Origin of the sequence: Flavobacterium marginilacus (genome assembly GCF_026870155.1) — a bacterium.
GTDB lineage: Bacteria > Bacteroidota > Bacteroidia > Flavobacteriales > Flavobacteriaceae > Flavobacterium > Flavobacterium marginilacus.
This window is the reverse complement of sequence record NZ_CP113975.1, coordinates 4,383,028-4,498,370: the sequence shown is the minus strand read 5'-3', so window position 1 is coordinate 4,498,370 and position 115,343 is coordinate 4,383,028. Positions and strand designations below refer to the sequence as shown.

Genomic DNA, 115,343 nt, shown 5'->3' with positions numbered 1-115,343 from the left:
TGGCTGATCAGCATAAATCTGAGTCATGAATTCTACGTTGAAACGTAAAAAGTCGATTAATTCACATGCTGCGTCAATTTCGGCCTGATGAATATTTTTGGACTGCGCAATCATAGTTGCAGCATTTATTTTTGCTCTGTAAGGACCAGCGATTAATTCGGCAGCTTTAAGGAAAATGGCCGCTCTTTGTTCCCAAGCCATATTTGCCCAAGCTTCTCTAGATTCTAATGCATTGGCAATGGCACTTTCAATATGTTTTTTTTCAGCTAAATGATACGTTCCAACGATATGTTGATGATCGTGTGGAGCTGTCATGTTTCTGGTGTTTCCAGTTCTGATTTCTTCGTTTCCAATATATAACGGAACATCGGTTTTGGAATTCCACATTGTTTTATAAGCTGATAAAACCGCTACTTTTTCGGGTGAATTTGGAGCGTAACTTTTTACAGGTTCGTTTACCGCTTTGGGTACATTAAAAAATCCTTTTAGCATGTCTTTTGTAATTAATTAGTAAGCAATTAAATAATTTGATGCAAAAGTACAAAGGAATGATTTAAATTATGCTAAAAATGTTATAATTAAAGTCAAATTAATTTAGTGCAAAAGGAGCGCACATTCTAAAAGTAGGAACAATTACTCTAAAAGATTTAGTAGTAGTAAAATTAATCATATTGAAATAGCCTTTCATCGCACCATACGGAGATGATAATAAACAGCCGGAACTGTAAGTGTGCTGTTCGCCTGGTTTTAAAACTGGTTTTTTTCCAATAACGCCTTCTCCATCTACATATTCTAAATCATTTAAAGAATCGTAGATTTCCCAATGACGTGAAGTCAATTGAACAGAATCCTTACTGTGGTTCTCAATTGTAATTTCATAACTAAAGGCAAAATGTATCTTATAGTTTTTGAAGTACGTTCCCTCAAAACTAGTCAATACCGAAATTTTAATGCCTCTTGTTATTTGTGAAACCATGTTAATGAGCTAATTATGTGCTGTATGTCGGCAAATCTACAAAAAAAATGAATAATTTTTTTAAAATTTTTTAAAGTTTTCTAATTTGTTATATTTAATGAATTTGCAGCACCTTTACCAATAACTTTTACATATCTGTCTGTGTTTTCTTTGTAGTAAACCAATACGGTATAATCGTTTTCTGTCTGATAGAAATTTCCATCAATTGCGTTCTCTGAATCGATTATTCCTTTATTATTTACCGTTAAATATTGATAGTTTGTAAATCCCTGTTTGATCAAAATTGCTTTTTCATAAATTCCTTTTTCAGTGTTAAAATCCATTTTATTTTCAGGAGTTGTACTGTAATTATTGAACATTCCCACTATATAAACAGAATAATTCGGATTTACTAAAGGAGCTGAGAGGCTAAAATAAACCCATGAATAATCAGCTTCGATTGTGTTGTTTTCGCCGTCTAGTTTTCGGATCGAAAAATTACCGTTAAGATCAGAATAGCTGCTGTAAGGGAAACTGGCTTTGGCATTATTGGTAAATAAATGCGTGTTGTAAATACCGCTGTCGGAATTAACGAAACTGACATAATTATTTGCGTTTTTGATGTCTTTGGAATCAAAATTTAAAAATTCATTACCAGCCCAAAACTGCGTTTCCATATCGTATTTATAAACAAAAACATTGCCTAGGTTGTATTGCGGTACAATATTTTTAATTGCAGTATTGAAATTGCCGTTTTGCAGCAGTACTACTTTTAGATTTTGTGTTGGATTCTGTAATAAAAAATCGTCAGTGTTGATTTCGAAATTCAGATTGTGTTTTGAATAAATGTTTTTTACAGTTCTTGGTCTTTTTACTTTTAAAGCAACCGACACTTTATCTTCATATAATACAAAATATCTTTTCAAAACAACTTCTTTGTCGGAGTTTAAAATGGTCAGCACATAATTACCGCTTAATTTTATTTGGGTGTAATTATTCGGAATTGATAATTGGTAATGTGTAAAAATCTGTAATGTATTAAATGAATTGACATATTGTTGGATTTTTTGACTGTCAAAGCCGGTCAGGTAATCACTTTTCGGAATATCGGTCGGCACCCAATTGTAATCGCAATGTGTAATTTCGAAGTAGTAATCGGCTTCATTACCAAATAAATCATCAAACAGAAAATCGAATGATTCACCTAATCTAAAAATAGGAACTACGTTTTGATTGTTTTGGACAAACGAAGCAGTTTTGATGTTGTACGGCGGAGGAATTTCGGTTTCGACTTGGGCGGTTACGCTCAGGCAAAGGAATGAAAGAAGTATAATGACTATTGATTTCATTGGCAGCTTTTGTTCAAAAATAGTAAATATACAAATTATTGTGAAAGCTAGTCTACGTCTTTGCGAGGAACGAAGCAAACTCACTGACAAAAATCAAGTCCAGCTACTATTCGAATGGACATGCTGGATGAGATTGCTTCGGATCTAGCAATGAAACACGAATCGAAAATATAAAAACTATTATTCTAATATAAAGCTCAGATTTTCCTCAATTTCATCACCAATAAAATTTTCGTCTAAAAGCGAATCGGATAGCAGTTTTTTGCTTTCCTGCAAACGAATGATTTTTTCTTCCACAGTGTTTTTGGTAATAAACCGAACTACATTGACTTTGTTCATCTGTCCAATGCGGTGCGCACGGCCAATACCTTGTTTTTCTGAAAAAGGATTCCACCAAGGATCGAGGAACACAACATAAGAAGCTTTGGTAATATTAAGTCCAACGCCACCTGCTTTCAAAGAGATAAAAAACAATAAAGGTTTTTCCTGATTTTGGAATAGGTTAACCTGAAATTCTCTATCTTTCAAAGGAGTTTCACCTGTGAGTTCACAGAAATCTATTTTGTTTTCCTTGCACCAGTTTTTATAAAAATTCAAGTTGGAAACAAACGAACTGAAAACGATTGTTTTTTGGTTGGATTGAACCAAAGTCTCCAGATATCGGGTAACAGCAAGGTATTTTCCAGAATCCATTTCCGATTTGGAATCAATCATTTTCGGGTGATTACTCAGCTGTCGTAATCGCATCAAGGTGTTGATGATATTGATTTTATCAATTCCAGAGCCGTCTGTTTTTAATAATGAATTTCGAGCCTTAGATTTTTCTTCCTCGTATAATTTCTCTTGTTCGGGTTCCATTTCACAATAGAAAATCTGCTCAGACAGTTCGGGTAAATCTTTCAAAACCTGCTCCTTGGTTCTTCTTAAAATAAACGGACTAATTAGGTTTTTCAATTCCATCAAGCAATTTTCGTCTTGTTTTTTCTCGATTGGAAGTTTATAATTTTCTGCAAAAAAAGAATAACTACCCAATATATTCGGATTGATAAACTGCATCTGAGACCATAAATCGTCAAGGGAATTCTCTATTGGAGTTCCGCTCAATGATATTTTATGACTTGCTTTTATCTGATTGATATCCTTGAAAATTTTGGAGTTTTTGTTTTTTATGTATTGGCTTTCGTCCAAAATCAGATACCTGAAATTGTATTTTTCTAAAATCGAAATATCTCTGGAAACAACCGCGTAACTCGTAAAAATCACATCGTATTTTTCTAGTTTTTTAGAAAGTAATTTTCGGTCGTTGCCGACATATTGTATTCTTCGAAAATGCGGTGTGAATTTGCGAGCTTCATTGTACCAGTTAAAAACCAATGATGATGGCAGTACAATCAAGGCTTTTAAATATTCTTTTGGTATTGGAATTTCATTGCCAAACAAATCCAGCTGAACGTCTTCGGCTTTTTTAAATTCTAATTGCTCCTGCACTGCGACCAATGTAGATAAGGTTTGCAGTGTTTTTCCTAATCCCATATCATCTGCCAGACAAGCACCCAATCCATTATTGTAATGTTCCAAAAGCCATTTGACTCCTTGAATCTGATATGGTCTCAAAGTTGCTTTTACTAATGAAGATGGCTGATATTCGATGTTTCCTAGTAAATTGACTAAAGTTTTTAGTTGTGGAATCTCGTCCAGAACGGCAAAATTACTTTTAAGCAAAGTCAGGCTTCCGTTTTGAACTTTAGCCAATTTAGCCATCGGACCATAAAGCGTCATCCATTCAATCGGAATCAAAAAATAATTGCCATTGGGTAAAAGGAACAGTCGGTTTCTGTTTTTTATATTGTCAACAATTTCACTGAAATTAAAGGAGAAAGAATCACAAACCACCACCATTTTTATATCAAACCAATCACTTTTTACTTCATTCGAAAATTTGACAGTTACTTTGTTGGTGTCGATTTTTTTGCTGTCAATTTTTAAATTTCCAATTAAAAAACCTAAAGATTCAAGTATTTCTTGATTTTCTATCGTCCACTGAATGGTAGCATACGGATCTTGTTTTTCTTCTTTTGGCGAAAGCCCAAACAAACCAGTTTCCGTTTTTATAAATTCAAGTGCTAGCAATTTGTTTTCAAAGGATGCTTCTTCAATTGTCCTTTTATATTGAATGACTTTGATATTATCTAAATTGCTGATATCAATTTCAGAATGTGTTTTCTTCGTTTTAGTATTATCAAAACTGAAACCGTCATAGTCAAATAAAAGATTGAGATAATAGGTGTTCTTAAAAAAATCATGAGCCAGCTGAAGTGAACAGGAAGTAATTTTGTCCTTTAGCCCGACTGCAAATCCTGTGGCTTTTATATCTGCTTTTTTTGCTACATCCTTAATGAATTTTTCAAAGTATTCAGGAACCATTTTCGAAGGAATTTCAACAGTTTTCTTCTTCAAAAATGGAATAATTTTTTTGGTATTGATGCCTTTTAAGATATACAATTTATGGTGTGCCACCAGCCATCCCGGCTCGTCCAAAAGAAGAGTGATAGCAGTGTTTGATGGATAAAATGTTGTTGTTTCGTCTTTTAAAAGCAAGGTATACGAAATCCCGTTTTCGTGTTTGTCAAATTGAAGACAGGTTTCTAATGCTGGATTTTCAGTGGTAATTCTGCTGATGCGGAAATCTTTTTCTTTGCCAAGATGCAGCGACAGCGGAAAATTCTCTTGGGAAACCAAAGTGTAAAATTGGTCAAGATTGGTTTTTATGAATTGTTCGATTCCAAATTTCAGCTTACTATCTTTAAGCAGATCTTCAATATTTTTGGAAGATTTACTGTTTTTACCGAATTTCTTAAAAATGACTTCGGGTTTGAGTGCTTCACAAATCGACAAAACTTTTTTGGTATTTGTGTCTAAATTTTCAACAATTACACCAAAACTTTGAAGCACTTCAGGACTCGCCTTTTTGTCTAAATAGGTTATAGTTTCAGAATGTCCAACTATATAAGCTGTCGGAATGTATGCGTTTAACTTTGGCTCTAAGTTAACATCAAAACAAAACTGAAAGGGATTTTTGGTTTCCAAAAGCAAAATAGATTAAATTGATTTTAAAACACGAATTTCACGAATTAGCACGAATTAATTGTTGCTAATTCGTGCTAATTCGTGAAATTCGTGTTTCTTATTTTTATTTAAAGCAAACAGGTATAATTTCTCCTTTTGCCAGACAATATTTTTCTACTAATTCTGGAGCTATTTTGCTGGTGTAATCTTCTTCTACGACAGTGAATCCAATACTTCTTAATTTATCAAAATAATCCCGGCCATAAATGCGTACGTGATCGTATTGCCCAAATATTTTGGCACGCTCTTTTTGATCCGTAATGGAATCGTCAGCAAAGGTCACGTCTCTTTTTAAATCTTGCGGAATCTGAAGAATCGCCATGCCGCCAGGTTTCAAAACGCGATACAATTCCTGCATGGCTTTGGTGTCATCCGGAATGTGTTCCAAAACGTGATTGCAAAGAATAACATCGTATTGGTTGTCTTCAAAAGGCAAATTACAAATATCAGCCTTTACATCCGCCAAAGGCGAAAATAAATCGGTAGTGGTGTAATCCAGGTTTTTTTGATTACGGAACAGTTTGTAAAATGCCTGTTCCGGTGCAAAATGCAATACTTTCTTTGGCGCTGTAAAAAAATCAGTTTGCTCGTTTAAGTACAGCCACAGCAAACGGTGTCTTTCCAACGAAAGCGTGCTTGGCGAAAGCACATTATTACGTTGTGTTTCGTACCCATAAGGCAGCATTGATTTGAAACTTTTCCCATCGATAGGGTCGGTGTATTTATCTCCTTTTAATGAAAAAGCGATGATTGGTCGTGCTACATAGCTCAGTCTAATTAATAAAGGACGAGGAATGGTATTGAGTATAAGTTTAAACACAGATTTCATTTGGTAAAAAAATTAAACACGAATTTCACGAATTTACACGAATGAATAATGTGTAAAAAAGAATTTCACGAATATTATGTTATGATTAAAGAATTATTCTTTTATATTTCAAACTATCTTCTCCGAAATTCACGAGTAATCCTAATTTATTTTGTGATGCGGCAAGATAGTTTAATGTTTGTTTTATTTCATTATTCGAAAGTTCTTGAATTGCTTTTATTTCTAAAATAATTTCGTCAAAAATTACAAAATCGGCAAAATAATAGGTTGGTAAAATGATGTCTTTATATTCGATGTTGAATTTTGATTCTCTGGAATACGAAACATTATTTTTTCTAAATTCATATTCTAAAGCATCTCCATAAACTTTTTCACTATGGCCTTTACCAAGAATTTTATGTACTTCCATACATAAACCAATAATTGTATAAGCTTCTTCTTTTAAATATAAATCGTGCATTTATAGTGTTTAGAAAGTTTATAATTCATTGTTTTAAATAACTTTCAAATAAAAGTTAGTGAATTTTCAAGTCTAGAATTCGTGCCAATTCGTGAAATTCGTGTTTAAACAACTAAAGGCACTTTTCTAAATTCATCTTCTTCATTGCTCACGATTCCCAATTCTTTGTATATATAATAGAAAGTCGATAAAATCTCAGGTTTTCCGTCTATGATGGCGACATCGTGTTCAAAGTGGGCAGATGGTTTTCCGTCGGCGGTGGTTATTGTCCAGCCGTCTTTGTGCTGTTTGATGTTTTTGGTTCCCATATTAATCATCGGCTCGATAGCGACCACCATTCCTTCGATTAAAAGTTTACCACGGCCTTTTTTACCATAATTAGGCATTTCTGGATCTTCGTGCATTTTTTGTCCAACACCGTGGCCAACTAATTCACGAACCACACCATAGCCATGCGATTCGGTATATTTTTGAATAGCATTCCCCACATCTTCTACACGATTTCCGGCACGTAATTCGCGAATTCCTACGTAAAGCGATTCTTTGGTTACCTGAAGTAATTTTTTGGTTTCGGGAGCCACTTCGCCAATTTCAAAAGAGTAGGCGTGATCTCCGTGATATCCATTTTTGAAAGCACCACAGTCAACTGAAATCACATCGCCACTTTCCAATGGTTTGTTGTTTGGAATTCCGTGTACTACTTGAGAATTTGGACTCATGCACAATGAATTCGGGAAACCGTAAAGGCCAAGAAAACTTGGTACAGCTCCATGATCTCTGATAAATTCTTCGGCTCTTTTGTCTAGATATAATGTGGTAACTCCTTCTTTTATTTCAGAAGCAATCATTCCTAATGTTTTTGATACGATTAAGGCACTTTCGCGCATTAATTCTATTTCCTCACGGGTTTTTTGAATAATCATGTTTTCGAATTTTCAGAGTGCAAAAATACACATTTAAAATTATTTAATTTGGATTCGCCATAATTTTAAAAAGTTCTGAATTGGATACGTAAAAACGATTAGCAAGATTGATTTGTGCCAGTTGTGCACTGACCAAATTGTTTTCGCGGGTGTTGATTAAAAACAATGAACTTTCCCCAAAAGAGAACAATCGCTCCTCCGATTGCAGCATCGTCTGGTTGTCTTTTGACAAGTCTTTAATTAATTTTAGTTGTTTAGCGAGTGAAGTGATTTCTGTTTTTTGAGCTTCAATTTTATTAGCGAGCTGTATTTTTTCTACATCTAAAATGTATTCGGTTTCCTGAATTTTAAATTTAGTCAATTTTAATTTGCCTCGTTCTTTTCTTAAGAATAATGGAAACGAAAAGTCTAAACCTATTTTATAATCATCCGTTTGAAATTCATTAAAATATTTTGGTTCCGATAAATAAGAATAGCCAATATCGATTTTCGGCAGCAGTTCATTGGCATTCAATTTTCGCTCTACATTCAGAATGTCAATCTTGCTTTGCAGCGCATTTATTTTAGGATGATTTTCAATTGAAAAACCGTCAGTGGCTAAATTGTTGGTTTTTAATGTCTCCTGAATCGTGTTTTCGAGCTCTGTTTCTGGAATTAAGTCATCTGAGATTTCCATTGGGACTGCATTCTCCAGCCATAAAAAATTGGATAATTCCAGTTTTGCTTTGATTAGTTTTAGTTTAGAATCCTCCAAACTCAAAATTCTGTTTTTTACAATGATTCCCGATTCTACACTATCAATAGCAGGTTTGTCTCCTTGCTGTATCAATGACTGAATTCCGGCATTTCGTTTCTTCGCATTTTTGGTATAGTTGTCATACAATTGCACTTCCTCATAGTTTTTTTTCCAGTTGAAGTAGGCCAGCGACGCATCATATAAAACGCCGATTGCTTCCAGTTTCACTTCAGCGGTGCTTAATTCTATCTGCATTTTTGCTTTGCGTAAATCTGCCATTCTTTTATTAATCCATAAACCTTGCCCTAACGGGACACTGATTCCTAGTGAGGTTAGACCTTGAGCAGGAGTTGTGTTTTGTGGATTCAGGTAATACCCTTCGTTGTCGTCAAAACCAGCTTTTATTTCGACTCCGTACCAAGTCGGAATTTTAAAACTGCTGTTTAAAATCGAATAATATTCTTTGCCTTTAAATTGTTTTTGGGCGTAATCCACTTCAATTTTTGGATCGAAGCTGCCACGCGCCATCATTAATTCGGCTTGTGCTTTATTGAGTTCAAGCTGCGCGTTTTTGACCAATGGATGGTATTTTTTTACATAACCCAAAAATTCATTGTAGCTCAATTCTTTTGAGGCGGTTTCCTGTCCTTGAGTAACAATTGAAAAAAATAATAATAGGTAGAAAAGTCGTTTCATTATTTCTTTTCTTTAGATGGTTTCGTATCTTTTTTATAATAATTAGGAGGAAATCCGTTTAAGGTTCTCCATATTTCAAACCAAATGGGTACAGTATCCAATAAGGCCAATGTTTGTGCTCCCGAACCGATGCTTACTTGTTTTGGCCATGCTTCTTCATCTTTGTCCGGAGCAATTAACACTCGGTATTTTCCATTATCGCTGATGAAGTTTTCGATAGCAACCACTTTACCGCCAAAGGTACCGTAAGACGCATTCGGCCATCCGGAAAAAACGATAGTAGGCCATCCGTCAAACCAGACTCTGACTTTTTCTCCTTTGCGGATTAACGGCAGGTCAATAGGATTCACATAGGTTTCTACAGCAATATCGTATGCAGAAGGCATTATAGTCGCAATGGCAGTTCCTTCTTTTATGGTTTCTCCAATTCCAGATTGTAAGGCTCTGTTGATGTAGCCGCTTTGTGCCGCTTTGATGTAATACATGTTGTTGCGGATGCTGTAATTGTTGTATTGATTTTCCAATTTGCTTACCTGTGCGGCAGCATCATATTGGCTGCTTTTGGCTGTAAACTGATCGCTTTCCGATTTGGCTGCTTTTTCAGAATATTCAGCTGTGATGCGGTTTATTTCGACTTTTGTATTGATATAATCGTTTTTGCTGCTTAATAATTTGTTCTCCTGATTGATGATTTTGGCTTCGGCATCCTGCAGTTTTAAGCGTTTTTCTTCTACATCAGTCAAAGGTTTTAAGCCTTCCTTGTTTAATTGCAAGGAACGGTTGAGCTGGGTAGTGGCAATTTTGAGCTGGGTGTTGGCGGCGATCAAATCAATACTGTCGCTTTTGATTTTCAAACGTGCCTGCTTGATTTTGTTTTGAGCCTGTTCGAGTTTGAGTCTTTTTTCAGATTCAATTGCCGCTAACTGACTGTTCAGGCTTTCTACTTTCGATTCATAGGATTGTACAGATTGTTTTTTGGCGTCCACTTGGTTTTTGGTATTCGCAACCAAATTGGGATCCATATAATCCTCTTTTATTTCTGAGATGTATAAAATAGTGTCGCCTTTTTGCACGAAGTCACCTTCCTGAACATACCATTTTTCGATTCGTCCCGAAATTACACTTTGTATCGATTGTGGCCTCTGATTGGGTTTAAGAGTAGTTACCGATCCTGAACCCGATATATTTTGAGTCCAAGGCAGAAAGAATATGCAAAAACCTAGTATCGAAACACTGATTATGATTTTATTTAAAATTTTATAATCCTTTTTGTTTTCAAGTGTCTGCATTGTTTTAAAGCCCTGCAGTGATTGGTTTATCTTATTGTTTTCAGAGATATTCAGCATCTTTCTTAGTTTTTAGAGTCTAATAAAATTTTACCGTCCTGCATCGTTATGATGCGATTGCTTTTGGTTCTCCAATACGGATTTTTGGACGAAACTATAATAGTCCACGTATGTTCTTTGGAAGTAATGAAATCGATAATTTCATTGGCTGTGCTTTCGTCCATGGTGTCTGTTGGATCTTCATAAAAAAGTATTTTTGGCTTATGGATGATACTTCGTGCCAATAATATTTTTTGGCTGTTGGAGGATGATAATTGCTTTCCTTCTGGAAAAACAATGGTGTCCAAGCCCTTTGGCAATGATTTTATATGATTGGTAAGCTGTACACCATGAATGGCCCATTTTAGATCTTCGGGTGTAATTGCTGCATCTTTAAAAGTGATGTTGTCCAGGATACTTCCTTCAAACAGCGTTTCGCCATAAATAATACTGCCAATTTGGGAGCGGTATTGTTTTAAGTTTATTTTTTTGAAAGTATCATCGTTAATATAAAAAGAACCTGTAGTAGGCTGCAGCAGTCCCGAAAGAATTCGGATTAAGGTTGTCTTTCCAGAGCCATTTTTACCATCAATAAATATGCGTTCGCCTTGTTCGATTTTCAGGCTGATTCGGCGTAAAGTGTTTTGCTCGGCTTCTGGGAATTTAAAAATTAGATTTTCAGTTTCAAGGCTGATATTGGTGTAGCAGTTATCATAGGATTCGTATGCTTCTTCTTCAAGATCCATGTCGGTTACCTGGCCAATTTTTTCAACAGAAGTTAAAACATCGTAAAATGTTTCCAAGCCAATGATAATTTTTTCAACAGAAGTGATAACCAGTAAAATAATGATTTCGGCAGCGACAAATTGCCCGATATTCATTTCCTGTGATAATACTAAATAACCGCCAATCGCTAGCAAACTTGCCGTTATTAAAACTTTGAAAAGTATTAATTGTATAAATTGATTCTTAATTATATTGAAATGTTTTTCTCTGTAATTGAGATAGTCATTAACCAATAAGTCATTTTTATGTAATGCATAATCATAATTTAACTGATTGCGGAAACTGAAATTATTGCGTGCAACTTCCTGCAGCCAGCCAGCAACTTTGTATTTAAATTTAGATTCCTTTAAACTTGTTTCTAAACCTGATTTATACGAGAATTTAAAAATGAAGTACAATAAAAAGAATAGCATTATACCAAAAACAATAAAAAACGGATGATACAATGAAAGCAGTATCAGTCCAAAAGCAATTTGTAATAAGGCCGCCGAAAAATCAATTAATAATTTGGAGGTTCCTTTTTGTATTGTTAAAGTGTCAAAAAAACGGTTGGCTAATTCGGGAGGATAAGTGCTGTACAGAGCGTCAAATTTTATTTTTGGTAAACGTGCTGCAAATTCAAAAGAAGAACGTACAAATATCTTCTGCTGTAAATTTTCTGTGATTCTAAGCTGCATAAGTGACAAAATTCCAACAAGTGCAACTCCAGCCACTACTATAATTGTCAAAACAATCCACGAAGCGCTCACTCGCCCCGATTGGATAAAATTGATGATGGCTTGAATTCCTAACGGCAGCGACAAGCTGATAAGTCCTGCAAAAATGGCGTAGAAAAAAATTTGCAGCACATCCTTTTTGTCTAGTTCAAGCAAATTATAAAATCTTTTTAAAGGTGTCATATCTAGGAGGTTTTGTAATTGTTTTATTTGGAAAGTATTCGGTTCACTAAATCTAAGTAAAATGAAGTTATAGTTTCGGGTGTATTGCAGTCCGTAATTGTTTTTAAATGTTCGGTTAAAAAGTGCTGATGTAAGCTTCCCTCCACAATACTTGATGCTAAACTTTTGGCATAACTGTAATCTGGGTTAACTTCCTGTATAATACTGATAAGCCGGTTTATTACTCTTTTATAAACCAAAAAATAACCCTCTTTGTTATCGTCATCCACTTCTTTTGTGTACAGTGTTTTGCTAAATTCTGAAATTATAATTTTATTCAAAATAGCTTCATTAATATGTTTTGTGCTGAGATCATCAATAATTTTTTCGGTGACAATCGTTATTGCTTTTTGCAGTTTTTCGGCCGGATTTGAAATATTGGTTGTGACAAAAACCAATTTATATTCCATCCATCCCCAATACCAAGATGATAAATAAACTACTAATTTGTGTTTGTTTTCAAAATACCTGTAAATGGAACTTTCATTGGAACCAATTTTTTCACCCAGTTTTTTGAAAGTAAAGTGTTCAATCCCGATTTCATCAATTAAAAGAATACTGTTTTCGATTATTTTTTTACCTAAATCAGAAGTTTCGGGATCCTTTACGTACAGCTTTTCGTTGACTTGAATTTTTATGTTTGATAGTATAGTGTTCATAAGTTGATAATTGTGCTTGCAAATATAATAGTATTACTTTTAATTTTGAAATTTTAACTTTTATTTAAGCGCTTTTTTGTGCTGCTATGCTATTTATGGAAGTTATTACATTACAGTTTTAATGTGCTTTAACATAACTATCAAAGAGGTGTTTCAAATTTTTGGTATGTGAAAATGTTTTAAATTAGCTAAAAATCAATTGTATTGCATTATGAACACAACGGTAGAACAGGAAAACAGTAAAAAAGAAAGGGAATTGATCCAAATGAAAAGAATTGCTTTAATTCTTTTGGGAGCAGCAGTAGTTCTTTTTGTAATTGCCAATGTGTATGGAATTAATTGGATGAAAGCTTTGAGCGAAGCAGCAATGGTGGGAGGCATCGCCGATTGGTTTGCAGTGGTAGCGCTGTTTAGGCATCCGTTGGGGATTCCAATTCCACATACGGCTTTGATTCCGGGTAATAAGGATAAAATAGGAGAGAACCTTGGGGATTTTGTTTCGAATGAATTTCTAACTAGAGAAAAATTGGAAGTAAAAATTGAACAGTTCAATGTTGCCATAAAAGCTTCGGACTGGCTGATGAATGAGAAGAATGCCAATTTAGTTGCCAATTTGATTGCCGAAAATGTGATTCCTAGCGTTCTGAAAACCATTGATGATGCCGAAGTTCAGAATTTTGTGCAGGCGCAATTTAGCGATAAGCTGCGTAAATTAAATTTTGCCGAATGGATTGCTCTTGGTTTGGAATCCTTGGCCAAAAGCGAAAAGCAGGAAGAACTGGTAACGAATGTTCTGAAAACACTTATCGTTGAATTGCAGAATAATAAACATCTGATTGAAGAAAAGGTAAAAAATTCTACGCCATTTCTCTCTTTTGGCTTGGCCGACAAAAAAATAACCGAAGGCGTTTTTAACGGTCTCTATGATTTTTTGGTGGAAGCAAGTCATAAAGACAGTGCAATTCGAAAAAGAATCAGCGAGTATCTGATGCAGTTTATAGAAGAGCTGAAGGAATCGCCCGAAATGCAGCAAAAAGTCAATGATTTGGTTTTTGGCTTTGCCAATAAAAAAGAAGTGCAGGATTACATCAGCGGAATCTGGAAGGAAATTAAAACGGCTGTCGCTAATGATCTGGCACAAAAAGAAGAATCAGTGATAAAAAAGAGCATTTCCAATATGATTCAGGGTTTTGGCAAAGGAATTCAAAATGACCAATTGTTGATGGACAAGATTAATAATTTTGTCAAAAATGATATGCTGTCAGTGCTTATCAACAACAAAAAAATGATTGGTGACCTGATAGCTTCCACAGTAAAAAGCTGGGACACTGATGAAGTTTCTGAAAAATTGGAATTGGAAATAGGGAAAGATCTTCAATACATTCGGATTAATGGTACGCTTGTGGGCGGTTTGGCAGGGCTTCTGATCTATGCCGTTGAGAATGTACTGCACAGTTTTATTTTGTAATCTGGATATGAGCGTTATCATATTTCAATTTTTCTAATTGCTTTATTTTTGTTCTAAATTTAAGATTTTATGGAAAAATATGTTACTGCAGAAGAAGCTGTAAAGACAGTAAAATCAGGTGACAGAGTATATCTGCAGGCAGCTGGGGCAACACCGACAATTCTGGCTAATGCATTGGCCGAAAGAGCTTCGGAATTGCGCAATGTAGAAATATGCCATCTGCATACTGAAGGCGAAGCACGATACGCCAATCCTGAGCTTGCAGAAAGTTTTCATGTCAATTCCTTTTTTATTGGCGGGAATGTCCGGCATACTTTAAAGGCGGGGAATGGCTCTTATACTCCTGTCTTTTTGAGTGAATTGCCACGTTTGTTTCGGAGAAATGTCCTGCCTTTAGATGTGGTTTTTATTCATGTTTCGCCTCCCGATAATCATGGGTATTGTTCTCTTGGAGTTTCGGTGGAAGCTTCGATTGCAGCGATTGAGAATGCAAAAATTGTGATCGCACAGGTAAATCCGCAGATGCCGAGAACTTTTGGCGACGGGATTCTTCATATTTCAGAGATAACGTATTTGGTAGCTGTGGATGTCCCGATTTATTCTCATGAAGAGGAGCCTTTTACTGCCGAAGAAGATAAAATAGGAGATTATATTGCCTCTTTGATTGAAGACAGAAGCACGCTCCAAATGGGGATCGGGTCTATTCCAAATGCCGCTTTGAGCAAATTAGGAAATCATAAAGATTTAGGCCTGCATACCGAAATGTTTTCAGACGGCGTGATTGATCTGATAGAAAGCAACGTGATAAATTGTAATTATAAAGGATCATTAAGAGGAAGAGTGCTGTCTACTTTTATACTAGGATCCAAACGCCTTTATGATTTTGTAGATAACAATCCATTTATTGAATTACGGGAATCATCTACGGTTAACGATACCGCCCGAATTCGGAAAAATCCAAAAATGATTGCTATCAATTCAGCAATAGAAGTCGATTTAACAGGGCAGGTCTGTGCCGATTCTATAGGTCCAAGAATGTATTCGGGTGTTGGAGGACAAATGGATTTTATACGCGGTGCATCTTTGAGTGATGGCGGAAAAGCGATTATTGCCCTGCCGTCTACCACCAAAAACGGTGTGAGCAGAATTGTTCCTTTCTTGAAGCATGGAGCAGGAGTGGTGACAACTAGAGGTCATATTCAGTATGTAATTACCGAAAACGGAATTGCCGATTTGTATGGTAAAACTTTAAAACAGCGAGCTGTAGAAATGGTTAAGATTGCTCATTCAGACCATCAGGAAAGTATTGAACGGGAATATTTTTATCTGCTGGAAAAAATGTAGCTCATCGAAAGCAAATCTGAAATAAAAAAAATATTATTCTGTGAATTTTAAATTTTTTCTTTTCTGACTGCCCATTGGTAGATTTTATACATGCCGTAACCAGTAATTAAACCGCACAAATAACCTGAAAGGATATCTAATGGATAATGAAGGCCTAGATAAATTCGGCTGTAAGCGAAGATTAACGGCCATAAAAACAGTAAACCAAAATATTTGAACTGTTTTTTGAAAATAAGATATAAAAAAGTCGCTACAGCCATTGTATTTGCTGCATGGCCTGAAAAAAAGCTAAAAGAATTACGTGACTGAACAATTCTTATAATAGTGTTTATTTCGGGATTATTACAAGGCCTTGCACGCTGAAAGGTATATTTAAACAAATTGGTGATCTGATCTGTTGCCAATACTAAAACGGCAACAAAAAGCAGTAAATATCCCGTTTTTTTTATTCCTAATTTAGTGTAAATAAGATAAAACAGCAACAGGAAAAAAGGAATCCAATTGGTTTGTTTGGTAATAATAAGCCATAGCTCATCATAGGTGTCGGATCCTAAACCATTAAGATAAATGAATAATTGAGTATCTAGCGCAAGTATTTTTTCTAGCATTACATTTGGCGTTTTACCGGTCCGGTTATATCGTCTAAAATTGAAGAACCGTCTGGATTTGTTGTTCCGCTTGCTATACTTTCTTTGGTTTTATTTACTTCGGAAGTGAATGTGTCTGTTATTCCATTAAATGTGTTTGAAGTATTGCCCAAAAGACTGTTTTTTGCTTTATTAATTTCAGAATTAATACCGCCTGTCAGTTCATTCAAGGTTTGCTGGTCAAAACCATTGGCTTCGGCTCCTTTTTGAATTTCACTTTTGATATCATTGGTTGCGTTTTTAAGCTGTGCCATAGCTTTACCCATAGTACGTGCCATTTCAGGTACTTTATCGGAACCAAAAAGCATCAATACGATAAACAAAATAAAAACTAATTCGCCTCCTCCTATTCCAAACATATTTTTTGTATTTAAACGACAAAGATATTAAAATTTAAAACTTTGTGTTTTAAAATTGTCTTAAAAAGCTAAAAAGACACTAAGTTTCTGAGGTACTAAGCTGCTAAGTTCCAAAGTCCTTATTTAGAATTAAAAATATTAACGAATTCTCATCTTACTCTTAAAAAAAATGCTAAGCCTCTAAGATGCTAAGCTTTATTCGCTCAAAAAAACCTTAGAAACTCAGCATCTCAGAAACTTAGTATCTTTTAACCTAATCAAACTTAGATTTTATCTCTGTTTTTGGCCATGAATTATTGGTTACATCAATATCAGCAGTTTCTAATTTTGGATCTATCTGAATTTGTTTTATTGCTTTTGAAACTGCATATACTTTCTTTGCTGTTTCATTATTTTGTCTCCAGATCTGAGCTGGGTATTTATAATTGTCAGCTGTTCCGTCTTCATAAGTAATCTGAACAATAATAGGCATTGGCATGCCTCCAGGCTTATTGAATTCTACCTCGTAGAAATATTTAGGATTCTTTAAACTTGTTTTTTCCTCTGGGGCAACATTTTGATCTACATAATCAGAAAGCAGTTTTACTTCCTCCAGTTTCATTGGTTTTTTTGATGAAGAATCTAATTCTGAATTATCACCTTCAACTAGATAAACAAACGGTCCTTTTTCAAAACCAAAACGCCCTTTTCTTACTTTAGCAGCTTTTAAGGCCGCAGTAGGAGTTTCGGTAACAAAATATTGCTTTACACTGTTAATTCCAATATCAACAAAGTCTGTCGAATAAAACCAGCCTCTAAAAAACCAGTCCAAATCCACTGCCGATGCATCTTCCATTGTTCTGAAAAAATCTTCTGGAGTTGGGTGTTTGAATTTCCATCTGTTAGCATACATTTTAAATGCATAATCAAACAGCTCATGACCCATAATAGTTTCTCTTAATATATTTAATCCAGTTGCTGGTTTCCCATAAGCATTATTACCAAACTGAATAATGTTTTCAGAATTTGACATAATAGGTTCTAAAAGTTTTTGATCTAAGCTCATATAAGGAACAATGTTTTTGGCAGGACCTCGTCGGGAAGGGTAATTTGTGCCTAATTCCTGTTCTGCCATATATTCCATAAATGAATTCAAACCTTCGTCCATCCAAGTCCACTGACGCTCATCTGAATTCACGATCATTGGGAAAAAGTTATGCCCCACTTCATGAACAATAACACCAATCATTCCATTTTTAATTTGTTCACTAGCCACTCCATTTTCGTCAGGGCGGCCATAATTCCAGCAAATCATAGGGTATTCCATACCTTGATCTTCTGCAGAAACGGATACTGCTTTTGGATAAGGGTAATCAAAAGTATGAGATGAATAACTCTTTAAAGTATGGGCGACAGTTTTTGTTGATGTTTCACCCCAAAGCGGGTTTGCCTCTTTTGGATAAACCGATTCGGCCATAACCACTCTGTTTCCCATCTGCACGGCCATAGCATCATAAATAAATTTTCTTGAAGCCGCAATTCCAAAATCCCTTACGTTTTTGGCGCTAAATTTCCATGTTTTCTTTTTGTCCGAAAATCCTTTTTCGGCAGCTTCGGCCTCGGCTTGTGTAACAATAACGACAGGTTTATCAAATGATTTTTGAGCCAGTTCATATCTTTTTACCTGTTCAGCAGTAAATACTTCGCTTCGGTTCATTAATTCTCCAGTCGCATCAATAACATGATCTGCCGGTACTGTAATATTCACATCAAAATTCCCAAATGGCAGAGCAAATTCACCAGCTCCCCAAAACTGCATATTCTGCCATCCCTCAACATCATTATATACAGCCATTCTAGGATAGAACTGAGCTATAACATATAATCTGTTTCCGTCTTTTTCAAAAAATTCATATCCGGAACGTCCATTGCTGGTTTCTTTCTGATAGTTATTGATGTTGTACCACCACTTTGTTGAAAAAGTAATTTTTTCACCGGGTTTCATAGGAACAGCCAGATTAATGCGCATCATAGTTTGATTGATGGTGTAGGACATTGGGCTTCCTTTTGCATCTTTTACATATTCTATATTAAAACCACGTTCTAATTCTTGTTTTAAATATTCATCAGTAAATTTAGCTGGAGTTAAAACGGGTTCTATTTTTTCATTTTTAACTAATGGTGACTGAGAGTTTTTCGCCGCTTGGTTTTGATCCAATTGCACCCACAGATATTCTAAAATGTCAGGAGAGTTGTTATAATAAGTAATAGTTTCTGATCCGCTTAGCCTTGCATTCTTGTCGTCCAGCTCTATGTTGATATCGTAATCGGCTCTTTGCTGATAATATGCAGGGCCGGGTGCGCCGGATGCAGTACGAAACATATTGGGCGTTGCCAATAAATCATACATCTGGCTGAACTTATTTGTATCGTATTTACCTGGCTGTTTAACGGCAGGAGTTGCTGTTTTTTCCTGTGCCAATAAGATTGTCGGAAGAATGAATAAAAGTGAAATTTTTCTCATAAACTAAAACTAGAGTGGTTTTAAAGTGGTGAAAATAATAATTTTTAACAAAATTGTTACTAACCATTAATATTTTAACACTTGTTTAGTGGATGTTTCTGAGAAAAGAAAGCTTTTTTTGATATTAAAGGCAGTTACATTCACAATATTCTGCTGTACTGCAAAGCAGTCAATCAATACGGAATTATAAATTTCAATCGTATTTATTTTCGAAATATCTTTAATGCTTATATAACAGACCAGTACATCGCCATCCATTTCTTTACTTAAGAAATTCATGGTTTTTGACTGTCCGTTAACTTTTAAAGAAAAATTCTCTGCTAGGTATTTTTTTAATAGTTCTATAGATTCAGGTGTTTCTTTGTTTGTTCCCAAAAAAAGTTTTTTACCGTATTTTTTCTCTAAAGCCTTATCAATATCGTCTACGAAAATCCGTGCAGTAATCTGAAGCATTTTCTTTTCGGGAGCATAATTAATCTGATAAATTGCCATGTAAAATTTATGCATGGCAAAACTGCTCATCGAAACGATAAAAACCAGCAAAAGAACTGAAACTACTCTTTTTTTCATTTTTCTACAGTAGCAATATGCTTGAAAGTATCATATTTATTAATTAAAAAATCCATTATCGCAAACTGCTGTTTGGGGTCAAGATAATTTTTTGATTTTGGGTCATTCTCACAGTATAAAAGAAAAAGCCCAATCTGATCATCCTTGATTTTCAATTTATTCGTAAAAAAAGAATAACTAACACTATGCATCGCAACGTTCGTGAAACTGACATCAGAAATGAAATCAGATTTTTCAGGATTATTTTTGAATAAATTTTTAAAGATTTTATTATACACACGGATAACATCCATTGCATTAGGATCTCCTGTGCCTGTAGGCATCATCAAAATGTTATTTGGAGAGGATAGATTGTCATCATAGTACTGGGTATCAACAATTTTTTGGGTGTTTCCTAATCCAAGCTGCGGAACATGTTTAGCATATACAACTACATTTAGTAATTCATTAGCAACTGCATGCAGTTTTATTCTGTAAAAGAAAGAATTAAAATCCGAGGCTTTAAGTACTACTTTTTCACTTTTAAAACCTAAACTTGTAATCACTAAAGTATCATTGATTTTGGCCAAAATATCGAACATTCCTTTACTGTCAATTAAATCGCCTGTCTGTGAATTTACATTAAAAACCAAACCGCTTTCAATCGCTGTAGAATCATTTACTATTTTTCCATGTAATGCTTTTCGGGTCAGCATTTGGCTAAAACAAAATTGACAGCTTAAAAACAAAACTGAAATTTTCAATATACTTTTCATTTATAATTACTTAGGTGATTAACTTGTTAGAAGATTCTTAAATCCAAAACTACGTTTTTTTACCTATTAAAATTACAACTTTATTTAAAACTTAAGTTTAAGATATATGATTATTTTTTATAAAATCCACATCTAAAACAAAAGTTCTAAATACCTTTTTTAGAATTATAAAGAAAGATTTTCTTTGTGTTACTCCGTTTTTTCGGTTCTGTTTTGATTGTAAACGAATGCTAAATTTGTCATCAGGAACATGCTCATTGTTTTGTTTTTAACATTTAATGATTTTACGAATTCCGAATCCTCGACACAGTAATATTGAAACCCTTTGATGAGTTCTTCTGGAATTTTCAGTGTTTTAGTATAGTATTTATCATTAAACATATATTCCAGCTTTTTTAAAAGCAGTTCTTTCTTTTCGATTTCAACATTCATTTTAAGGGTCTCTCTTTCGCCTGAAAGAAAACTGTATAGCCCTTGTATTCCTCCTGAATTGGAATACAGTCTTCTTTCCTGTGGTGTGAATTTAATCTGTCCGCGGGGTATTATTCCTAAATTTTCTGCAGTTATATTGGCATTTTTATTAACAATTACTTCATCCAGTTCAATACTGTTGAAAGTCATATATACTTCCATAATGCCTGAATTGAATTCATGTTTGTACACATATTTTTGCAAATATTTATAATCAATTCCTGAAAAATTCAGAATATCTCCCTGTTTGGCCTGAATAGAAAAACAGCCTTCTTTGTCGGTTACGGCCATCATTTTATTAGTGCAGTTAATCACGCTGATGCCTTCCAGCTTTACAGTATTGGAAAAAACCGTTCCCATTATGATTTTCTCACCGTTTGTCTGCGCTGTCAGCAGCTGGCATTGGCCTAAGAAAACAAATAATACAATTAAATTATTTTTCATATATAAAAAGTATGTTATCCTTTAATGTAAAGAATTTTGCTTATTTATTTTTTATCGATGTTTTGGTATTTCTTAAATTCTGATGCTAATCCAGTAATTAAGAACATACTCATTGTTTTGTTCTTTTCTTTTAATGACTTTACAAAACTTAAATCTTCAATACAGTAATATTGGAATCCTTTAATGAATTCTTCGGGGATTTTTAGGGTTTCTATGTAGTATTTATCATCGAACAAGTTCTCCATCTTTACCATCAGAAATTCTTTTTTTTCAACTGAAAGCTCTTTTTTCAGCATTTTGGTCCTTCCGCTGATAGCATTCAAAATTGGGTCGACCGCAAGCGAACCGCCTAATAGACCTAATAAATGTATTGGCTTGAAATCGCCGGCTGTCTGCAGTCTTCTTTCTGCCGTGGTTAGTTTTACTTGGTCTTTTGGTATTATTCCTAAATTTTCGGCACTTATATTAGGGTGTTTGTTGATAACTACTTCGTCGAGTTCAATACTTTTTGGAGTTAAATCGGCTGTTATGCTTCCAATAGTAAATTCTTTTTTATTTATAATTTTTCTTAAAGGTTCGTAATTAACTGCCGAGAAACTCAAGATGTCACCTTCTTTTGCCAGTATTGAATAGTGGCCGTATCCATCTGAAACCACCGTAATTCTAGTTGAAGAGTTTGTAATGTTCACGCCCTCCAACGGCAGAGCAGTATTAGTGGTAACCTGCCCGCTTATCCATTTGTCTGTACCTGTCTGGGCGATACCAGACTGTATGATAAAAAAAGAAATAAATAAAAGAGTAAAATTATTCTTCACGGGCAATCTGTTAGTTGATACATTTAAAAAAAAAACTTAATCCCAACTTCATCTGTAAAATGTAAAATTATCCCAAACCTGTCCAAATTAATTACTAATGCATTTGTAAAACTTTGTTAATTAAAATACTGTGCCAGTTTTTTGAAAAGTTTTCATTTTATACCTTTACGAAGAATATTTATACATGAAAAAAATGAAAAATTGCATTATTGCCAGTACTTCAACATTATATGATGGTGAATACTTAGATTATTTATTGCCCGAACTGCAATTGCATTTTAAAGATTGTAAAACGGTACTTTTTATACCATTTGCAAGGCCTGGAGGTATCACACATGAGGAATACACCTCAAAGGCTTCTGCAGCTTTTGCCAAAATAAATATTGAATTAAAAGGTGTTCATACATTTGAAAACCAAAAGGAAGCTGTTCAAAATGCTGAGGGTTTTTTTACGGGTGGAGGGAATACTTTTCTGCTGGTTACCCAACTGTACAAAAATGATCTCATGGATGTGCTTGCAGAAACTGTTAAAAAAGGAGTGCCTTATTTGGGAACAAGTGCAGGAAGTAATATTTGCGGGTTAACGATGCAGACAACTAACGATATGCCAATTATTTACCCTCCTAGTTTTCAAACCTTAGGGTTAATTCCTTTTAATCTGAATCCTCATTATTTAGATCCGAATACTCAGTCAAAACACATGGGCGAAACAAGGGAAACGAGAATAAAAGAATTTCATGCCTTTAATTCATTGCCTGTATTGGGTCTTCGTGAAGGAAGCTGGCTAGACGTAAAAGGAGAAAAAATTACGTTGAAAGGTGATTTGCAAGCAAGACTTTTTAGACAAAATCAATTTCCTGAAGAAATAGAAAGCGGTAGTGATTTGAGTTTTTTAAATTAAAACCCAGTTTAAAAATAAACCATTAAGAAATTAAATAGCATTAAGAAAGTTTTAAAACTTACATTATTCTTAATTTCTTAATGGTTTGAAAAAAATGAGCAAAAAAAAACCTCAAATAAAATTTGAGGTTTTGGAGCGAAAGACGAGGCTCGAACTCGCGACAACCAGCTTGGAAGGCTGGAGCTCTACCAACTGAGCTACTTTCGCATTAATCATTAAATTTACCTTATAAATCAAGAAATTGATTCTAGAGCGAAAGACGAGGCTCGAACTCGCGACAACCAGCTTGGAAGGCTGGAGCTCTACCAACTGAGCTACTTTCGCAGTATTGCGGTGCAAAGATAAATAATAAAAACAGTTATTTGCAAGTTTTTTTCAAAAAATAAATCGTTATTTTTTAATATTGCATATAACTATTTTAGAACTAAAATGTTATATTTTTATTTTATTTAATATTCATGTAAAAGTTAAATCAATAGTGGCTTCATACAGCTGCTCTTTACAATAAGTCGTTTTCAAAAAAATTAAATCCGATCAAAAGCCGTAAATTTGTAAATGGATAATCTATCTGAAACAAATCGTTTTGGGCAGCTTTCTAAAATTAATTTAACAGGAATTATGTAGATATTTTTAAATAATAAGCATCTTTGCATCTGGGAATTATTTCCAACTGCATGAAACGGCAAACATTATTTGTGTTAAAATATAAAAAATACAGGGAAATGAATAGATACTGCTTATTTGTTGTCTTACTAGCGCTTCTAAGCTGTAAAAAAGAATCTATACTTGATTTGGATACTTTTAAAATATCCAATTCTAATGATAAAGAAGGTGAAGTTATTGAAATTGACACGACATTAATCAGTGCGTTTAGAAATAAATCTATTTCTGATTTTTATAGTTCGAGAGATAATCAGACGGTATGGCAGTCTGAAAAAAACAGAAAAATAATCCTCGAAAGGATTAAAAACTGTGAATCTGAAGGATTGAACCCGTCAGATTATTCTATTTCCAAACTTTTGGAACTGGAGAAAAAATTCACAGAATTTGAGGAATCAGAACAAGTAAATTATGATTTACTGCTCACTTATAATTTTCAAAAATACCTTAATCATCTGCACAGCGGAAAACTTGACCCAAAAAAACTGTATACAAACTGGGATTTAAGTATTGAAAAATTAGATATCAAAACGGTTTTAAATGACGCTTTAGAAAAAGATTCTTTAGCGGGCGAAATTCAAAAATGCCAGCCAAAAGCATTGACTTACGGAAAACTAATAAAAGCATTATCTCTGATAAATGAATTTCCTGAAGACAAGACCAAGCCTGTTGTTACTTCCGATGAAAAAATAGAACCGAAAACGACCAATCCTGCTATTGTTGCTGTCAAGAAAAAACTTTTGTATTGGAAAGACTTAGAAAGCAATGACAGCATCACATCTTATTATGATTCTGAAACCGTTGAAGCACTTAAAAAATTCCAAACCCGTCACGGTTTAATTTCTGATGGGGTTATCGGTAAAAGCACTGTAACTGCATTAAACTTTACCAAAGATGAGCGAAAACATCAGATTATAGCCAATCTGGAACGCTGGAGATGGTACAGTAAGCCATTTGCTCCAAATTATGTCCTGATTAATATACCAAACTACAGTTTGACAGTTGTCGAAAACCAGAATACGACGATGAGCAAACGTATTGTAGTGGGGAAAAGCAAGAGAAAGACGCCTGTATTAACTTCTGTATTGCAAACAGTTGTTTTTAATCCTACGTGGACTGTACCGCCAACGATCTTAAAAGAGGACTTGATTCCGGAACTGATTCAAAACAGAAATGCTTTAAAAAACAAAGGAATTGGGATTTATGATTCAAAAAATAATGAAATTGATCCTGTAAAATGGGATTCCAGCAGACCAAGAGGGTATCGTTATGTGCAAAAACCGGGTTATTATAATGCGCTGGGTGTTGTCAAAATTAATTTTCCAAATAGATACAGTGTTTATCTTCACGACACAAATCACCGCAATTTGTTTGAACGCAATGACCGCTCTTTAAGCTCAGGATGTGTCCGTATTGAAAAACCTTTAGAATTTGCCCAGCTTTTACTGGATAATCCAAAAAAATATTCTGCAGAAAAAATAGATTCTATCGTTGCCACAAAAGAAACGCTTTTTCTGGGTATAAAAAAACGTTATGCAATATACCAATGGTACTGGACAGCGTGGTGTGAAGACGGCAAATTGATTTTTAGAAATGACATTTATAATTTAGATGCCGGCCTATATGCTCAATTACGAAATTAAATTGTTTTCTTTTGATTTAATATTTGAAGGATGATAAATATACAGGCAGGACTGACCTTTAATCATCGTAATAATTTCTGAAACATATTCTACCGGAACAGCAGGACATCCTTGGCTTCTGCCTAATCGTTTGTGGTTTTTTATAAAAGATTCCGAAACATAATCAGCGCCATGAAGAACAACAGCTCTGTCGCGGGCGTTATCGTTTAATCCTTTATCCAGTCCGTCTAATTTTAGAGAAATACCGTGTTTTCCTTTGTATACTTCTCCTGTTACATAAAAACCTAAACTGCTCTTGAAAGATTCTGGAGTGTTTGAAAAAGTATTTGCAAATTCTTCTCCAGTATTTCTTCCGTGTGCTACCAATGTTTGAAGCAGAATCAGATTGCTTGATAAATCAATAACCCAAAGGCGTTTTAAATTGGATGATAAACTAAAATCAACAAGGGTTAATATGTTGCTTTTTACAATTCCTTTTTCCTGCAAAGTATAAAAACCCTTTAGGGCTTCACAAAAACATGTTTGGTTTGGTAATTCAAATTGATTTGACTGTAAAGCATTGTAAACGTCTTCAACTTTGGCGTCGATATTAGATTTCAAAACTGAAACTATTTTCTTTTTAGGAGTGCTTTTAGCTGTATTTGTTAAGCTGCCTGTGAATGCAAATAAAGCAAAAACAATAGCCAAAGCAAGAATTGACTTATAAACTGCTGTGTATCTATTCATTACAAAAATTTAGGGGTTTCAAAAATACAAATAATAATTAGTTATCAAAATATAAAACGTATTTTGTCGATAAATTTTAACATTTCAACGATTTTTAAAATAAAAAGTTTTTAATTAAAATGAATTTTTATAAAAAAAATCACTACTTTTGATATAAACCGCTGTTTTTTATGACTATACCTCGTAATTTTTTTGTGTTTTTAATAATTCTATGCAGTAGCAGTTTCTATTGTCAAAAGAAAATTATTCACACGAATTCTATTACATCGAGGATTTCAATTGATGGAAAACTAAATGAAGAGGCTTGGGAATCAGCTGATGCTGCATCTAATTTTGTTATGTATCAGCCTGATAACGGCAAGGCTATAAGTGAAAATAAGAAAACCGAGGTAAAAGTCATATATGATAACGATGCCATTTATATATCGGCAGTCATGAACGATCCCCAGCCAGACAAAATAAAAAAAGAAATTACTAATAGAGACAGTTTTGGGGTTAGTGATTATTTTTCGGTCTTCATCAATGGATTTAATGACGGGCAGCAGGATTTTAGATTTTATGTTACGGCTGCAGGAGTCCAATTAGACTGTATTGCAACAGAAGATTATAAAGATTTTTCATGGGATGCAATTTGGGACAGTAAAGCAGTAATCACTGATACGGGCTGGATTGTAGAAATGAAAATTCCGTATGCCGCAATCCGATTTACTAATTCAGCAAAACAGATTTGGGGCATCAACTTTCTTAGAAACATAGAACGAGATGTTCAGGTTTATTCATGGAATCTGATTGATGCCAAGATAGGAGCCGAACTCACGCAAAATGGATTGCTGGAAGGTATCGAAAATATTAAAACACCTACCAGATTATTCTTTATTCCGTATGCATCTTTTTATAATCAAAAAGATGATAACCAGTCAGATAATACATTTAAAGGCGGGCTGGATATTAAATATGGAATCAATGATGCTTTTACGCTGGATGCTATTTTGGTTCCGGATTTTGGTCAGACCAAATTTGATAATGCAATTTTAAACTTAGAGCCATTTGAACAGAAACTGGATGAAAACCGGCCTTTTTTTACTGAAGGGACTGAATTGTTTTCTAAAGGGAATCTGTTTTATTCCAGAAGAATAGGAGGTTTTCCAAGTGCTGAACCTATTCTGAAAAAAAATGAACAAATTACAGATTATCCAAGTACTGTAGATTTACTCAACGCTGTTAAAATATCCGGCCGTACCAAAAAAGGATTAGGAATTGGTTTTTTGAATGCTATTACAGAAAAGACATACGCCACAATAAGAGATACTATAACTTCAATTACAAGGAAAGAAACTATTGAGCCGCTTGCAAATTATAATATAATAGTACTGGATCAGCGCTTTAATCAAAATTCATCAGTGACCTTTATCAATACAAATACAATCCGTAACGGCGGTTTTAGAGATGCAAATGTTTCTGGACTTTTATTTGACCTGAACACAAAAAAAAACAGCTATAGTTTAAATGGTGATTTTAAATACAGCAGTATAAACGCATACGAAGATTATAATGGCTATAAAACAGCATTGAATTTTGAAAAAACAAGCGGGAAAATCCGTTATGGAATTTCAGGAAAATATATTTCCGAAAATTATGACATCAACGACCTAGGGTTGATTTATTATACTAATTATCAAGCAGCTTATGCTAATATAAGTTATCGGATTCTAAATCCGACTACCGTTTTTAATACATTTAAAATAACTCAAGAAGCTAATTTAGAGATTCAGAACACGACAGGAAAAATTCAGGATGATTATCTGAAAAACACTATCGGGGCTTCTTCCTTAAAAAATACTTATTATGAGTTTTCTATGCAGTATACACCACAGGAAACTTATGATTTTTATGAACCCCGCGTTTATGGGCGTTATGTGCGTGTTCCTAAAAGACTGTCGTCATATTTTGGTTTTGAATGGAATAAAAACCATGCATTTACAATTGATGCAACTGTTCCATTTGTAAAATATGACGAAGAAAACAGGCAGACATATGGTGTTTATATCAATCCAAAATATCGGTTTAGTAATCAGTTTTCATTAGAATATGCTTTAGAATACACTAACAAAAAAAATGACAGAGGAAGGGTAGGATATGATAATAACGGTATCGTATTTGCAGAACGAAACAGAGAGATTCTTTCAAACATACTCACTGGCAAATTTGCTATGACTAACAGAATGGCATTAAATCTCGATGTCCGGTATTATTGGTCTTATGCCGATAATCATGAATTCTTTACTTTGCAGGATGATGGAAGCCTAACTCCAAATTCTAGCTACAATTTAAATAAAAACAGAAACTTCAATTCCTGGAATTTAGATCTTTCTTACTCTTGGTGGTTTGCGCCAGGCAGTCAGATGATTATACTTTACCGCAATTACGCTTTAGAAGAAACCGATCAGGTTGAAAAAAGCATCTCGAACAACTTTTCAAGTGTTTTTAATAGTAATGTGACGAATATCATCTCCATCAGTATGCGTTATTACATTGACTACAATGTTATAAAAAATAAATTTTAATCATTTTTATCCAAAACTGCAGTATTGATTTAGTAAGCGTGAAATATTTCATCGATTATAACGAGGTCAAAAGTATATTGTAGAAACATAGCCAGCCTCGTCTTTTATAAGATAAAATTATCCTTAAAAATGCAGTTCAAACGCTTGCTTTTTTGAAGATTTTTTTTGCAGTTTTTTTAGAAAAAACAGCTTTTTGCAACACAATTTTAAGTATTTGTTGCACTTCACTTTTTTATGTATAATAGTGGTTTTGACTAACTTCTATTTTTTGCGAAAGGCTTATCTTTGCAAAAAATTTCATACCATGAACAAGAAAGTAATTTTAATGATTTTAGACGGTTGGGGAAAGTCTCCTGACCCGAAAGTTTCTGCAATTGATAATGCAAATGTTCCGTTTATAAATAGTCTTTATACAAAATATCCAAGTGCACAGCTTCGAACTGACGGATTGAATGTTGGTTTACCTGAAGGGCAGATGGGAAACAGTGAAGTAGGGCATATGAACCTTGGAGCTGGAAGAATTGTGTATCAGGATTTAGCCAAAATTAATCTGGCAGTTGCCAATAAAACTCTAGCTAAGGAACAAGTGTTAATTGATGCATTCACTTATGCAAAAGAAAACAATAAAAAAGTACACTTTTTAGGATTAGTTTCAGATGGAGGTGTTCACTCACATACTTCACACTTACGCGGATTAATTGACGCTTCTCAAGAATACGGATTGGACAATGTTTTCATTCATGCATTTACTGACGGACGTGATGTTGATCCAAAATCTGGAAAAGACTACATTCAGGATTTACAAAATTATATCAAAAATACTCCTGTAAAAATAGCTTCTGTTATTGGCCGTTATTATGCAATGGACCGTGATAAACGCTGGGAGCGTGTGAAACTTGCTTACGATTTAGTTGTAAACGGAACTGGAGCCAAAGCTTTAGATCCAGTTGCAGCTATTAACGCAAGTTACCAAGCAGATGTAACTGATGAATTTATTGCGCCCGTGGCAATTGTAGATAACAATAACAGTCCGATTGCAGCTATTGAAAAAGATGATGTCGTTATTTTCTTCAACTTCAGAACTGATAGAGGACGTGAATTGACTGAAGCGCTTTCGCAAAAAGATTTTCATGAGCAAAACATGCACAAACTGCAGCTGTACTATGTGACGCTTACAAATTATGATGAAACTTATGAAAATGTAAAAGTGGTTTATAATAAAGATAATATCACTGAAACATTGGGTGAAGTTTTGGAAAAAGCCAGCAAAAAACAAATCCGTATTGCCGAAACAGAAAAATATCCTCACGTGACATTCTTTTTTTCCGGAGGTAGAGAAGTTCCGTTTGAAGGCGAAAGCAGAATTTTGAGAAACTCTCCAAAAGTTGCTACTTATGATTTACAGCCGGAAATGAGCGCTTATGAATTAAAAGATGCTTTGGTTCCTGAATTGAACAAAGGAGAGGTTGATTTTGTATGTTTAAACTTTGCCAATGGCGACATGGTAGGACATACAGGGATTATGAGTGCCGCTATCCAAGCTTGTGAAGCTGTTGATGCCTGTGTGAAAGAAGTTGTCGAAGCGGCTCTTGCCAATGATTATACAACGATCATAATTGCAGACCATGGAAACTGCGAAACGATGATTAATCCTGACGGTTCTCCAAATACGGCTCATACTACAAATCCAGTGCCGATTATTTTAGTAGATAAAGACATTAAAACTATCAATGATGGAGTTTTGGGTGATATTGCTCCAACTGTATTGGCTTTGATGGGTGTTGAACAGCCAGCAGCAATGACTCGTCATTCGTTACTTTAATCTATATTCGATTGTTATTTTTTGAAGCAGAAAAGAAGATTGATGTTTTCAGATGATAATTCAAGTTAAAAGCTTTGTCTGAAGCTTTTGATAATACAAAAAAGGGTGCGGAATTTATTTTTCGCACCCTTTTTTAAATTAAATATTCAGTTATTAAAGCACCCTGCTTACTGTCAGTCCATCACGGATGGGCAATAAGACAGTTTCTACTCTTGGGTCGTTTTTAAGTAATTGATTGTATTCAGTCAGTATTTTGGTACTGATGTCATTTGGATGTATTGGTTCCAAAACTTTACCGCTCCATAAAACATTGTCCGATAAAATAACACCTCCTTTGTTCATTTTTGGCAAAATCATTTCAAAATAATTGAGGTAATTTTCTTTGTCGGCATCGATAAATACCAGATCAAATTTTATTTCCAGTGTAGGTATAATATTAATGGCTTCGCCAAGATGCTGTGTAATTTGTTTTCCCCAAGGTGATTTGTCAAAATGCTTTCGCTGAAAATCGACTAATTCTTCCTTGATATCAATTGTATGTAATTGACCGTTTTGCTGCATGCCTTCGCACAGACATAATGCGGAATACCCTGTGTAAGTTCCAATTTCAAGAATATTCACAGGCCGGATTAATTTTGCCAGCATACTCAAAACCCTGCCTTGAAAATGACCGCTAAGCATTCGTGGCAATAATATTTTTTGATAAGTTTCTTTGTTTAAAGCAGCTAATAAAGCAGGCTCTTTTTCTGAATGCTGTTCAATGTAATCTTCTAAATCTTGGGAAATGAAATGCATTTTACACGTTATTAAAATTCGCTGCAAAGGTATTCATTTAAGATTTATAAAAGAGGAGGAGCATTTGATTTTGATGAAGAATTGGAATTAGAAACTTAAATACAATATCTGAGAAAATTTATATAGATGCTATAAATAAAAAAAAAACCAATTGGACTGATGCCTTTAGGATTCATAGCTGTTTAATCAAAAGAATTTATAATTTATATAAAACAAAATGAATTACAAATTCATTTTTTACTTTTATAATACCGCCCATTTTTGTCGGCGGTTCTAGCTGCAAATCTGTAAATTTTACAGCTACTGTTCCCTCAAGAGATTCTTTAGTATTTGTTAAGCTGAGGTTTTGATACGAAAGTGTTTTGTCCGTAATGCGAAAATTCATGCTGCATTTATAATTGCCACCGGATGGTTTTATATTACTAATGGTAACAGTGCTTTTTGGAAATTTAGTTACTTTGATTGTGGTCTTAAGATCTTTATTCATGATTCTGTTACCGCAGTCAAAATTATCCGTGGAGATTTCAGACCTCAAACTGTTTTTTGTAGCTGAATTTAAAAAAATAGTATCTCTGAAAGGATGCGGACAGCTGCATTGGTATTTACCTACCGTTGAGTTTCCTAGAATTTCTATTTTTATCTGGTCAATTATTATGACATTTGGGTCTGCATTAAATAAAGAAATAGGCTTAGCACCCCCTGATAAAAGGAAGATTGCTAAACCCATAATTGTTATTATTGTTTTTTTTATCATATTAAAAAGTGATAGCCGCTTCGAACATAACTCCTTTGAAATTACCGCCGTATAAGTCATTTAAACTGCTGCAGCTGTATTGGGAGAAGTCAGAATAGTTTTGATTTGTATAGGCTAATTTAGCAATAATATTTTTAGTCATAAACCATCCTAAACTGGGTTCGAATGACTCTTCGCCTAAATTAATAGAATTCAAAAAGAGAGATCTATTAATCAATTCGTAGATTTCGTAATTATAACAAAAAAACCCCAATAAAAACCATTGTTTTTAGGGATTTGAAAAGGGGTAAATGAAAGGGTGAATTATATTATGATTTGTAAAGACTGAAGTGAATTACAAAATCATCTTTTACTTTTATGATACCGCCCATTTTTGTTGGCGGTTCCAGAGCAATGTCTGAAAATTTTACTGCTATATTTCCTTCAAGAGATTCTTTGTTGTTTTTTAGAATCATGTTTTGATAAGAAAGAGTTTTGTCTGTTATGCGAAAATTCAAGCTGCATTTATAATTGGTGCCAAATGCTTTTATGTTGGTAATGGTAACAGTGCTTTTGGGATATTTGACTGCTTTTACTGTGGTCTTTACGTCTTTGTTCATAATTCTGTTACCGCATTCAAAGTCATTCATTGAAATTTCGGATTTCAGACTGTTTTTTGTGTTTGAGTTCAAATAAATGGTATCTCTGTACGAAAGCGAATTGGAGCAGTTGTATTGGCCAATTGTTGAATTTCCTGATATTTCTATTTCTAATCTGTCAATGATAATAATATTGGAATCAATTATTGAAGAAATGGGTTTAGCACTTCCTAATGAAATAAGAAGAACTAAACCCATAGCTATAATTGATATTCTGTTCATGTTTTAGAAAGAAATTGCTGCTTCAAATACCAGACCGCTGAATTTACCTCCATAAAAATTATTAACATTTCCAGTAGGTACATTTCCAATAAATTGTGTGTAATCTCTATAGTTTTGATTAACATAATCTAATTTTGCTACAATGTTTTTTGTCATGAACCAGCCAATGCTTGATTCAATTTTGTCTACAGTAACTTTTTTTGCATCAGCATTAGACAATTTTCCAGACACAGTATTGTATTTTCCAGCGATATAGAATTGTTCTGTTTTTCCAAATCTGTAGATAAGCTCTCCAGCATATTGGTTAGCAGTACGTTTTGTATCATCACCTGCTTTATCACCTCCTGAAGCTAATTCTATAGTTCCAAAGAATTCAAGACCCTGATATTTTACAAATGGGTTAATCATGTATGAAGTAGCCCAGTTTTTGAAGTTAGGGTTGAAAGTTGCCTCTGGTGTAGAAGTTGAATTATAACTAGTAGGAACAGCAATTGGATTAGCAACAGTATTAGGATTATTAGAATTGGTATAGGCATTATTGTTTAATACTCCCCAAAAACCAAATCCAGATCTAGAAGATGAGTATAAATTTGAGTTACCCAAATTTGAATTATGGTATAAAGAACCTGTAAGTCTCACTCTCAAATCTTTGTTTAATTTTTTGTCATAACCAAATTTTGCTAAGATTGTTGGGCTTACTGCTGTATTTGCATCTGGAGTTGCTGGAGAAAGAGCAGGATACATTACTTCTTGCGTACCTTGATTTAAATTTCCATTTGTAGCACCCAGCATGCTTACGAATCCGTTTCGGTTGTAATATACTTCAATACCCATCTCTGTAGTGAAAGGATTCATAATGTTATTTCCAACAAATGCATTTCTGAGTGTACTACCGTTGTCAGAACTTCTAAAGTGTGCATCACCAAAGTTATTCTCCATTTGTCCGATTTTAATTGTTGCATATTGCATTACATCAGCCAAGAAGTCTTTTTTGATGAAGTCCAGCTTGTCAATTTGTAAATAACCGCCTCTTGCATAAGTATCATTGTGGTGTCTTGAAGCTAAATAAATATCTAGATTTACTCTTACACCATCATATAATTGAGCGGCAATTGTCATATCAGCAGCGGGAAGAACAAAGTTGTTTTCAGTATTCATTAATCGGTAACCAATAATTTTTGCAGGGGCAGCAAAGGTTTCAGGCTGGTCATTGAAGGAATTTATTGCTTGGAAATCCATATTGAATGCACCTCCTAAATCGACACTTAGCCCTTTGAATTCTGCATCATTTTTTTGTACATCAAAAACGTTGATTCCATCTTTGCTTCTTGAAATTTGGTTTTGCATGTTCCCAAATGAAACTTGAGCGTTTGCAGCAGCCATAGTTAGTAGACCTGCTGCTAAGAGATAAATTTTTCTCATGATTATGGTATTTAATTAAAGTTTAAGTTGAATTTTATTGTTAAGTCTTCTCCTGTTTTTATTGCTCCAAACATGGCAGTTGGAGATTTCATGCCAAATTCGGTAAATGTTATTTTGTTAGATCCCTGGATGCTTACAACACCATTTGTAACTGTTGTTTTTACTTGTGTTTTTAGTACTTTGCTTACTCCGGCAATAGTGTAGGTTCCAGTAAGGTTCCAAGTGGTTTCATTTATTTTTTCAGCAGACTTTAAAACATATTTGATGTTTTTGAATTTGTCTGTTTTTAAAGTTTCGTAAGCTACTTTGTCCATACTTTTTTTCTCGCTTTTTACAGTTTCAGCAGGAAGTGTTATATCGATGCTGTTAATGTCTGTTAATTTAGAATCGGTTACCGTAAGATTCGCTGTTCCGGTTCTTGAAGCTGATTTCATTTCCCAATCATGAAGTGTTGATGTTCCAAGTACTGAAAAGTTTGTTTTTACGTCCAAAGTGTAGCTTTTTTGAGCATTTGCTGATAAGACTATTGCAAAAAATGCTGTTGTTGCAATAATCGTTTTAAGTGTTAATTTCATGGTCTTCTTTTTAAAATAATTGTAATAAAATTTCTGCTAATAAAAGAGATTCGTATTATAATCTCTTTTTGTCCTTTGTTGGTACAAATGTATAATGGAAACGAAAGTAGTAATATGACAAAAATCATGTTAATCAAACTATAAAAATTGTATTTTTCTTAACGAAAAGGGCGAAGGATTAATTATATCGTTTTCTTTAGTTTTTTTGTTTTTTTAATTTTATACTTTAATTGTCTAATGTGTTGTATATGTGGGAGTTTAAGGTATTTAAGTATTTTTAAAATAAAAGACAACTTTCTCTTTTATATGGTTTTATGTTTTTTTAAAAATATTAAAAAAATTTTTGTTTTTATTTAAAAATGTATTTCATTTCTGTCAAATATTTCTAAGTCAAAAAGCAATTGTGTTTTTTTAACATTTTTAATGAATAGAGTTGTTTTTTTGAGGAATTCATGAAAAAGATTAATCTGCTTGTACATACGGAAGAAATGTTTCAAATGAGCAGTATTTAAAATTTTGTTATCAAAACTGCAGTTCCACAAATTGTCATTAAATTTGCACCATGCAAATTGAGAAAAAAGACATACGGGCACTATCCAAAGATCAGCTGAGAGATTTTTTTACATCCAATGGAGACAAAGCATTCCGAGGTAATCAGGTATATGAATGGCTGTGGAGCAAAGGCGCGCATAGTTTTGAGGACATGAGCAATGTCTCCAAGCAGACACGTTCTATGCTGGAGAATAACTTTGTAATTAATCATATCAAAGTTGATACAATGCAGCGCAGCGAAGATGGTACTGTTAAAAATGCTGTTCGCCTCCATGATGGATTGGTTGTGGAAAGTGTATTGATTCCCACCCAAACCAGAACAACGGCTTGTGTTTCGAGTCAGGTGGGATGCAGTCTGGACTGTAATTTTTGTGCTACTGCAAGATTAAAACGCATGCGTAATTTAGAACCGGCTGAAATTTATGACCAAGTTATTGCGATAGATAAAGAAAGCAGACTGTATTATAATCATCCGTTGTCCAATATTGTTTTTATGGGTATGGGCGAACCGCTTATGAACTATAATAATGTTTTGAAGGCGATTGAAATGATTACTTCGCCAGAAGGATTAGGAATGTCGCCAAAGAGGATTATGGTATCCACATCTGGTATTCCTAAAATGATAAAAAAAATGGCAGATGATGAAGTGAAATTCAAACTGGCCGTTTCTCTTCATTCAGCCATTGATAGTATCCGATCCAGAATAATGCCTTTCAGCCAAAATTTTCCTTTAGCAGATCTGCGTGAAGCATTAGAATATTGGTACCGAAAAACAAAAAGCAAAATATCATATGAATATGTTGTCTGGAAGGGAATCAATGATGATAAAGCTTCAATTGATGCCTTGGTAAAGTTCTGCAAATATGTTCCCTGCAAAGTAAATCTGATTGAATACAATCCAATTGATGATGGGGAATTTCAGCAGGCTTCCGAAGAAACGATAAATGCTTATATAAAAGCGCTGGAATTTATTGGGGTAGTTGTAAAAGTAAGAAGGAGCAGAGGTAAAGATATTGATGCGGCCTGCGGACAATTAGCTAATAAAGAAGCTTAGAAAATACAATAAGGAAACATTAAAAAAAGGATTGAAAAGAATATAAGACTCTTTTTGGTCCTTTTTGGTTTTAATTTTTTTTAATGTTTTTATTTTAAAATAGTATATTTGGAATCTAAATGAATATTACCACACAAATAAAACAGCCTATAGTTAACGAAATGGAACTTTTTGAGAAAAAGTTCTACGAATCGATGACCTCCAAAGTGGCACTTTTAAATCGTATTACTTATTATATTGTCAATAGAAAAGGAAAACAAATGAGACCTATGTTTGTTTTCTTGATGGCAAAAATGGTTTCAAAAGGAACTGTAAACGAGAGAACTTACAGAGGAGCCTGTGTGATAGAGCTGATTCATACCGCAACATTAGTTCATGATGATGTGGTCGATGACAGTAACCGCCGCAGAGGTTTTTTCTCCATTAATGCACTTTGGAAAAATAAAATTGCTGTATTGGTTGGTGATTATCTGCTGTCCAAAGGGTTGTTGCTTTCGATAGATTATGGCGATTTCGATTTGTTGAAAATTATTTCGGTAGCTGTTCGGGAAATGAGTGAAGGCGAGCTGCTTCAGATTGAAAAAGCCCGAAGACTTGATATTACCGAAGATGTTTATTACGAAATAATCCGAAAAAAGACAGCAACTCTTATTGCTGCCTGCTGTGCTCTTGGCGCCCGTTCTGTTGTAGAAGATGAAGTTCAGGTGGAGAATATGAGGAAATTTGGCGAGCTTATTGGAATGGCATTTCAGATAAAAGACGACTTATTCGATTATTCAGAAGAAGCTATTGGGAAACCAACAGGGATAGATATCAAAGAACAGAAAATGACTTTACCTCTTATTCATGTTCTTAATAATTGTACTCCAAAAGAAAAGAGCTGGCTCATCAACTCTATAAAAAACCATAATAAGAATAAAAAAAGAGTCAAGGAAGTGATTGCTTTTGTAAAAGACAATCATGGTTTGGCTTATGCCGAAAACAAAATGGTTCAATTTCAGCAGGAAGCACTACAACTGCTGAACGATTACCCCGAATCCGACTATAAAGCGGCGCTTATTCTAATGGTTAACTACGTTATCGAAAGAAAGAAATAGTTTTCAATATCAATCTCAGTTTCAAAAATCAATGGCAATTTCAAAAGTGATTGCTGTTGAGTTTTGATATTGATATTGCCATTGATTTTTAAAATTACATTTTTTTTTTAAAACCCATGCAACCATTTTTTGCAGATTCTCGTCTATACTTATAGAAACACTTTTTTAAACGATTTTGAAAGTAATTAATTTACATCAGGAAGAAAACAAAGCAATTGCATTGGCTGTCAAAAATGACCGGCAGGCACAGCAATGGATCTATTCTAAGTATTCGCCAAAGATGTTAAGTGTCTGCCGGCAGTATATAAAAGACCTGCACTCAGCCGAAGATGTAATGATTACCGCTTTCATGAAAGTATTTGTCAGCTTAGAAAAATTTGAACATAAAGGAAGTTTCGAAGGCTGGATTAGAAGGACAATGATTAATGAGTGTATTTCATTTATTAGGGTTCAAAAAAAAGTAAGTTTTGTTGAAGATGAAATTTTTTCTGAAGAAAGTTTTAATAATATAGAAAGTCATTTTTCTATAGAAGATATTCAGAGTTTAATAGACAGTTTGCCCGATGGTTATAAAATGGTTTTCAATTTATATGTCATTGAGGGATACAAGCATCAGGAAATTGCAGGTTTGTTAGGGATAAATGAAGGGACATCAAAGTCACAGTTGTCACATGCGAGAAAGGTGCTGCAGGAACAAATTAATAAGTTAAAGAATTATTGTTATGGAACCGAATAAAATTGAAAAACAATTCAAGGAGCAATTAAATTCCCGGGAAATAAAACCTTCAGAAATGGCGTGGGACAAATTAGACGCTATGCTTTCTGTTGCTGATAAGAAACCAAAGAGAAATTTTAAATGGCTTTATGCTGCAGCAAGTATTTTAGGCTTTTTATTGGTTAGTACGGTTTATTTTAATCGTTTTGAAAGCGTAAAAACAAATAGGGATTTGCCAATTGTCTTTGAACAAAAAACAGATGTAAATCATTTAGAGGAACAGAAAATAATCAGCAAAAGCGTTTTGCGTGAGCAAATTCAAAAAAGAACAGCGAAAAGACAAACAGTTGTGGCTTCTAATAACGCTCCTAAAGAACAGCTAATTCAAATTAAAAATAAAGAAGAACTTCCAGCTATCAATAATTTAAAAGGAGATAGTGCTATAGTTAATTCTTCTGAAGACAAGAATTACCAGCCGACTGCCAAAAATAAATACATTTCAGCTGAAAAATTATTAGCAGAAGTCAGTAATACTAAATTTGAAGCAAAAGTTACTAACGAAACTATTGAAACCAGAAACGCTATTTCTATAAATCCAAATGATCTATTGCTGAATGCTGAAACTGAATTAAATCAATCTTACAGAGAATCAGCTTTGGACAGATTTAATAAAAAATTAAATTCAGTAAAAACTGTTTTAGTTAATAGGAATTACGAAAAATAAATCAAAATCAAAATCATCAATCAAAAAACGAAAATCATGCAAAAAATTATTTTATTTACCACAATATTATTGGTTGCTATAGTTACCCAATTAACTGCTCAGGAAAAGGATTCAGTACAATCCTTAAAGTGGAGTACTAGTCAATCTGAACCCAAAAGGTTTGAAATTGGTCCTGATAAAAGCCCTGAATTTAATAATCAAAATGTTTTCACCGTCAAATCAATTAAAAGTAAAATAGATGGTTTTGGTACCAGTATGAGAACTATTAATCCAGATTTGTTTTTAGGAAAAACAATTAAAATGTCTGGTTATGTAAAAAGTAAACAAGTAAAATCTTGGGCTGGACTTTGGATGCGGGTTGACTACTATCGTACTGCAGTTCTGGCTTTTGATAACATGCAAAATAGAAGTATAAAAGGAACAACGGATTGGAAGAAGTATGAAATTGTTTTATTTGTGCCAAAGGAAGCAACATCAATTTCTTATGGTGTTTTATTAGATGGAACTGGTCAGATTTGGTTTAAAGATGTAACTCTTGAAGTGGTCGATGATACTGTTCCAGAAACAGGTTCGAATAAAGGAAGATTACACAAAACAATTTCATTTGAAACAAGAGCAAAAGCAATTGGAGATCAAATTAAAAAAATATCAGATTATGAAAAAAATGCTTTAAAAACTGAAATTGATTCGATAGATAATGAAGTTGCAAAGGGAATGATTTCTAAAGAAAAAGGGGAAAATCTTAAATTGAAAAAAGCTGAAATTCACGCTGGTAATATCGAAAAGAATGTTTTTGTCGAAGAAAAAAAATTAAACCAATTAGTCCAAGATAGAGTTGATGGGAAAGTTGAAGCAGAAAAGGTAAACAAAAGTGAAGGTGCAAGGTTTACAATTGGTGATTATAACGATTGTACTGATGAGGATAAAACAATAGTTAATCTTACATCTATGAAAGTATATCATGGACAAAAGGATGTAGAAAATAGGCAGTCCAAAAGAACTACGACTCAATTTGTTTTTGCTTTTGGAGCAAATAATTTAGTAACCGATAAACAGGTTGCCAACTCCGATTTTAAATATTTCAAATCGCATTTTTATGAATGGGGGATAACAGGTAATACCAGAATTTTGAAAGAAGATAATCTCTTGCATTTTAAATACGGAATGTCACTGATGTATAACAATCTTCGAGCAACAGATGATCGTTATTTTGAAAAAAATGGTGCGCAGACTAATTTAGTAGCAAGTACGGTACATTTAGAAGAATCAAGATTTAGAAATGTCTATGTAATGGTGCCTTTACATTTAGAATTTGATTTCACTAAAAAAGAAGTTCGCGATGATGCCAGTTATTTTAGAACTCATAAAAGTGCGAGAATTGGTATAGGTGGTTATGCCGGATTTAGAGTGAAATCCAAACAGATTCTTTATTTTGATGATGCTGTCGGGAATGATGTAGAGCAAAAAACAAAAGGCAATTTTAATGTAAACGATTTCAATTATGGTTTGAGTACCTATGTAGGATATAAATCAACTAGTGTCTATCTAAAATACGATTTACAGCCTTTATTTGAAAACAACACTGTTGATCAAAATAATATTTCACTAGGACTTCGTTTCGATTTTAATTAAATTATATTAGTTAGTTTTTTTAAGAGCCTGTTTAAATTTTATTTTTGAGATTTATTATTAGAGGATTTTTGAGTGAAACAAGGCAAATTTTTATAAAATAGCAGAGCTATTGTATGAAAATTTAACGAAGTTGTAACCAAAAATCATCATAAGAGAGCCAATAAATAAAGCTTAAACAGGCTCTAAGAACCCTTTCAGAGTTTCAAACTTTGAAGGGGTTACTATTTTAAAAAACTTAGTAACTTAGCGACTTAGAAACTTAGCAACCTGAGAATAAATTGATACCACAAGCAACTATAGATACTGTTTTTGAAACCGCTCGGGTAGAGGAGGTTATCGGCGATTTTGTACAGTTAAAAAGAGCAGGAAGTAATTTTAAAGGACTCAGCCCGTTTTCGGATGAGCGTTCCCCATCGTTTATGGTGTCGCCGGCCAAAGGAATCTGGAAGGATTTTAGTTCTGGAAAAGGAGGGAATTCTGTTGCTTTCCTGATGGAACATTCGCATTTTACTTATCCGGAAGCCATTCGTTATTTGGCAAAAAAATACAATATCGAGATTGAGGAAACAGAACAGACTGAAGCAGAAAAAGCAAATACAGATGTTCGTGAAAGTATGTATCTCGTTTCTGAATTTGCAAAAGATTATTTTCATAATACACTGCTGCATTCCGAAGAAGGAAAGGCAATTGGTCTTTCGTATTTTAAAGAAAGAGGTTTTACAGCCGAAACTATAAAGAAATTTGCACTTGGATATTCTCCCGAAACTTGGGATGCATTTACTAAAGAAGCATTAGGAAAAGGATATAAATTAGAGTTTTTAGAAAGTACGGGATTAACTATTGCCCGTGAAGATCGCCCTTTTGACCGTTTCAAGAGCAGAGTGATGTTTCCTATCCAAAGTATGTCGGGAAGAGTACTTGGTTTTGGCGGCCGAATCTTGACGAATGATAAAAAAGCTGCCAAATATTTAAACTCGCCAGAGAGCGAGATTTACCATAAAAGTAAAGTGCTTTATGGTATTTTTCAGGCGAAACAATCAATTGCTAAGCTGAATAATTGTTTTTTGGTCGAAGGTTATACAGATGTTATTCAATTCAATCAAGCGGGTATCGAAAATGTTGTAGCTTCATCTGGAACGGCACTTACGCCAGATCAAATACGGTTAGTTAACAGACTGACAAGAAACATTACCGTTCTGTTTGACGGCGATGCCGCTGGACTTCGTGCTTCTATCCGAGGAATCGATTTGATTCTTGAAGAGGGAATGAATGTAAAAGTCTGTACTTTTCCAGACGGAGACGATCCTGATAGTTTTGCTAAAAAAACACCCCATGATGATTTGGTTGCTTACTTAGATGCTAATGCAAAGGATTTTATCCAGTTCAAGGCTTCGATTTTAATGGATGAAGCTAAGAATGATCCCGTTAAGAAAGCTGACCTGATTCGGGATATGGTGACGAGTATTTCAAAGATTCCGGATAGAATTCAGCGTGAAATTTACATTCAGGAATGTTCCAGAATAATGGATATTTCGGAACAGGTTCTGACAAGCACTTTGGCGCAGCTGGTGCAGAAAGATGTTGCCGAAGTTGGGAAAAAAGTAAAGCAGGAACAAAAAGCTTTTGAGGTTGTAAAAAATGAAAATCCTGTCCAGACTGCCAAAGTGGATGTGCTCTATCGTCTGGAGCGCAAAATAATTGAGATTCTTTTATTGTACGGGAATAAAACGGAGGAATTTGAAGATGTTTTTTTGAGAACAAATGAATCCGGTGAAATTGAAACTGTAACCGAGATGAAAGAATATAAGGTCTATCAAAGGATTTATCTGAGTCTGCAGGAAGATGAGGTGGAACTTGCCAATCCTTTATTCCGTGATATTTTTAATGATTTAATTCAATATTTTCTGCAGAATGAAAATCTGGAATTTGAAAAATATCTGATGCAGTTAAATTCTGATTTTGCTCAGGAAGTGACTGATATTTTAATGGAAGATGAAAGACTCGTGCTGCATAACTGGGTAGGACAGAATATTATTCCAAAAACTAAAAATGAAACCATTGGACAGTATGTGTCGGAAACTATTCTGACGATGCGCTGGTATCTGGTAGATAAAATTATAGATGAATTAAAAAACTCTGTATCAAATGAACCAGGTTCAGATAATACAGAGTCAATGTCAATGGCGATGGATTACTACAAGCTAATTAATTCGTTTTCAAAAAAATTAGGAAGAGTAATGTCGCGCTACAGTTAAACGATTTCTAAAGTTTTAGCTTTGTTTACTAAATCTACTAGATTCGTAACGTTTAATTTAGTCAGCAATCGTAGTTTGTAAGTACTGATTGTTTTTTCGTTAAGCGATAAGATTTCAGCGATTTCATGGTTTTTCTTTCCATCGCTCAAATAACGCAGTACTTCAACTTCACGATTGGAAAGTTTTCTGTACAAACGTTCGCTTTTGCTTTGTTTTGCAATTAGAGCAATGTTTTTCATGACTGCTTCATTCATGATGATTTTACCTTGGTTTACTTTGATGATCGACTGACCCAAAGTTTCCAGTTTTTCGGTTTTGTGGACAAATCCAGAAACCCCTGCTTTAATAGCATTTGGAGCGTAAATCTGTTCCGAAAGACCGCTGTAAAAAATAATTTTTGTTTTTGGAAAATTTTTCAAAACCGATTTGATTTCGAAAATACTTGAAAGGCCTTCAAGTTCCAGGTCCAACACTAGGACATCAATTTCTTTGCTAAGAAGGATGTCTTTTACCATAGCGAAATTTCCAACGTTTGCAACGATTGAAATTTCAGAATGGTCTTTGAAGTACGATTTTATTCCAAAATGTACTACAGGATAGTTATCTGCTAAACAAACTTTAATCATGGTATTTAGTTTTAGGATTGTTTTTGAAGATATAAAATTAAAAAAATATTTTACATAAGTCTAATTTTTCGGACAAATTATTTTTTTTTTAACAATTTATTATACAAACAGGTATTGGATTCATTTTATGCTGGTTATTTTTGTTAAGTTTTTTATAAATTTCGTAAACTGTTTTTTGACGTTCAGTGAAAGTTTCAGGGTCAGTTTCTGAATCATTTGCGTCCATTGCCCATTCCAATTCATCGTAACTTGCGCCCAATTGATCTTCATCTGTTCGGTCGTCGCCAAATAATCCGTCTGTAGGAGAAGCAGATAATATTGAGTCCGGAATTTTTAAATAAGCACCTAATTGATATACTTCGGATTTTACTAAATCGGCTATCGGACTCAAATCAACTCCGCCGTCCCCGTATTTAGTGTAAAAGCCCACGCCAAAATCTTCTACTTTGTTTCCTGTTCCAGCTACCAGTAATCCATGGATGCCGGCAAAATAGTACAAAGTGGTCATGCGTAAACGGGCACGTGTATTAGCAAGAGATAAATTTACAACAGCTTCATTACTAACAGTTGGAACCTCTTTTTTGAATGTTTCAAAAACTGAAGTTAAATCTGCAGCAGCGCTGGTCACATTTGGGAATCTGTTTTTTAATTGTGAAATATGTTCTCTGGCTCTTGAAACATGGCTTGGTGCCTGATGGATTGGCATTTCAACGCATAATACTTTCAGTCCGGTCTGAGCGCAGAGTGTTGAGGTTACAGCTGAATCTACACCACCGGAAATTCCTATAACAAATCCATTAACTTTTGAATTTTCAGCATAGCTTTTTAGCCATTCGACAATATGTGTATTTACTTTTTCGATCTGAAGGGTTCTTTTTTTAGTCATAATAGTTTAAGTTTTAAAAAGGAGGAATGTATATTTGCAAAAAAAAAAGCGTTACCATCTTTTTTTGACTTCCTTATGGTAACAAATTTAATAAAATAATAGAATTGAATAGAGGATGTTTGGTTTAGGTTGAAAAACCTCATGAAGATTTGTGAATTATTCTCTAAATACATCAGAAAACTGATAAATAAATAAAATAAGTATGAAATTATTTCTCTTAACGATAGTCTGTAGCCTGCTTTTGTTATCTTGTGATCAAAAAAGCAAAGTTGAAAAGGCCATCGAAGAAACATCTGTTGAAACTATTAAGGTTGAGCGTTTTGATAAAGAGTTTTTTGAAACCTCTCCAAAAGATTTGCCTAAATTAAAAAAGAAATATCCTTATTTTTTTTCGCCTCAGATTAATGATACTGTCTGGACCAATAAAATGACTGCTCCAATCTGGAAAGAAGTATATGCTGAAGTTGAAAAAAAATATCCAGCGTCTGAAGGGATTCAAAGCAGTATTGAAGCTTTGGTACAGCATATGAAATATTATTTTCCAAAGACTAAAACGCCAAAAGTAATTACTTTAATTTCGGATATGGATTATAATAATAAAGCCATTTATGCCGATTCATTAATCATAATTTCATTGGAACTATATTTAGGAAAAGAGCATAAATTCTACACTTTTCCAAAATATCTAAAGCAAAATTTTGAAGAAAGACAAATGATGCCGGACGTAGTGACTAGTTTTTCGCTTAGGAAAATAGTTCCTCCGACAGAGAAAAATCTGTTAGCACAGATGATTTATATTGGTAAGGAACTTTATCTGAAGGATATTCTGCTTCCGGAATATACAGATGCCGAAAAAATGGGATACACTCCAGAGCAGCTTGTCTGGTGTCAGGAAAATGAAAATTATATCTGGCGCTATTTTATTGAGAGGGAAATGCTTTACAGCGGTGACCAAAAGCTGATATCACGTTTTATTGACCCATCTCCATTTTCAAAATTTTATTTAGAGATTGATAATGATTCTCCCGGAAGAGTTGGTGCCTGGATAGGCTGGCAGATAGTTCGCTCGTATATGGAGAATAATAATGTTTCGGCAGACCAGTTGTTAAAAGCCAGTGCCAAAGAAATTTTTGAACAATCAAAATACAAACCCAAGAAATAATGTCAGATAAAAATACCTCAGAAATTAAATTTTTAGTCGAATTAGACGAAAACCGTGTTCCGGAAAAACTTTTTTGGACAGCAGAAGACGGCGGAGTAAATCTCTCGGAATCGAAAGCCATTATGCTGAATGTTTGGGACAGCAAAGCCAAAGAAAGCATGCGTATCGATTTGTGGACAAAAGACATGCCTGTTGATGAAATGAAAATTTTCTTTCACCAGACACTGATGTCTATGGCTGAAACTTTCAGAAGAGCCACAAATGATGAAAAAATGTCGGATACAATGCTTGACTTTTGTGATTATTTTGCAGAGAAATTAGAGTTGAAAAAATAAATTTTTACTAAATTCCAAATTCTAGCTTTTGAAAATTAGAATTTGGAATTTGATTTTTTTGTCTGCTCATTATTATATTTTTTAAGATACAATTTTGCTTTTTTCTTAAAACCTATAATTGATGCAGAATGAATCTTTATAGGTAAATTGATGATTTCTAACGCCATTTTTTTTGCCTTTGCCTTTTGATTGGTTTCCAAAAATAAGTCAAATAAATCCACTCGGGCTTCGTATCGATATGGTTCAACATTTTTATTGTAAGTGTATATAGTTTCTGCCAGAGTATATTGTTTCTGTTTTTTTAATCCATTAGCAAGGATTCTTCCAAAGCTTGGCTTTCCTGAACGTTCAAAACCAGTTTTAATATAGGCAGTGCTTTCTTTTTTATACCCATTTTTTATGAGAATTATACCTCCCATAAAAAGTTCTTCTCCTTTGTTGTCAATTTTTGACAAATAACCCTTTAATTGATTTTCTCCTTTTAGATAAAGCTTGTCTTTGTATAATTTATATAGCTTGTATTCTGCGTTTATGCGATTAATTTGTATGATTGCAAATGATAGGATAAGTCCAATTGTTATTAATTTATAAAAAGTTCTGTTTTTACATTCATAGATGACTTTCGGATTCGTTGTATTTATAATTATAACGGTACAAATGCAGGTTATTATTGGAAAAATAGGCAGAGTAAGAATGTTGTTTGTTAGCGAAAAAACTAATAAACAAATAAGTATTGTACGTGCTATTTGGATCTCAATAGTATTTTCTTTTTTCCTAAAAAGAAGTACAATGAAAACTAGAAAAGGGAGAATCCATAAAATACCCAGTTCGAAAGTTAATTCTAGGAAATCGTTATTTGCATTATAAATATAACCAGCATTTTTCATTTCTTCCCAATTAGAATTAGTGTCAAAATACTGCGCTTTTAATTTATTATATTCTGATGAAAATGAATTTACTCCGTAGCCCAATGGGTTTTTAGCGATTTGTTGTATGACTTGTTTAGTAGTAAAATATCGCCCAGAATTTGACTCTGCTTTGTTCTTGTTTACTGCTGTTACAAAATAAAGACTGCTAACAATCAGTATGCCAATTACTAAAGTTGTTTTCCAATTAACGGGGGATTTCATTTTTATTTTTGAATGATAAAAATAATATCCTATTGCAGTACATAAACTAATAAAAGCACCTCTTGATTCACTAATACAAACCCCTATTAAAATCAGTAACAAACTCAATCCTAAACCAGTTTTTATTAAAGAATTTTTTGCTTTTTGGAATAAATACAGACTGCTAAGACAACCAATGCTTAAATAAATTCCTAATTGATTAGGTGAAAAAAACAGTCCTGTAGTTAAGAAAAATTCATTTGGAGATGAAACTAAATGTTTCCATTGTAAAAACATCCAAAAAATATTAAGGACTGCAGTGCTTGTGCAAAAATAGAGTAAGTAAATCAGTATTTTCTTGGTAACTTCTGTTGCTGTACTATAAGTTCTTAATAGTAGATAAATAACTAAATAACCGATGTAACACCAAATGGTAGTATTGTATATGGTTGCTTTTGAAAAGATGATAAAATGAATTGTTCCGATAATGGCTAGCAATATCAAGATGGTATCATGAATATTTATTTTTAATGTTTTGTTTGTTGGATTAAAAAATAGGGCAACAGGTGTAAGTATAAAAATCCAGTAAATATAATCTTCTTTTAGAAAGGGAAGATTTTCGCTAGAGCAATTTATAAGAGAGACAATAAGAATTAAAATATAAGAAATTAAGAAAAAAATAGCTTTCATGCTTGCTGTTTGTCTGATTTTACGTAGCAAATTTTAGTTATTAAGAATTAAGTTGTTAAAATAAAATATAATTTTAACTTATATTTAACACTAAATAAGTATTTTTTTACTTTTTTTGAAATAAAATGTAAGAAATAAATTATGTGTAAAAAAATATTGGGATGTTTTCTTGTTTTTACTTATGCTTTGTTTGCTCAGCCAAAAGACAGTACAGAATTTAAAAGAATAGAATTAAAAAATGTCTTGACTGCACATTATCCTAACGATATCCAAAAACAGCAGGCTGTCGCTTTCTTGATGGATAATATTTCTATTCAGAAGTCTCAAAATTACGCTTGGGTGGATGAGAGCGGTAAAAAAGTACTTTTTAACGAATTCGATTATGATAATAAGGAAATTGCAGTAAAGAAATTTAAAAAGCTAAAAGACAGCATCAAAATTAAGCCTCAAACCTATAAGGTGATGGATGTTAATGTAGTAACCCCTGAATTGATAATTAAAGACATCGATTTGGCTTTTGATTCATGGAGGAACAATCCTTGGTCTAAATCGTATGATTTTGCTGCTTTTTGTGAATATATTTTGCCTTATAGGAGTATGACAGAGCCTTTGGAAGATTGGCGTAGTGACTATCAATTTTTAGTTTCAAATGCCAGCAATACTGTTGAAAATAAAAAATCATCTGTTGAAGTAGCGACTAATGTTATTTTAGAACTTAAAAATTTCAGATTTTTAGAAAGCCGTCCAGATCCAATTCCCTTTTTGAGTCCAAAACAATTATTATTTAGAAGAGAAGGAGCTTGCAGTGACTTGGCCAATTTAACATTGTTGGCATGCCGATCCATGGGACTTGCTGTCACTTTTGATTTTACACCTTTTTATGGAGCTTCTTCTAAAAGGCATTTTTGGAACACAATAATTACTGAAAAAGGAGAACATATTCCTTTTAACGGCAACTGCTTTGGGAATTCCAAAGGATTGCCATATGCTTATAATGCAACCGAAAAACGCTTAGCTAAAGTGTTTCGTAAGACTTATTCGATTCAACAAACTGCATTGGCGTCCATTGTAGATGCTAAGACAATTCCTGATGGGTTTATGAAAGACAAAAACATTGTAGACGTTACGGCCGAATATGTGGCTGTCGGCAAAATCAGTTATCCAATTCCTGCAGCAAATCCAGCTGCTATTGGGTATCTCAATGTCTTTAATCTGGGAAAATGGAGTGCTACAGATTGGGGAAAGAGAATTTTAAACACTATTGAATTTAATAATTTAGGAATCAGTATAGTGTATTTGCCTAGCTTTTATCTGGCGGAAAATCAGACAATGCAATATGAACAGTATCCGATATTATTAGATGCTGAGAAGAATCAAATTGTCTTGAAGCCTAATTATGCTAAAACATTTTCATTCAGTATCACTAAAGATAAGGCTAATAAGGAGAAAACATTGGATTTTAATTCCTTTGAAGTTTTTGAAAATGAGATTTTCAGGCTGATGGTTTGGGACAACGGCTGGAAAAAAATTGAAGAGGCAATCTCAAAAGACAGCGCAATCCATTTTTCTAAAATTCCCGACAATGGTTTGTTTGCAGTGCTTTGTAAAAAGAGTAATGGTTATGAACGAATTTTTAGAATTAATACTTCTACTAAACAAATTGAATGGTACTAACATTTCAAATTCCAAAAAACGAATTTTAAACAATAAACTTAAAATAACAACAAATGAAAATACCAATTTACTTAACTCTAGCTGTCCTTTTGTTTGCAACAAGAGTCCAATCACAAAATTTTGATGAAGCCAAAAATGTAAATGTTCCCAGTGAGGAAACCAAAACGAACACAAAATCTGATGGAAAACAAATTCCCAATATAAGTGTTGTAACTGCATCAATGGAAAAGGTGTTTTATATTAATGCCAAGCGTGCAGGTCTTACTGAAGAAAATACTAAAGATTTGATAAAAATCATTGAAGAACGAAATCAGGTGTTGAAGGATTTGGATAACCGGAAAAAGCTGGCTAATGGTGCATTTAGTGTTGAAGATCCTGGAACTCTGTTTAATTTTAAAATAAAGGAAGCTCGGAATTTTTATGCCAAAAAAATAAGCCAGTTAATTACCTACAATCAATTCGGGAATTTTGTAGTGGATAATTATAGAGATGAAGCCACAGAAAAAGCCAAACCTGAGTTTATGCAATTGAGTAAAAACAATCCTGATTTAACCAAAGACCAAAAGCTAAAATTGTACAAGCTCATTTATAGCTATCATTTGAATCAGCTTTTGACTAATGCTTACTTAAGTTTTGATTCTAATTTACTAAAGCCTAAACTGGGAGTTTTAAGATTCAACTTCGAAAAAGAGTTTGCGAAAACCTGCAAAGAATTTAATGTAAAAACAGCAGAAGTTAAAGAAGCTGCTTCGAATGATTTTCAGTGGAACTAAAGAATCAAATTCTAAAAAGGAAATTCCAAATTCCAAAGAACAATAAAAAAATGAAATCCAGATTTAGCTTCGCTCCTCTGCTTCGATAGCTTGCTGTCGCACGTGTGGAGAGTGTTGAGGTGAGAAAATAGTTAACAACAAACAAATTAATATGAAAAAAAAATACACATTACTGCTCCTGTTTTTAACCTTGGGAGTCATGGCGCAAACCGATTGCCAAATTAAGCTGGAAAGCGCCAAAGAAATTATGGAAAGCGATGCGCTTTTCAAAGATTATGATAAAATTTTTCAAGAGCTCCTGCCTTGTGCGGAGTCGGGTGTTCCATTAGCCCAAAATTATATCGGACTAATGTATATAGAAGGACTTGGAGTTGTCAAAGATGAAGCCAAAGGATTTGGTTATATAGAGCAAGCTGCAATAGGTGATAATCCTGTGGCACAAAACAATCTGGGGAATTTATACCGTCAAGGGCAGGGTTGTGCTATCAATATGGGCAAAGCAGTGGAATGGTATCAAAAAGCTGCCGATAAAAAAAATTCCCGTGCGGCTTATTCTTTGGGCTACATGTATCTCAAAGGTTTTGGTGTGCCACAAGATTATGCTCAGGCAGTAGCTTGGTTTGAAAAAAGTAAATTTGATATGGCAAAACACTGGCTGGGAGTATGTTATTATCTGGGATACGGAGTGCAGCAAAACACAGAAAAAGCTTTGGAATATTTGTATGGAAATAAAACCTTAAATAGTAAGGCATTCCTAAAGAATATAAAAATAGACAAACGGGAGCAAGTACTAACTCAAGCCGATCAAGCCATTGAAAAAGCTAATGAAGGAGATAAAAAAATTGCTCCCGAAGTAATTACTGCTAGTCGTGAGCTGGCAACTGAAAGTGCAGGAGAGACTATATCACTAAAAGCGAAAGATATTCTAGGACAATGGACGGGGCGTTTTATTGAATACGACTGGTCAGGAACAATCCCTTTACGTGTTTTACCGATAGATATTACTTTCAGTAAAAATGAATTGGGCGACCTGCAAACCAAGATTATTTTTGAAGGCAAGACATTTGAAGATGTTGTTTTGTTTGAGAACAACAATCTTTTCCTGCAAGGATTCAATTTTAATCTTGATCAATTGTACAGTCATAGCTTCAAGGTCTATCCGTTGGATTATACCGTTTTGGGAATGGACATGACTCAGAGAAAATATAACAATACCCGTTACCTTTTAGCTGATGTGGATAGTTTTATAGGTGTCTGGAAAGAACCTGGCACACCTATATCACTGGTATTGCGACCTAAAAATGACAAAACGGTTACTGCAGAAGAAGATGCCGTATTACTAGCTTTGGCTTCGCAAAAAGCAGAGTTTATCAAGGTATATCCAGTGCCGTTTAAAGAACAGCTCTACATAGGTTTTGAACTCAACGACCCAGCCCAGGTGCAAATAACGTTAACGAGTGTAGCAACAGCACATACAGTACGGGTAGCTGTTACAAAGCTAGAGGCAGGAATGCAATCCTACACAGTGGATACTGCCAGTTTGCCCGAGGGCTATTATGTTGTTCGTGTACAGGAAAACGAAAAAGTTCATACTAGAGTCGTAATCAAACAATAAAAACCATGAAAAATATTTTGAAAAACCTAAATAGCAAATGGTTTTTGTTATTTTTGTGTACATTCTTTAGTATAACTGCACAGGCGCAGTGGAGTGAGGGTGAAGATGATCCTAATAGCTGGATGAATGATGCGGGTGATCCATTTGCTGCTGATCCAGATTTTAATGGCCCTGAATGGCAGGGTGGAGCAACTGTTTACAATGATTATCATGAACCAGTTATTGATTATGGAAATCTAATTAATCCATATAATTATGGCGAAAATTATAATACAGTTTATTATGATGATTATGATGATTATAATGATGTAACTCAAAATAGTTCCGATGATTCGTCACAGCAAGAAGGGCAAAATATAATAGATAAGCCAGTAATAACGCAGGCTGAATTAACCAAATTAATACAAGATCTTATAGGTCGTTATCATGTAACGAATAAAGATAATTTTGTTCTTGTAACAGCTGATGGAAAATCGCACACGGGTACTATAACGAGGCTTTATGATCCTTCCACTGGACATTCTTTCTATTACTTTACGCCTTATGAGAATAGTGGTGTATTGACTGTAGGTATGCAATATAGAATCCCAGAACCTACTAGTAATGGATCTAATGGCGGTGGTAGTAATATAAACCCTCCTATTTCAGGAAGTATAGATCAAAGTGGAATGCCTGTAGGGTATCACAATATAGGAAAAGATGATGGATTTATCAATGTATATATATATGAAAATAATGAACGTACAGAAGATTATTGTCAGAACTGCAACACAATTGAATATGTAAATAATCCTAAATATCAGCAACTTGCAAGACTGCTTCCAAAAATAAAATCTTTTGTATTAAATCAACCATTAATTATGAAAGAACTAGTGAATTTAAGTGGATTTTCAGAGGCTCAGATAATAAATTTGTTATCGACAGAAAAACTAACACAATTAGTCAGAGTGGCTAATATTAGCGATTTTGGGCTATATGAAAATATTGTAACGCCAAATATTATATTTATTCAGCGATACCTTGTTTCTTCTCTTGAAACTGGTGGGTATTTTCTACCTGGCACACCTGGCACACCTGCAGTTGGTACACCAGGTGTGCCAGGTATGCCGTATATACCAGCTACACCTGGTGAGCCGGATTTACACGTAAGTTTAGCAGCCACATCTTTTCATGCCATGATAACGATTTTACACGAATTAGTTCATTTCGGGAGAAATATGAATCATATGCCACAGATGGTTAATGTTGTTTATGAGGCTGGACAAGTTTTTGAAACGAATATTTTTGGAGAAAGATTAACAATGGCAGGAGTAACAAATTTAGCAGCACGATATGGATGGAATTTTTAAAAAATTAGTTTTTATTTTTTTGTTTTTAGCAGTTTTAGGCTGTAAAAAAGGAGAGTTGCAATTGCACGAAGATAAATTACGCGCAGACAAATTACGAGATGATAAATTAATTGCAGAAGCAAGAAATTTTATCAATGAGAATTGTAATATTCTTATAGATTCTGTGGAAGGATTTGATGTTATGTCTTTGAAGAATAAAATTAGAACCCCAACATTTACAATTGGTTTAATGGATTCTATTTCATATCGCGGTTTTTTGAATCCAAATAATTATTTAAGATTTAAATTGGAAGATACTGATTTAGTTGGTTTTAAGTCAGTATATAGGTTGAAATTAGTTAAGGCGAAAACTTATGATTCCGATGTTTTGTTTGTTGTATTTTCAGATTTTAAAATGGAGAAAGATTATGCTTATATTCGTGTAAAGAAAGTTATTGGTATCAGTATGCTTAATGAAACATATTATTTTAAAAAAGAAAATGGCAGGTGGGTCTTTAAAAATAAAAGACTGATAAATATGGGATAGAAAGAGTCTGTTTTTCTGAATTTAATATTTGCTACAAGACAAAAGTTTTAAAAAACAACACGTCACTTTTATTAATGAAGGTAGAGTATTTGCATAAATCGTACAAAATATCCCAAAACAGAAAAAAATTCAGTTTTGGGATATTTTGTATTTAAAAAGGAAGATTTAAAACCCTGAATTATTTTTAAAAACTTCTTGATTTACTTCGTCTATGTAATTTAGAAGTTCTTCTTTTCCGGTTGCTTCTGTTGATGAAGTTACGAAATAGGGTGGCATTTCTGCCCAGTTGTTAGCAAACATCTGTTTTTTGTAGGCGACAACATGAGAGTCGATTTTTGTTTTGCTGATTTTATCGGCTTTGGTAAAAATAATGCAGAACGGAATTTCGCTTTCGCCCATGTACGACATGAATTCAATATCGATTTTTTGTGCTTCGTGGCGAATGTCAATTAACACAAAAGCGCAGACTAATTGTTGTCTTGTCTCAAAATAATCGGTAATGAACTCCTGAAAAATTGATTTGGTTTTCTTGGAAACTTTGGCATAGCCGTAACCTGGTAAATCAACTAGAAACCAGCTGCTGTTAATCAAAAAATGATTGATAAGCTGTGTCTTGCCTGGTTTTCCTGAAGTTTTGGCCAAATTTTTGTTATTGGTCAGCATGTTGATCAATGAGGATTTTCCAACATTGGAACGGCCAATAAAAGCATATTCAGGTAAAAAATCCTTAGGACATTTACTTGCATCTGAGTTGCTTATTATGAATTCGGCAGTATTGATTTTCATTTTCGGAATATAAAATTCTGTTAGTGTTCGGCTAAATGGGTATGTGTAAGCCAATCTTCAAGATGTGCATTGAATTCCTCTGGCTGTTCCATCATTGCAGCGTGTCCGCATTTGTCAATCCAGTACAATGTTGAATTTGGTAATAATTTATGGAATTCTTCGGCTACATCCGGTGGCGTCACTTGGTCATTTTTCCCCCAGATAATACAAGTCTGCACATGCATTTTGGGTAAATCTTTAGCCATATTATGACGAATGGCACTTTTGGCAATAGTCAGGGTTTTAATCAGTTTTATACGGTCATTTACCGTAGCATATACTTCATCAATAAGTTCTGGAGTAGCTATTTTTGGATCATAAAATACATCTTCGGCTTTTTTCTTAATGTATTCATAGTCACCTCTTTTTGGGTAACTGTCACCCATTGCGCTTTCGTAAAGTCCGGAACTTCCTGTGATTACAAGTCCGGATACTTTTTCAGGAAACATTTTGGTATGGTATAAAGCAATATGCCCTCCAAGTGAATTTCCTAAAAGAATTACTCTGTCTAATTTTTTGTATGTAATAAAGTTTTTTACATAGACAGCAAAACTTTTTACGTTTGTTTTTAATATGTTCTGAGTGTATATAGGTAAATCGGGAATGATAATTCTGTATCCTTTGTTAGAAAAATAATTTGCAACAGCATCAAAATTACTAAGTCCTCCCATTAAACCATGTAAGATGACAATTGGAATTCCTTCGCCCGCTTCGTAATATCCGTATTTGCCTTCTTTTTTGTAATATTTTTCCATGTTTTAAAATAACAATTTCAATTTTTCACAAATATAGGGTTTAAAAAATTAAAAAGAATTTTGGAAGCTATTTTTTAACCTTTTATTCTTAGATGAGTAAGGGATGTCTTTTGAGTGTCTTTTTCTTGCTTTTTTAACGGATATGAAATGTTTTTTTTAAGCTTTTAAGAATATGCTTCTCTAATCAAAAACAAGAGATTTTTAATAATTAATAGGCTTTCTTACAAATTATCGTTAAATCAGCTAACGTTCTGATTGTCTATAAACTAAGTGTTTCTGGTCGAAAGTGGTTAAACTTATTAACAAAGTGGTATAATGTGGTAAATTGTGGTAAAATTTTATATATTTTTGCTTAATACAAATCAATACAATTCACTTGGACACAATTATAGGGACATATGAGTGTAAAGTTGATGCTAAAGGACGGGCTTTATTACCTGCTCCCCTAAAAAAGCAATTGGCTTCCTCGCTTCAAAACGGTTTTGTTTTGAAGCGTTCCGTTTTTCAGCCCTGTCTGGAATTGTATCCTATGGAAGAGTGGGATTTGATGATGAAAAAAATCAACAAACTTAATCGTTTTGTAAAAAAGAACAATGACTTTATACGCCGTTTTACAGCAGGAGTGAAGGTGGTGGAAATTGATGCGCTTGGCAGATTATTGGTTCCTAAAGACTTAGTAACTTTTGCCAGCATTGATAAAGATGTAGTTTTTTCTTCTGCAGTTAATATTGTGGAGATTTGGGATAAAGATTTGTATGAAAAATCAATCGATGGGGCAGATGTTGATTTTGCTGATTTGGCCGAAGAAGTAATGGGTAATTTAAATGACGATGACAATGGAATATCATAATCCAGTATTGCTTCATCCTACAGTGGATGGTTTGGGTATAAAACCTGACGGGATTTATGTAGATGTGACTTTTGGCGGCGGCGGTCATTCAAAAGAGATATTAAGAAGGCTGGGGCCTGATGGAAAATTGTTTGCTTTTGATCAGGATGAGGATGCTTTGGCAAATGCTTTGCCTGACGAAAGATTTACATTGATAAATGAGAATTTCAGATTTATAAAAAGGTTTTTGCGTTTTCATGGCGTGAAAGAAGTAGATGGAATTTTGGGAGATTTAGGCGTTTCTTCTCATCAGTTTGATGTGGCCGAAAGAGGTTTCTCAACACGATTTGATGCTGGACTGGATATGAGAATGAGCCAGAAAAATGATTTGAATGCGTATCGGGTGGTCAATGAATATGATGATGCCAATTTGCGAAGAGTATTCTTGGATTATGGTGAGTTGAAGAACGCACCAGCTTTGGCAAGAACAATTGTAGAGGCTAGAGAGCACCGTCCGATTAAAACAACTGAAGAATTGAAAGAGGTTTTGGCGAAATATCTGCCTGAAAGACTTAGAAATAAAATTTTGGCACAAATCTATCAGGCAATCCGGATTGAAGTAAATCAGGAAATGGATGTCTTGAAAGAATTTTTAGAACAGTCTCTAGAGATTTTGAAACCGGGAGGAAGATTAAGCGTGATTTCCTATCATTCATTAGAAGATAGATTAGTAAAAAGATTCATAAAAAATGGAATGTTCGAAGGAGAACCTGAACGTGATTTTTATGGTAATTTTTCTGTTCCATTTAATACGATAGGAAAATTGATAGTTCCGGATAACGAAGAAATAAAATTGAATAATAGAGCACGAAGCGCAAAACTGAGAATTGCAGAGAAAAAAGGGTGAGAAAGTTTAATTGTTTAAAATGATTTAAAAAGTTTAAAGAGGATGTGAATTCTAGAGTTTGTAACTCATAATTCATAACTCATAATTCATAATTTACTAATGAAGGGTGGAATTTATAACATATTAAAAGCACAATATCTAATTGATGATAACGCTGTCAAAAACTGGCGTTTTATTGTATTTGTGATTTTACTTGCTATAATAATGATTGCGAATACACAGCGTTATGAGCAAAAAGTGTTCAAGATTGTTGAATTGACAAATAGAGTGAAAGAACTGCGCTCTGAATTTGTAGACAGACGTTCGGAGCTGATGAAGCTTAAAATGGAATCTACGGTTTCGGCTAAAATGGAAGAAAGACAAATTTTTCCATCGACCGTGCCTCCTGTAAAAATTGAAGTTAAAGAACCTGAAGAGAAAAATTTCTTAGAGAAGTTATGGCAGTAGAAGATAAATATATATCCTATAGAACCTATCTGGTTGCCTTTTTCATCTTTTTGATGGCAATGGCTATTGCTGTTAAGCTGACTAATATTCAATGGGTGGATGGCGATCATTACAGGGAGCTGGCTAAAGAAAGAACAGTGAAGAATTTTGTTATTCCTGCCAATAAAGGGAATATTTATTCTGCCGATGGAAGTCTTTTGGCTACTTCAATTCCGAGTTATACAATTCGTTTTGATGCAGTTGCGCCAAAAACAGAAGCTTTTGAAAAAAATGTAAAATTGCTTTCGGATTCATTGGGAATGATGCTAAGAAAATCAAGCAGTACAATCCAAAATGAATTAAGGAAAGCCCGAGTTCATAAAAACAGATATTATTTGGTAGCCAAAGGGTTGAGTTTTACTCAATATATGAAGATAAAAGGATTTCCTCTTTTTAATTTGGGAGCTTATAAGGGAGGTGTCATAATTGAACAAAAAACAGTTCGCGAACATCCAATTGGACAAATAGCAGAACGTACCATTGGGTATGAAAGAAAATTAACCGGCTATTCAGATGGTAAAGGTATAGAGTGGGCTTATCGTGAATTCCTTAACGGTAAGGACGGCAAAATATTAAAACAGAAAATTGCAAAAGGGCAATGGAAACCAATTCGAGATGTAAATGAAGTAGAACCTCAGGACGGTTACGATGTTATCTCGACTATAGATGTTTACATTCAGGATATAGCGCATCATGCATTATTGAAACAACTGGAAGAATATGAAGCAGATCACGGCTGTGTTGTAGTTATGGAAACTAAAACGGGTCAGGTAAAAGCGATTTCAAATTTGGGTAGAGCAAATGACGGGAGTTATTACGAGACAACAAATTATGCTTATGCTGAGTCTCATGAGCCTGGTTCGACTTTTAAATTGGTTGATTTAATTGCAATATTAGAAGACAAAGTAGCAGATACCAGTACTGTTTATGATAGTCATCGAGGTATAATTATCTATTCTGGCCGCAAAGTGAGAGATTCTCATGAAGGAGGCTATGGTGAAGTATCATTGGCCAGAGGTTTTGAGCTTTCTTCAAATACAGTTATGGTTCAGGCAGTATATAATAATTACAAAAACAATCCGACAAGATTTGTGAATCACGTTAATTCATTTGGGCTGAATAAAAAATTAGGATTAGCTTTTAGAGGTGAAGGAGTTCCTTTTATACCGCAGCCAGGCGATAAAAACTGGTCTAATATTTCGCTTCCGTGGATGGCATTTGGATATGGCGTTTCGGTTACGCCATTGCAGACATTGACATTTTATAATGCGGTTGCAAATAATGGCGTGATGGTAAAACCAATGCTGGTAACAGAGATAAAAGCATGGGACAAAACCATAAAAAAATACAATACTGAAGTAATGAATCCGAAGATCTGTTCTGATGAAACATTAAAAAAAGTTCAGGCTGTTCTTGAAAATGTGGTAAAAAAAGGTACTGGATCTAAATTATATTCTAAGGATTTTTCGATGGCTGGTAAAACAGGAACAGCACAAATGAATTATGCTCAAAATGGAGGATTAGATAAGCATTATGCTTCGTCATTTGTGGGTTATTTTCCAGCGGATAATCCTAAATATTCTTGTATTGTAGTGGTTCATAAGCCTAATACATCAAACAATAATTATTATGGTGCCGATGTTGCCGGGCCTGTATTTAAAAGGATAGCTCAAAAAATATTTACTGATACGCCTTCAACGAATGTGATTAAAAAATTGGATCGTCCAAATCCTATACAGGAAAGCAGTTACAATGCTTACTATACAAAGGTGCAAAAAAAGCATAATGTAATTCCAAATGTAAAAGGAATGTCAGGTATGGATGCAGTTGCTTTATTGGAGAATTTAGGGTTAAAGGTAAAGGCTATTGGAGTTGGAAAAGTTAAAAAACAATCGCTCCAGGCTGGTCAGAATATTGTAAAAAATTCATCAATTCTATTGGAATTATCATGAGCATATTAAAAGACATATTATATAAAGTGGCGATAGAATCTGTAACGGGTTCTACAGAAATCGCTATTAATCAGCTGCATTTCGATTCAAGAAAAATTGAGGCAGATGATGTTTTTGTGGCGATTCGAGGTACTATTTCTGACGGGCATGATTTTATTGAAAAAGCAATCGGTCTTGGTGCAGTGGCAATTATCTGCGATACGCTTCCAGAAAATCTGATAAATGGAATAACCTATGTCTGCGTAAAAGATACGAATACAGCCTTGGCTTTTATGGCGGCTAATTTTTATGGTGACCCTTCGCAAAAGCTGCAGCTAATTGGTATTACAGGGACAAATGGTAAAACTACTATTGCTTCACTGCTGTATCAATTATTTAAAAAAGCAGGCTTTAAGGTAGGATTACTGTCTACAGTAAAGATTTTGGTTGATGAAACAGAGCACAAAGCCACGCATACAACGCCAGATTCTATTACGATCAATTATTTCCTTAATGAGATGATTGAGGCTGGTGTTGAGTATTGTTTTATGGAAGTAAGTTCGCATGGAATTCATCAAAAACGTACTGAAGGATTGCATTTTAGAGGAGGGATATTTACAAATCTGTCCCATGATCATCTGGATTATCATCCAACGTTTGCCGAATATAGAGATGTAAAGAAATCTTTTTTTGATCATTTGCCTAGTTCTGCTTTTGCATTGACTAATAGTGATGACAAAAATGGTCCGGTAATGCTTCAAAACACTACTGCCCGAAAATTAACATACGCTTTAAAAACATATGCTGATTACAAAGCACAAATTCTGGAGAATCAATTGTCTGGTCTGCTTTTGAAAATAAACGGCAACGAAGTCTGGGTAAAACTGATTGGAAATTTTAATGCATATAATCTTTTGGCAATTTACGGAACTGCTGTCGAGCTGGGCTTGGACAGTTTTGAAGTGCTTCGATTGATGTCAGAATTGGAAAGCGTTTCAGGAAGATTTCAATATATAGTTTCTAATGCAAATATTACGGCTATTGTCGATTATGCACACACGCCGGATGCTCTCGAAAATGTTTTGAACACTATTAACGATGTGCGTACAAATAATGAACAATTAATAACAGTTGTAGGCTGTGGCGGAAACAGAGATACTGCAAAACGCCCGGTTATGGCTAATATCGCGACAGAATTGAGTGATAAAGTAATCTTGACTTCAGATAATCCAAGAAATGAAGAACCGGAAACAATTATCCATGAAATGGAAAAAGGGGTTCAGGCTCAAAATTTCAAGAAAGTGCTGTCAATTACAGATAGGTTTCAAGCAATTAAAACGGCTTGTCAATTGGCACAGTCAAATGATATTATATTGATTGCTGGTAAAGGACACGAAACTTATCAGGAGATCAAAGGGGTACGTCATGATTTTGATGACATGAAAAATGTAAAAGAAATTTTAAATCAACTATTAAAATAAAAACAATATGCTATACTATTTATTTCAATATTTAGACAAAGTAATGGATGTTCCTGGAGCAGGGGTCTTTCAATACATCACTTTTAGATCTTCTTTAGCTTTATTGTTATCATTGTTGTTGTCTACTATTTATGGGAAGCGAATAATTAGTTTTTTAAGCAGACAGCAGGTTGGTGAAACAGTGCGTGAACTTGGATTGGCAGGTCAAAATGAAAAAGCGGGTACGCCTACCATGGGAGGTATCATTATCATTTTTGCAACTCTTGTTCCTGTTATGCTTTTTGCAAAACTGCATAATATCTATATTGTTTTATTAATAGTTACCACCTTGTGGATGGGAGTTATTGGTTTTATTGATGATTATATTAAAATATTCAAGAAAGATAAACAAGGTCTTAAAGGTATTTTTAAAGTCTTTGGTCAGGTAGGTTTAGGAATAATTGTTGGTTCTGTGCTTTATTTTAGCCCAGCAGTTACTGTCAGAACCGATGCAGGAAAAAGTGATGTTTTTAAAGCAATTACAACCGAAAATGTAATTAAGCAGGCTCCTGTTGAAGAGAAATCTACAGCTACAACTATCCCTTTCTTCAAAAATAATGAGTTTGATTATGCCGAGGTATTAGCATGGACAGGCGAGGGCTACGAAAAATGGGCTTGGTTAATCTTTATACCAGTAGTGGTTTTTATTATTACTGCAGTTTCAAATGGAGCTAATTTAACGGATGGAATTGACGGATTAGCCGCGGGAACTTCTGCAGTGTCCGTTTTTGCTCTTATGATTTTTACGTTTGTTTCGGGAAATATTATTTTCTCCAATTATCTTAATATAATGTATATACCAAACTCTGGAGAGATGACGGTATTTATAGCTTCCTTCCTTGGAGCATTAATTGGCTTTCTTTGGTACAATTCCTATCCTGCCTCAGTTTTTATGGGAGATACGGGAAGTCTAACCATTGGAGGTATTATTGCGGTACTGGCAATTGCTGTCCGCAAGGAAATGCTTATTCCTTTATTCTGCGGAATCTTTTTGGTCGAAAATTTTTCGGTTGTGCTGCAGGTGAGCTATTTCAAATACACCAAAAAACGTTTTGGTGAAGGACGCAGAATCTTTTTGATGGCACCTCTTCATCATCACTATCAAAAGAAAGGTTATCATGAAAGTAAGATAGTCACACGGTTTTGGGTAGTCGCAATTATGCTGGCCATTCTGTCTATTGTCACACTGAAACTGAGATAATATATGAGGCTGGTAATATTAGGAGGAGGAGAAAGCGGTGTAGGTACTGCTATCCTTGGTAAGAAACAGGGTTATGATGTTTTTGTTTCTGATTTTGGAAAAATAAAAGACAGTTATAAAGAAGTACTGGTTATTAATGAAATAGCCTGGGAAGAAGAAAAGCATACTGAGGAATTGATTCTGAATGCTGATGTTGTGATGAAGAGTCCGGGTATTCCAGATAAATCACCCATCGTTAAGCAATTAAAGAGTAAAGGTGTTTCTATAATTTCTGAGATTGAATTTGCGGCCGCTTTTACAAACGCAGTAACTATTGGAATTACTGGAAGCAACGGTAAAACTACAACTACAATGTTAACACATCATGTGTTAAAATCAGCAGGGCTGAATGTAGGATTAGCCGGAAATGTTGGTAAAAGTTTTGCCTGGCAGGTGGCAGATAATAATTATGATTACTATGTTATTGAGTTAAGCAGTTTTCAGCTGGACGGCATTGTGAATTTTAAACCGCATGTTGCAGTAATAACAAATATAAGTCCGGATCATTTGGATCGCTACGATTACAAATATCAAAATTATATTGATTCAAAGTTCAGAATTACAATGAATCAGACCGAGGAAGATTTCCTTATTTATGATGCAAATGATGAGGCCATTTTAGAATGGTTAAAGAATAATACAGTAAGAGCTAAATTAATTCCTTTTTCGTTAACCGATGAATATAGCGAAGGAGCGTTTATAAAAAATAACACAATGGAAGTTAAAATCAATACAGAAGAGTTTACAATGGATACAGAACATATTTCATTAGAAGGAAAACATAATTTGAAAAATGCCATGGCAGCAAGTTCAGTTGCCAATATTTTGAAAATTAGAAAAAGTACTATTCGTGAAAGCATGTCCGATTTCCAAGGTGTTGAGCATCGTTTAGAGAAAGTACTCAAAATTCAGAATGTTCAGTATATAAATGATTCTAAAGCTACCAATGTGAACTCTGTATTTTTTGCTTTGGAAAGCATGAATTCGCCGACTGTCTGGATTGTTGGGGGTGTTGATAAAGGGAATGACTATCATGAATTAATGTCACTTGTACGTGAGAAAGTTAAAGCTATTATTTGTTTAGGAATCGATAATAAAAAAATTATTGATGCGTTTGGCAGTGTGGTCGATATTATGGTAGAAGTAGACAATATGAATGAAGCTGTAAAAATGGCACAGCGTTTATCCGAAAAAGGCGATACTGTTTTATTGTCACCGGCATGCGCAAGTTTTGATTTGTTTGAAAGCTATGAAGATAGAGGAAGACAGTTTAAGCAGGCGGTTAAAAATTTATAAAATAGTTTAAGGTTTAAAGTTTAATGTCGCAAAATTTTAAACTTTAAACAATAAAAACATTAAACAAAAAAAATGAAAGAGCTAATTAGCAAGTTAAAAGGAGATAAAGGCATTTGGTCATTCGTGATCTTATTGGCTTTGTTTTCCTTTATGCCTGTTTTTAGTGCCAGCAGTAATTTGGCTTATTTAGGTCATGGTACTGGTAATACTTTGGGTTATCTGGTAAAGCATTTAGCTCACATCTGTTTTGGTATACTGATTATTTATTGGGTACATAACATTCCTTATCATTATTTTAGAGCAATTTCCAAGGCTGGACTGCCTATTGTCTGGCTTTTATTAGGATACACTCTTGTAAAAGGTACTGTAATTGCAGGCGCCAATGCGAGCCGATGGATTCAGATTCCGTTTGTTGGGTTGTCATTTCAGACATCAACACTTGCAGCTATTGTTTTATTTATCTTTGTTGCCCGTTATTTATCTAAGACCAGAGAAACTCCTATTACTTTCAAATCTTCGCTTTGGGAACTTTGGACTCCTGTTTTTATTACACTGGTATTTATTCTGCCTGCCAATTTTTCTACAACTGCCTTGATTTTTTCAATGGTGCTTATGCTTGTTTTTATTGGAAGATATCCTTTGAAATACATCTTTTTTATCATTGGTTCAGGAGCAGTGATGTTAACCTTTTTTGTATTGATATCAAAACAATTTCCAGAGTCAAGATTTTTTAGCAGGGTAGGAACATGGGAAAGCCGGATAGAAAATTTCACAAGCAATAAAGCTGATGAGGATGATTATCAAATTGAAAAGGCCAAAATTGCTATAGCTTCCGGTCAGATATATGGTTTAGGGCCTGGTAAAAGTGTTCAGAAAAACTTCCTGCCGCAGTCTTCTTCCGATTTTATTTATGCCATTATTGTTGAAGAATACGGATTAGTAGGCGGTTTAGGGGTTTTGGTTTTGTACCTGCTTTTGCTATTTAGATTTGTCGTTGCTTCTCATAAAGCGAACACTCTTTTTGGGAAATTAGTGGTAATTGGATTAGGTTTTCCAATGATTTTTCAGGCCATGATTAATATGGCAGTTGCCGTTGAATTATTGCCGGTTACGGGGCAGACCCTGCCTCTGATAAGCAGCGGAGGAAGTTCTATCTGGATGACTTGTTTTGGGCTTGGAATTATTTTAAGTGTGACCAAAAAAGAAGAAGAAATTGCTCAGGAAAAATTAGATAAAGAAAAAAGAGAAGAAATTCTTCAAAAGCTTATAGACAGAGAAATGGAAGCAGATCTCGCGGAAGCAGATTTAAAAAATGGTAATGACAATTTTGACACAGGTAATTATTCGATTACGGATAATTCAAATAATCCAATGAATGCAGTGCTGAAATAATTGGTTTATTAGTGTGTAATGTAATAATGCAGTCCGTTACAATTTAGTATTAAAAAGACGCAACTTAGAAATTTTCAAAATGACAAAGCATAAATTTATCTTAAGCGGAGGCGGTACCGGAGGTCATATTTATCCAGCCATTGCAATCGCAAATGAATTGAAATTCCGTTTCCCGGATGCTGATATTTTGTTTGTCGGTGCCAAAGACAAAATGGAGATGCAGAAAGTACCTCAGGCAGGCTATGAAATTAAAGGCCTTTGGATAGCCGGTCTGCAGAGGAAAATAACCTTTCAGAATGCAATGCTGCCTTTGAAATTTATTGACAGTTTATGGAAATCGAGAAAAATCATCAAGCAGTTCAAACCTGATGTGGTTATTGGAACAGGAGGTTTTGCCAGTGGGCCATTATTGAAAATGGCTAACAGTATGAATATTCCAACAGTTATTCAGGAACAAAATTCCTATCCTGGAATCACTAATAAGCTGCTGAGTAAAAAAGCAAACAGCATTTGTGTTGCATACGAGCATTTGGAAAGATTTTTTCCTCAGGATAAAATAACGTTAACAGGGAATCCCGTTCGTCAGGATTTATTGGATATAGAGTCTAAAAGAGAGGAAGCTATTGCGCATTTTAAATTAGACAGAAATAAAAAAACATTATTGATCCTGGGCGGAAGTCTTGGAGCCAGAAGAATCAACCAGTTAATCGAAAAGCAGCTGGATAAATTACTTTCGTTAAATGTTCAGGTAATCTGGCAGTGCGGAAAATTTTATTTTGAAGATTATAAAAAATACAATCAGTACAATGTTCAGGTAATGGCTTTTATTGAGAGAATGGATTTGGTTTATGCGGCTTCAGATGTTGTGATTTCCAGAGCTGGCGCATCTTCGGTTTCGGAGCTGTGCATAGTGGGGAAACCAGTAATTTTTATTCCGTCTCCTAATGTAGCCGAAGATCATCAGACTAAAAATGCTCAGGCAATTGTAGATAAAAAAGGAGCAATTTTACTCAAAGAATCACAATTGGATGACGACTTCAGTCTGGTTTTTGAATCTTTGATTAAAGACCCAGGAAAGCAGGAGCAGTTAAGCCAGAATATTAAGCTGCTGGCCAGACCAAATGCAACAGCTCAGATTGCTGATGAAATCGTGAAGCTGATTAAATAAACGGATCAGTATTTATAAAAACTGCTGAATGCAGAAGAAGGATGATAAAATATAAATAAAGCAAAATGAATTTAAATCAAATACATAACGTCTATTTCATAGGAATCGGAGGCATTGGGATGAGTGCTTTAGCCCGTTATTTTAAAGCTATTGGCAAGCACGTTTCAGGCTATGATAAAACACCTTCAATCCTTACCAGTGAATTGATTGAAAGCGGTATTGATATTCATTTTGAAGATGATATCAGTTTGATTCCAAGTAATTATTACGTTGAAAATACATTGGTTATAATTACGCCGGCGGTACCATTTACACATTCTGAGTGGAATTTTTTCATGGAGCGCGGGTATGAATTGAAAAAGAGAGCTGAAGTTTTAGGAATTATTACCAAAGATACTTTTTGCTTTGCGGTAGCGGGAACGCATGGCAAAACAACTACCTCAAGTATTTTGGGGCATATTTTATATGAAAGCGGTGCAGATGTTACAGCTTTTATAGGCGGAATAGTTGAGAATTATGATTCTAATTTAATTGGAAACGGTAAAACAGTCACGGTAGTCGAAGCTGATGAATTTGACCGTTCCTTCCTGCATCTGCATCCGAATATTGCTTGTGTGACTTCAATGGATGCGGATCATTTAGATATTTATGGAACAAGTGATGCAATCGAAGCTTCGTTTGTGGAATTTGCTGATAAAATTAAAGACAAGAAGAATCTTTTTATAACTAATGAACTGCCAATTGACGGTATTGTCTGCGCAGTTAATCAAGAGGCAGTTTTTCAGGCTCTGAATGTGAGGATAGAAAACAGCAGTTATGTTTTTGATGTGAAAACGCCAAACGGTCTGATTAAAGATCTGCGTTTCGGACTGCCGGGTAAACACAATTTAATGAATGCTTTAATGGCATTGGCCATGGCAGTAACCTACGGCACCCCGACTGACGCTGTTGCCAGGGCTTTGGATTCATTTAAAGGAATAAGAAGACGTTTTTCATGCCAGATTAAAAGCGATAATTTAGTTTATATTGATGATTATGCACATCATCCTACCGAAATAAATGCTGTTCATCAGGCTGTTAGGGAATTGTATCCGGGTAAAAAAGTACTGGCAGTTTTTCAGCCGCATTTATTTAGCAGAACAAGGGATTTTGCAGATAATTTTGCTAAAAGTCTGTCTGCTTTTGACGAAGTATTTCTGATGGAAATTTATCCTGCACGTGAACTGCCGATGGAAGGAATAACTTCACAATGGCTTATGGATAAAATGACAAATGAACATAAGAAAATAGTGAATAAAGAAGATCTCATTTCTGAAATTTTAGCTAATGATGCCGCTGTAATTGTAACAATCGGAGCGGGTGATTTAGGTGAGATGGTTCCGTCAATTAAAAAAGCATTATATGAAAGTTTTTAATTGGAATAATATAAGATTATTACTAATGTTTTCGTTGGTCATTTTTCTTTTTTCATTTACGTCAAAAAGAAATTCGAAGAGAAAATTGATTAAAACAGAAGTTGTTTTTGTAGGTGATAACGCTCTTTTTTTAAAAAGCGAAACGGTTAATAAATTGTTGATAGAAAATAATCCGGATGCTAAAACTATAAGAAAAGATAGGCTAGATTTGAACAAATTGGAGCAGGTATTAAATGCTCAGAAAATGATCGAGAAAGCAGATGTTTATGTAAGTATCGATGGTGTTCTAAAAGCAGTTGTAAAACAAAAGACCCCTATTGCTAGGGTCTTTAATGATGAGGGTTCCTTTTATATTGACAGTGAGGGGAATACCATGCCATTGTCGGCAAATTTTACAGCTCGGGTTCCACTTGTTTCTGGGGAGATAAACAAGAAAAACAACAAAGATTTATTTAAATTATTTAAGATAATTTATGATGATGCGTTTTTGAGAAAAAACATCATTGGGATACAAATTATGCCTAATGGTAGCTTATTAATGCTCAATAGAAATTATAATTATCAAATTGATTTTGGCGGTTTGATAAATGTAGAACGAAAATTTCAAAATTACAAAGCTTTTTTTCAAAAAGTAAGTTTGGACAGTTCTTTGTATAAATATAAAAAAATAGATCTCCGGTTTACGGAACAGGTAGTTTGCACAAAATAATAGAAAATGGAAAAAGAGAATATTGCAGTAGGTCTAGACATTGGGACAACAAAAATAGTTGCCATGATAGGCAAAAAGAACGAGTATGGAAAACTTGAAATTTTAGGTGTTGGTAAATCTAAAAGTTTAGGTGTTGCAAGAGGTGTTGTAAATAACATCACTCAGACAATCCAGTCGATTCAGCAAGCGATTCTTGAGGCTGAAAATAATTCAGGCTATAAAATAAAAGATGTTGTAGTAGGTATTGCGGGACAGCATATAAGAAGTATTCAGCATAGTGATTACATCAGCAGAAGTAATCCTGAAGAAGTAATAGGAGGAAATGATATTGATTTATTGATCAATCAGGTGCATAAACTCGCTATGCTGCCAGGAGAAGAAATTATTCATGTATTGCCACAGGAATTTAAAATTGACGGGCAGTCAGATATTAAAGAACCGATTGGAATGTATGGAGGAAGACTGGAAAGCAGTTTTCATGTTGTAGTAGGACAGGCATCTTCTATTAGAAATGTCGGCAGATGTATTCAGAGTTCAGGTATTGAATTGTCGGGGCTTACATTAGAGCCGTTAGCATCTTCGGATGCTGTTTTGAGTCAGGAAGAAAAAGAGGCTGGAGTTGCTCTTATTGACATTGGAGGTGGAACGACTGATCTGGCAATTTTCAAGGACGGAATTATTCGTCATACAGCAGTTATCCCTTTCGGAGGAAATGTGATTACAGATGATATCAAAGAAGGCTGTTCGATTATAGAAAAGCAAGCCGAGTTGTTGAAAGTGAAATTTGGTTCGGCCTGGCCTGGAGAAAATAAAGACAATGAAATTGTTTCTATTCCAGGATTAAGAGGAAGAGAGCCTAAAGAGATTTCGTTAAAGAATCTTTCGAAAATAATAAATGCAAGAGTTGTTGAGATAATTGAGCAGGTTTTTACCGAAGTAAGAGCTTATGGACATGAAGATCCGCGCAAAAAATTAATTGCCGGAATTGTCCTTACAGGAGGAGGAGCACAATTAAAACATATCAAGCAGTTGGTTGAGTACATTACCGGAATGGATACAAGAATTGGATATCCAAATGAGCATTTAGCTGGTAATTCAGATGAGGAAATTTCAAGTCCGTTATATGCAACTGCTGTTGGACTGGTAATGAATAGTATTGATAATAAAACACAGAGCGCAGTTAAAATGCAGGTAGCTGCAGCTCCTGAAAAAATAACCTATTATAGAGAGCCTATTGTTGAAGAAAAACCAGAAATAAAAGAAGAGGTGTATGTACAGCCTGAAAAAGTACTTCAAACAGAACCTGTAAGAGAGGAATCAACAGAAAATAAAATTAGAAGATCGTTTTTTGATAAATATGTGGATAAGATTAAAGAGTTTTTAGATAACGCAGAGTAAGTAAATTAAAGAATAAAAAGAATAGAATAAATAAAATTATCAGAATTCCTTTTTGCCCCAAGCCTAGAGTAGTTAGTGATAAAGTTAATAAAAAATTAAAACCTCATATGATCCCAAGCAATACAGAATTTGGAAGTATTTCATTTGATTTACCAAAAAATCAGTCAAATGTAATCAAAGTAATTGGAGTAGGTGGAGGCGGCAGTAATGCCATTAACCATATGTTTAGACAAGGTATTAAAGGCGTTGATTTTATCGTCTGCAATACAGACTCTCAGGCACTAGAGAATAGCGGTGTGCCAAATAAAATTCAGTTAGGAGCAAATTTAACAGAAGGTTTAGGAGCTGGTGCAAATCCAGATATAGGACATCAGTCGGCCATAGAAAGTATTTCTGATATTGAAAAAGTATTGGATGTAAATACTAAGATGGTGTTTATAACAGCTGGTATGGGAGGCGGAACAGGAACAGGAGCTGCTCCGGTTATTGCTCAGCTGGCCAAAGAAAGAGATATATTAACAGTAGGAATCGTGACACTGCCTTTCTTGTTTGAAGGGAAAGTACGTCAGGAGCAGGCGCTTATCGGTATCGAAAAATTGCGCAAGCAGGTTGATTCATTAATTGTTATCAATAATAATAAATTAAGAGAAGTATACGGGAATCTTGGTTTCAAAGCCGGGTTTTCAAAAGCTGATGAAGTTTTGGCGACAGCCTCAAGAGGGATTGCCGAAGTAATTACACATCACTATACTCAAAATATCGATTTACGTGATGCAAAAACCGTACTGTATAACAGCGGAACTGCCATCATGGGATCTTCTGTTTCATCTGGTGAAAACAGAGCTAAAGAAGGTATTATCGCTGCTTTAGATTCACCGCTTTTAAATGATAATAAAATTACCGGTGCCAAAAATGTATTGTTGCTTATCGTTTCTGGAACCAATGAAATTACTATCGATGAAATCGCTGAAATCAATGAGCATATTCAGTATGAAGCAGGTTCAAATGCTAATATCATCATGGGTGTTGGTGAGGACGAATCGCTTGGGGATGCAATTGCGGTAACTATTATAGCTACAGGTTTTAATGTTGAACAGCAAAACGATATTGTTAATGTTGAGCCTAAAAAAATAATTCATACGCTTGGAGAAGAACAAAGAGGTGTTTTTGATTTATCAGCTAAGACCGTAGCAGGATTTAGTTTAAATAATCAGACGATGGTTCCTCCAGTTGAAGAGAGAGTCGTTTTTGATTTGGAAGAAGAAGATGAAATTGCTGTTCCAGCACCTGTAATAGCTTCTGTCAATGAAGATGAATTAATTGGCATGACCGAATTTATTAGAAATCTGGATGTAACATTCGAGATAGTTTCTCCTATAAAAGAAATTGATTTTATTGTTACAAACCCAGTAATTGAATCTGTTAGAGAAGTAAAATCTGCTCCGGTTTATTTTGAGGAAAAACAGGATCAGGCTGCATTCACATTTGATCTGCCGCTTAGCAAATCGCAGCCGGTTCAGGAAGATTCTAATACTTTCTTATTTGAACTCACAAATGAAACACGCAATATTAAAGTTGTAGATCCGGTTCAGTTTGTCCCTGTAACAGAATTATCAGATAACGGTGTTATTAAATACTCGCTGGAAGAATTCATGGAAGCAGAGAATGATTTAATGGAATCAAAACCTGCTGCTAAAATTGTAGAGGAAACAATTCCTGCGGAAATGAATATTACAATTAAGAAAGTTGCAGAACCTATTGCTGAGACAGTGCCTGTTTTAGAAAAAAATTCTCCGGTTGATATGACAATCGAAGAAACGCTAAGGTTCAGAGCTGAAGAGAGAAGAAGAAAATTAAAAGATTTTAATTATAAATTTCATGATAATGTTTCAAGAGTTGATGAATTAGAAAGAGAGCCTGCTTATAAAAGATTTGGCATTGATCTTAATAGTTCACAGATAAATAATTCAACTTCAAGAATATCAGTAGGAACAGACAGTAATAATGATTTACAGCTGCGTTCCAATAACTCATATCTGCATGACAATGTAGATTAAAAATGCCATTTTTTCTGAAACAGCCCGAAAATTCATTTTCAATTTTCGGGCTGTTTTTTTTGATTGTAATCCATCAAACTAGTTGTTGTTATTGCCAGTAAAATTTTCTAAATTTGTCGAGCCTTATCCAGCTGTATAAGGTGATTTGAGATTGCAGATTTTGAGATTGCAGATTTTGTGATTGAAAATCCTTTTTCATTTCAAAAAAACAAATGATTTTTGATTTATAAAATCAAGAATCTAAAATCAAGAATCTAAAATTTAAAAACTATATGAGTTTATCAGTTCAAATCATGGACGAAATTAAAACCGCCATGAGAGCCAAAGATACTGTTGCATTAGAAGCATTAAGAGCTATAAAATCTGAACTTTTATTAGCGCAGACTGCTTCAGGGTCAAAAGAAGAAATCTCGGCAGATGATGAGATTAAATTACTTCAAAGATTAGTTAAAACACGCAAAGAAAGCGCTAGAATATTTACTGAGCAAAATCGTCCTGATTTAGCTGAGCCTGAATTAGCTCAAGTTGCTGTAATCGAAAAATTTCTTCCTGCTCAATTAAGCGAAGCTGAAGTTGAAGTGGTAATTGCAAAAATCATTGCTGAAACAGGAGCTTCTGGAATAGCTTCAATGGGAAAAGTAATGGGACTGGCTGTTGCTCAATTAGGCGGAACCGCTGAGGGAAAAACTATTTCTTCAATCGTAAAGAAATTATTGACTTAATAAAATGATTTCAGATTTTATAATTTAGAAACTGAAATACATACTGATCGCGTAGTTCAACTGGATAGAATATCAGATTTCGGCTCTGAGGGTTGGGGGTTCGAACCCCTCCGCGATCACTGGAAATACAAAAAGCCTGAGAATTTACATTCTCAGGCTTTTTGTTTGGTTTTGAATTCGGTTAAATATTTTCGTTTTCAAATAAAATTATAAATTTAAACAGGCTCTTAGCGAAATTGTCATGCAGCAGTTTTGCTGTTTATATTTTCATCCGCTTACATTAGTCTTAAGAAATTGTGCTGTAGATTCTGCTGTAAAACTGCTAGTAGCAATACCGATTATAGTTTTTAAGCAGTTGTGCATTTGGTGTAGTTATTAGATTAATTCCCGGAATTAAGAAAGGTGTTTAGGATTTAAAAAGCTCAATTACACTTGGCTTTTGTATCGAAGGCGGTATTCCCGTGGTGATATTTCCATTACCAGCCTGAACGATTTTGAAAAGTGAAATGGGTCGTAATAGCCCAATTGATAGGCTATTTCTTTTATTTTCAAATTGCTGAACTGCAATAGCGAACAGGATTTCTGAACTTTTAACTGATTGTAATAGTCCATAGGGGTAAATGATGTTTTTTCTAAAAACAATGCTCCAAAATAGGAACTTGAATAACCAACATATTGAGCGATATCATGAAGCGTTATTTTGTTGGTCAGGTTATTTTTCATGTAAATAATACTCATTGGTATTACATCTAAAACTTCTGTGTCGGCAGTTTTAATTTTTAAAAACTGATCCGTATACTTTATGCTGGCAATAAAATGCTGGAGGCAGATGCTGGAATATTCAAGGTTGTCAGGACTGAAACCCATTTCCAGATTCTGGTAAATTTCTTCGAATAAGTGTAATCTGTCTGCTGAACGGCTGTCGTTTAAGTTGAGGATTTTTCCAGAAACAGCAGCGTGTAATGAGTTTGAAGTTCCTTTAAAATGAAGCCAGTAAATGCTCCAGGGCTTAGATATTTCAGCTTCATAACTGTGAGCTTTATGTGCCGGAATAATAAAAGCCTGATCTTTTGTAAGCGAATATTTTTCGTTTTCAAAAGTTATAAACCCTTTTCCGCTTTCACAATAAATAAGAATATTTTCAAGCGCTCCTTTTGACCGTTTTCTAAAATGATATTTGGCATTGGGATAATAGCCAATGTGGGTAATAAAAGCTCTTTTTGTCAGTTCGTTTTCAGATTGAAAATGCCGTACGCTGTACGGGACAACGATTGCTCTTTCACCTTTAAATCCATCTGCTATCTGATCCATGATGCGGTTATTATTAATTTTAAAAAGAAAAATTTAAGGGTTATTAAAAATCAAATTTATGAAATAATACCATTTGATATAAAACCATGGTAATATACATATTTTGGTGTAAAGTTACTTGAAAATGACTAATTCGGTATTGCTGATTTTTTTTAGTCAGATATTTTATCTGTTGTTAACTGCGAATTCATTAAATTTTAACTCGAATAAATACAGCAGCAATAAAAAAAACGTTTTTTTGTTTTTAGAATAATAAATTTGATCTGAAAATCTATGTTTTATACATGTTTTACATAAATATTACATTTTAGAACTTGAGGCATGTAACGATATTTGCAATGTTAAATTATTTAAAAAATTAAAATATATGAGAAAGTATAATTCTTCCTATCTGCTTTTCATCGCTTTGGTTTCGGCTATGGGCGGACTGCTGTTTGGGTATGATTGGGTGGTGATTGGGGGCGCAAAGCCTTTTTATGAAGTCTTTTTTAATATTGCCAATTCTCCTTCTATGCAGGGATGGGTAATGGGCAGTGCTATTTTGGGCTGTCTGCTGGGTGTAATGATTTCGGGTAGTCTGTCTGATAAATACGGAAGAAAACCATTGATGATAGTCGCTTCAATATTCTTTACGCTCGCAGCTGCTGGCACCGGAATGATCGATACGATTGAATGGTTTATTATCTGGAGAGTTGTTGGCGGTATCGGTATCGGAATTGCTTCGAATCTTTCGCCCATGTATATAGCTGAAATCGCTCCGAGTGAATCCAGAGGGAAATTTGTTTCAATAAACCAATTGACTGTTGTGATAGGAATATTGGCAGCGCAGATTGTAAACTGGTTAATCGCTGATCCAATTATAGAAGGTCAGGATATTTTGAATTCCTGGAACGGTCAGTGGGGCTGGAGATACATGTTTTGGGCAGGAGCCATTCCATCAGTAGCCTTTTTTGCTTTGATACTAATCATACCCGAAAGCCCAAGATGGTTGGCGAGTCAGCGTAAATATGATAAAGCCGAATCCGTTTTCACAAAAATTGGCGGGTTAGCTTTTGCAAAAGAACAAATTGAACAATTGAAATCTGGATTTGATGATGTCAAAGAAGAAGCCAATTATAAAATGCTTTTTGAAGGCAAAATGCCAAAGATTCTGATGTTAGGAATCGTGATTGCAGTTTTTCAGCAATGGTGTGGTATTAACGTGATTTTCAATTATGCTCAGGAGGTGTTTTCAGCAGCCGGTTATGGTGTTTCGGATATTTTGTTCAATATCGTAATTACGGGTGTAACCAACGTAATTTTTACATTCGCAGGAATGTATTTTGTAGACAGATGGGGACGAAGAACTTTAATGCTTATTGGTTCAATCGGATTATTCTTTATCTATACAATGTTAGGCGCCTGTTATTATTTTGAAATAACCGGAATTGCCGTTTTAGCGCTTGTTATTGCAGCAATTTCATTCTACGCTATGACATTGGCACCGATTACCTGGGTCGTTTTGTCTGAAATATTCCCGACAAAAATCAGGGCAATGGCAATGGCAGTTTCGACTTTTGCTCTTTGGACAGCCTGTTTCGTACTTACTTATACTTTTCCGATACTAAACAGCAGTCTTGGATCTTACGGGACATTCTGGCTATACGGTGTAATCTGCCTGTTGGGATTTGTTTTCCTCCGCATTTCGCTGCCGGAAACCAAAGGAAAGTCTTTAGAGGAAATAGAAAATGAATTGACAAAATAATAGCATATAATAAAATGGAAAATACAATTGCAGACAATCTGCATGCAGAACAATCAATAAATGAAATGGTTCAGGACGAAAAAATAACAGCTTATCTGATTCAGTCTACTGTTAATGAAGATGGTGTGGTACGCGTTTGGGAAGAAAATATTCTACTCCCAACGTATCAGATTGGAGAAGAAGAAAAGAACCCGATTTTTCTTGAAAAACGTGTGTATCAGGGAAGTTCGGGAGCTGTTTATCCTTATCCTGTGGTCGAAAAATTATCTGATGAAAAGGTTGATAAGTCGTATAATGCGGTATTTTTAGAAAATAAATACATCAAAATAATGATTCTGCCAGAGTTGGGCGGGCGCGTTCACATGGCGTATGACAAAGTTAAACAGCGTCATTTTGTGTACTACAATCAGGTTATAAAGCCTGCTCTTGTGGGACTTACAGGACCTTGGATTTCGGGTGGAATTGAGTTCAACTGGCCACAGCACCATCGCCCCAGTACATTTTTGCCAACAGATTATAATATTGAGGAAAATGAAGATGGAAGCAAAACGATTTGGTGTAATGAAGTAGAAAGAATGTTCAGGACCAAAGGAATGCAGGGATTCACGCTGCATCCTGACAAAGCTTACATCGAAATTAAAGTAAAAATCTACAATCGTACTGCGTTTCCGCAGACATTCCTTTGGTGGGCAAATCCAGCTGTGGTGGTGAATGACGGTTATAAATCGGTTTTTCCACCTGATGTGAATGCAGTATTTGACCACGGAAAAAGAGACGTTTCCAAGTTTCCGATTGCAACTGGAGAATATTACAAGCAGGATTATTCCGCCGGAGTTGATATTTCAAAATATAAAAATATACCAGTTCCAACATCGTATATGGCGGTTCAGTCCAAATATAATTTTGTGGGCGGTTATGAAGATGATGTGCAGGCTGGATTACTGCATGTAGCGAATCATCATGTGTCTCCGGGGAAAAAGCAATGGACATGGGGGAACGGAGATTTTGGTTTGGCTTGGGACAGAAATTTAACTGATAAAGACGGTCCGTATATCGAATTAATGACAGGAGTTTTCACAGATAATCAGCCTGATTTTTCTTGGCTTCAGGCGTACGAAGAAAAGTCGTGGGTGCAGTATTTCATGCCGTATGCCGAAGTGGGTTATGTAAAAAATGCAACTAAAGATGCAATCATAAACATCGAAGTTGAAGGAAACGAAGCGGATCTGATTTTGTACACAACTGGTCTTTATGAAAACTTAAAAATTGAATTAAAAGACAAGAAAAACACGGTATTGTTTGAGGATGAAATTACGATTTCGCCTGTAAATCCGTATAAAAAACGAGTTTCGATTGGAGAAACAGCATCTGAGGATTTGATTTTTACGGTTTATACTTCGAATGGTAAAATTCTGGTTCAGTATCAGGAAGAAAAGGCTGAGATTAAACCAGTTCCTGACCCTGCAAAAGCGGCTTTAGATCCGAAAGATATTGCTTCAATGGAACAATTGTACCTGACAGGACTGCATTTGGAACAATACAGACACGCGACTTACAATCCGCTGGATTATTATTTTGAAGCTTTAAGCAGAGATTCAAGAGATGTGAGATGTAATAATGCTGTCGGTTTATTGATGCTAAGAAGAGGTCAGTTTGAAAAAGCCGAAACCTATTTCAGAACTGCGGTTGAAGTGTTGACACAACGCAATCCAAATCCGATTGATGGCGAACCTTTATACAATTTGGGTTATTGTTTAAAATTACAAGGAAAATTCGATGAGGCTTATAATTCCCTTTTCAAATCGACCTGGAATGCAGCGTGGCAGGACGCCAGTTTTTATGCATTGGCACAAATTGACAGTATAAAAGGTGAATGGTCTGAAGCATTGGAAAGAGTGGAGTCGTCATTGATCCGCAACTGGCACAATCACAAAGCACGTCAATTGAAAACTTCTATTTTGAGAAAATTAAATAGAAATCAGGAAGCTTTGGCATGGATTGAAGAATCTATCAAAATCGACCGTTTCAATATGGGATGCCGTTTTGAGAAATATCTTCTGACAAAAGACCAATCGGTATTGGTCGAAAGGAATATCATTATGCGTCAGTGGTCACACGGTTATATCGAATATGCATTGGATTTTGCCGGAGCAGGATTATATGACGAAGCTTCTAAATTATTGCAGGAATCGATTAATGATACCGAAGAAGTTTATCCAATGGTGTATTATGCTTTGGGTTATTTTTCTTCTATGAATGGAGATAAAGACGAAGCTATAGAGTGGTACAAAAAAGGAGCTTTACAGTCACCTGAAAAGTGTTTTCCTAACCGTATTGAAGAAGTAAATATTCTGCAGGACGCAATTCTGTTAAATCCTAAAGACGCAAAAGCGCCTTATTATTTAGGGAATTTCTGGTATGCGTTCCGTCAATATGAGGATGCTGTAAAATGCTGGGAACTGTCATACAGTATAGACGAAAAATTCCCTACCTTGTTAAGAAACCTTGCATTGGCTTATTTCAACAAAACAAATGATAAAGTGAAGGCTCAGGAAATGCTGGAAAAAGCATTTGCATTGGATACAGCCGATTCAAGAATTTTTATGGAATTAGATCAGCTGTACAAGAAGATTGGGAAAACTCCTGAATTCCGTTTAGAAGTTTTAAACCAATATCCAAATTTGGTTGAAGAACGTGATGATTTGTGCATCGAACGCATTACACTTTACAATCAGACAGGGAAATATGCTGTTGCAAAAGAATTGATTTCACAGCGAAAATTCCACCCTTGGGAAGGCGGTGAAGGAAAAGTTACTGGACAGTATACGTTATGCAGAGTGGAATTGGCAAAAATAGCAATTGCAGAAAACCGATTTGAAGATGCCTTACAATTATTGAAAGAAACTGAATTTTATCCGCATAATTTAGGAGAAGGTAAACTAAAAAATGCTGAAGAAAATGAGATTTTCTATTACAAAGGATTAGCATACAAAGGACTTGGTGATTTAGAAAATGCCACTGCGAATTTTGTAGAGGCGACACTCGGATCTCCAGAACCGGTTCAGGCCTTTTTCTATAACGATCAGCAGCCGGATAAGATTTTTTATCAAGGACTGGCTTGGCGCGAATTAAGTGATGAAGACAAAGCCAGAAGCCGTTTCAATAAACTGCTGGCACATGGCGAAAAATATCTGTTTGAAAAATCAAGAATCGATTATTTCGCAGTATCGCTTCCGGATCTTGCCATTTGGGATGATGATCTGAATGTTAGAAATCAGGTGCATTGCTATTATGTAATGGCTTTAGGTCACAGCGGATTAGGAAATGAAAATGAATCTGAGAAATATTATCAGAAAGTGAAACAATTAGATATCAATAAACAGACCTTTCGTAAATAGAAAGGTTTTGTTTCCGATATCACAATTATAAAATTTAATAAAATGAAAATCAAACATATCATAACAGCTCTTCTTTGTCTGCTGTTTCTCTCTTCATGGGATTCGAGAGAGAAAACAGTTATGGACATTTCTGGTGAATGGACAGTGCAGTTGGACAGCACTGGCAGCGGGTTGAAAAACGGCTGGCAGAACATGAGTTTTAAGCAATTGATGAAATTGCCGGGGACTACTGATGATGCGGGCCTTGGAGTTCCCAATAAACTAAAACCGAGTTTAGAGAAACTTCAAATGAGTCATCTAACCCGAAAAAACAGTTATCTGGGAGCGGCCTGGTACACGCGCGAAATCTCGGTGCCAAATAATTGGAAAGGCAAAGAATTTATTCTAAAACTGGAACGCGTTATATGGAAAACGAATCTCTGGATTGACGGACAAGAAGTAGCAGGAGAGCAAAACAGCTTGATTGCCCCTCATTATTTTGACCTCACAAAATATCTTACTGCCGGAAAAACGCATCGTATAACGATTCGTGTGGACAACCGAAAACAGTTTGATATCAGTGTTGATAATATGGCGCATTCTTATACCAATGAAACGCAGATTATCTGGAACGGAATCATTGGCAGAATGGAAATCGAAGCTTTTGATGCGGTCCGAATTGCTAATCTTCAGGTAAAACCGGAAATCAGTACAGGAATTGCTAAGGTGAAAGTGACGCTTAACAACAGCGCAAAAAACACAAAAGGAATTCTGAGTATTACTGCTGTAAATAAAAAGACTAATATTTCGGGTGCAGTACTTCAAAAGGAAATTCAGATAAAAACAGGAGAATCAGCTGTGGAGGCCGATTATAATATGGGTAAAGACATAAAGCTCTGGAGTGAATTTTCACCTGAGTTATATGAATTGAAAGCCGAATTAAAAGCAGGAAAAAATCAATCGAATTTTTCTGTTGATTTTGGAATGCGAAGTTTTTCGAGAAAAGGTTCAGTACTGTCGATTAATGAACAGCCGGTATTTTTGAGAGGAACATTAGAATGTGATATTTTTCCGCTTACAGGGCATCCGCCAATGGATAAAGAAGGCTGGAGAAAAGTTTTTGGCACTGCGAGAAACTGGGGATTGAATCACCTGCGTTTTCACTCTTGGTGTCCGCCGCAGGCAGCATTTGAGGTTGCTGACGAAATGGGTTTTTACCTTCAGGTCGAATTGCCGGTCTGGAGTCTTAAAATCGGTCAGGATCAAAAAGCCACCGATTTTCTATACGCCGAAGCACAGCGTATGATTGATGAATATGGAAATCATCCGTCATTCTGTATGTGGTCGATGGGTAATGAACTGCAGGGCGACATGACTGTTTTGACCAAATTGATGAACAGTTTAAAATCTAAAGACAGCAGACATCTTTATACCACAACTTCATTTACTTTCGAAAAAGGTCATGGCGACTGGCCAGAACCCGAAGATGATTTTTTTATTACACAATGGACAAAGAAAGGATGGGTTCGCGGGCAAGGTGTTTTTAACAGTGAATCCCCAACTTTCAACAAAGATTATGCTGCTTCTGTTGAAGGAATGACGGTGCCTTTGGTTACGCATGAAATCGGTCAGTATGCGGTTTATCCTAAAATTGATGAAATTTCTAAATACACAGGAGTTTTGGAACCCATCAATTTTAAATCGGTTAAAGAAGATTTAGAGCGCAAAGGTTTAATAAACAAAGCTGCTGATTATACAAAAGCCTCGGGTAAATTGGCGGTGATTCTGTACAAAGAAGAAATCGAAAGAGCCTTAAAAACAGCGGGAATCAGCGGTTTTCAATTATTGGATCTGCATGATTTTCCGGGGCAGGGAACGGCGTTGGTTGGGCTTTTGGATGCTTTTTGGGATAGCAAAGGATTAATTTCAGCAGAGGAATTCAGGCAGTTTTCAGCTCCTGTTGTACCGTTGCTGCGTTTTGCTAAAGCAGCGTATACAAACGATGAATCTTTTACTGCTTCTTTGGCTATCAGTAATTATTCGGATGCAGTTTTGAAAGATCAGGAAATTGAATGGAGCATTAACGACGGAAATACTTTGATGGCTTCAGGAAATACAAAATCTGCTGTTTCTATTGGTTACAACCATAATATATTGGATATAAATGAAAGCCTTCAGAAAATAACGAAAGCGGCCAAGCTAACAGTAACTGTAAATCTGAAAGGAACAAATTATAAAAACCAATGGAATATCTGGGTGTATCCACAAAAACAAACTATTGATTACGGAAAAGTAGCTTACACCAGAAATCTTGATGAAGCCTACAAACTTCTGAAAGCCGGTAAAAAAGTACTGCTAAATCCTGATTGGAAAAAGATCAAAGGAATCGAAGGAAAATTTGTCCCTGTATTCTGGAGTCCTGTTCATTTTCCGAAACAGGCAGGAACTATGGGCGTGCTTTGCGATCCTTCGCACAAAGCTTTGACCGATTTTCCAACAGACATGAATACCGACTGGCAATGGTGGGATTTGAATGTAAATTCGACAACGCTTATTATGGACACTGTTGTTGGAGGAAATCCTATTGTAGAAATGGTAGACAATTTTGCTAATAACCGCAAGTTGGCGTCACTTTTTGAAGGAAGTATAGGATCTGGAAGATTAGTAATTGCCTCTTTTGATCTGGCAGCCGATTTAGAGAAACGACCGGCTGCAAAACAGCTGCTGATTTCAATCTTAAAATACATGAACAGCGAATCCTTTAATCCGGAAGTAATAAAGAATCCTGAAATCTTAAAATCAGTTTTAACAGAGCAGAAGGAGAAAGGCAAGGAGGACGCGAAGAGTATTTATTAGAAATTTTAAAAGCAGGACTAACAAAAATATTTATTTTGTTAGTCCTGTTTTTATATTATTGCTTGTAATTAATTTATTTTATCTTGTTGCATCGTTTACAGGCTGACTGTCCACAAACTGCTCAAAACTAATAATTTTGCTTTCTTTTAATTTCCAAACGTGAGCTACTCTGGCCGTGAATGATTTGCCTGTGATTTTATAAGTTCCGGTGTAAGTTCCGTAAGCGACAACTTTATCATTGCTGGTAACATAATCTTCAGGGGTAAATTTGTAATCAATCCATTCGCTGCCTAACCGGCTGAAAACATTTTTGGTTATTTCTTCTAGTCCAATATAAGTTCCTCCATATGGAAAACCTTTGGCTTCTGTCCAAGAGATATTTTCAGCAGCATATTGAGCTAGATTTTTACCGTTTTCTTCTGAAGTTTTTCCTTCATAAGTGCTTTTTATGATTTCAAGATTTGTCATTGCTTTTTTATTTAAAGAACAGCCTGATAATACAAAAAGCAGCATCAGGCTGTAAATGATTAGTTTTACCATTTCATTTCTCCTGTGTTTACTTTTGCGCCAATCTGTAGGGCAGTTTCAAAAGTAAGAGCTGGATATTTTGCTTTCAAAGCTGTAATTAAAGCTTCTGATGTTTTATTGGTTTTCAAAGCTTCTTCATAGAATTGGATATAACTTTTGGTATGATTTACAGCAGTTATATCAAATGGAGAACTTGAATTGGCGTGAGCAGGAATTACAATTTCAGGATTCAAAGCTGTGATTTTGTCTAAAACAGAAATCCAGTTTTTACGCGCTTCTGGAGTTTGTGCATCGGCCATCCAAAGATGAAAAGTTGTTCCAAAAACATTAATTCCGCCAACAGCTGCTTTGATTGAAGGAATCCATATAAACGTTTTGTTCGGGAATTCTTCCAAACCAATTAGTTCTAATTTTTGACCTTCTAACTCAATAGTATTTCCTTTTAAAACTTGTGGTAAAACAACGTTTGACGTAATGTTTTTACCTAATCTTTCGCCCCATACTTCTAGTTTTTTTTGAGCAGTCGCTTTTATATGTTCAATTGTTGCAGGAGATGCATAAGCGGTAACTTCAGGGAAATATTTTTTGAATACTTCCAGTCCGAAATAAAAATCAGGATCGCCGTGAGAAACAAAAATTGTGGTTAGTTTTTTGCCGCTTGCTTTAATTTCCTGTGCTATTTTTTCGGCATCCGCCAAAGTAAATTGTGCATCGATCAAAACCGCATCTGTTTTTCCGGATACAATTATTGATGCTACGCCAAAACTGTTTTCTGATGCATTGTAAACTTGAAGTTTTAAATCTTTAGTTTCGATAGTTTTGAAACTTTGTGCTTGTGTTTCCATATTAAATAAAATTAAAATTGTTATAAATACTGTTGAGATAGTGTTTTTCATTTTTGCGCTGTTTTGAATTAACACTGCAAAGATGAGACGGTATGCTGTCTCAAAACATTAAACTAGTTTAAATAATTAAAAGGAATTCTTATTTTCTGACAGCAATTTTCTTTCGAATATTACTCAAAAAAACATTTGTAATACCCAAATAAGCAGCGATTTGAATATTGGAAAGACGCTGAATAAGCTGAGGATACTTTTCTGCAAATTCGATGTAACGGGATTCCGCTGTTTTACTTAGATTATCAATCATTCTGCGCTGCAGGGCAACATGGGTTTTTTGAGTCATTACCCGAAACAGCTTTTCTATTTTAGGCAGATTAGCATAAGCATATTCTTTATTTTCTTTAGAAATTAAAAGGACTTCACTATCTTCAATAGCTTCTATAAAAAGCTGTGATGGTTTTTCATTGGTAAAACTGTCAATATCAGTAATCCACCAATTTTCTATGGCAAAATAAAGTACTTGTTCAAAACCGTTTTTATCAATATGGTATACTCGAAAAAGCCCTTTGGTAACAAAACCTTCAAACCTGCAGACTTCGCCCTCCCGCAGCAAAAAACTTTTTTTCTTAATCGTTTTATGTTCAAACAAATTGGAGAATTCCTCCATTTCAGAAGCTGAAAGTGAAATATGCGCTGCCAAATTTTGTTTAAGAAGTTCTGTCATTTTATGAGATGATATTTTCATCTTTGCTGTGGTTACAGGATGCCTAATTTAGATATAAATGTACTGAATTATCAGTTAATTGTTTACAGCCTCTATGACTTTAAATACATTGAGCAGGCATGAGATATTTTAAAAATAATATCTGAAAAGAAAATAAGCAATGGAATTGTTAGCTGTTATATAGTTAAGTTTTTTGATTATTGGTTTTCTACTGTAAATTGATAAGTGCCGGATTGTAATGTAAATTCTAATCTGTCTCCTTTTTGACCAATGTAGGTTATGCCTTTTTGCTGTTTGATTTTTTTACCGCTCTCGGTTACTTTGTTTATGCTGGAAGCTTTTAAAAATAGTGCTGCAGTTGTATTTGCCGGGATTTCCATCGTATAAATTGTCTGTCCTTCGGTAATTTTCCATTCGCTTGTGATTTTTCCATACATAGAATCATAATGCCCTTTTGCAAAAGTTATTTTACCGGTTGGGTCAGGTGTAGGCTGCAGAATAAATTTTTTAAAACCCGGCTCATCACGTGCGATGCCTATAGAGTTGTTTATCATCCATGCACCAACCGAACCGAAGGAATAGTGGTTAAAGGAGTTCATATTGTTGTTCCCGCCAAAACCATTCTCTTTTGTATATGAATTCAGCCGTTCCCATATAGTTGTAGCTCCATTTTCTACGGAGTATAACCAAGAAGGGTAGGAGGTTTGCTGTAATAATTGGTAGGCTTCTTTATCCTTGCCGTTTTTTGAAAGAGCATCGCTAATAGCAGCTGTTCCAATAAAACCAGTCATTAGCGAATATTCAGGACGCATTATGCTTAACTCGTCCTTGTTTTTGCGTTCCAGCGCAGCTACAAGATTATTTGTGGCTTTATCTTGGGTGTTTTTGTCAAATAAATTAAAAGACAGCGGAATTGCATAAGAGGCTTGCGTGTCACTAAAATTCCCTTTTTTTGGAAGCTGATCTTCGGATACTTTATACCCCCAAGGAAAGCGGTGGCCAGAATGTGTTGTTTTGCCAGTTATAGCATCAATATGAGTTTTATTAAAATGATCTTTACGAGCCGAATATTCTTTCTCAAAAACTAGTGCATCATCAGTTTTTCCAAGCAGTTTGGCAGTTTTTTGCATGATTTCAAGGTCGTAGGCATAGTAAGCATCCCACAAAATAGTATCGTCATTTTTGTAGCCTTCAGGACTCAGCCAGTCGCCAAGGAGAGACTCAGATTGTATACCGGTTGCTGGGTTGACGTGTGTTTTTAGAAAATCTGTATAGCGCTTCATGGCATCATAATGTTCTGCAAGCAGTGAGACATCTCCATATTGCAGATACGACTCCCAAGCCACTATAATTCCGGCACTTCCCCATAGAATACCGCCAAAAGCATCTGTTACAGGAGCTGTGTCTGTAAATCTTCCGTCTTTTTCCTGTAAATCCCGCATGGCAAGCATATGTCTTTTTAAAAAAGGTCCTGCATTGGCAAGGTAGGTTGCCGTTTTAGAAAAAACGCTTATATCACCGCTCCATCCCATGCGTTCATTGCGCGCAGGAGTATCTGTGGGAATGTATAAAAAATTAGAGCGGGTAGACCATTCTATGTTTTTCCATAGTTTATTAACCAATGGATTTGATGTTTGATAATCAGCAGTAATTGAATCAATGGAACTTAGCACTAATCCTGTGATTTTATCTAACGGAAGTACCTTTTTTATGCCGGTAATTTCTAAAAACCGAAAGCCATGAAAAGTAAACCGTGGCTGAATGATGTCATTGCTGCCTTTGCAGTAATAAATGTCACGAACCATGGCAGCTCTCATGTTTTCGAGCATAATCATGTTTTTATTAGTACCGTATTCTTCGGTGTGAGGATATTTTACTTCGGCATAACGCATCATTATAGTGTCGCCTTTGGCGGTATTCTCCAATTCAACTTTAGGAAAACCTACCATATTCTGCCCCATGTCATATACAAATACGCCGGGACGTACTTCCTCTACGCTGACAGGTTTTAATACTTTTGTAATAGTGGCAGTTACACCCGGCATTCCTTTTAATTTTAATGCTGAAAAATCAAGATTTGGATTGGATGTTGTTTTCAATTCTATGATTTGTGTATTGGTCCATTTAGAATCATTAAAGTTAGCTTTAGACCAATCTGTAATCGCAGATTCTTTGCCGGCATCATACACTTCGCCCTGAAAAAAACTGCCGTATCGTACAGGACCATCACTGCAGTATTTCCACGTGTCTGGATTTGTTGTTATTATCTGCTCGCTTCCATCATTATAAGTAATAATTAATTTGGCTAAAAGCGATTGGCGGTCACCAAAAAAGTTCCAGTTTTCACCAGTAAAAGTAATATTACCGCTCCACCATCCTTCGCTTAAAATGGCTCCAAATGCATTGGCTCCATTCTCTAAAACCATAGCCGTTACATCATAAGTCTGGTAAAGCTGTGTTTTATTGTACTGTGTTAATCCCGGACTAAAATATTCTTTCCCAATCCGATCCCCGTTGAGGTATAGTTCGTATATACCCCGGGCAGCTGCATACAGTCTGGCTTTTTTAATTTTCTTGCCTTCTGTTTTAAATTCAGTCCGAAGTATTGGAGATGAGTTTTGGGTTGGATTTGCAATAATCAGCGCATCTTTTGAAGCAGCATCAATGACATATTCCCCGTTTACAACAGAAAAAGTTTTGTTATTTACCGATGAAAAAATTCCGTTATATAATTCTTCAGAAAGATTTTCATTAAACAGCGTATTCGAAGGTGCTCTGAAATTCATAATTTTAACGTTCGAAAAATTGGCCTTTTGTCCTTTTTTTAAAGAAAAACCAATATCACCTGCTGTTGGATAAGCAATATAATCGGCACCGCGTCCCATCGGATTTATGTTTACACTAGTATGACCATAACTGTCGGCAGTGATATTATGGGCAGCATCATTTCCATCTACGTAAAAATTAATTACTCCAAAAACGGATGTTGCAAAAATCTCATGTTTATTGTATTTATTGTTTTGATTAATGATGCTCAATGGTATTTCAAATGTTTTAAAAGGGACAGCAGCATGATCATTTTTTGTATAACCCACACGATAAACATTTAATTTTGCTCTGCCGTTTTGCTTGCTGTTGACATCTTTAATATTCAATTCTATTTTTATATAAGAAGAATCTTTTTTGTTTTCAACATCCAGTATGTTCATGTTTCTGTCCATAAGACGTTCGTCATTTGCTCCAAAAATAAAACTGGCACTGTCAGATTTTGACTTTTGATCGAGCAGAACATTATAACTAAATTGGAAAACAGTAAGATAATGAGAATACAGTACCATATCTTTATCAGTACCGCCAATCCACTTTGCTCCATCCCATGCGGATAATTTCGAATCAGGATTTGTCAGTCCAGTTTCAAACCAAGATGAGGCAGCCGATTCTTTGCCATCCTGATTCCAAACAGTCACAATCCAATTATAACGTGTTGCAGCTTTTAGATCTTCACCCTTGTAGAGAATTCCTGCTGAAATACTGCTTTCGGTTTTGTTCGAATTCCAAACTGTTTTACCGTTTTCGTCTGTGACTTTTATCTGGTAACTCTTTTGCGATAACGATCTCAGGTTTGAATCTGCTTTCATCTGCCAGCTGAAAACTGGTTTCTGTACATCAATTCCCAACGGTGTTAGCTGATATTCAGTCTGCAGTTTTGTAATGTTAAATTGTGCGTAAATTATTGAATTGACCATCAGGAAAATAGTTGCTAATAGAAGACGGCTAGGAATAAAATATTTTTGCATTGCAGTATGGTTAGTTAATAATGATAGGGCAGTGTTGAGGCGACAAAAAAGAAGGAGTATTAATGAATCATTTTCTCTGTCATTGATAGATTTAGGATTACTAAATATTGATTGCACTTGTTTTCAAATTTAAAAAATAAGTGTATTAATTACAATTGTTTTTTTCGTAATTCTAAATGAATTATTTCGTGATGAGGTTTTAAATAAAAAAAGGCATTAAGTTATTATTAGGATGTTAAGCTAATGAATAGTAATCTATCGAAAAAGTTTTGAATGACACCTGATAATCATCATATTTTTAGCCAATTTTCATTTTTAAATTTGTGTATAATTTAAAAAGAGAATGTTATGAGACAGCATGTTCCAGTGTCTACAATTATGACCAAAGATCTAATTAAGCTTACGATTAAGGATGATTTGACAAAGGCTGAATCTCTTTTTAAGCATTATAAAATTAGACATATTCCCGTGGTGAATGGTGTTACAATAATCGGAATATTGAGTTATACTGATTTGCTTCGTATTTCTTTTGCAGATGCAGTTGATGATGACGAAGAGATTGTAGATACTACCGTTTATAATATGTTTACGGTAGAACAGGTAATGGCCAAAAAACTAGTGACAATTACGCCAGAAACTACTATTAAAGAAGCTGCTGAGATATTGGCAAAAAAAGAATTTCATGCCCTGCCCGTATGTGAGGATCATATACTGGTCGGAATAATAACGACAACTGATTTGATAAAATATTTAATTAATCAGTATAATTAAAAATTAAGTGTTTACTAAAGAAGAAAGTCCCAATGAAGCTGTTGTTTGCTTATTGGGACTTTTGGTTTTATTAAACGGCTAGTAATCCTTTTAAATCCGCTACTGTCTGGATTGGATCTTCGGCTCCAAATACAAAACTTCCTGCAACAAGTACGTCAGCTCCAGCTTCGGTTAACTGCAGTGCATTTTTGTTGGTAACCCCACCGTCAATTTCTATAAGGGTTGATGCTCCTTTTCTTGTAATCAGGTCTTTTAGTTTTTTTACTTTCGTATAAGTGTTTTCAATGAATGACTGTCCTCCAAAACCTGGGTTTACACTCATGATGCAGACCATATCAATATCATTGATTATATCTTCTAATAAATCGACATTAGTATGCGGGTTTAGGGCTACACCAGCTTTCATTCCTTGGGCTTTGATGGCTTGAAGCGTTCTGTGTAAATGTGTACACGCTTCATAATGCACGGTTAAAATATCAGCACCTAAATCTTTAAATGTTTTAATATATTGATCTGGATTCACAATCATCAAATGCACATCTACCGTTTTTTTGGTGTGCCTTGTGATAGCTTCTAGAACAGGCATTCCAAAAGAAATATTTGGAACAAAAACGCCGTCCATGATGTCAATGTGAAACCAGTCGGCCTGACTGTTGTTAATCATTTCGATATCACGCTGTAAATTGGCAAAATCTGCTGCTAGTACTGAAGGGGCAATAATTGTGTTCTTCATTGTGTAGTTTTTACGTTGAGAAGCACTGCAGTGCTTCTTTATATTTGAGTTGTCTGTTTTTTTTGCAAAGGTAATATAAAAAATAAAACTCCGGTAATCAGCCGGAGTTTCAATCATCAATCAAAAAACGAACAGTTAATCAGACTGTTGTTCACGTTGTATTAAAAGATTTAAAAATTAGTCAGTTTAAAAATTTTAATTGGGGATATTTTAGATTAACCTAAATAGGTTTTCAGGATTTTACTTCTGGAAGTATGTTTCAATCTGCGGATTGCTTTTTCTTTAATCTGACGGACACGCTCACGAGTCAGGTCAAAAGTTTCTCCGATTTCTTCAAGAGTCATTGGGTGCTGATCACCAAGACCAAAGTATAAACGCACTACATCAGCTTCTCTTGGAGTTAATGTTTCTAGTGAACGCTCAATTTCAGTACGCAATGATTCGTGAATTAATTCTCTGTCAGGATTTGGAGATTCGCCGGAACGCAGTACATCATAAAGGTTTGAATCTTCTCCTTCTACTAGTGGCGCATCCATAGATAAGTGACGGCCAGAGTTTTTCATAGACTCTTTTACATCATTTACAGTCATGTCAAGTTCTTTTGCAATTTCTTCAGCAGATGGCGGACGCTCATTAGACTGCTCTAATAATGCGTACATTTTGTTGATTTTATTGATAGAACCAATTTTATTTAAAGGTAAACGAACGATACGGGATTGTTCTGCCAAAGCTTGAAGAATAGACTGACGAATCCACCATACAGCATAAGAAATGAATTTGAAACCACGAGTTTCATCAAAACGCTGTGCTGCTTTTATCAATCCTAAATTTCCTTCATTGATTAAATCGGGAAGTGTTAATCCTTGGTTTTGGTATTGTTTGGCTACAGAAACAACGAAACGTAAATTGGCTTTTGTTAATTTCTCAAGGGCTCTTTGATCCCCGGCTTTAATTCTTTGCGCTAATTCTACCTCTTCGTCTGCAGTAATAAGGTCAACTTTTCCAATTTCTTGTAAATATTTGTCTAATGAAGCGGTTTCACGATTGGTTACCTGCTTGGTGATTTTAAGTTGTCTCATGTTTTCGTCTCCTCAATTTTTTAAGTGTACAAGTTGTTATACGTACGGAGTTTCATAAAAGTTACAAAAAGTTTATTTTTTTTAATCAAATCGCTCTTTATATTTTTTAAATAGGCTGTTCATTACCAATAATACAATTCCGACCCCTACAAGTACGATAGCCCGAATTAAGAAATTTGAATTTGATAAGTCTAAGAACATCAGTCGGATAAGGCAAATTCCGACTAACGATAAGGAAACGTATCGGAAGTATTTTTCTTTTAGAATAATTCCTAAGATTAATAAACCTAATGCTTCCAAAATCCAGAAAAAAGTTAGGATTCCTTTATCAAAAGACAAATATAAAAAGCATCCAATGCTCAAAGTTGCCGGGTAAATCAGTAGACTATTTTTGAGTTTGAACGTTTCCATCCATTTGGAAGCTAAATAAATGTAAACTCCTAAAAGTACAAATATCAACAGATAAACTGCTAAAAATTTAGATTGATAAAAGTTGAAACTCAAAAAGCCTAAATGTAAATTGGCCATTAAATAGTAAACGATACTGATATTCTTTTCCTGACTTATTTTTTTATGATAGAAATAAAGATTTAAAATAGCTGCAGTACTCCAATATACCGGCAGCCATTTGTGTTCCAATTGAGTAAACATGATGATAGAAAGCCAAACATTTAGTACAATCTGATAATTGATTTTTGATTGGCTAATAGGTTCTTTTTTGTTTAAAAGTATTGCTAATGCCAATCCTAAAGTGACACTTGAAAGCTGTAAAAACCAATCTGTAAAATCGAAAGTGTTCAATTTATTAACACTATAGGATACTGAAACCAAAATAGAAAGCGATGCAATTAGCAGCACAAAATAAATATGGGTTTGAATTTTTTTACTGATAATCAGATAGAAATTAAGTAATGATAAGATCATGAACAGCACTGGTAAATAATCAATTTCTATTTGTATAAACAGTAATGTGATAATCCATAAATTTTGGATGTAAGGTAAAATGGAAATAAAACGTTTTCCTTCTTCACTTTTACTTTTTAACTGCAGATATGAATACACAATTGATAATAAAATGCTTGCCGTTTGTGTAGAATAAATGATAATTTTTTCTTTTATGTCAATGTTGTCAATTGCAGTAAAGAGTGTTAGCAGAATACTTCCAATTAATAAAAGAAAAGAATAATTGGAATAGCGTTTGAACTCTTTAAATTTTTGAAAAGCAAGGAATGACAGAATTGCAAAACCTATAAAGTAGATCGATACATATTCCAACTGAATGCATGAAAAACCAAATAAAACAATAGTGAAAAGCAGTAATTCTGAATTTAATAAATTATAATTAGCCCAGTCATAGTCGGTTTCTTTTGATTTGTTCCTGATTTTTTTCGCAAATAAAACATAGATTTCGATAAAAGCAATTCCAAGAGAAGTCAATCCAATTTCGACGTTTGTTAAATTGCCAGAACGATATAGAAGCATTAAACTTCCAATTACTGAAAACAAATAATAAAACAGGTATAAAACTCTTTGATTGTCTGATGTTAAACTGTTTTTTTTGAAATTTATCCATAAGAATTCGTGATTCAGCACTGCAATTCCAAACAGGCTGAAGATTTGAATTACAGAATGGCTTTGTAAATATTTGTAACTCAAAAGTAATAAAAGAGCATTGATGCCTGAAATTCCGAAGAATCTAATGATGAACTCATTTTTGTAAAAATATTTAACAAACCAGTTGAATAAAACTATGGATAAGAAACATAATGTAAAAGTCCAGTCGGTATATGATTTTTCTTGAGTATATATAATGAATAAACCGATAAACAATGCCAAAGCATAAAATGCAAATCGTCCAATATCGAAAGTAGGTGTTTCAAATTTTTTCTTTAGGAAAGTCCAGATTACTGCAATCCCAATTACGATATAATAGAATGAATTGTCTGCTAAAACAGTATTGGCTTTTAAAATTACAAATACTGAAAATACTATTGAAAGAATGCCGTTCAAACTCAAGCTGTTTTCTCCATAAAAAGGCTCAATTTCTGTGAATTCTTTTTTTACCGAAGATAGAATTGGGATTGAGAGCGCAATTAGCGATAACATAATTGTAGCCGTAAAAGCATTTGTGATTTTTGTAATATCCAAAGCTTCATTAATAAGCAGAATGCAAAAAATAATCAAACCCGCTCCAAACAAATGATTGATGGTTAGGAAAATTCTGTGAAGCAGGACCTCCTTTTCTTTATACACTACAAATAGGCAGACAAGTATTAGTGTATATAAAATGCAGGCAATGATGTCAATGCCAACTTTCCAATCGTTCAGCATAATAACGCTGAGTGTCAAAAGTACAAACGATACCATTCCGTCTAAATGATAAAGCCAATACACTTTCTTTTTGCGGGCACGCAATGCAATTATTAAGCATATTACAGCGCCGAAGAACAATATGAAAGTTTTGAATTTACTTCCTGTTGAATGTAGTATCAATCCAGCTGCAAACAACATCCAATTGATTAAATGAGTTATAAAAGCTGGTTTGTCAAAACGGCTGTTTTCATAAACGCTGCGGTATTGCATAAACATGCAGCTTCCGGCAACAGTAATGATTCCGAGTATAGCAAAAATATTTTCTGCAGCGGTTAATTTTGTGCCTTGTGCATTAAACCAAATATCAAAAATAATAAAGGCTGTAATCACAATAAGTAAGTGATATTCCCATTTTTCTTTGTACGAAAGTATAATTCCAATAGTACATGTTATAGAAGCTAAGATTAATGTTATTAAAAGTTTTTCGGGGATAACACATAATATTAGAATACTCAAAATTACATGAAGAGATAAAAAAGTCTGTTTTTTTATGATATAGCCAATGTATAAATTAACTGCAATTCCTAAAGCAATCAAGGAGTACCCTGTAGCTGTATTGGTAATAAACGTAAGCGGCGGTATTTGTGAAGCACCAAAAGTTCCAAATAAAAATAAACTGGCACCAGCGCTTCGAAGCCACAATCCAGTTTTTACCCATTTCTCTTTTTTATTCAAAATATAGTAAGAACCTGCCAATAAAGAAGCATACAGCCAGATAATTAATATGCGAAATAAAGGAGCGACTTTTAAAGCGGTATAAATGCTTAAATAGCCAATTCCCAAAACCATAATTGCGGTTCCCAAAATTCCAGTCCAATTGTCTGCAAATTGTTTTTCAGCATTTTTTAAGAATTTTGAAAACGCACTTTCTTCATGTATTTTTTCTTCTATTGGAGATTGGTTTTCTAATTTAGGAGTAGTCTTGCTTTCATAAGCGAAAAATGCTTTATCAATTTTTTCTTCAATTTCGTTTGATATAATAGGGATATTGGTGTTGAGACTTTCTTCTGTTGGCATATTAGTCTCAGTAACAGGAACAGGAGAAGTTATAGTCTCATTTTCTACTATTACTTCTTGTATTGATTCGGAAATAGATTCGATTTCCTGAAATTTTATTTCTTCTATTATCGATTGGCTATTCTCAGTAAGGAATGTTTTACCTTCAATAGTTTTTTTGATTTCAGCTATTTCTTTTCGAAGTCTGCCGTTGTCTTCTTGAAAGGATTCAAGTAAAGATTCTAGATAATCATTGCTTTTTTTTAGATTGAAAAAATTATTGAACAGAATAACAATGCAGATGAATAAAATAAAAATAAAAAAAGTCATAGGTTAGTTTTTATTTTTGAAATATAAGGATTTATTCGTGTTAAAAATAGTATTTGTGATAAAAAATCATATTCCAAGATTAAATGATATTAGGAGCCTTTATGTTTTTTAAAGCTCTTAAGGGTGAAGTGTTTTTTAAAAAAATGAATTCCCTGTCTCAATAAAATGAAACAGGGAATTGTTTGTAATTTTTTTTGTATAAATCGTACTATGCCAAAAAAATGACTAACTTGATGATTTAAATATTATTGAGAATTTCTTTTATACTTCAAACTCGAATGTGTTCATTTATAATGGATTATTCTGTCTGCCTAAACTTATCTTTTGCTTTTTCTTTTCTTTAAAGAAAACAGCTATTCAGTGAAGATCAGGAATCATGTGTCTAAAAAAGTCAAATGTTTTTGATTCAAAAAAAACTAATAAGGGTGTTAAATACTGAGGTGAATTTACTCCATTCCTTCTAAATTGACAATTCTGTCAAATATTTCTTTTAAGAATATAACAAAAAACAGCAGACCGAAAGCAAAGATAAAATGATCACCAGTTATAGTCAAAGGAGCATCAAGGATATTATACAAACTCGGTATTATGATACATAATGATACTAAAAATCCTATCCAGGGATTTATTTTATTTATGATAGTTTTTAATCGCATGTTTATGTGGGTATTTAGTTCGTGGCTCATGATTTTTATGTTTTAGTTAAGTAAATATAGGATTAATGATACTGTTTTACTGAGCTGATGTCATAAGGTTGGATTTTGATGTCATGAAATGTTTTTATGCATGCATAGATTTTTATTTCCATAGTTAACAGTTTTGCAGATAAAAAAATCTTCTCGTTTTGGGAGAAGATTTTTTGTCTTGTTTACTATTGTAACGGATGATGCAGGAGAAATATTATGACAGAATTTTTATTTTTTTGATAAAATCTTTATAGTTGTCGCTAAGATTGATTTTGCGGTTTCCTTTGAGAACAACAAGATTATCGGCAAGGACTATTTCTTCTATAGTATCGGAGTTTACGATGTAGTTTCTATGCGTTCTGATGAATTGGTTTTTATCAAGCAGTTCGCTTATTTTGGTTAACGAAATGAGTATAACAAATTTTTCTTTTTCAGTAATGATGTTGCAGTAGCGATCTTCGACTTCGATGTAAATAATGTCGTTTAGAGAAACTTTTTTAAGGGAATTTTTCTTTTTAATGAACAAATAATCACTGCTGATTACGGTGTCCTGGTCTTCACTCAGAAATACATTCGTCTGCTCATAAAATTTTTCGACAGCCATTTCCAGTGCGTAGAGAATTTCCAGTTCGTTGAAAGGTTTCATCAGGAAACTGAAAGGCTTGGTGAGCTTGGCTCTTTCAAAAATCTGGCGGTCTTGTGAACTGGTCAAAAAGACAAACGGTTTTGATGCATTTGGCACAATGTTGATGGTTTCGGCAAAAGTAATACCGTCAGGTTTTCCGTCAAGGAATACATCTATCACTATTATATCCACACTGTTTTGATAGAATAATGTCAATGCATCTGTGTAATTCTGGGCAACGCCCACAATGTTATACTTATTGGCCTGTAAAACTTTGCTTAGCGCTTCGCTTTGCTCAGGAGTGTCTTCTATGATAAGTACATTAATAGTATCCATTTTACACTGTTTTTGGGAACGTTAAAATCATTTTGGTTCCTTTACCAAGTTCGCTTTCTATAGCAAGCGTTCCTTCATTTTTCTTAATCATCTGTTTGCACAGCTGCATTCCTAGTCCAGTTCCTATAATCTCCGAATTGCTTTTCTTTGCCAGTAAATCATTGTCTTGAAGCAGCTCGTTTATAGTGTTTTGAGTCATTCCTAAACCATTATCTTCGATTATCAGCTGGCAGAAACCACTTTTTGTTTCAGCCGTATAAAAACTGATTTTACCATTTTCTGGAGAAAATTTAATAGCATTATCGAGCAAGTTACGCAAAATAATTTTTAATGAATCAAGATCCACGAAGATAAAATTATTTTTTGAAACTGTATTCTCAAAAATGATGCTTTTGTCAATGAGCAATGGTTTATAATTGTATTCTATCTGCTGCACAATAGAGTGAAGGTGAACCGAATCTTTATGGAAATACAGTTGCTTGGTCTGTAATAATGCCCAATGCAGCAGGTTGTCGAGCAGGCTGTAGGCACCGTTAGCTATTGCACTGTTTTGATGCAGGAGATGATCAAGTTCATTGTAGTTTTTGGTCTCCAATGATGCAGTCAGTTTGGTGTTGCTTGTTTTTAAGGCATTCACCGAAGAGCGCAAATCATGGCTTACAATAGAGAACAACTGATCTTTGGTAGCGTTGAGTTTGTCCAGTTTTTCTTTCTGGATGAGAATAATTTTAGCGTTTTTTACCTTTTGTGCATACATATATACACCGCCTACGAGAATCAACAATAAACCCAATGTTGAAATAAACATCGTTTTTCGCTGGGTTTCTTTTAGTTTGTTCTCTACTTTGAGTACTGAGATTTGTTTTTGTTTTTGCGCAACCGCATATTTTTTTTCGTAGTCTGCAACGGCCCATACTTTGTTTTGATCATTTAGAGAATCTTTCCATTTTTCTGATTCTTTCCTATAAATGAGAGCTTGTTTATAGTCGCCTCTGTTTTCCTCCACGGCAGACATGTTTTTAGCAGTTTTTCTTTTTAAGTCAAAATTGTTTGTTTTTTTTGCTAAATCATAAGATTTTTTAAAATAAGGAATAGCTTGATTGTCTTTATATTGAAGATAATATAGATTTGCAATATCCATATAAGAAGTTATAAGTAATGAATTGTTTTTTTTAGCCTGATACATTATAACACTTTTAAAGAGATATTTTTCGGCTTTATCAAACTTTTTTAGTTCCATAAAACAAATTCCTAAATCATGAATTAAAGAACTTCGATCATAATCAAAAGTATTGTTTTTTAAACTTCTTTCAATTTCTTGAAAACAGATAATTGCTTTAGAGAAATTTCTTTCTTCTAAAAAAATTGCACCTAAACCAATTTTAATTTTGTAAACAAAAGGAAATGAAATAGAAATATAACTATATTCTTTTTTAGCTTCTGAAAATATTTTTTTTCTTCTAAAGCTATTTGCTCTAAAAAAATGACAGTAATCATTTAGTTTGATATTTGGAGTAACTGTTAACTGCTTCATGGAATAGACAAGAGTAGAATCCCATTGTTTCTTTAAAAAAAATGATTGTGCCTTATAAAAGTTAATTTCTTTCGGATGCTCACTAACTATTTTTTTTATTTCTGATTCGAATATTAATTTACTAGAGACATTTTGAGAGAAAAGAAAAAAAGAAAAAAACAAGAATAAGAGAATAAAAATAAATTTAAATTTCTTACTCTTGTTTTTCATTTTAATATTGTATTTAATTTTTTATTTTGTCTTTGGAATTAAAATTCGATTAACTATTTACAGAAGTTTCTGTTCCTCTAGAAGTCTCAGGATCTAAATTTACCATATAGGACATAACAGTTGTTATTTCACCAACAGTAGGAGAGGTGTAATCAAGTTCTACATACCATACATCACAGGTTTCAGGAGTATCCATAGAAAAATTATAATCGTAATTAATGGTCAAAACGCCGTCTTTTTCTACTGGAGGCTCTACAAAAGGAGCATCAGGGATTTCGGAGTTCATGTACAGTGTAGCTCTCACTTTTAGTGTTAATGGTCCGTCTTTTGGTGTGTAGAATTTTGCTGATACCAATGGAGCTACAGGATAGTCAACTTGATCTGGCTGTAGGAAAGTGAATACTTCAGTGTTGATTTTGGTCGTTTGGACAGTTGGGTAAGGGGTAAACGAAAGCTCTTTTGTAGAATCGCACATAGTTTTTTTGTTTAGGGGTTAAATGTTAATAAACTTGGGTTAAAGATATTTTTTTTCTTTGAATTATGTGTAAATAATTTATTATTTTTTACGATGTTGTTGATTTATTCTGTTAAAAACTTAGGAAATATTTTTAATATTGTAAGAAAAAAGGTGTCTAATGATTAAATTTAGGATATTTCAGATAAAATTAGTTTTGCTTATTTATAATATATGGATATGTTAATTAGTTGAAAATGATAATGCTGTAAATAGGAGTGCTTTTAATCTGTGTTTTCAAAAATTATACTTAGAAGTTTTTAATTTGAGGGAATTAAAATACGGAGAAATACGGAAATTAATTAAACATGAAAAACCCCGTTTTGCAATTGCAAAACGGGGTTTTTTCTATAAATAAACCTTTAGTAAACTAAGATCGGATTACTCTTTTTTCTCCTCACGCGGAGGTCTTGGAACAAGTGCTTTTTTAGACACTTTTTCTTTTTTGGTTTTTGGATCTACTCCTAAGTATTTCACTTGGAATACATCTCCCATTTTTACAACGTCGGCAACGTTTTCAGTGCGTTCCCAAGCTAACTCAGATACGTGTAGTAAAACTTCGTTTCCTGGAGCTGCAGTATATTCTACAACGGCACCAAAATCCAGCATTTTGATTACTTTCACTTCGTATGCTTCACCCATTTGCGGTTTGAAAGTGATAGAAGCAATTTTTGCTAATACTGCTTCAATTCCAGCAGGGTCAGTTCCAAGGATTTCGATCACACCCTGTTCGTCTACTTCATTTATAACGATTGTAGTTCCAGTAGCTTTTTGTAATTCCTGAATTACTTTTCCGCCAGGTCCAATCAATGCACCAATAAAGTTTCCAGGAATAGTTCTTGTGATGATTTTTGGAGCATGTGCTTTTACGTCAGGTCTTGGTGCAGCAATTGTTTCAGTGATTTTTCCTAAAATATGCATACGGCCGTCACGTGCTTGTGCTAATGCCTGCTCCATAATGTCATAACGTAATCCATCAATTTTGATGTCCATTTGACAAGCGGTAATACCGTCAGCAGTTCCGGTTACTTTAAAGTCCATATCTCCTAAGTGATCTTCGTCACCTAAAATATCAGACAATACAGCAAACTTCTCGCCGTCAGTAATCAATCCCATAGCAATTCCAGAAACTGGTTTTACCATTTGAACGCCAGCATCTAAAAGTGCCATTGTTCCAGCACAAACTGTTGCCATAGAAGAAGAACCGTTAGATTCCAATACTTCAGAAACAACTCGGATGGTATAAGGACAATCAGCAGGAATCATGTTTTTCAAAGCTCTTTGGGCTAAGTTACCGTGACCTACTTCTCTTCTTGAAGTTCCTCTTAATGGTTTTGCTTCACCAGTAGAAAAAGGAGGGAAGTTATAGTGTAAGTAGAATTTCTCTTCACCTTGTTCAGATGGAGAATCGATTTGGTTTGCTTCTCTGGAAGTTCCCAAAGTTACTGTAGCCAAAGCTTGAGTTTCTCCACGTGTAAATAAAGAGGAACCGTGAACTCTTGGTAAATAATCCGTTTCACACCAGATTGGTCTGATATCGGTTGTTTTTCTTCCGTCTAAGCGAATACCTAATTCTAATACTACGTTACGAACCGCTTCTTTGTTGGTTTTGTAGAAATATTTAGAAACTAAATCTCCATCAGCAGCTAATTCTTCTTCAGTAAACAAAGCTTTAACTTCTTCTTTTACTTCAGCAAATGCTGCACTTCTTTCGTGTTTAGCCGATCCAACTTTTGCGATAGCATAAATTTTATCGTAAGCTGCTGCTTTTACTTTTTTGTAAATATCTTCGTTTTCTTTTTCACCTTCGTAAGTACGAGTTTCTTTTTTACCAAAAGCTTCTTGTAAACGATATTGAGCCTGAATTTGAACTTTGATAGCTTCGTGAGCAAATTTAATTGCTTCTACCATTTCAGCTTCTGAAATTTCTTTCATCTCGCCTTCAACCATAGCTACAGAATCCATAGAAGCTCCGATCATCATATCGATATCAGATTTTTCTAAATCTTCTCTGCTTGGATTGATAACTAATTTTCCGTCGATACGTGCAACACGAACTTCAGAAATCAGGTTGTAAAATGGAATGTCTGAAACTGCTAATGCTGCGGAAGCGGCTAAACCAGCTAATGCATCCGGCATTACTTCTTCGTCATGAGACATTAATTGAATCATAACCTGTGTTTCAGCATGGTAGTCGTCTGGGAAAAGCGGACGCAGTACGCGGTCTACTAATCTCATTGTTAATACTTCGCTGTCACTTGGGCGAGCTTCTCTTTTGAAGAAACCTCCAGGGAAACGGCCGGCTGCGGCGAATTTTTCGCGGTAATCTACCGTTAATGGTAAAAAATCAACGCCTGGGTTGCTGGTGCGGGCTGAAACTGCTGTTGCTAGTATCATCGTGTCGCCCATCCTTACTACTACAGAACCATCTGCTTGTTTTGCTAAACGTCCTGTCTCGATTGTGATGCTTCTGCCATCACCTAAATCGATTTTTTCTACAAATAATTGTGGAATCATAAATTTTTTCTTATTGATTATACAATGGGTTTTAGTTGTGTTGTTAGTTGTAGTTGTTGCGTAGTTAATGCCTAAAACCCAATGAAAAACCAAACTTTTTTAAAAGAAACTGCCAAAAGACAAAAGTCAGAAGGGATTAATCAGAAGTGTAAAACTTCTCGTATTTCGGCTATTGGCTTGAGCCAGCTGCCTTTTTTGTAAAAACAAAAAGAGGCACTTTCGCACCTCTTTATTATATTGATTATTTTCTAATACCCAATACTTTGATAATTTCACGATATCTGTTGATCTCTGTTTTCTTCAAGTAATCTAACAAAGCTCTTCTTTTACCTACTAATAGTACCAATGAGCGCTCAGTGTTAAAATCGTGACGATTTTTTTTCAAGTGCTCAGTAAGGTGAGTAATTCTGTAAGTGAATAACGCGATTTGACCTTCAGCAGATCCAGTGTTTTCTGCTTTTCCTCCGTGTTTAGCGAAGATTTCTTCTTTAACTTCTTTAGTTAAGTACATTTTAATATTATTTAAATGATTATTATGTATGTCATACAGCTATTGTAAGACGGGTGCAAAAGTAAGTAATAATTATGAATTGTGAATTATGAATTGAGAATTATTTTCTCATGCTTCTTTTTTAGTTAGTACCAGCCAGTGTAATAGGAATAGAATATAGTACTCTTACATATTGTCCTCTTTGTTTTCCCGGTACCCATTGTGGATAACTAGTAATCACTCTAATCGCTTCTTGGTCTAATGGTTCTAATAATGATTGTACGGTTTTTGGTTCAACTATTTTTCCGTCTTTTTCAACTATAAAAGTTGTAAATATTTTACCTCTTATACTTTGTAATTCATTTGGAATTCTAAAGTTCTTTCCAATATATTGATAAAAGTTTTGTATCCCTCCTTTTGGTTCGGGTCTACTTTCTAGTTCTTTGTACTTATATTTATTATTGTCCTCATCTGTACTTATGCCCGAAACTAATTCTCCTTTTTTATATTCTTCGATGTATGTGGATTTCTTATTGTATTCTCCTTTCCAAGTTCCTTCCTTGAATCCATTTTTTATATTCCCGGAGTTAAAATAACCATCACCTTTCTCTTCGTAATATCCATTCCCATCCTTTACTGTTTGTATGCCTTCTGGATTCCAATACTGGTACAGTTTATAGCTATTAAAGATGTTATTTTTTGATTCAAAATATTCAGCTTCTAATTTTTTAGTGCCACTTTCATACCATTCTTCATTTTTACCAATTACCTTGTTTTTAGTATAGTTAAGAATACTTTTTTTGTTCCCGTTTTCATAATAAAATACAAATTCTCCCTCTTTGCTGGAAACGTCTATTGTTTTGGAATGTCCTTCCATTTGTAAAACATCAGTTTTATAATAATCTTTGATTTTATATAATTGATTTGAGGAATCGTAAGATTCAATAATTCGATAATATTTGTGATTTCCTTCTGTTGTTTCTTTCCAAATGGAATCTAAGTATATTTTTTTTTGACTGTTGTTTTGAGAAAAGAGTAGTAAAGGCAGGAAAAATAGACTAAAGAAAATGGATTTCATAAATAATTAAGGATTGGTTAAAATGTAAATGTAATATTTTTAGTACAACTTTGCAATTTCCTGATTCACAAATTCCAAAAAGCGTTCATCTTCTTCTGTAAACGGATCGATTACATGGCTGTCAATATCAATTTGGCCAATGTTTTCGCCGTTCACAAAAAGAGGTACTACGATTTCTGACTTTACTGTAAAACTGCACGCAATATAATTGTCCTGTGCGCTTACATCTGGAACGACAAAATTATTATTGGAAACCGCAACTTGTCCGCATATGCCTTTTCCGAATGGAATAACAGTATGATCGGTTTCAGCTCCCACATACGGACCAAGGTGAAGTGTTTTGGTCTCATGATTAGCAAAATAAAAGCCTACCCAGTTGTAGTAAGAAATGGATTCGCTCAAAAGCCGGCATATAGACAAGAGTTTTTCGTCTCTGCTAAGAGTTGTATTTAATGTTATCTCGGTTACTTTTGGCTGTAGTTCTTGAAAAGTCATGTTTTATTATTTTTATACAAAAGTATTTAAAGCAGATTCTTTAATTGCATAAATTTGGCAAAAAATAATTTTGAAAAAATATTTCCAACAGTATAAACCTTTTTTAATTTTTTTAGCCGCTTTTTTTGGCTGCTATATTGTACTGACGTTTCTCTATCAGTCTTTTTTGAATAGCTTCGATACTAATGCTGTAGATGCAATAACTCAGGCAGTTGCCCAAAATTCAGAAAAAGCGGTTTCTTGGTTTTTCATGCGCATTCAGGCAGAAAGTGTTATTAATGAACCTTTTGTTAGAATATATTTTCAAAATCAATACATTGTCAGAATAGTGGAAGGCTGTAACGGTATAAGTGTAATTATTTTATTTATTTCTTTTATTGTCGCCTTCTCGGGAAGTCTAAAGAATACGATGCTTTTTATTTTCGGCGGAACTTTATTGATTTATATTCTCAATGTTTTACGTATTGCCCTGCTGATAGTTTTGATGTATTATTTTCCAGAAGAAAAGCATTTGTTACACAATGTTTTATTTCCGGCGATAATTTATGGAACGGTTTTTATTTTATGGATTATTTGGGTGAATAAATTCTCGAAATATGCTAAATAAAGTACTTCAAAATAAAAAACATATTTTTTTTACAGTTGTATTAGTGTCTTTGTTAATGCTTGTAAGAGCTTTTGAACAGCAGTTATTTTATGACCCTTTCTTGGTTTATTTTAATGGTGATTATTTAAAATTACCGCTGCCAGAGTTTAATTCTGGATTGCTTTTTTTGGGATTATTGCTTCGTTTTTCTTTAAACACTGTATTATCACTGGGTATTCTTTATTTGCTTTTCAAGGATAGAGAAATGATTTTATTTGCTGCTGTTTTGTATGCTTTGCTTTTCGTGATTCTAATAATCGCTTTTTTTTCCATTGTCTTTTTCTTTAAAAATGAAGAGAATTTAATACTCTTTTATGTCCGTCGTTTTTTGATTCAGCCTTTGTTTGTAATTGTTTTTATTCCAGCGTTTTATTTTCAGAAACTCAATAAATACTAGTTGTTATTTTGTATCTTTAGTATGAATTTGATAAACTTATTTTTTAAATTCAGGAAAGATGAAAATTGTAAAGCATTCGAAAGCTGTTGTTGATTTTAATCGTTTAAAATTGAAAGATTCTCTGCTGAAATCTGGAGCATCTCCTGATATAGTTGACGAAGTTTTGCAGATAATTGAAAGAGAAGTGTATGAAGGAATTTCGACTAAATACATTTATAAAATGGCTTTTAGTCTTCTTAAAAAAAAATCTAAATCACATGCCGCCCGATATAATTTGAGAGAATCTATCCGATCACTGGGTCCGGCAGGTTTCTTTTTTGAAAAATTTATCGCCCGTCTTTTTACTGCCGAAGGCTGCGAGACAAAAGTTGGTCTTATTTTGCAAGGCAAATGTGTTTCCCATGAAATTGATGTTCTGATTAAAAAGGATAATGTGATTTCTATGATTGAGTGCAAATTTCATGTTGGGCAGGATGCTGCTACTGATGTGAAAGTGCCGATGTATATTTTTTCCCGATTCAATGACTTAAAGGATAAAAAACACGAAATATTTTCTAAAAAAGACAGTATCTCTAAATGTTTTATCGTAACCAATAATCGATTTACTTCTGATGCTGTTAGTTTTGCGCAATGTTCGGGAATCAATTTACTGAGCTGGGATTATCCATTGGCCAATAATCTGAAGACAAAAATAGACAGCCATCATTTATACCCCATAACTTGTTTAACAGCTTTGACTCTTTTGGAAAAAGATAAACTATTGATTTTGGGTATTATTTTGGTCAAGGAAATTATTAATAATCGTGCAGATTTAGAAAAAATAGGTTTGAGTCCTAATAGAATAAGAAAAGTATTGAAAGAAGCTTCTGAGTTGTGCCGGCTATAAAGGGGCTATGATTTTTAGAAACTTAGCATTCTTAGTAACTTAAAGAATAATAACATGAAAATTACTTGTATTGGCGGAGTAGGAACAGTTACAGGGTCCAAAACTTTGGTAGAAAGTAATGGTGTTCGTATTTTGATAGACTGCGGGCAGTTTCAAGGATTAAAATCTTTGAGGGAGCTCAATTGGGAACCATTGCCAATTTTGCCCTCGACTATAGATTTTGTTTTGCTTACCCATGGTCATTTGGATCATTGCGGCTGGCTGCCACGATTGGTTAACCAAGGTTTTGATGGTAAAATATATTGTACAAGTCCTACGAAAGATATCACTAAACTGATACTTTTGGACAGTGCCAAAATTCAGGAAGAAGAAGCAAAGATGGCTAACGAGGGGAGATATTCGAAGCATGAAATTGCAGAGCCTTTGTATACAGTTGCCCAGGCAGAAAAAGTTTTTCCACATTTCAAGGTGATTAGTCCGAATGAAAGTGTTGCATTAGATGCTGAGATTGAAGCTGTTTTTACTAATGCTGGTCATATTCTTGGAGCATGCAGTATAGAGCTTAGACTCGAAAACAAAGCTGTTGTTTTTTCGGGCGATATTGGCAGGGATAATGATGTGCTTATGTTTTCACCAGTAAAACCTAAAAAAGGTGATTATGTTTTCCTTGAAAGCACTTATGGAAATCGTATTCATCCAGATACCGATCCAAAAACTGCGTTAGAGATGTACATTAACAATACAATTCAAAAGGGAGGGACAGTAATAGTGCCTAGTTTTGCAGTTGAACGCGCTCAAAGTGTGATGTATCTGCTATGGCAGCTGAAGGAAGAAAAAAGAATTCCTGATATTCCTTATATTTTGGATACACCGATGGGAATTGGCATGCTGGAGCTTTTTGCCAATAATAAAAAATGGCATCGTCTGCATCAGGAAGAGTTTACCTCGATGTGTAAAATGTTTAGCATGATTTCGGATTATAAAGAAACAATAGAAGTCATTTATAATAAACAGCCAAAAGTAGTAATCGCTGCAAGCGGTATGGTTACTGGAGGAAGAGTTCTGAGTTATTTAGAACGGTATGTTGGACTGGCTGAAACTACAGTAGTTATTATTGGATATCAGGGTGAAGGTACTCGGGGCAGACAAATGCTCGAAGGTGCAGCAGATATAAAAATACGCGGAAAATATTATGAGGTTAAAGCCAAAGTGGTAGAAATCGAAACCCTGTCGGCTCACGGTGATCAAAAGGATTTAATTAATTGGCTTTCAGATTTGGAACAGAAACCTAAAAAAGTTTTTTTGGTTCACGGAGAAAATGAACCGGCCGATGAACTTAGAAAGAAAATTCAGGAAAAATATGGTTTTGATTGTGTTATTCCTATGATGGGGCAGGAGTATGAATTGTAGATTTATTTTTCTTTAAAAAAATTAACAGAAATTTGATTTTTATAAGCCTTATTAATCCTAATTTTGCAGTATGAAATTTAAGAAGCACATAAGTATATTTTTGGCTGTTCTATTATTGGTTTCCAATGCAGGACTGGCTTTCAATGTGCATTATTGCGGAGGGAAAATCTCTGCTGTTTCTTTGAATTCACCTTTGCCGTCATTAAAAAGTGAAAAAGGCTGCTGTGGTGAAAAAATAGCAGACAAAAAAGACAAATGCTGTAAAGACAAAAAAATCGTCTTTCAGAAAAAAGCAGATAATGGAGTTGTAAAGTCATTTTCTTTCCAGTTTGATTATGCTTTTGTAATTCCTGAAACACATTCGTTTGTGTTTACCGCTGCAGACAATTTCAAAAACAATACTGCACTTACTTATTACTGCGATGCCAATGCACCGCCGCTTTTCAAGCTGTACAGCCAATACCTCCTTTACGATAAATTGTAATGTTTAATTGGAGCTGAATCCTTGTTTTTGGATTTAGCAGTATTAACATTATAATTTTAATCATGAAAACATACAGAATATTAATTTTTCTGCTCTTGATTACTGCTATTAATTCTTATTCGCAAGATACTTTGCGTGAAATTAAAGTGCAGTCCAAACGCAAGAGTCTGCAGAAATCATACACCTTAACTGGTAATACAGCATTAGTTACCAAAAAAGAACTCCTCAAAGCAGCCTGTTGTAATCTGGCCGAAAGCTTTGAAACCAATCCTTCCATTGATGTTAGCTTTTCGGACGCGCTGACAGGAACTAAACAAATCAAAATGCTGGGGCTGACAAGTCCTTACCTGATGATGACACAGGAAAATATTCCTTCTGTCCGAGGGGCTTCTCAGGTTTATGGTCTCTCGTTTACGCCAGGGCCGTGGATAGAAAGTATTCAAATTACAAAAGGCGCTGGAAGTGTAGTGAATGGATACGAAAGCATTTCGGGACAAATCAATACCGAATTGATAAAACCAATGTCGGAAGTGCCATTTTTACTGAATCTTTACGGTTCTACCGATTCTCGTTTTGAACTAAATGCCGATTTCAATCACAAACTTTCCGATAAATGGGCGACAAGTTTACTGCTTCACGGCAATATGCGAAATTCCAAAATGGATAACAACGATGACGGTTTTCTTGATAATCCGCTGCAGAAACAGTTTAATCTGCTCAATCGTTACCAATATTATAATCCTGAAACGGGCTGGGTGAGTTTCATTAATCTTCAGTATATGAACGATACGAAGCAAATGGGGCAAATCAGTTTCAATCCCGATACGGATAAAGGGACAACTAATTCCTGGGGTTCTGAAATCGATACTCAAAAGATTGATGTTTCTACCAAAATAGGCTATGTTTTTAAGGATATGCCTTTTCAGAGTTTTGGTTTTCAAAATGCTTTTTCCAGTTATGATCAAAATTCGTATTTTGGGCTGAGAAACTACAATATCAGGCAGAACAGCTTTTATTCAAATCTGATTTTTAATTCGATTATCAATAATGAAAAAAACAAGTTTGCTGCAGGCTTGAATTTTACTTACGACAGTTATAGTGAGTTTTACAATACTTCAGATTACGGCAGAATAGATAATACTGTCGGAGCTTTTTTTGAATATACTTATGATAATCAGGATAATTTTAGTTTCATTCTTGGAGGCCGTGCTGATTATGGAAACCGTCTGGGAGTTTTTGCAACACCAAGAGTACATGTCAAATACAATCCGTGGGAGAAAGGAGTCTTGAGAGTTTCGGCAGGGAGAGGAAAACGTTCGGCCAATATTTTTGCCGAAAATCAGACTTTGTTTGCCAGTTCCAGAACTTTTGATATCATAAATGCCGGTGGTAAATTATACGGTTTAGACCCGGAAATTGCCTGGAACTACGGATTGAGTTTTATGCAGGGTTTCAAATTATTTAACCGAAACGGTGATATTACTGCAGACTTTTACAGAACTAATTTTCAGAATCAGGTGGTGGCAGATGTTATGCAGAGTCCGCAGCAGGTGATTTTTCATAATCTGGATGGTGCTTCTTTTGCCAATAGTTTTCAGCTGGAATTCAACTATGAATTGGCAAAACGTCTGGAACTGCGTTCAGCTTACAAATATTATGACATCAAAACCGATTATCTGTCCGGAGAATATCAAAGACCTCTGCAGGCAGCTCATCGTTTCTTTGGGAATTTGGGATATGAAACAATCAGAAAGGATAAAGGACAGCAATGGAAATTTGATTTTACCTACAATTGGATTGGTGAACAGCAATTGCCTTATACAGCTTCAAATCCTGCGGCTTATCAGCTTCCGGAACATTCACCGGCTTATTCTCTGATGAATGCTCAAATTACCAGAGTTTTTTCTCCTAATTTTGAAGTATATGCAGGAGGAGAGAATATTGGTAATTACACTCAAAACCCTGCAATTGTAGATTCGCAGAATCCTTTTGGACCTTATTTTGATGCCAGCATTGTGCATGCGCCGGTATTTGGACAGATGTATTACGCGGGTTTACGATTTAAAATAAGATAAGTGTCAATGTCAATGTCAATGTCAATGGCAATGTCAAAAAGCAATGACAATTTCAATGACAATGTCAAAATTTAAATTTTAAAAAAAAATAAATAATTTTAGTCTTCAAGTCTTGACTCCTCGCCTTCAGGAAGGGCTGGAGTGGAGTTTTAACAATTTTTAATATTAAATAAAATGAAAGCAAATATTCAAAAAAACAGTAAAAACAATATGATAAAAAATGTGTTTTTAGTTTTACTAATGACTGTATTCGTATTTTCGGCTCAAGGCCAAGAAAAGAAAAACAAAAATGCCAAATACACAACCGAAGTAAATGGTAACTGCGAGCAATGCCAAAAAAGAATACAAAATGCTGCTTATTCGGTTCCGGGAGTAAAATCGGCTTCATGGGATGTGGGGACACATCAGCTGAACTTGATAATCAATGAAGAAAAATGTTCTTTGATGGATGTTAAAAAAGCAGTTGCCAAAGTAGGCCACGATACCGATTCGGTAAAATCTACTAAGGAAGATTATGATAACCTGCATTCCTGCTGTCAGTACGAAAGACTGAAATAAGGATTCAAGTTTTTTTGCTGTATAAAAGTTTTTTAAGTAACTCAATCTACAGCTTTCCGAAATATAAAAAGCACCAAAATAAGAGTCTTATTCTGGTGTTTTTTTTGTTTTTTATTCGTTAATAAAACTTTAAAATAAGGTATAGTATTGTGGTTCACCTAAATTATTATTACTTTCACCGCTTAAACAAAAACAAAAATTTATGAATAATTTTGAATGGACCCAATTAGTAAATCCTGAATTTTATATAACATTTACAATTGGTGGCATTCAACTGGGTTTGTACATTGTTTTATTCATTGTTTTTGCCGAAACTGGACTTTTTGCCGGTTTTTTTCTCCCTGGTGACAGTCTGCTTTTTCTTGCCGGAATCTATAGCCGTGATCTTGTTCAGAATGTGGTTTATATCGAAAGCGATTTTGTAAATCTTTTGATACTATCATCGCTGGTGGCGCTTTCGGGCATTTTTGGGAATATGGTGGGCTATTGGTTTGGTGCCAAGAGCGGGTATTATTTATACAACAGAGAAGACACGCTTTTGTTTAAGAAAAAATATTTACTTCAGGCCAAGGAGTTTTTCGAAAAGCACGGAGGGAAAGCTATTATATATGCACGTTTCCTGCCTATTGTAAGAACTTTTGCCCCAATCGTGGCGGGTATCGGTTCGATGGACAAAAAGAAGTTTATGTTTTTTAATGTATTGAGTTCGGTTTTATGGTCATTCGTTTTGATTTTTTCAGGACATTACCTTTATGGAATGTTTTTGGAGATGGGGATTGACTTAAAAGAGCACATTGAAAAAATAGTAATCGGAATTATATTGGTATCCACTTTGCCTGTTTTCTTAAAGATGATTAAGAAAAAAGTAGTTCATCATGAATAATCTTAAACTTTAAAAAATAAAATAGACCGTCTTGTTTTAACTAAGCAAGGCGGTTTTTTTGTGTATATTAGCGAGTAACAATTATTTGATAGTAATAATATAATTATAATCAATGTCAAGATAATATGAGACTATTAATAATGCTATTATTTACTTTATCCTTTAATGCGCAAATTCTTAATTATGAAATGATTAAGCGTGAAATCCTAAGTGATGTACTTCGGATAGAAACAATTAAAGATGGAAAAGTCTTTATTGTTTCTAAAATTGATTCATCAAAGGTAGAATATCTATTAAAGCCACTACTTGAAAAACCATACGTAAGTAATTTTAATAGTAATGGTGAAAGTTTTATGTTAACTAACAGTGATATAAAATATTTAGCTCAAAAAATGAGAGAACAATATGATGCTGAATGGAAAGAAGAAGATTTTAATAATCGAGAAATTATCAAACAATCGGAAATATTGCAATATCTAAAAAGAGATAATAAAAATCAGGTAGTGATTATATCCAATCCTATATTTATTAAAAATGATGATACCGTTTTTCTTTATTTTGCCAATTTATGTTGTGGTGAAATTAATTATCCAAACTTAGCTCTTTATAAAAAGATAAATGGAATATGGAAAAAATGGTTTCAAATTAATGATAATAGTAATTAAAAACATTGCTGTCAATAGTTGCAACAACGGATTTGGAAGTTTGCTTAATAAAAAGTTGATTTTGTATTTAAAATGATTTGGTAAATCTGAAAATAGGGTTTAATTGAGCTTCAAACCAGATGATAGTAGTGTGATGATATCAACAGAATAATTTTAGAGTCATGCCATAAAAAATCCGCCAAGAAAATTTCAAGGCGGATTTTATTTTTAAAACGGGAATTGATTACATCATTCCAGGCATACCTCCGCCCATGTGGCCTGCGCTGCCTGCGTTTTCTTCTTTAATATCAATTAATGCACATTCAGTAGTTAAAATCATTCCTGAAACCGAAGCAGCATTCTCTAATGCAATACGGGTTACTTTTTTAGGATCGATGATTCCAGCTTTTAGCATATCAACATATTCATCAGTTTTTGCGTTGTATCCAAAATCTCCTGAACCTTCAGTAACTTTAGCAACGACAACAGAGCCTTCTAAACCTGCGTTTTCAACAATTGTTCTTAGAGGAGATTCAACAGCTCTAGAGATAATTTTAATTCCTGTAGCTTCATCAGCATTGTCCGCTTTTAAAGCATCAAGAGCGCTTTTTGCTCTTAATAAAGCAACACCGCCGCCAGCAACAATTCCTTCTTCGACAGCTGCACGAGTTGCATGAAGTGCATCGTCAACTCTGTCTTTTTTCTCTTTCATTTCTACTTCTGATGCGGCTCCAACGTAAAGCACAGCAACACCTCCGGCTAATTTTGCCAAACGCTCTTGTAATTTTTCTTTGTCATAATCAGAAGTTGTAGTTTCCATCTGACCTTTAATCTGATTTACACGATTTTTAATCATATCGGCATCACCGGCTCCGCTTACAACTGTAGTATTGTCTTTGTCGATAGTTACTCTTTTTGCAGAACCCAGCATTTCGATAGTAGTGTTCTCTAGAGTATAGCCTCTTTCTTCAGAGATTACTGTCCCGCCGGTTAAGATAGCGATATCTTCCAGCATTGCTTTTCTTCTGTCGCCAAAACCTGGTGCTTTTACAGCAGCAATTTTTAATGCACCGCGTAATTTGTTTACTACCAATGTTGATAAAGCTTCTCCGTCAACATCTTCTGCTATAATCAATAATGGTTTTCCTGATTGAGCAACTGGTTCAAGAACTGGTAATAATTCTTTTAAAGAAGATACTTTTTTATCATACAAAAGAATGTATGGACTGTCTAATTCTGCTTCCATTTTTTCTGGATTGGTCACAAAATATGGAGAAAGATATCCTCTGTCAAACTGCATTCCTTCTACAACATCTACATAAGTATCCGTTCCTTTGGCTTCTTCTACAGTGATTACGCCTTCTTTTCCAACTTTTGCGAAAGCATTAGCGATTAATTCACCAATCACTTCGTCATTATTGGCAGAAATAGCTGCAATCTGTTTTATTTTTTCAGAATCGCTTCCTACTACTTTTGTTTGTTTTGCTAAATCAGCAACAATAGCTTCAACAGCTTTGTCGATACCGCGTTTCAAATCCATTGGGTTTGCTCCTGCAGCAACGTTTTTTAAACCTTCTTTTACGATAGCTTGTGCTAATACTGTAGCAGTTGTAGTTCCGTCTCCTGCTAAATCATTAGTTTTAGAGGCTACTTCTTTTACCATTTGAGCTCCCATGTTCTCTAATGGGTCTTTCAATTCGATTTCTTTTGCAACAGAAACTCCATCTTTAGTAACTGTAGGACCTCCAAAAGATTTTCCAATAATTACATTACGGCCTTTTGGACCAAGAGTTACTTTTACTGCATTTGCTAATGCATCAACACCGCGTTTTAATCCGTCACGTGCTTCAATATCAAATTTTATATCTTTTGCCATTTTTTATTTAACTTTTTTTTCTTAATACTTAATACTCGTTAGATTATTGCTAAAATATCGTCTTCACGCATTATGAGATAATCTTTTCCTTCTAGTTTTAATTCTGTTCCAGCGTATTTTCCATAAAGGACAGTATCTCCAATTTTTACAGTCATGGTATGGTCTTTAGTTCCGTTTCCGACTGCTACTACTGTTCCTTTTTGTGGTTTTTCTTTGGCTGTATCTGGAATAAAAATTCCTGACGCCGTTTTCGTTTCAGCTGCAACAGGTTCGATAAGAACTCTGTCTGAAAGAGGTTTAATGTTTAATGTCATGATTTTTATATTTATATTAAAATTTACTGTTTTTTTTCTTTTCAGAAATTATGCCATTGCGGGTAAACTGACATTTTTTCTTATAAAAAATGCCAGCTTTGACAGGCTGGCATTTTATGTGTTTATTTATACAAATTATTTTGCTGGTGCTGGAGCTGCAGGTGTGTTTGATGCAGGCGCATTCTGAATCGGAGCATTAGTTTTTGGTGCTGCAGTTTCAGTATTATCAATAATTTTTGAATCTGAATCGCTCAAAGTTCCTGTGAAACTCAAACCAGAAAGTAAGATTAATGCAATTAGTATAGTTGCCAATGTCCAAGTGCTTTTGTCTAAGAAGTCAGTAGTTTTTTGAACACCGCCTAACATTTGAGAACCGCTAATTGTAGAAGAAAGTCCGCCTCCTTTAGGGTTTTGAACCATGATTACTACGATCAATAGAAAACATACTATTGTAATTAAAACTAAAAAAATTGAAAACATACTATTTATTATTAATTGTTATTTTGTTGAATTATCCTGATATCTTTTATACGGTCTGCAAAGAAACTACTTTTTTCTGGATATTTCAAAATTAATATTTCATAAGCTTGTATAGCCTTTTGATATTTTTTTTGTTCCAAATATACTTTGGCCAAAGTCTCTGTCATCAGATAGGAATTGTCCTCTTTATTAAGGTCAATATTTGGAGTAAATACTGCTCCGGGTTTTATTGGCGGAATTTTTGGACTGGTTTCTATGAACTTATCTATTAATTCTGCTTTTTTCTTTTTGTTTTCATCAATGCCAGGTTCTGGTTCCTGTTCTGGTTCTGATACTTTTACAGTATTATTAGTTTCCTTTTTTGGGTTTTCTCTTATAATAGGCTGTATTCTGGAAATTTGAAGCCATTGATGAAATGAATGTGTTTCTGATTTTGAGAAATCTATTGGCTGGCTATAATCTGATTTTTCTTCTGTTTGAGCTGGTTCTTCTTCGATTTTAGCCGGCGCTGATTTTTCAATAGAATTAAGAATTGACTGTTCGGTATTTTTATCGATTTCTATTCTGTCAATAAAAAGAGAATTGCTGTGAGCCGCAGCAGCTTCTTTTATGGAAGTAAGAATAGAATGTTCCAATGGAGTTGTCCTGATTATTGGGGCAGCTTCTTTTTCGATAATCTGACTGTCAACTACAGTTATATTGAGTAATTCTTCAATTTTTTTCTCGTAGGTCTTTTTTTGAATTGCTGTAAACGATTCTGAAGTTATGAAATCAAACAAAACGCTGCGGTCAGTAGTATGAGCGGCAACTATTTTTAATGCGAAATTGTATTTATAACTATTTTGATTGTAAAGCCCCTTTAGGCGCAGCGCACGTGCACTCTGAAAATATGGAAATTCATCCAGTACTTTTTCTAAAGCCACGGTTTGAATCTCGTCGATTTCCTCAGGTTGGTTTAATAAATAATTATAACTACTAATGTTCATTTTATTCTTTATTCCTTGTTTTTATAATTCTTATATTTTAATACTAAGATAGTAACTCTTTTTAGATTTTATTTGCTGACTGTTAGTAGATTACCATTTAGCTAATGATTCATTAAAAATATCCTGAGTTATTCTTTCAAAAATTTCTTTAATAGCAGCATCTTTTGTTGCTCCTGTTAATTGCTGTGCAGCTGGATAATCGTAGTAAAACTCAAAAGATTTGTCGAAATCGTCTGCTTCTTTATTTTTATTGGAAAATCTAACCTGTACCCTGATTTTTAATCGGTTTTGTGCTGCTTTTTGATCGGCAGTTGCGGTCATTGGACTGATTCTGTAATCAGTAATTTCACCTTCATAGGTTAAATCTCCATTGTTTTTTACTAAATGCAGATTCGTTTGACTCTGAATCAGTTCTTGTAAGGTGAGTGTAAAAGTTCTGTCAATACCAGGTTCAATCAAATCGGAGTTGTTTGGGAAAAAGTTTACTTGATATGTTTTGGTATTTGAGTCAACTCTACCACCTGTAAAGTTGTAAACCGAACAGCTGTTTAGGATGAATGAACTAATTATTAATAAGAGATACTGTGTTTTTTTCATATAATGTGTAAATTGCTATGCCTGTTCGCTACCGCTCGAGTCCAAATTCTAAATTCGGTTTGAATTTCAAATGTACAAAAATCGAATTTGTGATTTGAAATTTAATTTTTTCTTACAAATCGAATTGCTTGATTTTTCGATATAAAGTACGCTCTGAAATCCCTAATTCATCTGCGGCAGCTTTTCTTTTTCCTTTGTTTTTTTCTAATGATTTTTTGATCATTTCGATTTCTTTTTGTTCTAGCCTTAGGATTTCTTCCTCTTCGATGGTTTCTGCCAAAAGATAATTGTTCGACTCCTGTTCTTCATAGTCCTGTTCGATGTTTGAATTGGATAAGAAAGAGTTTCTTGGTTCTTCTTCAAAATCTATTTCGCTGTCCTCATTTTCGGAACCGTATATTTTTTTGATGAGCGATTTATTAGTTTCCTGAACTTTGGAACTCCCGTTCTGCATTAATTCCAATGTCAGTTTTTTAAGATCGTGCAAATCACTTTTCATGTCAAAAAGGACTTTGTACAAAATCTCTCTTTCGGTATTGAAATCGCTGTCGTTTTTTTTGTCTTTAATAACAGATGGTAAATTACTGTCTTCGGTTGGCAGATATGCCTGCAGAGTCTGCGCTGTAATGTCCCTATTAGTTTCTAATACCGAAATCTGTTCTGCAACATTTCGCAATTGACGGATATTACCGCTCCAGCGGAACTTTTGCAGAATCAATACAGCTGTATCATCCAGTTTTAAAGGAGGCATTTTGTATTTGTTAGCAAAATCGGCTGCAAATTTTCGGAACAATAAATGAATATCGTCTTTTCGTTCGCGAAGAGGAGGCAGGTTGATGTCTACTGTGCTTAAACGA

At 34.5% G+C, this 115,343-nt stretch carries 98 protein-coding genes and 3 tRNA genes (2 of these 101 only partly in view); 47 read left to right on the top strand and 54 right to left on the bottom strand.

Going from position 1 to position 115,343, the window contains the following annotated elements:
• The 11 genes from pruA to OZP07_RS18590 form a co-directional block, all read right to left on the bottom strand.
• On the bottom strand, positions 1 to 492 hold the start of the coding sequence (pruA, locus tag OZP07_RS18640) for an L-glutamate gamma-semialdehyde dehydrogenase (RefSeq protein ID WP_281636295.1). It extends 1,137 nt beyond the left edge of the window; only the first 492 of its 1,629 coding nucleotides appear in the window; its start codon is at positions 490 to 492; its stop codon lies off the left edge, out of view.
• Between the two features lie 97 nt (positions 493 to 589).
• Entirely contained in the window at positions 590 to 976 is a 387-nt protein-coding gene (gene apaG / locus OZP07_RS18635) for a Co2+/Mg2+ efflux protein ApaG (protein ID WP_100842177.1), read from the bottom strand.
• Positions 977 to 1,056: 80 nt separating this feature from the next.
• Positions 1,057 to 2,304, bottom strand: a complete 1,248-nt coding sequence (locus OZP07_RS18630) for a type IX secretion system plug protein (RefSeq protein WP_281636294.1) — start codon at positions 2,302 to 2,304, stop codon at positions 1,057 to 1,059.
• A 180-nt stretch (positions 2,305 to 2,484) separates the two neighbouring features.
• Positions 2,485 to 5,391, bottom strand: coding sequence for a DEAD/DEAH box helicase (locus tag OZP07_RS18625; RefSeq protein ID WP_281636293.1), 2,907 nt, complete (start codon positions 5,389 to 5,391; stop codon positions 2,485 to 2,487).
• 103 nt (positions 5,392 to 5,494) lie between these two features.
• On the bottom strand, positions 5,495 to 6,259 hold the full coding sequence (locus OZP07_RS18620; protein WP_281636292.1) for a class I SAM-dependent methyltransferase: 765 nt from the start codon (positions 6,257 to 6,259) through the stop codon (positions 5,495 to 5,497).
• Between the two features lie 85 nt (positions 6,260 to 6,344).
• Positions 6,345 to 6,719 (bottom strand): GxxExxY protein, encoded by a 375-nt coding sequence (locus tag OZP07_RS18615; protein ID WP_281636291.1) that lies wholly within the window; start codon positions 6,717 to 6,719, stop codon positions 6,345 to 6,347.
• A 104-nt stretch (positions 6,720 to 6,823) separates the two neighbouring features.
• Positions 6,824 to 7,642, bottom strand: a complete 819-nt coding sequence (map, locus tag OZP07_RS18610; protein WP_281636290.1) for a type I methionyl aminopeptidase — start codon at positions 7,640 to 7,642, stop codon at positions 6,824 to 6,826.
• A 43-nt stretch (positions 7,643 to 7,685) separates the two neighbouring features.
• Positions 7,686 to 9,074: a TolC family protein gene (locus tag OZP07_RS18605; RefSeq protein ID WP_281636289.1), complete on the bottom strand. Its 1,389-nt coding sequence runs from the start codon at positions 9,072 to 9,074 to the stop codon at positions 7,686 to 7,688.
• Positions 9,074 to 10,420 (bottom strand): HlyD family secretion protein, encoded by a 1,347-nt coding sequence (locus OZP07_RS18600; RefSeq protein ID WP_281636288.1) that lies wholly within the window; start codon positions 10,418 to 10,420, stop codon positions 9,074 to 9,076. Before OZP07_RS18600 ends, OZP07_RS18605 begins: the two co-directional genes overlap by 1 nt.
• Positions 10,421 to 10,425: 5 nt before the next feature.
• Entirely contained in the window at positions 10,426 to 12,084 is a 1,659-nt protein-coding gene (locus OZP07_RS18595; RefSeq protein WP_281636287.1) for a peptidase domain-containing ABC transporter, read from the bottom strand.
• Between the two features lie 23 nt (positions 12,085 to 12,107).
• Entirely contained in the window at positions 12,108 to 12,782 is a 675-nt protein-coding gene (locus OZP07_RS18590; RefSeq protein ID WP_281636286.1) for a TetR/AcrR family transcriptional regulator, read from the bottom strand.
• Between the two features lie 211 nt (positions 12,783 to 12,993).
• Between OZP07_RS18590 and OZP07_RS18585 the strand changes: the two genes are divergently transcribed.
• On the top strand, positions 12,994 to 14,250 hold the full coding sequence (locus OZP07_RS18585) for a DUF445 domain-containing protein (protein ID WP_281636285.1): 1,257 nt from the start codon (positions 12,994 to 12,996) through the stop codon (positions 14,248 to 14,250).
• Positions 14,251 to 14,319: 69 nt separating this feature from the next.
• Positions 14,320 to 15,594 (top strand): acetyl-CoA hydrolase/transferase family protein, encoded by a 1,275-nt coding sequence (locus OZP07_RS18580; RefSeq protein ID WP_281636284.1) that lies wholly within the window; start codon positions 14,320 to 14,322, stop codon positions 15,592 to 15,594.
• A gap of 47 nt (positions 15,595 to 15,641) precedes the next feature.
• Here OZP07_RS18580 and OZP07_RS18575 read toward each other — a convergent pair whose 3' ends face one another.
• From OZP07_RS18575 to OZP07_RS18545, 7 genes are all read right to left on the bottom strand, one after another.
• The gene (locus OZP07_RS18575) at positions 15,642 to 16,202 is read right to left on the bottom strand and encodes a phosphatase PAP2 family protein (RefSeq protein ID WP_281636283.1); all 561 of its coding nucleotides are present in this window, start codon (positions 16,200 to 16,202) and stop codon (positions 15,642 to 15,644) included.
• The gene (locus OZP07_RS18570) at positions 16,202 to 16,600 is read right to left on the bottom strand and encodes a Sec-independent protein translocase subunit TatA/TatB (protein WP_281636282.1); all 399 of its coding nucleotides are present in this window, start codon (positions 16,598 to 16,600) and stop codon (positions 16,202 to 16,204) included. The genes OZP07_RS18575 and OZP07_RS18570 overlap by 1 nt, the downstream gene beginning before the upstream one ends.
• 253 nt (positions 16,601 to 16,853) lie before the next feature.
• Positions 16,854 to 19,103, bottom strand: a complete 2,250-nt coding sequence (locus tag OZP07_RS18565) for a M1 family metallopeptidase (RefSeq protein ID WP_281636281.1) — start codon at positions 19,101 to 19,103, stop codon at positions 16,854 to 16,856.
• Between the two features lie 66 nt (positions 19,104 to 19,169).
• A complete protein-coding gene (locus OZP07_RS18560) occupies positions 19,170 to 19,673 on the bottom strand; it encodes a DUF6702 family protein (protein ID WP_281636280.1) in 504 nt (167 codons plus the stop codon).
• Positions 19,670 to 20,428 (bottom strand): BamP family beta-barrel-assembly machinery protein, encoded by a 759-nt coding sequence (gene bamP, locus OZP07_RS18555; protein ID WP_281636279.1) that lies wholly within the window; start codon positions 20,426 to 20,428, stop codon positions 19,670 to 19,672. The genes OZP07_RS18560 and bamP overlap by 4 nt, the downstream gene beginning before the upstream one ends.
• Before the next feature lie 189 nt (positions 20,429 to 20,617).
• The gene (locus tag OZP07_RS18550; RefSeq protein WP_281636278.1) at positions 20,618 to 21,343 is read right to left on the bottom strand and encodes a hypothetical protein; all 726 of its coding nucleotides are present in this window, start codon (positions 21,341 to 21,343) and stop codon (positions 20,618 to 20,620) included.
• 44 nt (positions 21,344 to 21,387) lie between these two features.
• Positions 21,388 to 22,158 carry a carboxypeptidase-like regulatory domain-containing protein gene (locus tag OZP07_RS18545; RefSeq protein WP_281636277.1) on the bottom strand — a complete coding sequence of 257 codons (771 nt, stop codon included), beginning with the start codon at positions 22,156 to 22,158 and terminating at the stop codon, positions 21,388 to 21,390.
• A gap of 193 nt (positions 22,159 to 22,351) precedes the next feature.
• Here OZP07_RS18545 and pepE point away from each other — a divergent pair, with 193 nt between their 5' ends.
• Positions 22,352 to 23,059, top strand: coding sequence for a dipeptidase PepE (gene pepE / locus OZP07_RS18540; RefSeq protein ID WP_281636276.1), 708 nt, complete (start codon positions 22,352 to 22,354; stop codon positions 23,057 to 23,059).
• A 131-nt stretch (positions 23,060 to 23,190) separates the two neighbouring features.
• Here the strand turns inward: pepE and OZP07_RS18535 are convergent.
• Positions 23,191 to 23,266: transfer RNA gene (locus tag OZP07_RS18535), tRNA-Gly, on the bottom strand.
• 44 nt (positions 23,267 to 23,310) lie between these two features.
• Positions 23,311 to 23,383 (bottom strand) — tRNA-Gly (locus tag OZP07_RS18530).
• Between the two features lie 398 nt (positions 23,384 to 23,781).
• Between OZP07_RS18530 and OZP07_RS18525 the strand changes: the two genes are divergently transcribed.
• A complete protein-coding gene (locus OZP07_RS18525) occupies positions 23,782 to 25,362 on the top strand; it encodes a L,D-transpeptidase family protein (RefSeq protein WP_281636275.1) in 1,581 nt (526 codons plus the stop codon).
• On the opposite strand, the gene OZP07_RS18520 is transcribed toward OZP07_RS18525, so the two are convergent.
• Positions 25,351 to 26,088, bottom strand: a complete 738-nt coding sequence (locus OZP07_RS18520) for a murein L,D-transpeptidase catalytic domain family protein (RefSeq protein ID WP_281636274.1) — start codon at positions 26,086 to 26,088, stop codon at positions 25,351 to 25,353. The genes OZP07_RS18525 and OZP07_RS18520 overlap by 12 nt on opposite strands.
• 170 nt (positions 26,089 to 26,258) lie before the next feature.
• Here OZP07_RS18520 and OZP07_RS18515 point away from each other — a divergent pair, with 170 nt between their 5' ends.
• Together OZP07_RS18515 and gpmI are read left to right on the top strand one after the other, a co-directional pair.
• Positions 26,259 to 28,652: a DUF5916 domain-containing protein gene (locus tag OZP07_RS18515; RefSeq protein ID WP_281636273.1), complete on the top strand. Its 2,394-nt coding sequence runs from the start codon at positions 26,259 to 26,261 to the stop codon at positions 28,650 to 28,652.
• A gap of 304 nt (positions 28,653 to 28,956) precedes the next feature.
• Positions 28,957 to 30,474: a 2,3-bisphosphoglycerate-independent phosphoglycerate mutase gene (gpmI, locus tag OZP07_RS18510; RefSeq protein ID WP_281636272.1), complete on the top strand. Its 1,518-nt coding sequence runs from the start codon at positions 28,957 to 28,959 to the stop codon at positions 30,472 to 30,474.
• A gap of 153 nt (positions 30,475 to 30,627) precedes the next feature.
• Here the strand turns inward: gpmI and OZP07_RS18505 are convergent, their stop codons facing one another.
• The 6 genes from OZP07_RS18505 to OZP07_RS18480 form a co-directional block, all read right to left on the bottom strand.
• Positions 30,628 to 31,269, bottom strand: a complete 642-nt coding sequence (locus tag OZP07_RS18505) for an O-methyltransferase (protein ID WP_194641643.1) — start codon at positions 31,267 to 31,269, stop codon at positions 30,628 to 30,630.
• Positions 31,270 to 31,465: 196 nt separating this feature from the next.
• The gene (locus OZP07_RS18500) at positions 31,466 to 31,996 is read right to left on the bottom strand and encodes a hypothetical protein (RefSeq protein WP_281636271.1); all 531 of its coding nucleotides are present in this window, start codon (positions 31,994 to 31,996) and stop codon (positions 31,466 to 31,468) included.
• 28 nt (positions 31,997 to 32,024) lie between these two features.
• A complete protein-coding gene (locus OZP07_RS18495; protein WP_281636270.1) occupies positions 32,025 to 32,219 on the bottom strand; it encodes a hypothetical protein in 195 nt (64 codons plus the stop codon).
• Positions 32,220 to 32,331: 112 nt separating this feature from the next.
• The gene (locus tag OZP07_RS18490; protein ID WP_281636269.1) at positions 32,332 to 32,883 is read right to left on the bottom strand and encodes a hypothetical protein; all 552 of its coding nucleotides are present in this window, start codon (positions 32,881 to 32,883) and stop codon (positions 32,332 to 32,334) included.
• Between the two features lie 3 nt (positions 32,884 to 32,886).
• Positions 32,887 to 34,305, bottom strand: coding sequence for a hypothetical protein (locus tag OZP07_RS18485; RefSeq protein ID WP_194641647.1), 1,419 nt, complete (start codon positions 34,303 to 34,305; stop codon positions 32,887 to 32,889).
• A gap of 11 nt (positions 34,306 to 34,316) precedes the next feature.
• Positions 34,317 to 34,880, bottom strand: coding sequence for a YceI family protein (locus OZP07_RS18480; RefSeq protein WP_194641648.1), 564 nt, complete (start codon positions 34,878 to 34,880; stop codon positions 34,317 to 34,319).
• A 562-nt stretch (positions 34,881 to 35,442) separates the two neighbouring features.
• Between OZP07_RS18480 and rlmN the strand changes: the two genes are divergently transcribed.
• The 6 genes from rlmN to dnaG all read left to right on the top strand — a co-directional run bounded on the left by rlmN (position 35,443) and on the right by dnaG (position 42,909).
• Positions 35,443 to 36,486 (top strand): dual-specificity RNA methyltransferase RlmN, encoded by a 1,044-nt coding sequence (gene rlmN / locus OZP07_RS18475; protein WP_281636268.1) that lies wholly within the window; start codon positions 35,443 to 35,445, stop codon positions 36,484 to 36,486.
• Positions 36,487 to 36,605: 119 nt separating this feature from the next.
• Positions 36,606 to 37,583 carry a polyprenyl synthetase family protein gene (locus tag OZP07_RS18470; RefSeq protein WP_194641650.1) on the top strand — a complete coding sequence of 326 codons (978 nt, stop codon included), beginning with the start codon at positions 36,606 to 36,608 and terminating at the stop codon, positions 37,581 to 37,583.
• Between the two features lie 175 nt (positions 37,584 to 37,758).
• The gene (locus OZP07_RS18465) at positions 37,759 to 38,319 is read left to right on the top strand and encodes an RNA polymerase sigma factor (protein ID WP_281636267.1); all 561 of its coding nucleotides are present in this window, start codon (positions 37,759 to 37,761) and stop codon (positions 38,317 to 38,319) included.
• On the top strand, positions 38,306 to 39,022 hold the full coding sequence (locus OZP07_RS18460; protein ID WP_281636266.1) for a hypothetical protein: 717 nt from the start codon (positions 38,306 to 38,308) through the stop codon (positions 39,020 to 39,022). The genes OZP07_RS18465 and OZP07_RS18460 overlap by 14 nt, the downstream gene beginning before the upstream one ends.
• Before the next feature lie 36 nt (positions 39,023 to 39,058).
• On the top strand, positions 39,059 to 40,654 hold the full coding sequence (locus OZP07_RS18455) for a hypothetical protein (RefSeq protein WP_281636265.1): 1,596 nt from the start codon (positions 39,059 to 39,061) through the stop codon (positions 40,652 to 40,654).
• A 278-nt stretch (positions 40,655 to 40,932) separates the two neighbouring features.
• The gene (gene dnaG, locus OZP07_RS18450; RefSeq protein WP_281636264.1) at positions 40,933 to 42,909 is read left to right on the top strand and encodes a DNA primase; all 1,977 of its coding nucleotides are present in this window, start codon (positions 40,933 to 40,935) and stop codon (positions 42,907 to 42,909) included.
• Here dnaG and OZP07_RS18445 read toward each other — a convergent pair.
• Positions 42,906 to 43,535, bottom strand: a complete 630-nt coding sequence (locus tag OZP07_RS18445; protein WP_194641655.1) for a response regulator transcription factor — start codon at positions 43,533 to 43,535, stop codon at positions 42,906 to 42,908. The two genes, dnaG and OZP07_RS18445, sit on opposite strands and share 4 nt — an antisense overlap.
• A gap of 88 nt (positions 43,536 to 43,623) precedes the next feature.
• Complete coding sequence (gene nadE / locus OZP07_RS18440; protein WP_194641656.1) at positions 43,624 to 44,421, bottom strand: NAD(+) synthase; 798 nt, start codon at positions 44,419 to 44,421, stop codon at positions 43,624 to 43,626.
• Positions 44,422 to 44,623: 202 nt separating this feature from the next.
• On the opposite strand from nadE, the gene gldB reads away from it, so the two are divergent.
• Together gldB and gldC are read left to right on the top strand one after the other, a co-directional pair.
• Positions 44,624 to 45,583 carry a gliding motility lipoprotein GldB gene (gldB, locus tag OZP07_RS18435; protein ID WP_281636263.1) on the top strand — a complete coding sequence of 320 codons (960 nt, stop codon included), beginning with the start codon at positions 44,624 to 44,626 and terminating at the stop codon, positions 45,581 to 45,583.
• Positions 45,583 to 45,918: a gliding motility protein GldC gene (gene gldC, locus OZP07_RS18430; RefSeq protein ID WP_281636262.1), complete on the top strand. Its 336-nt coding sequence runs from the start codon at positions 45,583 to 45,585 to the stop codon at positions 45,916 to 45,918. Before gldB ends, gldC begins: the two co-directional genes overlap by 1 nt.
• A gap of 35 nt (positions 45,919 to 45,953) precedes the next feature.
• Here gldC and OZP07_RS18425 read toward each other — a convergent pair whose 3' ends face one another.
• On the bottom strand, positions 45,954 to 47,717 hold the full coding sequence (locus OZP07_RS18425; RefSeq protein ID WP_281636261.1) for an O-antigen ligase family protein: 1,764 nt from the start codon (positions 47,715 to 47,717) through the stop codon (positions 45,954 to 45,956).
• Positions 47,718 to 47,858: 141 nt separating this feature from the next.
• On the opposite strand from OZP07_RS18425, the gene OZP07_RS18420 reads away from it, so the two are divergent.
• The 5 genes from OZP07_RS18420 (at position 47,859) to OZP07_RS18400 (ending at position 53,654) form a co-directional block, all read left to right on the top strand.
• The gene (locus tag OZP07_RS18420; protein ID WP_281636260.1) at positions 47,859 to 49,391 is read left to right on the top strand and encodes a transglutaminase-like domain-containing protein; all 1,533 of its coding nucleotides are present in this window, start codon (positions 47,859 to 47,861) and stop codon (positions 49,389 to 49,391) included.
• 53 nt (positions 49,392 to 49,444) lie between these two features.
• Positions 49,445 to 50,164, top strand: a complete 720-nt coding sequence (locus tag OZP07_RS18415) for a hypothetical protein (RefSeq protein WP_281636259.1) — start codon at positions 49,445 to 49,447, stop codon at positions 50,162 to 50,164.
• A gap of 151 nt (positions 50,165 to 50,315) precedes the next feature.
• Entirely contained in the window at positions 50,316 to 51,779 is a 1,464-nt protein-coding gene (locus tag OZP07_RS18410) for a T9SS type A sorting domain-containing protein (protein WP_281636258.1), read from the top strand.
• Between the two features lie 5 nt (positions 51,780 to 51,784).
• On the top strand, positions 51,785 to 53,128 hold the full coding sequence (locus tag OZP07_RS18405) for a hypothetical protein (RefSeq protein WP_281636257.1): 1,344 nt from the start codon (positions 51,785 to 51,787) through the stop codon (positions 53,126 to 53,128).
• Positions 53,112 to 53,654, top strand: a complete 543-nt coding sequence (locus OZP07_RS18400; RefSeq protein ID WP_281636256.1) for a hypothetical protein — start codon at positions 53,112 to 53,114, stop codon at positions 53,652 to 53,654. The genes OZP07_RS18405 and OZP07_RS18400 overlap by 17 nt, the downstream gene beginning before the upstream one ends.
• Before the next feature lie 165 nt (positions 53,655 to 53,819).
• On the opposite strand, the gene yihA is transcribed toward OZP07_RS18400, so the two are convergent.
• Positions 53,820 to 54,440 (bottom strand): ribosome biogenesis GTP-binding protein YihA/YsxC, encoded by a 621-nt coding sequence (gene yihA, locus OZP07_RS18395; protein ID WP_281636255.1) that lies wholly within the window; start codon positions 54,438 to 54,440, stop codon positions 53,820 to 53,822.
• A 20-nt stretch (positions 54,441 to 54,460) separates the two neighbouring features.
• Entirely contained in the window at positions 54,461 to 55,234 is a 774-nt protein-coding gene (locus OZP07_RS18390; RefSeq protein WP_281636254.1) for an alpha/beta fold hydrolase, read from the bottom strand.
• 376 nt (positions 55,235 to 55,610) lie between these two features.
• Here OZP07_RS18390 and OZP07_RS18385 point away from each other — a divergent pair, with 376 nt between their 5' ends.
• The 15 genes from OZP07_RS18385 (at position 55,611) to OZP07_RS18315 (ending at position 72,423) form a co-directional block, all read left to right on the top strand.
• Positions 55,611 to 56,084, top strand: a complete 474-nt coding sequence (locus tag OZP07_RS18385) for a division/cell wall cluster transcriptional repressor MraZ (RefSeq protein ID WP_194641662.1) — start codon at positions 55,611 to 55,613, stop codon at positions 56,082 to 56,084.
• A complete protein-coding gene (gene rsmH, locus OZP07_RS18380) occupies positions 56,059 to 56,970 on the top strand; it encodes a 16S rRNA (cytosine(1402)-N(4))-methyltransferase RsmH (protein WP_194641663.1) in 912 nt (303 codons plus the stop codon). Before OZP07_RS18385 ends, rsmH begins: the two co-directional genes overlap by 26 nt.
• Before the next feature lie 99 nt (positions 56,971 to 57,069).
• Positions 57,070 to 57,417, top strand: a complete 348-nt coding sequence (locus OZP07_RS18375) for an FtsL-like putative cell division protein (protein ID WP_194641664.1) — start codon at positions 57,070 to 57,072, stop codon at positions 57,415 to 57,417.
• Positions 57,408 to 59,408 (top strand): penicillin-binding protein, encoded by a 2,001-nt coding sequence (locus OZP07_RS18370; protein WP_281636253.1) that lies wholly within the window; start codon positions 57,408 to 57,410, stop codon positions 59,406 to 59,408. The genes OZP07_RS18375 and OZP07_RS18370 overlap by 10 nt, the downstream gene beginning before the upstream one ends.
• Positions 59,405 to 60,868: a UDP-N-acetylmuramoyl-L-alanyl-D-glutamate--2,6-diaminopimelate ligase gene (locus OZP07_RS18365; protein WP_281636252.1), complete on the top strand. Its 1,464-nt coding sequence runs from the start codon at positions 59,405 to 59,407 to the stop codon at positions 60,866 to 60,868. Before OZP07_RS18370 ends, OZP07_RS18365 begins: the two co-directional genes overlap by 4 nt.
• Positions 60,869 to 60,875: 7 nt before the next feature.
• Positions 60,876 to 62,108, top strand: a complete 1,233-nt coding sequence (gene mraY / locus OZP07_RS18360; protein WP_281636251.1) for a phospho-N-acetylmuramoyl-pentapeptide-transferase — start codon at positions 60,876 to 60,878, stop codon at positions 62,106 to 62,108.
• 3 nt (positions 62,109 to 62,111) lie between these two features.
• Entirely contained in the window at positions 62,112 to 63,443 is a 1,332-nt protein-coding gene (gene murD / locus OZP07_RS18355) for a UDP-N-acetylmuramoyl-L-alanine--D-glutamate ligase (RefSeq protein ID WP_281636250.1), read from the top strand.
• Between the two features lie 72 nt (positions 63,444 to 63,515).
• Positions 63,516 to 64,835, top strand: coding sequence for an FtsW/RodA/SpoVE family cell cycle protein (locus tag OZP07_RS18350; protein ID WP_281636249.1), 1,320 nt, complete (start codon positions 63,516 to 63,518; stop codon positions 64,833 to 64,835).
• A 79-nt stretch (positions 64,836 to 64,914) separates the two neighbouring features.
• Positions 64,915 to 66,003 carry an undecaprenyldiphospho-muramoylpentapeptide beta-N-acetylglucosaminyltransferase gene (gene murG, locus OZP07_RS18345; RefSeq protein ID WP_281636248.1) on the top strand — a complete coding sequence of 363 codons (1,089 nt, stop codon included), beginning with the start codon at positions 64,915 to 64,917 and terminating at the stop codon, positions 66,001 to 66,003.
• A gap of 65 nt (positions 66,004 to 66,068) precedes the next feature.
• Positions 66,069 to 67,418 (top strand): UDP-N-acetylmuramate--L-alanine ligase, encoded by a 1,350-nt coding sequence (gene murC, locus OZP07_RS18340; protein WP_281636247.1) that lies wholly within the window; start codon positions 66,069 to 66,071, stop codon positions 67,416 to 67,418.
• The gene (locus OZP07_RS18335; RefSeq protein WP_281636246.1) at positions 67,405 to 68,127 is read left to right on the top strand and encodes a cell division protein FtsQ/DivIB; all 723 of its coding nucleotides are present in this window, start codon (positions 67,405 to 67,407) and stop codon (positions 68,125 to 68,127) included. The genes murC and OZP07_RS18335 overlap by 14 nt, the downstream gene beginning before the upstream one ends.
• Positions 68,128 to 68,133: 6 nt before the next feature.
• Positions 68,134 to 69,525, top strand: coding sequence for a cell division protein FtsA (ftsA, locus tag OZP07_RS18330; protein WP_194641673.1), 1,392 nt, complete (start codon positions 68,134 to 68,136; stop codon positions 69,523 to 69,525).
• A 107-nt stretch (positions 69,526 to 69,632) separates the two neighbouring features.
• Positions 69,633 to 71,582, top strand: coding sequence for a cell division protein FtsZ (ftsZ, locus tag OZP07_RS18325; protein WP_281636245.1), 1,950 nt, complete (start codon positions 69,633 to 69,635; stop codon positions 71,580 to 71,582).
• A 272-nt stretch (positions 71,583 to 71,854) separates the two neighbouring features.
• Entirely contained in the window at positions 71,855 to 72,304 is a 450-nt protein-coding gene (locus OZP07_RS18320) for a GatB/YqeY domain-containing protein (protein WP_281636244.1), read from the top strand.
• A gap of 45 nt (positions 72,305 to 72,349) precedes the next feature.
• Positions 72,350 to 72,423: transfer RNA gene (locus tag OZP07_RS18315), tRNA-Arg, on the top strand.
• A gap of 307 nt (positions 72,424 to 72,730) precedes the next feature.
• Here the strand turns inward: OZP07_RS18315 and OZP07_RS18310 are convergent.
• A complete protein-coding gene (locus tag OZP07_RS18310) occupies positions 72,731 to 73,615 on the bottom strand; it encodes an AraC family transcriptional regulator (protein WP_281636243.1) in 885 nt (294 codons plus the stop codon).
• A gap of 367 nt (positions 73,616 to 73,982) precedes the next feature.
• Between OZP07_RS18310 and OZP07_RS18305 the strand changes: the two genes are divergently transcribed.
• The 3 genes from OZP07_RS18305 to OZP07_RS18295 are packed head-to-tail and all read left to right on the top strand — an operon-like array spanning position 73,983 to position 81,592.
• Positions 73,983 to 75,359 carry a sugar porter family MFS transporter gene (locus OZP07_RS18305; RefSeq protein WP_281636242.1) on the top strand — a complete coding sequence of 459 codons (1,377 nt, stop codon included), beginning with the start codon at positions 73,983 to 73,985 and terminating at the stop codon, positions 75,357 to 75,359.
• A gap of 14 nt (positions 75,360 to 75,373) precedes the next feature.
• The gene (locus OZP07_RS18300; protein ID WP_281636241.1) at positions 75,374 to 78,757 is read left to right on the top strand and encodes a tetratricopeptide repeat protein; all 3,384 of its coding nucleotides are present in this window, start codon (positions 75,374 to 75,376) and stop codon (positions 78,755 to 78,757) included.
• A gap of 42 nt (positions 78,758 to 78,799) precedes the next feature.
• Positions 78,800 to 81,592, top strand: a complete 2,793-nt coding sequence (locus tag OZP07_RS18295; protein ID WP_281636240.1) for a DUF8487 domain-containing protein — start codon at positions 78,800 to 78,802, stop codon at positions 81,590 to 81,592.
• Between the two features lie 78 nt (positions 81,593 to 81,670).
• On the opposite strand, the gene OZP07_RS18290 is transcribed toward OZP07_RS18295, so the two are convergent.
• From OZP07_RS18290 to OZP07_RS18275, 4 genes are all read right to left on the bottom strand, one after another.
• Entirely contained in the window at positions 81,671 to 82,132 is a 462-nt protein-coding gene (locus OZP07_RS18290; protein WP_281636239.1) for a nuclear transport factor 2 family protein, read from the bottom strand.
• A complete protein-coding gene (locus tag OZP07_RS18285) occupies positions 82,126 to 83,016 on the bottom strand; it encodes an MBL fold metallo-hydrolase (RefSeq protein WP_281636238.1) in 891 nt (296 codons plus the stop codon). The genes OZP07_RS18290 and OZP07_RS18285 overlap by 7 nt, the downstream gene beginning before the upstream one ends.
• Before the next feature lie 88 nt (positions 83,017 to 83,104).
• Entirely contained in the window at positions 83,105 to 83,686 is a 582-nt protein-coding gene (locus tag OZP07_RS18280; RefSeq protein WP_281636237.1) for a Crp/Fnr family transcriptional regulator, read from the bottom strand.
• Between the two features lie 197 nt (positions 83,687 to 83,883).
• Positions 83,884 to 87,483, bottom strand: coding sequence for an alpha-L-rhamnosidase (locus tag OZP07_RS18275; RefSeq protein ID WP_281636236.1), 3,600 nt, complete (start codon positions 87,481 to 87,483; stop codon positions 83,884 to 83,886).
• A 348-nt stretch (positions 87,484 to 87,831) separates the two neighbouring features.
• Between OZP07_RS18275 and OZP07_RS18270 the strand changes: the two genes are divergently transcribed.
• Positions 87,832 to 88,254, top strand: coding sequence for a CBS domain-containing protein (locus tag OZP07_RS18270; RefSeq protein WP_194641681.1), 423 nt, complete (start codon positions 87,832 to 87,834; stop codon positions 88,252 to 88,254).
• A gap of 70 nt (positions 88,255 to 88,324) precedes the next feature.
• Here OZP07_RS18270 and rpe read toward each other — a convergent pair whose 3' ends face one another.
• The 11 genes from rpe to OZP07_RS18215 all read right to left on the bottom strand — a co-directional run bounded on the left by rpe (position 88,325) and on the right by OZP07_RS18215 (position 102,250).
• Positions 88,325 to 88,987: a ribulose-phosphate 3-epimerase gene (gene rpe, locus OZP07_RS18265; protein ID WP_194641682.1), complete on the bottom strand. Its 663-nt coding sequence runs from the start codon at positions 88,985 to 88,987 to the stop codon at positions 88,325 to 88,327.
• A 215-nt stretch (positions 88,988 to 89,202) separates the two neighbouring features.
• The gene (locus OZP07_RS18260; RefSeq protein WP_007804760.1) at positions 89,203 to 90,066 is read right to left on the bottom strand and encodes a sigma-70 family RNA polymerase sigma factor; all 864 of its coding nucleotides are present in this window, start codon (positions 90,064 to 90,066) and stop codon (positions 89,203 to 89,205) included.
• A gap of 81 nt (positions 90,067 to 90,147) precedes the next feature.
• Positions 90,148 to 93,765: a hypothetical protein gene (locus OZP07_RS18255; RefSeq protein WP_281636235.1), complete on the bottom strand. Its 3,618-nt coding sequence runs from the start codon at positions 93,763 to 93,765 to the stop codon at positions 90,148 to 90,150.
• A gap of 446 nt (positions 93,766 to 94,211) precedes the next feature.
• On the bottom strand, positions 94,212 to 94,451 hold the full coding sequence (locus OZP07_RS18250) for a hypothetical protein (RefSeq protein ID WP_194641684.1): 240 nt from the start codon (positions 94,449 to 94,451) through the stop codon (positions 94,212 to 94,214).
• A gap of 214 nt (positions 94,452 to 94,665) precedes the next feature.
• Complete coding sequence (locus OZP07_RS18245; RefSeq protein ID WP_194641685.1) at positions 94,666 to 95,412, bottom strand: LytR/AlgR family response regulator transcription factor; 747 nt, start codon at positions 95,410 to 95,412, stop codon at positions 94,666 to 94,668.
• A 1-nt stretch (position 95,413) separates the two neighbouring features.
• Positions 95,414 to 96,946 (bottom strand): tetratricopeptide repeat-containing sensor histidine kinase, encoded by a 1,533-nt coding sequence (locus OZP07_RS18240; RefSeq protein ID WP_281636234.1) that lies wholly within the window; start codon positions 96,944 to 96,946, stop codon positions 95,414 to 95,416.
• Between the two features lie 259 nt (positions 96,947 to 97,205).
• A complete protein-coding gene (locus tag OZP07_RS18235) occupies positions 97,206 to 97,631 on the bottom strand; it encodes a hypothetical protein (protein ID WP_281636233.1) in 426 nt (141 codons plus the stop codon).
• 420 nt (positions 97,632 to 98,051) lie between these two features.
• Positions 98,052 to 100,187: a polyribonucleotide nucleotidyltransferase gene (locus OZP07_RS18230; RefSeq protein WP_281636232.1), complete on the bottom strand. Its 2,136-nt coding sequence runs from the start codon at positions 100,185 to 100,187 to the stop codon at positions 98,052 to 98,054.
• A 241-nt stretch (positions 100,188 to 100,428) separates the two neighbouring features.
• Positions 100,429 to 100,698: a 30S ribosomal protein S15 gene (gene rpsO / locus OZP07_RS18225; RefSeq protein ID WP_194641689.1), complete on the bottom strand. Its 270-nt coding sequence runs from the start codon at positions 100,696 to 100,698 to the stop codon at positions 100,429 to 100,431.
• A 121-nt stretch (positions 100,699 to 100,819) separates the two neighbouring features.
• Entirely contained in the window at positions 100,820 to 101,755 is a 936-nt protein-coding gene (locus OZP07_RS18220) for an energy transducer TonB (RefSeq protein ID WP_281636231.1), read from the bottom strand.
• Between the two features lie 39 nt (positions 101,756 to 101,794).
• Complete coding sequence (locus tag OZP07_RS18215; protein WP_281636230.1) at positions 101,795 to 102,250, bottom strand: GAF domain-containing protein; 456 nt, start codon at positions 102,248 to 102,250, stop codon at positions 101,795 to 101,797.
• Positions 102,251 to 102,320: 70 nt separating this feature from the next.
• Here OZP07_RS18215 and xrtF point away from each other — a divergent pair, with 70 nt between their 5' ends.
• The 9 genes from xrtF (at position 102,321) to OZP07_RS18170 (ending at position 110,254) form a co-directional block, all read left to right on the top strand.
• Positions 102,321 to 102,857 (top strand): exosortase family protein XrtF, encoded by a 537-nt coding sequence (xrtF, locus tag OZP07_RS18210; RefSeq protein ID WP_281636229.1) that lies wholly within the window; start codon positions 102,321 to 102,323, stop codon positions 102,855 to 102,857.
• On the top strand, positions 102,847 to 103,293 hold the full coding sequence (locus OZP07_RS18205) for an exosortase F system-associated membrane protein (protein WP_194641693.1): 447 nt from the start codon (positions 102,847 to 102,849) through the stop codon (positions 103,291 to 103,293). Before xrtF ends, OZP07_RS18205 begins: the two co-directional genes overlap by 11 nt.
• 58 nt (positions 103,294 to 103,351) lie before the next feature.
• The gene (locus tag OZP07_RS18200; protein WP_281636228.1) at positions 103,352 to 104,179 is read left to right on the top strand and encodes a restriction endonuclease; all 828 of its coding nucleotides are present in this window, start codon (positions 103,352 to 103,354) and stop codon (positions 104,177 to 104,179) included.
• A 54-nt stretch (positions 104,180 to 104,233) separates the two neighbouring features.
• Positions 104,234 to 105,589: an MBL fold metallo-hydrolase RNA specificity domain-containing protein gene (locus OZP07_RS18195; RefSeq protein WP_281636227.1), complete on the top strand. Its 1,356-nt coding sequence runs from the start codon at positions 104,234 to 104,236 to the stop codon at positions 105,587 to 105,589.
• Positions 105,590 to 105,659: 70 nt separating this feature from the next.
• On the top strand, positions 105,660 to 106,073 hold the full coding sequence (locus OZP07_RS18190; protein WP_194641696.1) for an HYC_CC_PP family protein: 414 nt from the start codon (positions 105,660 to 105,662) through the stop codon (positions 106,071 to 106,073).
• A gap of 62 nt (positions 106,074 to 106,135) precedes the next feature.
• Positions 106,136 to 108,148: a TonB-dependent receptor plug domain-containing protein gene (locus tag OZP07_RS18185; protein WP_281636226.1), complete on the top strand. Its 2,013-nt coding sequence runs from the start codon at positions 106,136 to 106,138 to the stop codon at positions 108,146 to 108,148.
• 174 nt (positions 108,149 to 108,322) lie between these two features.
• Positions 108,323 to 108,706, top strand: a complete 384-nt coding sequence (locus OZP07_RS18180; RefSeq protein WP_432419540.1) for a heavy-metal-associated domain-containing protein — start codon at positions 108,323 to 108,325, stop codon at positions 108,704 to 108,706.
• A gap of 202 nt (positions 108,707 to 108,908) precedes the next feature.
• Positions 108,909 to 109,589: a DedA family protein gene (locus OZP07_RS18175; protein WP_281636225.1), complete on the top strand. Its 681-nt coding sequence runs from the start codon at positions 108,909 to 108,911 to the stop codon at positions 109,587 to 109,589.
• Positions 109,590 to 109,714: 125 nt separating this feature from the next.
• Positions 109,715 to 110,254, top strand: a complete 540-nt coding sequence (locus OZP07_RS18170; protein ID WP_281636224.1) for a hypothetical protein — start codon at positions 109,715 to 109,717, stop codon at positions 110,252 to 110,254.
• A gap of 223 nt (positions 110,255 to 110,477) precedes the next feature.
• Here the strand turns inward: OZP07_RS18170 and groL are convergent, their stop codons facing one another.
• From groL to OZP07_RS18140, 6 genes are all read right to left on the bottom strand, one after another.
• Positions 110,478 to 112,109 carry a chaperonin GroEL gene (gene groL / locus OZP07_RS18165; RefSeq protein WP_281636223.1) on the bottom strand — a complete coding sequence of 544 codons (1,632 nt, stop codon included), beginning with the start codon at positions 112,107 to 112,109 and terminating at the stop codon, positions 110,478 to 110,480.
• Between the two features lie 38 nt (positions 112,110 to 112,147).
• Positions 112,148 to 112,423 carry a co-chaperone GroES gene (locus OZP07_RS18160; RefSeq protein ID WP_100431955.1) on the bottom strand — a complete coding sequence of 92 codons (276 nt, stop codon included), beginning with the start codon at positions 112,421 to 112,423 and terminating at the stop codon, positions 112,148 to 112,150.
• 135 nt (positions 112,424 to 112,558) lie between these two features.
• A complete protein-coding gene (secG, locus tag OZP07_RS18155) occupies positions 112,559 to 112,903 on the bottom strand; it encodes a preprotein translocase subunit SecG (protein WP_281636222.1) in 345 nt (114 codons plus the stop codon).
• Between the two features lie 11 nt (positions 112,904 to 112,914).
• A complete protein-coding gene (locus tag OZP07_RS18150; RefSeq protein ID WP_281636221.1) occupies positions 112,915 to 113,889 on the bottom strand; it encodes a tetratricopeptide repeat protein in 975 nt (324 codons plus the stop codon).
• A gap of 90 nt (positions 113,890 to 113,979) precedes the next feature.
• Positions 113,980 to 114,486, bottom strand: a complete 507-nt coding sequence (gene lptE, locus OZP07_RS18145) for an LPS assembly lipoprotein LptE (RefSeq protein WP_281636220.1) — start codon at positions 114,484 to 114,486, stop codon at positions 113,980 to 113,982.
• A 112-nt stretch (positions 114,487 to 114,598) separates the two neighbouring features.
• Positions 114,599 to 115,343, bottom strand: partial view of a sigma-54 interaction domain-containing protein gene (locus OZP07_RS18140; protein WP_281636219.1) — the 3' portion only. Its footprint extends 515 nt past the window's final position; the window shows 745 of its 1,260 coding nt (coding positions 516–1,260); its start codon lies off the right edge, out of view; it ends in the stop codon at positions 114,599 to 114,601.

Excerpts from the sequence above, each read along its gene's own strand:
- OZP07_RS18295 (WP_281636240.1), top strand. The coding sequence starts at position 78,800 with ATGAAAATCAAACATATCATAACAGCTCTTCTTTGTCTGCTGTTTCTC.
- OZP07_RS18400 (WP_281636256.1), top strand. The coding sequence starts at position 53,112 with ATGGATGGAATTTTTAAAAAATTAGTTTTTATTTTTTTGTTTTTAGCA.
- OZP07_RS18630 (WP_281636294.1), bottom strand. The coding sequence starts at position 2,304 with ATGAAATCAATAGTCATTATACTTCTTTCATTCCTTTGCCTGAGCGTA.
- OZP07_RS18270 (WP_194641681.1), top strand. The coding sequence starts at position 87,832 with ATGAGACAGCATGTTCCAGTGTCTACAATTATGACCAAAGATCTAATT.
- lptE (WP_281636220.1), bottom strand. The coding sequence starts at position 114,486 with ATGAAAAAAACACAGTATCTCTTATTAATAATTAGTTCATTCATCCTA.
- secG (WP_281636222.1), bottom strand. The coding sequence starts at position 112,903 with ATGTTTTCAATTTTTTTAGTTTTAATTACAATAGTATGTTTTCTATTG.
- OZP07_RS18370 (WP_281636253.1), top strand. The coding sequence starts at position 57,408 with ATGGCAGTAGAAGATAAATATATATCCTATAGAACCTATCTGGTTGCC.
- OZP07_RS18445 (WP_194641655.1), bottom strand. The coding sequence starts at position 43,535 with ATGATTAAAGTTTGTTTAGCAGATAACTATCCTGTAGTACATTTTGGA.
- yihA (WP_281636255.1), bottom strand. The coding sequence starts at position 54,440 with ATGAAAATCAATACTGCCGAATTCATAATAAGCAACTCAGATGCAAGT.
- murD (WP_281636250.1), top strand. The coding sequence starts at position 62,112 with ATGAGGCTGGTAATATTAGGAGGAGGAGAAAGCGGTGTAGGTACTGCT.
- OZP07_RS18620 (WP_281636292.1), bottom strand. The coding sequence starts at position 6,259 with ATGAAATCTGTGTTTAAACTTATACTCAATACCATTCCTCGTCCTTTA.
- rpsO (WP_194641689.1), bottom strand. The coding sequence starts at position 100,698 with ATGTACTTAACTAAAGAAGTTAAAGAAGAAATCTTCGCTAAACACGGA.
- OZP07_RS18285 (WP_281636238.1), bottom strand. The coding sequence starts at position 83,016 with ATGAAAAACACTATCTCAACAGTATTTATAACAATTTTAATTTTATTT.
- OZP07_RS18215 (WP_281636230.1), bottom strand. The coding sequence starts at position 102,250 with ATGACTTTTCAAGAACTACAGCCAAAAGTAACCGAGATAACATTAAAT.
- OZP07_RS18185 (WP_281636226.1), top strand. The coding sequence starts at position 106,136 with ATGAAAACATACAGAATATTAATTTTTCTGCTCTTGATTACTGCTATT.
- OZP07_RS18390 (WP_281636254.1), bottom strand. The coding sequence starts at position 55,234 with ATGGAAAAATATTACAAAAAAGAAGGCAAATACGGATATTACGAAGCG.
- OZP07_RS18260 (WP_007804760.1), bottom strand. The coding sequence starts at position 90,066 with ATGAGACAACTTAAAATCACCAAGCAGGTAACCAATCGTGAAACCGCT.
- OZP07_RS18570 (WP_281636282.1), bottom strand. The coding sequence starts at position 16,600 with ATGTTTGGAATAGGAGGAGGCGAATTAGTTTTTATTTTGTTTATCGTA.
- OZP07_RS18320 (WP_281636244.1), top strand. The coding sequence starts at position 71,855 with ATGAGTTTATCAGTTCAAATCATGGACGAAATTAAAACCGCCATGAGA.
- OZP07_RS18280 (WP_281636237.1), bottom strand. The coding sequence starts at position 83,686 with ATGACAGAACTTCTTAAACAAAATTTGGCAGCGCATATTTCACTTTCA.
- gpmI (WP_281636272.1), top strand. The coding sequence starts at position 28,957 with ATGAACAAGAAAGTAATTTTAATGATTTTAGACGGTTGGGGAAAGTCT.
- OZP07_RS18275 (WP_281636236.1), bottom strand. The coding sequence starts at position 87,483 with ATGCAAAAATATTTTATTCCTAGCCGTCTTCTATTAGCAACTATTTTC.
- nadE (WP_194641656.1), bottom strand. The coding sequence starts at position 44,421 with ATGACTAAAAAAAGAACCCTTCAGATCGAAAAAGTAAATACACATATT.
- rsmH (WP_194641663.1), top strand. The coding sequence starts at position 56,059 with ATGACGATGACAATGGAATATCATAATCCAGTATTGCTTCATCCTACA.
- map (WP_281636290.1), bottom strand. The coding sequence starts at position 7,642 with ATGATTATTCAAAAAACCCGTGAGGAAATAGAATTAATGCGCGAAAGT.
- OZP07_RS18480 (WP_194641648.1), bottom strand. The coding sequence starts at position 34,880 with ATGAAATTAACACTTAAAACGATTATTGCAACAACAGCATTTTTTGCA.
- OZP07_RS18515 (WP_281636273.1), top strand. The coding sequence starts at position 26,259 with ATGACTATACCTCGTAATTTTTTTGTGTTTTTAATAATTCTATGCAGT.
- OZP07_RS18220 (WP_281636231.1), bottom strand. The coding sequence starts at position 101,755 with ATGAAATCCATTTTCTTTAGTCTATTTTTCCTGCCTTTACTACTCTTT.
- OZP07_RS18240 (WP_281636234.1), bottom strand. The coding sequence starts at position 96,946 with ATGAAGCAGTTAACAGTTACTCCAAATATCAAACTAAATGATTACTGT.
- OZP07_RS18585 (WP_281636285.1), top strand. The coding sequence starts at position 12,994 with ATGAACACAACGGTAGAACAGGAAAACAGTAAAAAAGAAAGGGAATTG.
- OZP07_RS18245 (WP_194641685.1), bottom strand. The coding sequence starts at position 95,412 with ATGGATACTATTAATGTACTTATCATAGAAGACACTCCTGAGCAAAGC.
- OZP07_RS18565 (WP_281636281.1), bottom strand. The coding sequence starts at position 19,103 with ATGAGAAAAATTTCACTTTTATTCATTCTTCCGACAATCTTATTGGCA.
- OZP07_RS18505 (WP_194641643.1), bottom strand. The coding sequence starts at position 31,269 with ATGCATTTCATTTCCCAAGATTTAGAAGATTACATTGAACAGCATTCA.
- OZP07_RS18460 (WP_281636266.1), top strand. The coding sequence starts at position 38,306 with ATGGAACCGAATAAAATTGAAAAACAATTCAAGGAGCAATTAAATTCC.
- OZP07_RS18350 (WP_281636249.1), top strand. The coding sequence starts at position 63,516 with ATGAAAGAGCTAATTAGCAAGTTAAAAGGAGATAAAGGCATTTGGTCA.
- OZP07_RS18160 (WP_100431955.1), bottom strand. The coding sequence starts at position 112,423 with ATGACATTAAACATTAAACCTCTTTCAGACAGAGTTCTTATCGAACCT.
- OZP07_RS18305 (WP_281636242.1), top strand. The coding sequence starts at position 73,983 with ATGAGAAAGTATAATTCTTCCTATCTGCTTTTCATCGCTTTGGTTTCG.
- OZP07_RS18575 (WP_281636283.1), bottom strand. The coding sequence starts at position 16,202 with ATGCTAGAAAAAATACTTGCGCTAGATACTCAATTATTCATTTATCTT.
- pepE (WP_281636276.1), top strand. The coding sequence starts at position 22,352 with ATGAAAAATTGCATTATTGCCAGTACTTCAACATTATATGATGGTGAA.
- gldC (WP_281636262.1), top strand. The coding sequence starts at position 45,583 with ATGTCAGATAAAAATACCTCAGAAATTAAATTTTTAGTCGAATTAGAC.
- OZP07_RS18485 (WP_194641647.1), bottom strand. The coding sequence starts at position 34,305 with ATGAGAAAAATTTATCTCTTAGCAGCAGGTCTACTAACTATGGCTGCT.
- apaG (WP_100842177.1), bottom strand. The coding sequence starts at position 976 with ATGGTTTCACAAATAACAAGAGGCATTAAAATTTCGGTATTGACTAGT.
- OZP07_RS18150 (WP_281636221.1), bottom strand. The coding sequence starts at position 113,889 with ATGAACATTAGTAGTTATAATTATTTATTAAACCAACCTGAGGAAATC.
- mraY (WP_281636251.1), top strand. The coding sequence starts at position 60,876 with ATGCTATACTATTTATTTCAATATTTAGACAAAGTAATGGATGTTCCT.
- OZP07_RS18405 (WP_281636257.1), top strand. The coding sequence starts at position 51,785 with ATGAAAAATATTTTGAAAAACCTAAATAGCAAATGGTTTTTGTTATTT.
- bamP (WP_281636279.1), bottom strand. The coding sequence starts at position 20,428 with ATGAAAAGTATATTGAAAATTTCAGTTTTGTTTTTAAGCTGTCAATTT.
- OZP07_RS18590 (WP_281636286.1), bottom strand. The coding sequence starts at position 12,782 with ATGAACACTATACTATCAAACATAAAAATTCAAGTCAACGAAAAGCTG.
- OZP07_RS18230 (WP_281636232.1), bottom strand. The coding sequence starts at position 100,187 with ATGATTCCACAATTATTTGTAGAAAAAATCGATTTAGGTGATGGCAGA.
- OZP07_RS18195 (WP_281636227.1), top strand. The coding sequence starts at position 104,234 with ATGAAAATTACTTGTATTGGCGGAGTAGGAACAGTTACAGGGTCCAAA.
- OZP07_RS18595 (WP_281636287.1), bottom strand. The coding sequence starts at position 12,084 with ATGACACCTTTAAAAAGATTTTATAATTTGCTTGAACTAGACAAAAAG.
- OZP07_RS18490 (WP_281636269.1), bottom strand. The coding sequence starts at position 32,883 with ATGAACAGAATATCAATTATAGCTATGGGTTTAGTTCTTCTTATTTCA.
- ftsZ (WP_281636245.1), top strand. The coding sequence starts at position 69,633 with ATGATCCCAAGCAATACAGAATTTGGAAGTATTTCATTTGATTTACCA.
- OZP07_RS18525 (WP_281636275.1), top strand. The coding sequence starts at position 23,782 with ATGAATAGATACTGCTTATTTGTTGTCTTACTAGCGCTTCTAAGCTGT.
- OZP07_RS18335 (WP_281636246.1), top strand. The coding sequence starts at position 67,405 with ATGAAAGTTTTTAATTGGAATAATATAAGATTATTACTAATGTTTTCG.
- OZP07_RS18170 (WP_281636224.1), top strand. The coding sequence starts at position 109,715 with ATGAGACTATTAATAATGCTATTATTTACTTTATCCTTTAATGCGCAA.
- OZP07_RS18190 (WP_194641696.1), top strand. The coding sequence starts at position 105,660 with ATGAAATTTAAGAAGCACATAAGTATATTTTTGGCTGTTCTATTATTG.
- OZP07_RS18180 (WP_432419540.1), top strand. The coding sequence starts at position 108,323 with ATGAAAGCAAATATTCAAAAAAACAGTAAAAACAATATGATAAAAAAT.
- OZP07_RS18200 (WP_281636228.1), top strand. The coding sequence starts at position 103,352 with ATGAAAATTGTAAAGCATTCGAAAGCTGTTGTTGATTTTAATCGTTTA.
- OZP07_RS18550 (WP_281636278.1), bottom strand. The coding sequence starts at position 21,343 with ATGAAAAATAATTTAATTGTATTATTTGTTTTCTTAGGCCAATGCCAG.
- OZP07_RS18310 (WP_281636243.1), bottom strand. The coding sequence starts at position 73,615 with ATGGATCAGATAGCAGATGGATTTAAAGGTGAAAGAGCAATCGTTGTC.
- OZP07_RS18420 (WP_281636260.1), top strand. The coding sequence starts at position 47,859 with ATGTGTAAAAAAATATTGGGATGTTTTCTTGTTTTTACTTATGCTTTG.
- OZP07_RS18375 (WP_194641664.1), top strand. The coding sequence starts at position 57,070 with ATGAAGGGTGGAATTTATAACATATTAAAAGCACAATATCTAATTGAT.
- OZP07_RS18205 (WP_194641693.1), top strand. The coding sequence starts at position 102,847 with ATGCTAAATAAAGTACTTCAAAATAAAAAACATATTTTTTTTACAGTT.
- OZP07_RS18560 (WP_281636280.1), bottom strand. The coding sequence starts at position 19,673 with ATGAAAAAAAGAGTAGTTTCAGTTCTTTTGCTGGTTTTTATCGTTTCG.
- rpe (WP_194641682.1), bottom strand. The coding sequence starts at position 88,987 with ATGAAGAACACAATTATTGCCCCTTCAGTACTAGCAGCAGATTTTGCC.
- OZP07_RS18615 (WP_281636291.1), bottom strand. The coding sequence starts at position 6,719 with ATGCACGATTTATATTTAAAAGAAGAAGCTTATACAATTATTGGTTTA.
- OZP07_RS18410 (WP_281636258.1), top strand. The coding sequence starts at position 50,316 with ATGAAAAAAAAATACACATTACTGCTCCTGTTTTTAACCTTGGGAGTC.
- OZP07_RS18425 (WP_281636261.1), bottom strand. The coding sequence starts at position 47,717 with ATGAAAGCTATTTTTTTCTTAATTTCTTATATTTTAATTCTTATTGTC.
- OZP07_RS18255 (WP_281636235.1), bottom strand. The coding sequence starts at position 93,765 with ATGACTTTTTTTATTTTTATTTTATTCATCTGCATTGTTATTCTGTTC.
- OZP07_RS18605 (WP_281636289.1), bottom strand. The coding sequence starts at position 9,074 with ATGAAACGACTTTTCTACCTATTATTATTTTTTTCAATTGTTACTCAA.
- OZP07_RS18175 (WP_281636225.1), top strand. The coding sequence starts at position 108,909 with ATGAATAATTTTGAATGGACCCAATTAGTAAATCCTGAATTTTATATA.
- groL (WP_281636223.1), bottom strand. The coding sequence starts at position 112,109 with ATGGCAAAAGATATAAAATTTGATATTGAAGCACGTGACGGATTAAAA.
- ftsA (WP_194641673.1), top strand. The coding sequence starts at position 68,134 with ATGGAAAAAGAGAATATTGCAGTAGGTCTAGACATTGGGACAACAAAA.
- OZP07_RS18500 (WP_281636271.1), bottom strand. The coding sequence starts at position 31,996 with ATGGGTTTAGCAATCTTCCTTTTATCAGGGGGTGCTAAGCCTATTTCT.
- OZP07_RS18235 (WP_281636233.1), bottom strand. The coding sequence starts at position 97,631 with ATGTGCGATTCTACAAAAGAGCTTTCGTTTACCCCTTACCCAACTGTC.
- OZP07_RS18365 (WP_281636252.1), top strand. The coding sequence starts at position 59,405 with ATGAGCATATTAAAAGACATATTATATAAAGTGGCGATAGAATCTGTA.
- OZP07_RS18580 (WP_281636284.1), top strand. The coding sequence starts at position 14,320 with ATGGAAAAATATGTTACTGCAGAAGAAGCTGTAAAGACAGTAAAATCA.
- murC (WP_281636247.1), top strand. The coding sequence starts at position 66,069 with ATGAATTTAAATCAAATACATAACGTCTATTTCATAGGAATCGGAGGC.
- murG (WP_281636248.1), top strand. The coding sequence starts at position 64,915 with ATGACAAAGCATAAATTTATCTTAAGCGGAGGCGGTACCGGAGGTCAT.
- OZP07_RS18455 (WP_281636265.1), top strand. The coding sequence starts at position 39,059 with ATGCAAAAAATTATTTTATTTACCACAATATTATTGGTTGCTATAGTT.
- OZP07_RS18300 (WP_281636241.1), top strand. The coding sequence starts at position 75,374 with ATGGAAAATACAATTGCAGACAATCTGCATGCAGAACAATCAATAAAT.
- rlmN (WP_281636268.1), top strand. The coding sequence starts at position 35,443 with ATGCAAATTGAGAAAAAAGACATACGGGCACTATCCAAAGATCAGCTG.
- OZP07_RS18520 (WP_281636274.1), bottom strand. The coding sequence starts at position 26,088 with ATGAATAGATACACAGCAGTTTATAAGTCAATTCTTGCTTTGGCTATT.
- OZP07_RS18600 (WP_281636288.1), bottom strand. The coding sequence starts at position 10,420 with ATGCTGAATATCTCTGAAAACAATAAGATAAACCAATCACTGCAGGGC.
- OZP07_RS18250 (WP_194641684.1), bottom strand. The coding sequence starts at position 94,451 with ATGAGCCACGAACTAAATACCCACATAAACATGCGATTAAAAACTATC.
- OZP07_RS18470 (WP_194641650.1), top strand. The coding sequence starts at position 36,606 with ATGAATATTACCACACAAATAAAACAGCCTATAGTTAACGAAATGGAA.
- OZP07_RS18290 (WP_281636239.1), bottom strand. The coding sequence starts at position 82,132 with ATGGTAAAACTAATCATTTACAGCCTGATGCTGCTTTTTGTATTATCA.
- gldB (WP_281636263.1), top strand. The coding sequence starts at position 44,624 with ATGAAATTATTTCTCTTAACGATAGTCTGTAGCCTGCTTTTGTTATCT.
- OZP07_RS18415 (WP_281636259.1), top strand. The coding sequence starts at position 49,445 with ATGAAAATACCAATTTACTTAACTCTAGCTGTCCTTTTGTTTGCAACA.